Source organism: Flavobacterium sp. ALJ2, from assembly GCF_015594725.1.
In the GTDB taxonomy this organism is placed as follows: Bacteria; Bacteroidota; Bacteroidia; order Flavobacteriales; family Flavobacteriaceae; genus Flavobacterium.
The window spans coordinates 1-115,343 of the sequence record NZ_JADNRC010000008.1 but is presented as its reverse complement, the minus strand read 5'-3'; the positions used below and the strand labels follow the sequence as shown (position 1 = coordinate 115,343).

Below are 115,343 nucleotides of genomic sequence, written 5' to 3'. Positions count from 1 at the left end.
GACAAGAAAAATATGCCCGAAAAGAAGCGTCGTTTTAACGAAACTGTTGTACGCATCTACTTGGCAATTTGCTTAAGTATGTATCCTATAACCGCGTTGGCATTTATAGCCACCAAGGTATTTCATCCGTTAGGACGATCAAATATTTATAGCGTCTATTTTATAGGGTGGCTAGTATTGACAGTGTTTTTTATTCTAAAAAAGAACAATGCTTTCACAAATAAGTTCTCATTATTATCTGGAAGTATTTTAGGATTCTTTATTCCTGTTGCTAACGGAATCTGTACAGGTAATTGGTTCTGGAAAACATTTGCTCAAAATCAAATTCAGATATTCTTTGTTGATGTATTTTGGATTGTTCTTGCATCAATAACACTTTACATATCATTCCGTTTAAATAAAAAAGATACATAAGCAATATCATAAATCCATCTAAAAATAAACCGACATAATTTGTGGGTTATACATTTAGAATTTACTTTTGCCCCTTGCAACAATTCTAAATAAAGATAGATTATTCTCTTACTGCAAATTAAAACATGAGTTTAAAAAAACAAATACGCTTTATTCACAAATGGCTCGGATTAACTTCTGGGCTTATTGTATTTATTATCAGCATTACAGGTTGTATATTTTGCTTTCACGATGAGATAAAAGATATCACCCGCAAAGAATGGCGATTAGTCGAACCTCAAAACAAACCATTCGTACTACCCTCAGTTTTGCAACAAAAGGCTAAAGAAATCCTTCCTAACAATAAATCGAGTATGATTTCCTTTTACGGAAAAAACCGCTCTGCCATTGTTTATACCTATTCAGATACAGAAAACTTATATCTTTATTTCAACCCCTATACTGGAGAGTATCTAAAAACAGAAAATCCAGAAACTGACTTTTTCCTCATTGTCGAACACATCCATTTGTATTTGCTCCTACCTGACTATATTGGCAAACATATTATTGGTGGGGCAACAATTATCTTTATACTGCTTTTAATCACAGGAATCATTCAATGGTGGCCTAAACGCAAAAGCGACATCAAACGCAGCTTCAGTGTAAAATGGTCGGCCAAATGGCGTCGCGTAAATTATGACTGGCATAAAACTTCTGGATTATATATCTCGATAATTACTATAATAATAGCTACAACTGGTTTAACCTTTACTTACGAATGGGTTGGCGATGGTATTTACAAAGCTTTCAACTTTGGTGGTGATAAAGCATTAGAAACTAAAGCTCCAATAGTAGACACCACAAAATTTGATTATAATACTTTTGCTGCCATAGATCGTGCTTTGGTACAGACTAGGATAAAAAACCCAGAATCCGAAATGTTTTATGTAACAACTCCACAACAAAAAGGCGATGTTATAAATACTGGTGCCTATCCTCATTCGTTACGATACGACCAACAAAGTAATTATTATTTTCATCCTTATGATGGCGAATTAATTCAGAGCGATCCTTTTGAAAAAAAGAGTTTAGGTTTACAAGTTGTCGAAATGAATTATGGTATTCATACAGGGCAAATTCTAGATTTGCCAGGAAAAATAATCGCTTTTATAGCTAGTTTAATAGCAGCGTCATTGCCTGTAACAGGATTTATCATTTGGTACGGAAGGAATAAGAAAAGTAAATCATCAAAAAAGCAGACATAAAAAAAGGTTGTTCAGTCGAACAACCTTTTTTGGTCTTATAATTAGTCTTAGTTTCTGTTTGCAAGCGCGTCTTGTTTCCAGTTTTTAACAGAAGCCACACGACTGTCAGAATAATCTACCTCACTAAGATTCGATCCATTCCAGAAAAACCATTTACCTGTTTTTTCACCGTTCGCATATAATCCTGTTGATTTTTTATTTCCATTTTCATCAAATGCAACCCAGACACCGTCTAATTTACCGTCTTTAAAAAAACCTTCTTGTTGAACTTTACCATTATCATAGTAATAAGTAGCTTTTACTTTTTGTCCAACAGCTTCTAAAACTGGTTTAGTTTCTTGTGCAACTAAAATTCCAGAGAACAATATTGCAACTAAAATCACACACTTTTTCATATCTTTAGTTATTAATGTTTTAAAATCTATAAACAAATATAACTAATACTTTACATTAAAAAAACTTTTACTTAACAATTTGGTAACATTGAGTAAGAACTTAACATTGGAAATTAAAAGTGTGTTTAAAATCAATACTAATCAAGTTATCAATACATTACGAATTAATACGATTTTTAATTCAAAAATTTATCTAGCGTAACATGAAGATCAGGTGACGAAGGTCTTGGAGCATCCGCATTAATAATATTTCCTGCTGGGTCAATCAATATAAATCTAGGAATACCAGTTACACCATAACTTACCACAAAATCAGATTCCCAATCTTTATCTGCAAATAATTGTGTTCCTCCTAATTTTTTATCAACTACAAACTTTTTCCATTTTTCGTGATCTTTAACCTTATCTACAGAAATACTAACAAATTCAATATTCTTACCATGATACTTTTCTTCAGCTTTTTGCAAGAAAGGAATTTCGGCTCTACAAGGAGCACACCAAGTTGCCCAAAGATCAATATAAACATATTTCCCTTTTAAATCCGAAAGTTTCGTTTTACCACCTTTATAATTTTCGAAGTCAAAAGCAGGAGATGCTTTACCATTCAATTTTTTCATTTTAGCAGTACTTTCATATCTTCTTACAATATAAGCTTTAGACTTTTCTAATGACATTTTTACTGCTTCTTTAAATTCAGGATCAAAATCTCCCTTTTCGATATTTGCTACATCCGTTTTTACTTTTGTTTCTAAAAGAGTTGCAAACTCAACTGCTTCTTTAGAAAAAGCTTCTTCTTGAAATTTTTCATCTCTCAAAGCTGCTTGAGCCAAATAATTACTTTCATTAATCCCCTTACCTTTATAAACAATTGTCTCATCAAATTGTTTCGCATCCATTGTTAAATTAATCTCCGAACCAGGTTTAAGATAAAGGCTCGAAGCCTCAGTTCCATCAGTAAATTGATAAAACCCTTTAGGAGCATCAAATGTTGCCACAAAAGTTTCTTTTTTATCAATTGGTATCACTTGCTTAAAATTATCCGCTCCCCTAATAACAAGAGTATCGCTATTTCTATTATTAATTTTAGCAGTAAATTTAATTTTGCTTGCATTGCCCTGCGCAAAAGTTACTCCGACAGAAAACAACAGTAAAAAGGTTATTTTTTTCATATATATAATTTGTTAGTTGAAGTAAAAATAAACATTTAAGTAATTCAAATAGTTAGATTCTAAACGTTTATACACAAAAATAATTTCATTAATACAAATACAACCTCTTTACTATAATAATATCTTTTTGCAATAGCAGAATCACCCTCCCTTTAATAGAATGATTTTAAAACACTAGGTATTCCGTGTTTATCAACAAAATAAACTGACAACACACTCCAAATATTCAAATATTGTAAGTTATTAATTATAATTAAAAAGTAAAAACATAAGAAAAAACATTATTTTTGTTAAATTATTAATTTGAATTCTGTATATTAGTATTTGTAAATACAGTACTTATAAAAGAATTTAAAGTCCCAAATATTTACAGACAAAAGTAAAATGTGTTAGAAACACAAAACTTGTTATATCAGACGCAGGTAATTTTTTACTGTGTTTAGAATCTCAAGATGTAGTAAATGAAGGATATACCGAAATAATAAATTGTATAACAAGTAATAAAGCCAATCAAAATCAGTAAGTGATAAACCTAAAAATAATTACAACTTTAAACACTTCCCATAGAAAGACACAACACAAAAGTGCCGTTTTTGAAATTCAGACAGGCACTTCATTTCATTATAAGGAAGAAATATTTTTAAATATTAAAAGAGAAATCAATTCTAAATAATATGGCAAAAGGAGAAATAATAGTAGAAGGAGCTAAATGCTTTTGTTCTAATTCTGCTGATAATAATAGTAAGGCAAAAGCGGTGCCTTTAATGGTAAAAAGCCAGACTAAGAAGTTAGGAAAAAACAAATACTTTGCTCAGGAAAAACCTATTGCGACGAATCTTGATGATACATCCGAAAGTTTTGGTGGCGGAAACGGCTTTGGAATGTGCAATACGCCAGACAATAAAAAACTTCCCTGCAAAGCAAAATGTAACATCAAATACAGTGACTACTATAAAAATGTAGATTTTCATAAAAGCATGAAAGTACTTCTCGATATATCCACGGGCGTCTGTGAAGGTTATGGCCAGAAAGGCACGATTGAATTTGCAACCACCGGGCAAAAAAAAGCAGTAAATACAATTGATGTAAAAGAAGCAGATGCCTTTACTGTTGAAAATACCTCTGCTCAGTGGGAAACCTCAGATCCTACCAAAGAAGATTCGGTTTCTGAAATCACCATCGTTGCTCCATTTGCAGAAAAACCTACAGGAAAATATTATTTTATTGAAAGAGTACTAAACATTTTTAATTTCGCTATTTCAATACCAATAGTAGAAAAAAAACTTCAATTAAAAGCAATATATAAAGGAGATCCCACAAAAATAACTTGGGCTTTGTATAAAGGGGATGGAGTTAATGACAAAGTAAAAACTTTTGTAGGCATAGGAGCCAACATTGTATTTACATTAAGTAAACTTTTTAAAGATCAAGAAGAAGGTTTATATAGAATTGAGGCCTATCCAAACAAAGCTGGATCTGACAAATGCTTTATACTTATTGAATATATAAAAGACCATGTAGAAGGGATTTCTGCCCCAGGCAAAAGGCTAATAAAAAACACACCAATTCCTTTAACATTAAAATTCAAAGCAAGTTCCCTGGTAGAAAAACAAAAAATCCTTAATCCATCCTCTTTAGATCCTGTATACGAAACGTCACCAATAGCCAGTTGGAGAGTAACTTGTAAGGATACTGTAATTTTTAATAGCCAGATTAGTAGTCAATCTAATCTGCTTAAAGTCGAGGTAAAAACTGGTACCCTTGGTGTTTTTACCTTCAGAAACCCTGAAGTATATCAAATAGAGGCCTATACATCGGCTAATGATTCAAACCCAATAAAAACAACCTTAACTGTTTTAGAGTCTTTAGGTATCAATACCGTAAAAGGAACCTGCAAGCAACTGTTGCGCTATAATGAGAGCCTAAAAGTAGAAGTAAGTAAGTATAATGTTGATTTTTTGCCCACAAACACCGACAAAATGCAATGGCATTTGCAAAAAGATGGTGTACGATTAATTGCTTTTGAAAATGCTCCCATTTCAAAAGAAAAAAGCATCAACAAACCCATCAACCAAATACTCTATTATGATGCCAAAGGAGGCAACAACTACTTTGGTAAATATGTCATAGAAGGATATGCAAAGCCAGGCAACAACCCTCTATTTAATGGAGCAGACACTTTTTCCTTTGAGGTGATAAGAAATACCATAGACAAAGTAATCCTGCCAAAATCGATACCTAGTGGCGCTAAAGTAAAACTTGAAACGACAACCCGCATCATGCCCTTGGTAGGCGATGAAAAAATAATTTTAGAACTACCAAATAATGTGGTAGACAATAATGACGGAACACTTACTTTTAACAGCGAGGGAGAGTTTGAAATAGCAACCTATCTAACAGGTGACCAAACCCTTAATACCAAAGTAAAAACAAAAATAAAAGTAGCCAACCCAGAGCTAAAACGAGCCTTTTGGGCTTATGGAACAGGCTACAAACGTACCGAAACAGGCTATAAAGAAGAAACCCATGCATTTGTAGAAATTACGGGATTAGAAAACCAAACCATCACTATAAAAGTTTGGGTAAGAGGAGCAAGTGAATCTTTTTACTTAGAACCGGCAACATACATGCTCGAAGAAAAAAAGATAACCCTGAACGACAAAGGCAAAGGCTCTTTTAAAATCATTACTGATGACAAGTACAAAGACAAAATAAAAAAAGCGCTACCCGGAACAAGGGAAATACCAAGCCCAAATAAAAGTTTGACTTTTACCGTAGAAATGCCAACAGGAAGCCACGGAGCAGTAACCTTGCCCAACGATATGGCTATAAAAAACGGCAAACCAGTAGAGGGAACAAAATTTATAGAAGTGTTAAACAGCAACGAAGAACTTGTAATAACCAATGACAAAAAAACAGGAAGAATATTTTTTTCAACAGAAGATGGTAAAAGAGTTCAGCAAACCCTAACGCATCAAAACAAAACTCACAAAATATGGGTTCATACTGTAAATATGCAAGAAGAAATAGTAAGAGTTGATCTTATGACTTTCGTACATTCTGATTCTATGGAAGAAAAAGAGGGTATTATTACAGCATTGCAAAGCATTCAGGAATATGAAGAAAAAGTGGGCGACGACGGACTTTTAGAACTCAGTTTTACTCCCAAAGAAACACACCTGACTGATGCAGAAGTAAACCCAGTGCGTTTTTGCATACAAGTAAGCCGAAAAATAATAGACCCCAACGATTTTAGGAATAACTATTATGTTTTTGAAGCCGATCAATTGGTTACAATGCCTTATCCAAACGCAAGCTTAGTAAGAAGCCCTGACATGAAAACCATAGGTATAAAAGCTACCAAAGATGATGAAACTCCTTTTACCAAAGAAGAAAAAATAGCCTTGCGAAAAAAACTCATCTGTTTTAACAACACAGCTTTGATTGTAGCAAAAGGCATTTTAACCGAAGAAGCTATCGATAATTGTACTGTTCCTGTAGTGGTGGATTTTGAAATGGCGGAGGTTGAGAAGGAAGAAAAAAATGATTGTCCTAGATGTGGAAGCTTAACTGCAGATGAAATAACAAAAATATTTTCGGGAGCATCAGAAGCAGATAAAGGTACATTACGAAATGCTTTTAATACTGCGAATATAAAATTTGGGCTAGATACTTGTCAACAAAAAGCCCATTTTTTCGCTCAAGTTATGCAAGAAATAGGCTCAAACATTAATGTAAATGATGGGGAAAATTTAAACTATAAAGCAGAGGTTTTACCTACCCATTTTATTAAATTTAGTCAAACAGGTTCTTTAAATGGTCCTCCAAATAATTTAGCATTTAATTATGGAAGAATTGAGAAAATTATAAATGGCAGAAAAAAAATCACTCAAAACGCTGACAAAGAGATGATTGCCAATATTGCTTATGCAAATAGAAATGGAAATGGAAATCTTCAAAGTGGTGATGGATGGAAATATAGAGGAAGGGGTATTATACAAATTACAGGAAAAGATAAATATATAAAAATTAATAGTAGAATTAATTCTGATTATCCTGATTTTACTACGGATATAGATGCAAACAATATTAATAATATTAAAGAAGGGACTGTCGCAAGCATGGCATATTGGAAAGAATATAAATGCCTTGATGTTGCAAATAAAGGATATAAAAGAGAGCAATTAGATAATATTGTAGATATAATAAATAGACATACTCTTACAAGAAATGCAAGATGGGAAAATTTAAAAAAGTGCATTGAGATATTCAAGGTAAAAGAGTGTGAAAAAAATAATTCATCAGAGGCAACAGAAGGTGAATATGAATATTATATATATAAATCGGGTAAAGTTAAATTAAAAAAGGGGACTCAGAAAAAGCATGCGTATTATGTTGAAAAATCTGAGAGCGAATTTAAGTTACTTTATGTTTTAGAAGAAAATGAACATGGTATGGTAAAAATACCAGATTCAGGTAGTGGATTTAATAGATATGGAAGTGTTGATGCTGGAGGAATATCAGGAGGAGAGACTGTTGGACAAGGTGATCATTATTTATTACCAAAAACAGCAGCTCCTTTGTTTGGTATTATTAATGAAATTGATGAGAAGGGATGGGAAATTCATTTAGGCGATATGTCATCAAAAAATGGTAGTGATCCTTGGCAGCCTGGTTCATCTCATCATGCAGGACATGGACACAATGGCACTAGAAAAGGTCTAGATTGCGATTTTAGATATTTGAATACTTTAGGAAAAAGTTATCAAGGCTTAAACACTAGTTTCGTTTTCGATGCAGAGAAGAATACAACTATTTTTACTTTAGCTTATAAATATGGTTTTAGGAAAAATTTTTGTGCAAATCCTATTACTGTACTTGGAAGCACTGTTCTTGGAGTGATACATCAGGTTAATCATGGTGATCATGGTCATATAGGGTTAACAGATTTGGATTTAGAAGAAGTTTAATCACTTAATGTAATAAAAATATGAAACAAATTTTGATACTTATGTTTATTCTATGCTTAGTAGAGTGTAATGGTCAAACAAAAAAAGAAAATTTAAGTAATAAATCTAATGGAATTATTTTAAAATTTAAAAACACTTCTGTTGCTTTCCAAGGAATTACCAGTGTTAATGATATAAATAACATTAAGGATGATTTTATAATTCAAAGTGATGATCTTAAAGTTTTAATAGAACCAGCTTATTTGGAGAGCGATTTATTAGACGGGAAGACATTGATATTTTCAAATGATGCAGTGGAAAAAGTTAAAATTACTTTTAGTTATGATGCTGTTTTTTATGGAGAAGAAAAGAAAAACACAACTCTTGGTTTTACATGTGATACTACAATGATTCTAATAGTTAGTGATAGAAAAGTGAAAGTTCCAAGTTTTATAAATATAAAAAAGGTATTAATGAAAAGAATTGAAAAGAAAGAAGTTTTTGATATTGCTTATTTAGTAAATCAAAATTATTTTAATAAAATTATTAATTATAGAGATAAGGATTCTCCAGATTATAATAGTGCGATGGCTTTTTTTAAAAAAAACAAGAAAGACTTTAAGATGTTGGAGGATTTATTTATAAATGTAGATTATTCTAAATTTAGTATTGAGTTTGTAGATAAAAAGAAAATCAATTCAATAATAACTTTCAACAGAATGTTTGATAAATATAAATTCGTAAAAGTAGAAAAACAAGATATCTCTGTTCCAAAAGGTTTTTATATTCTTGATAGTACTTTGATTAATCTAAATGATGTAAAATATAAAATATTGACATTAGAAAAAAACGAGATTAAGAATAAAGATAATGCTCAACATAATTCTAATCCTATTGTTATTTTAGAAAAAAAAGATAATGGATATTATAAAAAAAATGATAATTATAATTTGGTGTATAAATATGATGATAATTGTCCAGCTGATGGATATGGAGGTATTGTAAGTAAAAAAAATTATTTTACAGTTCAACAAACATTTTGCATGGATTTTATGTTTGTAAATTCATATACCACATTTAAGATAGATGAAAATTCTAACAAGATATATCTTCACAAGTATGGTGAAGAATATTCAGACCGAAGTAATCCTGATAGAAAAAAAACACTAAAAGTATGGTCAATAAAAGATTTTGGAGTAGTTAAATTTGAGAATGTAAATGAAACATTTTTAAATAAGCTTAGAAATGTAAACGTTACAAAGTAGTCATACTTAGGTTGCTAAAATCGTGAAAAAACAAGATTATTGACCGAAGTTACTCTATAGACGATAAAAGTTATGCATCATTAACTTTTCAACTCAATGCTATGTTCCGTAAATATGGCCTCAATGAATGTATTCAAAAAATAGCTTTTTTAGCCATGACAAGCGTTGAAACCGGTTTTTTTCAAACCGCAGGAGAGATTTCCGGTAATACAGCTTCAAGTCAATATTTTTATAAAGGAAGAGGGCTTCTGCAATTGACAGGTAATGGAAACCAACCTGTTATGTATTCTGATTATCAACAAAAAATAGGAACTGCACACGATATTATAGGTAGTCCTGACTTAGTAGCTCAAAAATTATTTTTAGCTGTCGACAGTGGTGGCTGGGTTTGGAATCAAATTAAAGCGCCATCATGGCCTGCAAGAGGCAAAAAAAGTTATGAAACACAAACTGAATTTGAAGCTAAAATGAGAGCTTTTGAGTGGAAAAGAAATAAATTCCCTAAAGGATTATCAAAAAACTTAAACGAAATTGCGCTGTTAATGAAAGAAAATGAAGAAGACTATTTCTTTTTAATCAGCCGCTTATTACAAGGATATCTGCCCACAAGTACGGATGATTATCCTACAACCTTACATTTAGATAGAAGAAAGCAAAATTTACAAAAAATAAAAACTTGGTTTAAGTATGATAAAAATGTTTGTGATAGTGGTGGGATAATTCCTGAATTATCAGGTAGAGCACCGTGGATGGATGTTGCATTAAAATTAGCGAAAGAAATGAAAGGATGTGTTGAATCTAATGAACCAATGTATTCAAAGGCAAAATCATATTTAGTATATTGTAATAATAGTTATGAACCTACAGACGGAATTAATGGCCCTTGGTGTGCTGCATATATGAATTGGTGTATTTCTCAAACTACGAATCCAATCACAAATGTGGCTTATAAACATTCAAATTCAGCATCATCTCAAGCTCCATTAAATAATCCAAAATATAAGAAAATTGATGAACCAATCTATGGATGTATTGTAGTTTACAGAGCGAATAATGGTAAAGGACATACTGGTTTCTTATATGGTAAAACAAAAAAAGGAGGTTATATATTATTAGGAGGAAATCAAGACGACACAATTAAATTTAGTTCTTATGGAGAATATACAAGTAGATCATTAACAAAAAAATTGTATGGCTTCTATGTTCCAGCAGATTATCAAATAACTGAGAAAGATAAACTTTCAGAAAGTGATATTTATGATGATGGAGATAATGACATTTACAATGATGGAGATATTATTAACATATTATATGGTATTAAAGCAGGAAATAATACTGGACAAACTAATTAAAAATACTATGAAAAGGAAAAACATAATAATAAACATGATTTACTTATTAATAATAAGCAGTTGTAACTCACAACAAAAAGAAAATTATTTAAATATAAATTCTAAAAAAGACTCCAGTAATTTGATGATTGGTAAAGATCAATTAAAAAATAATCAAAATAATATGAAATTAAATATTAAAGAAATAAAAGAGTATTTAGATAAGCAAGAACGTATAGAGTCTGACGAAATTGAGTTCCAAAACCCACATATTTTAAGTGATAAAGATTTACAACTAACTTTTCCCATAGTTAAGAAAGCACTATTAAACAATGGGTATCATGATGAATTTTTTTTTGGAAGATTAAATGATATTTTTGAATTAAAAGAGAATAAAAGCATGTACAATTTTGCTAAATATTTTGATGTTTCTTGTCTTAAATGGGATGATAAAGATTTTTTTAATAAATCTTTTTGGATTGATCGTCAACAGTATATAGTGATAAACTTTGAAAATAAAGTTATTACGGATATATTTTCGTTAAAAGAAATACTTGAAGTAAATCATGATTCATTAAAATTAATAGTACCACAGAGAATTATTTCTCGCAACATGTACTTGTTCAATGATAGCCGTGCTCATTTTAAATGGTTACTCTTAAATGACAAAAATTTCATGCAAAGCTTGGTTACTACTTTTGGTTATTATGATGATAAAGAATTGTTGAAATGGGTAGTAGAAAATACAAAATTTGATAGTAATAATCCAAATCAATTAGACAAGATATTTTGGAATAAAAAATGTGATGGAACTGTAAAGCTAAACTTGGAAATTTTTCCTGTTTTAAGAGAAATCATAAAACCAGAAGGAACTAATTATTTTGAAGCTTTAAAAATGTATGTAATGTATTTGCTTGAGGATAAGGATAAAAGAAACGAGCTTTCACTTCAAGACAGAGCAAAATTGCTAGCTCATCTGGTCTATTTTGGGGAGCAATATCGTTATGATGAAAAGTATAAAGATAAAAGTTATTTTATGCAAAGAATTTGGATGCGCGACATTGACGATTCTGTTAAAAAAGAAATAATAAAAAACAATTATTATAATTTACCAAATTATAAAAAGCTTTATGAAAAATCTGAGGAATATCAAAATGCACTTGCTGATGAAAATGGAGGGTAGTAAGAGTTCATTTTTCAACAGAAGATGGTAAAAGAGTTCAGCAAACCCTAACGCATCAAAACAAAACTCACAAAATATGGGTTCATACTGTAAATATGCAAGAAGAAATAGTAAGAGTTGATCTTATGACTTTCGTACATTCTGATTCTATGGAAGAAAAAGAGGGTATTATTACAGCATTGCAAAGCATTCAGGACTATGAAGAAAAAGTGGGCGACGACGGACTTTTAGAACTCAGTTTTACTCCCAAAGAAACACACCTGACTGATGCAGAAGTAAACCCAGTGCGTTTTTGCATACAAGTAAGCCGAAAAATAATAGACCCCAACGATTTTAGGAATAACTATTATGTTTTTGAAGCCGATCAATTGGTTGCAATGTCTTATCCAAACGCGAGCTTAGTAAGAAGCCCTGACATGAAAACCATAGTGACTAGTCCGTTGAAACTAAACAAGGTCTCATATGAAACGGATTCCAAACCTCAAAAGACAACTGGGGATAATTTAACTATTAAAAGCAAATAAGGCTTTTAGCCTTAAAGATAATTAGAGGAAAATAAAAAACAATCAAGAAGAACAGCATTAAACATTAGAAAGCTAGACTTATTTAATTTTTGTGTTTACTTTTGCAATCTAAAATTTGGATCATGTATAGAAGTCATAATTGTGGCGAATTAAACGCCTCACACATTAATACAGAAGTTACACTAGCGGGCTGGGTTCAGAAATCGCGTGATAAGGGATTTATGAATTGGGTCGATTTACGTGACCGTTATGGAATTACACAACTTATTTTCGACGAAAGCCGTACTAATAAAACCGTTTTTGAAGCAGCAAAAACGTTGGGAAGAGAATTTGTAATACAGGTTAAAGGAATTGTTATTGAACGTGAAGACAAGAACAAAAACAAAAACATGATTACTGGTGACATAGAAATTTTAGTTACCGAATTAACTGTTCTTAATGCAGCATTAACACCTCCATTTACAATAGAAGATGAAACTGATGGTGGAGAAGATATCCGAATGAAATATCGTTACCTAGATATTCGTCGTAATCCAGTAAAAAACAGTTTGCTTTTCCGTCATAAAGTGGCAATGGAAGTTCGTAAATATTTATCTGATTTGGATTTCTGCGAAGTTGAGACTCCTTATTTAATAAAATCGACTCCAGAAGGAGCAAGAGATTTCGTTGTACCAAGCCGTATGAACGAAGGACAATTTTATGCTTTACCACAATCACCACAAACTTTCAAGCAATTATTGATGGTTGGTGGAATGGATAAATACTTTCAGATTGTAAAATGTTTCCGTGACGAAGATTTACGTGCAGACCGTCAGCCAGAGTTTACACAAATCGATTGCGAAATGGCATTCGTAGAGCAAGAAGACATTTTAAATGTTTTTGAAGGATTGACAAGACATTTACTAAAAGAAATAAAAGGTGTAGAAGTAGATAAATTCCCAAGAATTACCTACGACTATGCTATGAAAACATACGGAAATGACAAACCGGACATTCGTTTCGGAATGGAATTTGGAGAATTAAACGAATTTGCACAACACAAAGAATTCCCAGTATTTAATGCTGCCGAATTAGTAGTTGGAATTGCAGTACCTGGCGCAGGAAATTATACTCGTAAAGAAATCGACGGATTGATTGACTGGGTTAAACGTCCTCAAGTTGGCGCATCTGGAATGGTATATGCAAAATGCAATGACGATGGAACGTACAAATCATCTGTAGATAAATTTTATGACCAAGACGATTTAAGCAATTGGGCAAAAGTTACAGGAGCAAAACCTGGCGATATGATTTTTGTTCTTTCTGGTCCAGCCAATAAAACACGTGGTCAATTAAGTGCTTTACGTATGGAATTAGCAACTCGTTTAGGTTTACGTAAACCAGAAGAATTTGCTCCATTATGGGTAGTTGATTTTCCGTTATTGGAATTAGACGAAGAAACTGGTCGTTACCATGCAATGCACCACCCATTTACATCTCCTAAACCAGAAGATATGCAATTATTAGAAACAGAACCTGGAAAAGTTCGTGCTAATGCATACGATATGGTGCTAAACGGAAATGAAATTGGAGGAGGTTCTATTCGTATTCATGATAAAGCAACACAGCAGTTAATGTTTAAATATCTTGGATTTACGGAAGAGGAAGCCAAAGCACAATTTGGATTTTTGATGGACGCATTCCAATTTGGAGCTCCACCACACGGAGGATTGGCATTTGGACTAGACAGATTAGTTGCTATATTAGGTGGACAAGAGACAATTAGAGACTTTATTGCATTCCCGAAAAATAATTCGGGTCGTGATGTTATGATTGACGCTCCTGCCGCAATAGATGCTTTACAATTAAAGGAATTACATATCAAAATTGACACGATATAACGAGCGAATATACTGTAAATCAATATTTTTTATAAAAAATTAACAGTTTGTTGTCTTTTGTATTATTTTATATCTTACATTTGCCACATTATAAATTATTATTACTATTACAATGCGTACAGGTACAGTTAAATTTTTCAATGAGTCTAAAGGTTACGGATTCATTACAGACGAAGAAACAGGAAAAGACATTTTCGTTCATGCATCAGGAATCAACGCGGAAGAATTACGCGAAGGTGACAGAGTAAGCTACGTAGAAGAAGAAGGAAGAAAAGGTAAAGTTGCTGCACAAGTTACAGTAATCTAAGCATAAAAATATAGCAATTTATTTTTTTTGCCACCGAGGGCTTAAAAGCGTTTTGATTAATTTCGAAACGCTTTTTTTTTGCGTCTAAATCTTAAAAAAATCACAAAACCAGTATTGTTATTTATAATCAATAAAAATTACCCTATATCCACATTTCAAAACCTACTTAAATCATTTTTTAGCTTGTGATTTACATACTTGAAAGCTATCTTTGTGACTTATTTTTAAGCAAAAAAAACCTTAAATTATGCATTCAGATCAAGTAAATTATATTCCAATTTTAATGCAGCTTATTTTAGCTGTTGGTTTCGTAGTAGGAACAATCATTATTTCTGGAAAATTAGGCCCAAAAAGAAACTCTGCAAGCAAAGACAAAAACTTTGAATGTGGTGTGGAATCTATTGGTAATGCTCGTATCCCATTTTCTGTAAAATATTTCTTGGTTGCTATTTTGTTTGTATTGTTCGACGTTGAGGTAATTTTCCTTTATCCGTGGGCAGCAAACTTTAAAGAACTAGGCATGGAGGGCATGCTAAAAATGTTAATATTCATGTCACTGCTCTTAGTAGGCTTTTTCTACATTATCAAAAAGAAAGCCCTAGAGTGGGAATAAAAAGAGACTTTAGATTTTAGAATTACAGTTTAAAATTTAAAACCCTCGAATTAATACAATTGATTTAAAAAAATTGATTTCAATTTTTAAGATTTTAAAAATCAGAAATCAGAAATCTATAATAAAAATGAGCGATTCAAAGATAAATATGGTTGCCCCACCAGAAGGAGTCACAGGAGAAGGCTTTTTTGCTACAAAACTTAACGATGTGGTAGGTTTAGCAAGAGCCAATTCATTATGGCCTTTACCATTTGCAACTTCTTGTTGCGGTATCGAATTCATGGCTACAATGGCTTCACATTATGATATAGCACGATTTGGTTCTGAGCGTATAAGTTTCTCACCTCGTCAAGCAGATATGTTATTGGTGATGGGGACAATTTCTAAAAAAATGGGTCCTATTTTACGTCAAGTTTACGAACAAATGGCTGAGCCTCGTTGGGTTATCGCAGTTGGTGCCTGTGCATCGTCTGGAGGTATTTTTGACACATACTCGGTTCTTCAAGGAATTGACAAAATTATACCTGTAGATGTTTATGTTCCAGGTTGCCCGCCAAGACCAGAACAAATCATTGATGGCGTATTGAAATTACAAGAATTAGTAAAGAGCGAGTCTGTAAGAAGACGTAGCTCTCCTGAATACCAAGAATTATTGGCTTCATATAACATTCAATAAACAAAATGGCTTTAGAGACAATAGAAATTCAAAATAAATTAATTGAAACATTTGGAAAAGATGTATTCAATTTCAATCAAGAAAGAGACATTTTTTCATTAGAAGTTGCTTCTGATAAAATAACGGCTGTAATTCTTTTTTTGAAAAACGATCCGCTATTACGTTTTCATTTTTTAACTGATTTATGTGGTGTACATTACCCTGATAATGAAGTCGACCGCCAATTTGCAATAGTATATCATTTGCATAACTGGTATGAGAACAAAAGAATAAAAATAAAAGCGTTTATCAATGGTGAAAAACCAGAAATAAAAACGATATCTAATATCTTCTTATGTTCAAATTGGATGGAAAGAGAAACCTATGATTTTTACGGCGTAAACTTCATTGGACATCCACAATTGAAACGTATTTTAAATATGGATGAGATGATATCATTTCCGATGCGTAAAGAATTCCCTATGGAAGACAGCGGAAGAACAGATAAAGACGATAGGTTCTTTGGAAGAACAATCACAAATTGCTAAGACAAAATCATATAATTTTTCACATTAAATAAATGTCAGAACTATTATTATCACCAGAGCATCGCTATGCTAAAATAATTGAACAGAAACTAAACGACGAAGGTAGTGAACTTTCTGTTCTGAATCTTGGACCAACACACCCAGCTACACACGGTATTTTTCAAAATGTACTGTTAATGGATGGTGAGAAAATTCTGGACGCTGAGCCTACTATTGGTTACATCCACAGAGCTTTTGAGAAAATTGCCGAAAATCGTCCATTTTACCAAATCACACCTCTTACAGATCGAATGAACTATTGCTCCTCTCCTATTAACAATATGGGATGGTGGATGACTTTAGAAAAACTTTTAGATATTGAAGTACCTAAGCGTGTTCAATACTTAAGAGTTATCGTAATGGAATTGGCTAGAATTACAGATCATATTATCTGTAATTCAATTCTTGGTGTAGATACAGGAGCCTTTACTGGTTTCCTTTATGTTTTTCAATTTAGAGAAAAAATATACGAAATCTATGAAGAAATTTGTGGAGCTCGTTTAACTACAAATATGGGAAGAATCGGTGGTTTTGAAAGAGATTGGTCAGAGACTGCTTTCAAAAAACTAGATATCTTCTTAGAAGAATTTCCAGCTGCCTGGGAAGAATTCGAAAACCTGTTTGTAAGAAACAGAATTTTCATTGACAGAACAGTTAATGTTGGGGCTATATCTGCCGAACAAGCTATGGCTTACGGATTTACAGGACCAAACTTACGCGCAAGTGGGGTTGATTATGATGTGCGTGTAGCACAGCCATATTCATCGTATGAAGATTTTGATTTTATTGTTCCTGTTGGAAAATCTGGAGATACTTACGATCGTTTCTGCGTTCGTAATGCCGAAGTTTGGGAAAGTTTAAGCATCATCCGTCAAGCATTAGCAAAAATGCCAGAAGGAAATGTTTACCACGCCGAAGTTCCAGATTACTATCTTCCACCAAAAGAAGATGTATACACTAACATGGAATCATTAATATATCACTTTAAGATTGTTATGGGAGAAATTCCTGTTCCAGTTGCCGAAATATACCATCCTGTTGAAGGTGGAAATGGAGAATTAGGATTTTACCTAGTTACCGACGGAAGTAGAACTCCATACAGACTGCATTTTAGAAGACCTTGTTTTATATATTATCAAGCTTATCCTGAAATGATTAAAGGAGCAATGCTATCAGATGCTATTGTAATATTATCAAGTTTAAATGTTATCGCTGGAGAATTAGACGCTTAAAAGATTTCAGATTGTAGAATAACGATTTTTGATTTCAGATTTAAAATAAAATGGAAAGAACACATTACAAACAAGAAATAAATATGACTGAAGCATTGATGAACCGCATCAATGAATTAATCAGTCATTATCCTGAAGACAAAAGAAAATCGGCTCTATTGCCTGTTTTACACGAAGTACAAGATGCTCATGAAAATTGGCTAAGTATCGAGTTACAGGATAAGGTTGCCGAAATTTTACATATAAAGCCAATTGAGGTTTATGAGGTAGTAACTTTTTACACCATGTACAATCAAAAACCAATGGGTAAATATATGTTTGAATTTTGCCAAACTTCTTGTTGTTGTTTAAATGGTGCCGAAAATTTAATGGATTATACATCCGAGAAATTAGGTATCAAAATGGGTGAAACAACTCCTGACGGTATGTTCAGCATTGCTGGTGTACAATGTTTAGGCGCTTGTGGATATGCTCCAATGATGCAGTTAGGCGATTTCTACAAAGAAAAACTTACCGAAGAAAAAATTGATCAGCTAATCGCTGATTGTAAGGATAATAAAATAATATTACACGATAAATAATATGTCACAAAAAATATTATTAGATAAAATCAATATTCCTGGTATTAAAACCTACGAAGTATACCGCAAAAATGGCGGTTATGCATCTGTAGAAAAAGCGATAAAAACGCTTACACCAGACGAAGTTGTTGAAGAAGTAAAAAAATCAGGCCTACGTGGTCGTGGTGGCGCAGGTTTCCCAGCAGGAATGAAATGGAGTTTTATTGATAAAAAATCAGGAAAGCCAAGACATTTAGTTTGTAATGCTGATGAATCTGAACCAGGTACTTTTAAAGATCGTTATTTGATGGAATATATTCCTCACTTATTGATTGAAGGTATGATTACTTCAAGTTTTGCCTTAGGTGCTAACCTATCCTATATCTATATTCGTGGAGAATATATGTGGGTTTTTAAAATATTAGAAAGAGCCATTGCCGAAGCGAAAGCTGCTGGATTTTTGGGAAAAAACATATTAGGATCAGGATATGATCTAGAACTATACGTTCACTGTGGTGCTGGTGCTTATATTTGTGGAGAAGAAACTGCACTTATAGAATCATTGGAAGGAAAAAGAGGAAATCCGCGTATTAAACCGCCATTCCCAGCTGTTTCTGGACTTTGGGCCAACCCTACTGTGGTAAACAATGTAGAAACTATTGCCACTGTGCCATGGATTATCAATAACTCTGGTGATGATTATGCCAAGATTGGTGTAGGTCGTTCTACTGGAACTAAATTAATCTCTGCTTCTGGACACGTTAAAAATCCTGGAGTTTACGAAATTGAATTAGGTTTAAGTGTTGATGAATTCATGAATTCTGATGAATACTTAGGCGGAATGTCTTCTAGCAGACCTTTAAAAGCATTTGTACCAGGAGGTTCTTCAGTGCCAATTTTACCAGCTGAATTAATTTTTAAAACTGCAAATGGCGAAGATCGTTTAATGACTTACGAATCTTTAAGTGATGGTGGTTTTGCTACTGGATCAATGCTAGGTTCTGGAGGATTTATCGTATACAACGACACGGCATGTATTGTTAGAAACACATGGAACTTTGCTCGTTTTTACCACCACGAATCTTGCGGACAATGTACTCCTTGTCGTGAAGGTACTGGTTGGTTAGAAAAAATATTATGGAGAATTGAAAACGGTCAAGGCCGCGAAGAAGATATCGAATTATTATGGAGCATTCAAAGTAAAATCGAAGGAAACACGATTTGCCCACTTGGAGATGCAGCATCTTGGCCAGTAGCAGCAGCTATTCGTCATTTTAGAGATGAATTTGAATATCACGTTCGTTTTCCAGAAAAGATAAAAAACAGAGAGCATTTTGTTGCTGAACCTTTTTCGCAAGTAAAACATTTAGTAACAAAACAAACAGTTTAAATTAGTTTAGCGTTTTTTTTAGTTTAAAGTTCAACAACTTGAAACTTTAAACCTTAAACTAAAATAACAAAATATAGAGATGAAAGTAACCATAGACGGTCAAAGTATAGACGTAGAGCCAGGAACAACAATCCTACAGGCTGCACGTATGATTGGTGGAGATTTAGTACCGCCAGCCATGTGCTATTACTCAAAATTAAAAGGTAGCGGAGGAAAATGCCGTTGTTGTTTAGTTGAAGTATCGAAAGGAAGTGAAGCTGACCCTAGACCAATGCCAAAATTGATGGCATCTTGTGTAACAGGATGTATGGATGGTATGGAAGTAAACAGCAAATCTTCTGACAGAGTAACTGAAGCACGTAAATCAGTAACAGAATTTTTATTGATTAACCACCCTTTGGATTGCCCTGTTTGTGATCAAGCTGGTGAATGTGATCTTCAAAACTTAAGTTTTGAGCACGGAAATCCGAAATCACGTTTCATTGAAGAAAAAAGAACTTTTGAACCAGAAGATATAGGTCCGCATATTCAATTGCACATGAACCGTTGTATCTTATGTCAACGATGTGTACAAGTTGCAGATCAATTGACAGATAATAGAGTACATGGTGTATTAGATCGTGGTGACCACGCTAATATTTCAACTGGTATCTCTAAAGCAATCGATAATGAGTTCTCTGGAAATATGATTGATGTATGTCCTGTTGGAGCTTTAACTGATAAAACTTTCCGTTTTAAATCAAGAGTTTGGTTTAACAAGCCTTATAACGCACACAGAGAGTGTACAACTCCTGGATGTTGTGGAAAAACTACTGTTTGGATGTTTGGAGGCGAAATACAACGTGTTACTGGTCGTAAAGACATCTATCATGAGGTTGAAGAGTTTATTTGTAACAGTTGTCGTTTTGACCACAAAAATGTTGCTGATTGGACTATTGAAGGACCTAGAGAATTTGAAAAAGATTCGGTTATCAATCAAAACAACTACACTCGTAAATTAGAAAAGGTAGAAATTGACACTGAAAAGAATATTCTTTTGGGTAGAGATCAAGACCGTAAAAAAATTAGTATGGCACAAATTCCATTAACCAATAACGACAAAATATCTTAGAAATGGATAGTACATTTATTATAGAAAAAAGTGTTGTAATTCTTGTGGTATTTGCCGTAACTATGCTTATGGCGATGTATTCTACTTGGGCTGAGCGTAAAGTTGCAGCTTATTTACAAGACCGTGTTGGACCAAACCGTGCTGGTTGGGGTGGTTTATTACAACCTCTTGCAGATGGTATGAAATTATTCTCTAAAGAGGAATTTTCCCCGAATACTCCAAATAAATTTTTATTCGTTGTAGGACCTGCAATAGCCATGAGTACTGCATTAATGACAAGTGCTGTAATTCCTTGGGGAGATAAATTACACTTGTTTGGAAGAGACATATTATTACAAGCTACTGATATTAATATTGGTTTATTATACTTCTTCGGCGTTGTTTCTGTTGGAGTATATGGTATTATGATTGGTGGATGGGCATCTAACAGTAAATTCTCATTGATGGGGGCAGTTCGTGCTGCTTCTCAAATGGTTTCTTATGAAATCGCAATGGGATTATCGATGATTGCTTTATTAATGATGACTGGAAGCTTAAGCTTAAGAGAAATCTCTATGCAACAAGCAGGAATGAACTGGAACGTTTTTTACCAACCTTTATCTTTCTTAATCTTCCTTATCTGTGCTTTTGCTGAAACAAACAGAACTCCTTTTGACTTAGCTGAATGTGAAACTGAATTAGTTGGTGGATACCATACGGAGTATTCTTCAATGAAAATGGGATTCTATTTATTTGCTGAATATGCAAATATGTTTATCTCCGCTACTATAATCGCTGTATTATTCTTTGGAGGATATAACTATCCTGGAATGCAATGGATGGTAGATAATGTAGGAGTTAATCCTGCAAACATTTTAGGAATGATTGTTTTATTTGCTAAAATATGCTTTTTCATATTTTTCTATATGTGGGTTCGTTGGACTATTCCAAGATTCAGATATGATCAATTGATGCATTTAGGATGGAAGATATTAATTCCGCTTTCTATCATCAATATTATGATTACAGGTGTTGTAATGTTAAGAGGTGAAATTGCAGCTTATTTAGGGTTTTAATAAACGAAAAAACCTAGCCCTGATAGAAGAAGTGAAAATCCTTTATTGTTTTTTTACCAAAACAATAAAAGATATAAAAAATGAGCAGTCTCGAAAGTTATCGGGAAGCTTCAGATAAAAAATAAAAGAAATAAATTTTTGAATTTGGTTTTGGAATCAAAATCGTAAATGATAAATTAAAATGTCAATAGAAACTATATCATTATCGGGTAGAAAAAAGGTAGTCTCAAATAAAGAGATGACTTTTCTTGAACGAATGTATCTTGTAGCGATTGCTAAAGGGTTGTACATTACAATCAAACACATGTTTAAGCGCAAACCTACTATTCAATACCCAGAGCAAGTTCGTGAACGAAGTGATGTTTACCGCGGTCAGCATATGCTAAAACGTGATGAGCAAGGTCGAGAAAACTGCACTGCTTGTGGACTATGTGCTTTGTCTTGTCCTGCAGAAGCTATTACTATGAAAGCTGAAGAACGCAAACCAGATGAGAAACACTTGTACAGAGAAGAAAAATATGCTTCGATATATGAGATTAATATGTTACGTTGTATTTTTTGTGGATTGTGTGAAGAGGCTTGCCCTAAAGATGCAATTTACCTAACTACTTCAAAAGTATTAGTACCTTCTAGTTATGAAAGAGAAGATTTTATTTTTGGAAAAGACAAATTAGTGATGCCACTAGATATGGCTATGAAAAACGCTCAACTTAAAAACGCTAATTAATGATACATATACCTGATTTTGCTAATGCAAATGCAATACAAATTACCTTTTGTATTTTAGCTTTCATAACAGTGATTACCGCATTCTTAACGATTTTTAGTCGTAACCCTATTCATAGTGCTATTTATTTAGTGATTTGCTTTTTCTCGATTGCTGGTCATTACTTACTATTAAATGCTCAGTTTCTAGCAATAGTTCACATCATAGTCTATTCTGGAGCCATAATGATTTTGTTCCTGTTTACGATAATGTTAATGAACCTGAACGAAAAACACGAAGTACATAAACCCCGAATTACTCGTTTGGGTGCTATTGTTTCTTTCTGCTTAATTTGTGTTGTATTAATTGCAATATTTATTAACTCAAAACCAATTGTTGGAGGATACGATTCGACGGGAGAAGATTTTCAATCGATAAAAGTATTGGGTAAAATACTATTGAACGAATATATGGTTCCTTTTGAATTTGCTTCTATTTTACTTTTAGTTGCCATGATTGGAGCTGTGTTATTGTCTAAAAAAGAAAAATCGAAAAATAATGAATAATATTTTAAATCAAATAGGTATCGAAAACTACATATTTTTAAGTGTAGTCCTTTTTTGCGTAGGCATATTTGGTGTTTTATACAGACGTAATGCGATTATCGTTTTTATGTCAATTGAAATCATGCTTAATGCAGTAAACTTATTATTTGTTGCTTTCTCTACTTATCACCAAGATGCACAAGGGCAAGTATTCGTATTTTTCTCGATGGCAGTTGCTGCAGCTGAAGTAGCAGTTGGATTGGCAATTTTAGTATCGATATTTAGAAACATACATTCAATTAGTATCGATAATTTAAAAAATTTAAAAGGATAAATGGCAATGGATACCAATTTAGCTTTAGTTTTAGTATTAGCTCCTTTTTTAGGATTTTTAATCAATGTTTTCTTTGGAAAAAGTCTAGGAAAGACAGTTTCTGGCGCTATAGGAACTCTTTCTGTAGTTGTTTCATTTGCTGTTACTATTTATTTTTTCCTTCAAATAAATCAAACTCAACAACCTATCAGCATTTCTTTATTTGAATGGATTCAGATAAGTAATTTCAAAGTTGATTTAGGTTTCTTATTAGATCAATTGTCATTGCTTTGGTTGCTTTTTGTAACTGGTATTGGTTCTTTGATTCACTTATACTCTATCAGCTATATGCATGATGATGAGAAAATGCACCAGTTTTTTGCTTACTTAAACCTGTTTGTATTTTTCATGATTACACTTGTTGTTGGAAGTAACTTATTAGTATTGTTTATTGGTTGGGAAGGTGTAGGACTTTGTTCTTACTTACTAATCGGTTTCTGGTATAAAAACCAAGACTATAATGATGCGGCTAAAAAAGCTTTTATCATGAACAGAATTGGGGATTTAGGATTACTAGTTGGTATTTTTATTATCGGTTCTATGTTCTCTTCACTAGATTATGCAACTATAAAAACTGCAATCGCTAGTGCAACTGACTTAAATGTTCCGTTGCTTTCATTAGCTGCGTTTTGTTTATTTATTGGTGCTTGTGGTAAATCGGCTCAAATTCCGTTATACACCTGGTTGCCAGACGCGATGGCTGGACCAACTCCGGTTTCTGCATTAATTCACGCTGCTACGATGGTTACTGCTGGTATCTTTATGATTACTAGATTAAACTTTATATTTGATTTAACTCCAGACGTTCAAAGCTTAATTGCTATTATTGGTGCAATAACTTCTTTAGTGGCTGCTACAATTGGTTTGGTTCAAAATGATATTAAAAAAGTATTGGCTTACTCTACTGTTTCGCAATTAGGATTAATGTTTTTAGCATTAGGATTAGGTGCTTATGAAGTAGCTGTTTTTCATGTAATAACACACGCATTCTTTAAAGCTTGTTTATTCTTGGGTTCAGGTTCTGTAATTCACGCTTTACACGGTGAACAAGACATGCGAAAAATGGGTGGATTGCGTAAAGCAATGCCAATTACTTTTATCACAATGCTTGTTTCTTCATTGGCAATATCGGGAGTTCCATTATTTTCTGGATTCTTCTCGAAAGATGAAATATTATTGACTGCATTTGATAAGAGCATTCCACTTTATGTTGTAGCTTCGATTGCATCAATTATGACTGCTTTTTATATGTTTAGATTAATGTTCTTAACTTTCTTCAAAGATTTTAGAGGAACCGAACATCAAAAAAGTCATTTACATGAAAGTCCTGCTTTAATTACATTTCCATTAATCATTTTAGCAATCTTAGCTACTTTTGGCGGATTGATTAGTTTACCTGGAAATAGCTGGTTAAATACGTATTTAGCTCCCCTTTTTACAAAAGTAACTAGCGAGGCACATCATTTAGGAACTACTGAATACACTTTAATGGGTGTTGCAGTTCTTGGTGGATTAGTTGGGATTTTTATTGCCTACTTAAAATACATCAAACAAAATAATGTTCCTGGTGAAGATGAATCAATAACAGGAGTTACAAAAGTATTATACAACAAGTATTATGTTGATGAAGCTTACGACTATTTATTTGTACGCTCTATAAACGGATTATCTAAATTCTTTAGAGATTATATTGAAACAAGTATATCAGCATTTGTTTTCGGATTAGGAAAAGTAACCAATGAGATAAGTTATCAAGGTAGAAAATTACAAAACGGAAGTATCGGATTATATTTGTTCGCTTTTGTTTTAGGTCTATGTGCCATTGTTTCTTATATATTTTTAGCTCAATAATTTAATAACTATGAACGTTTCTCTTATATTAATTATACTTTTAATTGGTGCATTTGTCACTTATTTTGTTGGTGATAAACTAGCTTCAAAAGTAGCCTTGTTCTTTAGTTTGGCCGCTTTAGGTTGTTCGATTGTATTATTAAATCATTATAATCTTGGCGAAAGCATTGATTATATTAGCCAATGGATTATTCAGCCTAAAATTTCATTTGTATTAAATGCAGATGGATTAGGTATTGCAATGTTGTTGCTTACAACTGCTCTAACGCCAATAATCATATTCTCTTCTTTTGGTAATTCATATCCAAATGCAAAAGGGTTCTATGCTTTAATTTTATTCATGGCATTTGCAATGGTAGGTACTTTCCTTGCTGCAGATGGTTTGTTATATTATATCTTCTGGGAATTATCATTAATCCCTATTTACTTTATCGCTTTAATCTGGGGTAATGGTGATACTGAAGAACGCAGAAAAGCTGTAGTTAAATTCTTTATCTACACGCTGGCAGGTTCATTATTCATGCTTGTAGCATTTATTTACTTATACACTAAAGCAGGTAGCTTCCTATTGACAGATTTATACGAAGTAGATTTATCTGCAACGGAGCAACTTTGGATATTCTTGGCTTTCTTCTTAGCTTATGCTATTAAGATTCCTCTAATTCCATTCCATACATGGCAAGCAAGTGTGTACCAAAAAGCACCTACTGCAGGAACTATGCTTTTATCTGGTATCATGCTTAAAATGGGATTGTACAGTATCATTCGTTGGCAATTGCCAATTGCTCCGCTTCCAGCAAAAGAGTATATGCCTATATTTATTGGATTAGGTATTGCTGGAGTTATTTATGGTTCGATTGTAGCTTTGAAACAAAAGGATTTAAAAAAATTACTTGCTTATTCTTCATTAGCTCACGTTGGATTAATTGCAGCTGGTGCTTATACATTAACTGCTGACGGTTTAAGCGGATCTGTTTTACAAATGATCGCCCACGGTTTTGTAGTAGTTGGTTTATTCTTAGCTGCCGAAATCATATTTAGAAGATACGAAACTAGAGTTATTGCCGAAATGGGTGGTATTCGTTACCAATCTCCAAAATTCACTTCAATGTTCTTGATTTTGGTATTGGCATCAGTATCATTACCTTCTACATTCAACTTTGTTGGAGAGTTCACTGTATTATATAGTCTTTCTCAAATAAACATTTGGTTTGCCGTTTTAGGTGGAACAACAATTATTTTAGGTGCTTACTATATGCTTAAAATGTTTCAACATGTAATGTTAGGAGAAACAAATGTTAAACCATTTGCAGATGTAACTATCAATGAAGGAATTTCACTTGTAGCGATTATTGCTGTTTTATTATTTTTTGGATTATATCCAAAACCTATTACAGATTTGATTTCTCCAAGTTTAGATATAATTTTAAAAGTTATAAATAGAAATTAAGATAGTACTATTAACTGTTTTTAACCTGATAGCTCCGGTTTCAGATTATAAAAAAGTTAAGCTGCTAAAGAATAAATAACATATTTTTAAATAAAATAAATTAGGGCATCATTAGTTTTAGATTTCCTATATCAAAAAAACAAAAATGAATACATTAATAGCTATCATAGGATTGGGTGTTTTTTGCCTACTTTTCGAAATTCTTAATTTAAGAAAAGCCATTATTCCAGTAACAATAATTGGATTATTAGGCGTTTTGGCAATAAACTATTCAGAATTTGGTTTAACCGAAAGTTACTACAACAACATGATTGCAGTGAGTAAATACTCTACTGCATTTTCATCATTGTTTATTGTATTAACGATATTCTTAGTGGCTTTGAGTTACAATTTCTACGAAGATCATCAAACGAAAATTTCGGATTATGTAGCTATCAAAATATTCTTATTGGCAGGAGCTGTTGCAATGGTATCTTTTGGGAACTTAGCTATGTTCTTTTTAGGTATCGAAGTATTATCAATTGCACTATACATTTTAGCGGCTAGCGACAGAATGAAAATAAAAAGTAATGAGGCTGGAATGAAATATTTCCTAATGGGTTCATTTGCTTCTGGAATTATCTTATTCGGAATCTGTTTGATTTACGGAGCTATGGGTAGTTTTGATGTAATTGAAATTAGTGATCTATCTCAATCTGCTGAATTGCCGATTTGGTTCCCAATTGGTATTGTTTTATTAACTGTTGGTATGTTGTTTAAAGTTGCTGCTGTTCCTTTTCATTTTTGGGCTCCAGACGTTTACGAAGGTTCTCCAGCTCTAACAACTGCTTTAATGAGCACTTTGGCAAAAGTTGTTGCTATTGCTACGCTATACAAATTACTAACGATATTAAATGCCGAGCTTTCTGAAAGCTATGTTATTGTAATTGTAATAGTTTCAATCCTATCTATGACTGTTGGTAACATTATGGCATTGCGTCAGGTTAATGTAAAACGTATGCTTGCCTATTCAGGTATTTCGCATGCAGGTTTTATGTTAATGACTTTATTAACTTTAGCCACTTCTGCAGGAACTCTTTTATATTACACTACTGCTTATGCATTGGCTGGAATCGCAGCTTTTAGCGTAATATTATATGTTTGCAAAAATCAAGATAATGAAGATATCACGAATTTTCACGGTTTAGGAAAAACAAATCCTTTATTAGCAGCAATCCTTACAGCTTCGCTTTTATCTATGGCAGGTATTCCAATTTTTGCAGGATTCTTTGCTAAGTTATTCTTGTTTAACCAAGTATTACAAGCTGGATACCTAGCATTGGTTATTATTGCTGTAATTAACTCTATCATAAGTGTTGGTTATTATTTCAAACTGATATTAGCAATGTACACTAAAGAACCAAATGAAGCTCGTACCAGAAGACCTTTCCTTATTTATGCAGTTGCAGTTGTTTCAATAGTATTGAACATCATCATAGGCTTATTCCCTTCATTAATTTTAGATCTTTTGAACTAAATTTTAGGACTATATAAAAATAACAGCCATCAAGTTTTAAACTTGGTGGCTTTTTTTATCTTACAGATAAACTAATAATCCCTATAATCAACTAGATATTATAATTCTATAAAATGTCTCTTTTGTAATCTTTCAAGCCGAAATACTTAATCTATTTTTAAAGCCAGGTAGGATAAAAAGACATAATTCAATTGTTAAAATATATATAGCGATTTAGGCAAATATCAAAATATAGGCTATATTTGGAACGTTTTAAAAATCTAAATATATTATGGCTTTCAACTCAAACAACCCGTTTTTAAGTAATAAACGTTTTTCTCCAACTTCGGTTGCAGCAAAAAGTGACAATCCTGATCAGGCAAGAATTATAGATTATGGTAATGAAATGACACTATCTGGTACTATCAATAAAACTCTAATTTTATTTTTATTGCTTACTGCCACTGCAATGATAACTTGGTGGATGTCTTTTAACGGAATCAACCCTATGCTTCCTACAATTGGTGGAGCAATCATCGGATTAATCTTAGTAGTTATTGCAGCATTCAAACCGCAACTTTCTCCTTATCTAGCTCCAGGCTATGCTTTATTTGAAGGTTTATTTATTGGTGGAATATCCGCTATTTTTGAAGCAATGTATCCTGGAATCGTTGTTCAGGCTGTTAGTGCTACATTTGTAACATTTATGGTTTGTCTAGGTTTATATAAATATAAGATTGTAAAAGTAACAGAGCAATTCAAATCAGTTGTTATGGCTGCTACATTAGCAATTGCTACTTATTACGTGATCTCTTGGCTGTTTTCAATGTTTACAAGCTTTACTCCTGTTCATTATGGCAGCTCTTTAATGAGTATTGGTATTAGTGTTTTTGTAATCGTTATTGCAGCTTTAAACCTGTTCTTGGATTTTGATAGAATAGAAGAAGGTGTTAAAGAAAAAATGCCAAAGTTTATGGAATGGTACGGTGCAATGGGATTAATGATTACACTTGTTTGGTTGTATATCGAATTCTTAAGATTGTTATCTAAACTAAATAGTAGAGACTAATCGTTTCAAATAATTATATAAAAAAGCCTTTTTGATTTTCAAAAAGGCTTTTTTTATGCTGCTTTTTCAAAAGCAATAAAATGTGTTAGCTTTCCTTTTAAGCTGAAAACTGGGAATGCATTTATTGTGCAAAAATAGGTATCTCCGTTTTTCTTATAATTAAGAATAGTCTTTTCGAAAGTTTCATGAGACTTTATAGCCAATCTAATTTCTTCTTTTACAACAGAGGAAGTTTCGGGTCCCTGAAACATTTTAGGCGATTTACCTAGAACCTCAACCTCTGTATAACCAGTCATATTAAGAATACGGCTGGAAGCAAAAACAATCTTCTGTTTCAAATCTGTAATTACTACAACTTCCTCCTTCAATCGATCTAAAACATCAAATTCAGAATCATCCCAATGAAATCTATTTGCAATATGATGAACTTTTTGCCAATCATAATAATTACTCCTTAAATCATTTAAAGACTCGTGATGAAAATCCCATGAAATTACTGGGATAATTTTGCAATTAATCTCTTGATGGTATTTAGCCATTGCGGCATCGTATGCATCTAAATTATACATAAAATAAATTTTTGTTCAAATATAAATTGAAAACAACATCAATCATAGTCTTATTCGGTATTTAACGCTTGTTTAAGGAGTTTAAAACTCAAACTTAAGCTGTACAACAATCGCCTTCTTAACTTCTGTATTAAGGTTACTTAATGAAATGCCAAGCAAACGAACTGAATCTTTCATTCGCTCCTGATACAGGAGCTCTTTTACAGTTTCCACAATCAAACTTTTATCGGCTATAAAATAAGGTAATGTTTTACTTCTTGTTTGCTGTGTAAAATCGCTATACTTGATTTTAAGTGTAATCGTTTTACCTGAAATCTTGTGCTTTTGTAAACGCCTCTCTAAAGAATTAGCTATTCGCTCGAGTTGTTCCATCATAAAAATTTCCGAAGAAAGATTAACATCAAAAGTATGTTCTGCTGCTACCGATTTCGTTATTCTATTTGATTTCACTTCACTGTTATGAATCCCACGAACAACATGATAATAGAAAGTACCTGATTTACCAAAATGCTTTTCTAGAAACTCTAAACTTTTACCTTTTAAATCTGTTCCTGTAAAAATACCAAGCTGGTACATTTTTTCAGTAGTTACCTTCCCTACTCCATAAAACTTCCGAATGGGTAATTGTTCTAAAAAAGGAATTATCTCATCGGGGTTAACCGTTTTCTGACCATTGGGTTTATTATAATCACTTGCAATTTTAGCCACAAACTTATTAACTGAAATCCCCGCTGAGGCAGTTAATCCAACTTCATTAAAAATTCGCAATCTTATTTCTTCCGCTAATAAACTTGCACTTGGATTTCCTTTTTTATTAACTGTAACATCAAGATAGGCCTCATCTAGCGAAAGAGGTTCAACTAGATCTGTATATTCATGAAAAATTTTATGAATTTTATCTGATATTTCTTTATATCGATCAAAACGTGGACGAACAAAAATAAGTTGCGGACAATTACGCTTTGCCTGCATACCGCTTATAGCACTACGAACACCAAATTTACGAGCCTCATAACTTGCTGCTGCCACAACACCGCGATTTTCAGAACCACCTACAGCTATAGGTTTACCACGCAAATCTGGATTATCCATTTGCTCTACCGAAGCATAAAATGCGTCCATATCAATATGAATGATTTTTCGATATGTAGGGATGTCAGACATGCTACAAATTTAGATAGGAAACCAAGAAAAGAGAATAAAATGATCATAAATATTTTAACTTTTTACGTTAAATTTTGTAAACAATACAGTAAACAAAAAAAATAAATTAACTAAAAAAACAGATGGCATTAGATTTCATCGATAATAATAAACATTAACAAATGAATAAGTAAAAACCAAATCATTTTCTCCTATTTTTGTAAGTACATTACAAAACATTAAAATGAGAACATTCGTTATTGGGGACATACACGGTGGCTTAATTGCATTGAAACAAGTACTCGAAAGAGCAGCTGTAACAGATAGAGACACTTTAATTTTCTTGGGTGATTATGTTGATGGCTGGAGTCAATCACCACAAGTGATTGATTACTTAATTGAACTAAAACAAAAACAAAACTGCATTTGTATCCGTGGTAATCACGACGATTTACTTCAACAATGGATGAGGGATGGGAAAGACAATGAACTATGGCATCATCATGGTGGCGAAGCAACAGTTCTCGCATACGAATCGATTAGTCAAACTCACAAACAAATACACGTTTCTTTTTTAGAATCCTTACAGGGTTATTATCTGGATTCTCAAAACAGATTGTTTATACATGCTGGTTTTACAAATATGAATGGCGTTACTTACGAATACTCATCTGAATCCTTTTACTGGGACAGGACTTTGTGGGAAACTGCAATGGCATTAGATCCTGATATGAAAACGGATTCTTTATTCTATCCAAAGAGATTAAAACTTTATAAAGAAATCTTTATTGGACATACCCCTGTTACTAGAATTCACGAAACAGTCCCAATACAAAAGGCTAATGTTTGGAACGTTGATACTGGTGCTGCATTTACAGGAAAATTAACCATTATGGATATTGACAGTAAAGAATTCTGGCAAAGTGACCCTTTGAACGAGTTGTATTTTGACGAAAAAGGTAGAAATTAATATATAAAGACTTATTTTTGCAAAAATTATAAATCACTACATTTTATGAAAAAGATTATTACACTTGCGTTTTTATTAGTTTTTGGTTTAACTCAAGCGCAACAGGCTTTCAGTGGCAAAGGTGACACAAAGGTTAACATTGGTGCAAATATCCAAGATGGTGGAACAGGAATTCAAGGATCTATAGATTTAGGTCTTGGAGAAAATATCTCTATTGGAGTTGTAACTAGTTATTTATTAGGAATAAATGAATACAATGGTTACTATGGTACAACTCAATATTATGGAGCAAAACCTGCATTTAAAGATCGTTTTGATGCAAAAGTTAGAATGAACGCTAATCTAGGAAGCGTAATAAACGTAGATAAAAAACTAGATGTTTATCCAGGTTTAAGCCTTGGATTAAGAAATTTTGGTGGTCATGTTGGTGGTCGTTATTTCTTTACAGATGGTTTTGGAGTATTTACTGAACTAGGTTTTCCAATTGCTAAATATGGTAACAACGACAAAATGTTTGACCATTTAAACAATCAATTTACTTTTAGCTTAGGAGCTTCTTTTAGTTTATAGTAATAAACAACTACAATTTTCAAGCTTTAACAGCTTAAACATATCCAAAAGGCCATTTGAAATTTCAAATGGCCTTTTTTTTACAAACTCACTAGATATCAATTATTTATTAAATACATTTGTAATAAATTATTTACACTTAAATTATGAAAAAATCCATCAAAAATATTCTTTACTCTTCATCAATACTATTTTTAGTACTTACAGCTACATCATGTAAAGAGACTAAAAAGGAAACAGAAAAAGTACAGCATAATACTTTCGAAGGTAGCTGGATTGCAAAAGACTTTATCGATAATATAATTATTGATAAAGGAATCAAAACGATTCAAAATGGAGTTACAGAAATAATAGTGCCCGAAAACTTGAAAGACAGTATTACTTTTATAAATGAAGATTTGGAAAAAAACACCTATTTAGCTTCATTTAAAAACGATACTTTGGTCAGCCATTTGTATGAAACCAAAACACAAAAAGCAGTAATCCAAGACGGAAATTTAATCCTACTGCCACTCGATAAACGTTATCATTCACAAGAATATGTCAAAGTAGATAGTTCATTGGTCAAAAAAGCGAAAGAAACAAACGTAACTGTACTTCGCTTTTTAATAAACAAAGCGCTTTCTGATAACTTTTATTCAACCAAATCTTCAAAAACTAAAATTACGTTTACTGAAGATGGAAAAGTAGATGGTCTTGCAAATTTTAAAAGCTATTATATTAGCATAAATGGAGATTCAGCAAATACTCGAGGTATAACAGCAATCAGTTTCACTACAGTGGAAGGATCTACTCAAAAACTAGGGATTGAATTCCAACAAGATAAAGTAGAATTATTTGATCTAGTACTTCTAACAAGTTCAGATGAGAAACCATCCTACAGAAAAGGCAAATTAGTATATTCATTGAGAATCATAAAACCAAAAAAGTAAACATTCACAAAACAGAATATAGTATTTACTTATACACGCTCAAAAGAGACTGTCTAAAAAACTTCACCTTTAAAATGGAAATGCCCCAAAAAGTTAAACACTATTTGGGGCATTTTTCATATCAATGATTATAATCTTACAAATCAAATTTTATTCCTTGTGCCAATGGCAAACTTGTAGTGTAATTAATTGTGTTTGTCTGGCGACGCATGTATATTTTCCAAGCATCAGAACCTGATTCACGACCTCCTCCAGTTTCTTTTTCACCACCAAAGGCTCCACCTATTTCTGCACCCGAAGTTCCTATGTTTACATTTGCAATTCCGCAATCAGATCCTACAACAGATAAGAAATACTCTGCTTCACGCAAATTATTTGTCATAATTGCCGAAGATAAACCTTGAGCAACTCCATTCTGAATATCAACAGCATTTTCAACAGTTCCACTATATTTTAGCAAATATAAAACTGGAGCAAATGTTTCGTGTTGTACAATTTCAAATGAATTTTCCGCTTCAGCAATAGCTGGTTTTACATAACAACCACTTTCATAACCTTCGCCAGAAAGTACTCCTCCTTCTACAAGGATTTTTCCGCCTTCGGCAACCACTTTTGTTAAAGCATTAGCATACATTTCTACAGCATGTGTATCGATAAGTGGCCCAACGTGGTTGTTTTCGTCTAAAGGATTTCCGATACGTAATTGTTTGTAAGCAGAAACTATCGCATCTTTTACTTTATCATAAATACTTTCGTGAATAATTAAACGACGTGTCGATGTACAACGTTGTCCTGCTGTTCCTACTGCTCCAAAAACAGCACCAATTACAGTCATTTTTATATCTGCATCTGGAGTAACAATAATTGCGTTGTTTCCTCCTAACTCTAATAATGATTTACCTAAACGTCCTGCAACGGTTTGCGCAACGATTTTACCCATACGAGTAGAACCTGTAGCTGATACTAAAGGAATACGTTTATCTGCAGTCATTAACTCTCCTACTTTATAATCGCCATTAATCAAGCAAGAAATTCCTTCTGGAAGATTGTTTTCTTTAATTACCTGTGCAATTATATTTTGACAAGCGATACCACAAAGAGGTGTTTTCTCTGATGGTTTCCAAACACAAACGTCTCCACAAATCCACGCCAAAGCAGTATTCCAAGACCAAACTGCCACTGGGAAATTAAATGCCGAAATAATTCCGACAATTCCCATTGGGTGGTACTGCTCATACATACGGTGTCCTGGACGTTCTGAATGCATCGTTAAGCCATGAAGCTGGCGTGATAATCCTACTGCAAAATCGCAAATATCAATCATCTCTTGAACTTCTCCGTATCCTTCTTGTAATGATTTCCCCATTTCGTAAGAAACCAATTTACCTAAAGCTTCTTTATTCTGACGTAATTTTTCTCCAAACTGACGCACAATTTCTCCACGCTGAGGCGCTGGCATGAGTCTGAATACTTTAAATGCTTCAGTAGCGGTTTGCATTACTTTTTCGTAATCTGCAGCTGTTGATGTTTTTACCGATGCTATTAATTTTCCGTCTACTGGGGAAAAGCTTTCAAGAATATCACCCGAAGAAAAGTTATTTATTCCGGTTGATGTTCCTTCGTTTATGGCTTTTATACCCAATTGCGCCAATGCGTCTTTCATTCCGAATTGCTCTGCTATTGTTGTCATTGTAACTTTTTTGTTAAAAATTGTTATATTTATTTATGTAAATATATTTGAATTAATTTATCTATTAAAATTTAATTGTTTTAGACTAGATAATGTTTTTCTTTTTAAACCAAATATAAATAAAAACACACATAACAAACATAAAAAGAATTGCATACAAATACCCATATTTCCATTCTAATTCTGGCATAAATTTAAAATTCATTCCATAAACCCCAACCAAAAAGGTAAGAGGTAAAAAAAAAGCAGAGAAAACTGTTAATAATTTAACGACATCATTATTTTTTTGAGCCGTCACAGATAAGAATGTGTTCATTAAGTTAATTGCATCCTCCATAGCCTCTTCATAAGCTAGTATAAGCTTAACAAGATTATCTTTTACATCTTCAAGTGCTGAAGAATTTTCTTCGGGAACATGGACTTTATTAATTACATTTTGCGTAAGTATTAATAATTTCTTGGTAATTCTAGTCTCAGCCTTCTGGAAATACAAATCTTCTAAAGAAATTTTGTTTTGTTGCTTTAAGAAAATAGTTTTCTCAACTTCATCTATCTGATCTGTTTGCCATTGCGAAGGAGCGCTATAGGTTAGAACAATTTCTTTAAAAATACGTATTAGCAATTCATAAACAGAAGTACACTTTAAGTCAGATTTAAAAATATTCTCCAAAAAAGGAAAAGGAGTCCTATGAATAGTTATTAGTTGTTTTTCATTATAAAAAAAAGCTACTTTATTTGACAATTCTTCTACACTAGAATTATTATCATATTCATTTGCAGTATAAGCCCTTAGAATGATAAAATTAAAATTCTTAATCTTTTCTACTTTAGGTAAATGTCCGTGCTCAACCGAATCCTTGACTGGAAAAAACTCCAAGTCAAACTTTTTGGCAATATCTTCTAGTTGTGCTTCACTAGGTCCTTTTATATCGAGCCAATCAAACGATTCAAATGATTTTTCGGAGATATTTTCAGCCATTATACTATTTAGTATTTAATTAAGATTGATTCAAAACCATATAAAGTTAACGATTAAGAATTTGAAGTCTCCAAGATGATCTTTATTCCTCTTAAAAACTAAACTAAAACATGTTCTTTTTCTTGAATAAGAAAACGCCACATATTGATATTAATAATGAGATTAGTAAAATAACAACGAAACCGTAACTATTTTCCTGAAGATTATTAGGAACATTCATTCCATATAAACTCGCTACCAATGTTGGAATCATCAAAATTATAGAAATAGAAGTTAATCTTTTCATGATAACATTCAAGTTATTAGAGATTACCGATGCATAGGCATCCATCATTCCTGTTAAGATATTGCTATAAATATTTGTAGTTTCTTCGGCTTGTCTCAGCTCAATTTCAACATCTTCGAGCAAAACAGGATCAAAATCTTCCTTATGGTTTTTCAGATTTTTAATTCTGTGAAATAACATATCGTTACCTTTCAATGAAGTGATAAAAAACACCAAACATTTCTCTATTTGAAGTAATGCTTGTAATTCTTCATTTTTAATTGACTTTTCGAGATTATCTTCTGCCAATCGAATTCGCTGATTTATTTGCTTTAAATATTTTAAGAACCAAATACTAGAAGACAAAAGTAACTTTAAAACTAAATCAAAATGATTTTTTACATCCGATTTCTTTCGTTGGGTATATAAAACAAAATCTGATAAAATTTCTGCTTGATGAAAACTAAGCGATACAAAAACATCATCTTTAAACATTAAACCTAATGGAGCTGTATTAAATGGCAATTTTGCATCATTGCTTTTAAAAGGAATTCGCAATATAATAAGAAACCAACCATTTTCAATTTCGATACGTGGTCGCTCGTCAATATCTTCAATATCGTTATAAAAAGCTTCAGGTATTTGTAATTCTTGGAGTAAAAATTTAGTTTCTTCCTGGGTTGGACAAACTACATTAATCCATTTGTTGTTTTCTCGGTTTTCTGTTTGGAATAATCCATTATTGTTTTTGTAAAAGGTAATCATAATGCAAAACGTTATTTTAGGAATAGCGCATGCATAATGCAATAACTACTCCTGTTTATCTTTCTTCTTCCTCGAATAATAATCGTCCATGTGGATAATTTATTTTTTGCAAAAGTATGCCTTTTATATAAAAAACTGAAAATTATTTTTTTGCAACAAATTTTGGATCAGATTCCATCACTGAACCGCATTTAGTACAAGTTCTCAAATCCTTAGAATTATAGAAATGTTCAAAGTGTGGTAAGAAATCTTTCTCGATATTATGAAGTTCAAAAAACACTTCGTACAATTTATGATTGCAATTATCACAATGCCAAAGCAATCCATCTTTATGCCCCTTTCCTACTCGTTTTCTTTCGATTACTAAACCTATAGAACCTTCTGAACGTACTGGACAATGTGGCATGCGAGCAGGGTGAAGATACATATCTCCCGCATGCAAATCCATTTCCTTACGCTCTCCGTCTTCTTGAATAATTATTTTTATGCTTCCCTCGAGTTGGTAAAAAAGTTCTTCGGTTTCATTATAATGATAATCCTTTCGGGCATTAGGTCCCGCGACAACCATTACAATATAATCATTAGATTCAACATATAAATTTTTGTTACCTACTGGGGGTTTAAGTAAGTGACGATTTTCATCAATCCATTTAGTAAGATTGAATGGTTTTGCTATAGCCATAATTATGAGATGCTAAGTTTTGAGGTGCTAAGTTAATAAAAAAGTTCTCAGTGTTGGTATTACATTTTTTCTTTAATAAGGTAAATATAAACTGGGAAATGATCACTAAAGCCTACTTCGGTTGTGGCATGTCGTAATGGATATCCTCTGTATTTTCCTGAATTTTGTATTAAATACGATTTATTAAAAATTCCAGATTTCCAGAATTGAAAAGATTTAAAATCTGATTTAATCAAAGATTCTGTTACCAAGATTTGGTCAAAAACATCCCATGAATCTCGATAAGCAATAGTTCCCATTCCTTTCTTTGCCATATCTTCAAAGGGATTGTAAACTCCAAACTCTGGTACATCGGCTTTATTGGCTTTCGCGCCAAGCGCAACTTTTACACTTTTATTATAAGGCCCATCATTGAAATCACCCATTGTAATAACTTTAGCGTTAGGATTTATTTGTTGTAAGGAATCGATTATTTTCAGGTTTAGTGCACCTGCAGCTTCACGATATGGACTTGATTTTTGCTCACCACCAGAACGCGACGGCCAGTGATTTACAATTATATTAATTTCTTCTCCATCTAGAAATCCCGTTACAAGTAATTGATCTCGAGTAAACACCCGCTTCTTCTTATCATTAATTGTATCAGTAGTACTCACTATTGGCTTTTTATAAATAATAAGCGGAATATTTGAATATGTAACTGGTTTAAAATATTTCTTCTGATATAACAAAGCGACATCTATACCCCGATGATCGGGCGAATCAAAATGAATAATTCCAAATTCTTTATCTATTAATTTGGGTTGTTTTATTAAATCCTCCAAAACTCCTCTATTTTCAATTTCGGCACATCCAATAAATGTTGGCGGATTAGGATTTTCGGGCATTCCTATTTCAGACATTACTCTGGCGAGGTTGTCTAATTTTTCAAAATACCTCTGAGATGTCCAATGTCTAGAACCTTTTGGTGTCCATTCATCATCACGAATAGTTGGATTGTTTATAGTATCAAAAAGATTTTCGACATTATAAAAAGCAACAGTATGAATAGCATACTTTTTTGTTTGTGCTTGTAACTGTAAGAACAATAAATCTAAAAAAATTAAAACTGAAAAAATAATTGTTCTCATTGTCATTCTTTTTTATAAATACTATTTTTGGAGAAATTTCTTTCAAATATAAAAATAATTCGTTTAAATAAGAAGTTTCAAAATACTTTACATAATGGTTATCTTTGTTTTTAGACAACTTTCTTTAGATTCTAAAAAAGGTCTTACATTGCTAATATTAACATAAAATGAAATATTTAACTACCACTTTACTCCTCTTTATATTTAGCATTACTTTTGCCCAAACCACTTTTAAAGTAGATAATTTCTCCAAAGCTTATTATGGGAAAATTTTCATAGAACACACTTCACAAGTATTCTCAAAAGGCTGGGTTAGTATTTATGATAAAAAAACCAACAAACAAATCATAAAAGTTGAATCTGAAGGATTAGCTTTGAACTTACATAACGAAAAAGCTTTAGCAAACATAAAAGAACTACCTTATGGTGAACAAAGTTTAATTATGTATGAAGATTATAATTTTGATGGAATCAAGGATTTTGCTATCTATGATAGACAAAATAGTCACTACCACTGGCCATCTTTTCAAATATATTTAGCCACCAAAACTGGTTTTAAATTAAGCCCAGATTTTACAACACTAACTCAGGACTATTGCGGCATGTTTTACGCAGATTCTAAAGAAAAGAAATTAAGTACAATGGCTAAAAGTGGCTGCTGCTTACATCAATATTCTGAATTTATAGTCGAAAACAACAAACCGAAAGTAATTAAAATAATTGAGGATGACCAAATGAATTTTCCTTATAATAAACATAGCGAACAAAATTGGGATGGCAAGAAAATGGTAGTAAAAACAAAAAGAACGATTGCTCTTGATGAAAATGGTATAAAAAAGATACTATCTTTTAATGTAGCTAAAAATCAAAAACAAGTTGTTTTATTTAACATCAACGACCGAACACTTAACTATGCTTTAATTAATAAAAATGATGAAGTGGAGTTTTCTTATCCTATAAATACGGTTTATCAGAACCCTGATTTTAATTTTGACAGAAAAAACAATACAGTTACATTTAAGAATAAAGATGTTATTTATACCATATACGATAGCAATAATACTATTGGAATCACGATAACAATTAATGGGAAAACATACAATTGGACTGGAAATAAAACCACCAAAAAAGGGGAACTAACCGATATAACTACAACACCATTAGATAATGTCGTTGTAAACTAAAAACAGAAAGATGAATACCAATCAATTCCAATACTTAAAGAAACATTTTACGTTTTGTAAATTCACATTTCTTATTTTTGCTTTACAATCATTCACCTGTCAATCTCAACAAAACATGATAACACCTCCTTATTTACAAAAAGGCGATACTGTAGCTTTGGTAGCAACAGCAAGAAAAAACATCGATGATAATTTAAAACCTACAATTGACCTACTTAAAAGTTGGGGAATAGAAACCGTAATAGGAAGCACAATAGGATTAGATACCAATCAGTTAGCTGGAACTGACGAACAACGTGCCATTGATTTTCAACATCAAATGGACAATCCAAACATAAAAGCGATTTGGTGCGTGCGCGGTGGGTACGGTACAGTTCGAATGATTGACTTACTTGATTTTACAAAATTTAAACAACATCCTAAATGGGTCATTGGCTTTAGCGACGTAACAGTCTTACACAATCATCTTAACACAATGGGTTACAAATCAATCCATGGTATAATGCCAGTAAGTATACCTCGTGCCACGCCTGATGCAATTGCTACTATGAAAATGGCTTTGTTTGGCAACCCAATTTCCTATACCGTTTCGCCAGATCCTATGAACCGTTTTGGTAAAGCAACTGGTGAACTAGTTGGAGGTAATTTATCTATATTATATAGTTTATTAGGATCTAAATCGGCTATTGACTGCAGAGACAAAATACTTTTTATAGAAGATTTAGATGAATATCTATATCACATAGATCGTATGATGATGAACTTAAAACGTAACGGCTGTATCGAAAACCTAAAAGGAATAGTAATTGGGGCAATGACCAAAATGAAAGATAATGATATTCCATGGGGGAAAGATGCATTAGAAATTATTGATGATGTTACCAAAAAATACAATATCCCAGTAATTTTTAATTTTCCTGCAGGACATATCCAAGATAATAGAGCATTGGTAATGGGAAGCACTGTTACAATCGAAGTTAATGCTTCTGGAAGTACGCTTGTTTTTAATAAATAACATAAACTATTCTCCTTTTTGAATTGGCTCCAGCTAAAGCTGGAGCCAATTCAAACGTATCTATATCCATTATAAGAAATAAATACCATTCCAGAAATACAACTAAACAAATCAAAATGGCTGACCACAACGAACTAGGAAAAAAAGGAGAAGAGCTTGCTGTGGAATACCTTAAGCAAAACGGCTATAAAATTCTTGATAGAAATTGGACTTTTCAAAAAGCTGAAATTGACATTATTGCCACCAAAGATGACATCTTGGCTATTGTAGAAGTAAAAACGAGATCAAGTCTTGATTTTGGCTTACCACAAGATTTCGTGAATCCAAAAAAAATTCAACTACTTGTAAAAGCTGTAAATGCCTATATAAACGATAGGGAAATAGATTTTGAAACGCGTTTTGATATCGTTGCAATTCACAAAAAAAAGGAACATTTTGTTATAGAGCATCTTATAGACGCTTTTTATCACTTTTAACATAATTTCTATTGTTATATTTGTAACAAATTGTTTTTTAATTTATATTTGGAAAAAATATAACACAATTAACTAAACCAACCACACTAAGTTAATACAAAACCAAAAAATTATGAAAACTGTTTCCTCTATCGTAGAAAATTACATCAAAACGAAGCCTTTTTTATTAAATGCATTATCACTCGGCATTATTAATTTAACCTCATTATCAAGAAACATAATGACTGAATTAGAAAGTGAGTTTGGTAAAGAAGTAAAACAAGGTGCTGTAGTAATGTCGTTAAAACGACTAACGGAAGAATTAGACTTTAAATTAAATCATAAGATAAACAAAGTAATCAAGAATATTGGTGAGATCACAGTTCGATCTGAGCTTACGGATTACACTTTTGCAGCATCAGAAACTGTTTTAAACAAACAAGCTGATTTAATTTCTGATATTAATACATTATCAGATATATTCTATACCTCATCTCGTGGAGTAAACGAAACTAACATTGTCGTTAGCAGCAGTATAAACCAACTAGTTGAAAAACACTTTGCTCGCGAAAAACTAATTCAGAAATTGAGCAATTTAGCTTCAATTACTGTAAAACTACCAAAAGAAAACATCGTAGTTCCAGGAATATATTATTTCATTTTTCAACGTTTAGCTTGGGAAGGAATCATCATTAATGAAGTAATCTCTACTTCAAATGAATTTACAATTTTGGTAAGTGAAGATCAGGTAGATATCGCTTTTAAAGTTATCAAAGATTTAAAAAACTAGATTTCTTACAAAATAGCTCTCAATCCCTTTTCAATTTAAAAAATTGAAAAGGGATTTTTTTGTGCATTCCACTCAATACTTGCAATATATAAAATCGATTACCGAAAATTATTTTAAACATTACCAACAAAAAAACAAATCGATTTGTACTGGTAGGGTTATTTTCAAATCAACTTCAATAGAATATCTAGTTCTCCCAATACAAGTTTTACTATTAAAAAGAGAATAGATTTCGGCTCCTAATTATACTAAAAATCATACTTAAAATTTCATTACGAGTACAGAATAATTAAAAATAAAACAGTAATTAAAAATAAAAAATACAATTAAGAGATTACTTTAAAATATTTATACTCATCTATTTCACTTATTATTACAATGAAAAAACTTATATTTCTTCCTCTTTGAGTCAAATTTCACTCTACGGATCCTTCCTCTTTATAAATTTATGAACATTTAAAATCATCCTAATTTTTAGATTTTCTAACCTCAACAATCAACTAATTTTATCACTTGATGAAATGACACACTTGACACATTTGTTTTAAGCATCGAAAACAAACTGGTAGGTACTGGTGTATTTTGTATATGCAATCCTCTAAATTTGAATTTCATTATTCTTATAAAATTATATCCAAAAAAATAGATATCATTTTTTTAGAAGTAAAACTCGTTCATAATGACAAAAAATTAATAACCGCCGCAAATAAAACCCTTCAAATAGAATAAAAAACTTAACCAAAACCAGAAACCAAAAACTAACACCAATGAAACATTTAAAAAACTTACTTAGGAAGCCTTTTCTAATGCCGATCATTCTCCTTTTTTGGCTACCTAATACCCTGCTCGCGCAGGAAAGTCAGGCAAAAAAAACTATCTCTGGAAAAGTTACAGATGATAAGAACAACACCTTACCAGGTGTTAGTATATCTATAAAAGGTACTAAATACAACGCTGCTACCGATTTTGATGGATCTTACACGTTAACGTATGCGGCTAGTGACAGTAATCAAACTATAGTTTTTTCATACGTAGGTTTTATAGAAAAAACAGAAGCCCTTGATAATCGCAGTATTATTAATATATCAATGCAGGAAGAAACCAATAAGCTTAATGAGGTTATCGTAATAGGATACGGCTCACAAAAGAAAAGTAACGTTACCGGAGCCATCTCTTCTGTTAGGAAGGAAAGCATCGAAACACGAGCTACAACAAATCCAGCTGAAGCCCTACAAGGTCTGGTTGCTGGGGTAAATGTGCAAAAAGCAGGTGGCGTTGCGGGATCAGCTGTAAGTGTTAAAATACGTGGGGTTAGTACCTTCGGAAAAACGGAACCTCTTTATATTATTGATGGGTTTCAAGGAGACATCAACACAGTTAATCCAACAAATATAGAATCTATAGAAGTTCTTAAAGATGGTGCTGCTGCTGCAATTTACGGATCTGTTGCTGCTAATGGAGTAATTATTGTAACAACCAAAAATGGTCAGAAAGAAGGAATAAAAGTTGACTTTAGCTCATTCTTAGCTTATAAAAACACAGCAAAAACGCTAGATTTATTAGATGCTGACGGCTATCGTACAGTACATAAAAGAATGTATGATGAGTATAATAAATATGCTACTTCTCCTAAAGCACTTCCGGCTTATATCACCGCACCATCAACTACAAATACCAATTGGCAGGACGAAGTTTTCCGTTCTGGACTTACCCAAAATTATGGTTTAGGCGTACAAGGAAGACAAGGTGATCTTAAATTTGCATTATATGGTAACTATGTAAAAGAAAAAGGAATTGTGATTGACAATACTTTTGGTCAACAAACTGCAAGTGCAAGAGTTAGTTTCAAAAAATCAATATTTGATGTAGATGGAAAAATGGCATACATAGGAACGCAAAATGCGCTACCTAATTTTCAACTTAGAGAAGTATATGCTATATCACCTTTGGTACCTGTTTTTGACGCAAACGAACCTTATGGCTATGGCTTAACAAACAAAAATGGTTTACCTACTAATACTAACCCTGTTGCTGAAGAGCATTTTAAAAACAGCATGATTAAAGGTCAGGATATAACTGCAAATATTGCTATAACTGCAAACATTAGCTCTTGGTTAAAATACAAAATAGCCTATTCTTATCGTGCAAAAAATGAGCAACAAACAGCGCATTTCCCACCTTATATTGCTAATCCAAAAGAAGTACACTTGTACCCGTTACAAACCGAATTAAGGTCATATTGGGATGAGCAAATATTAGATAACATTATAACAATTGACAAAACTTTTGGCAAACATACCTTTGGCTTGATGCTTGGAAATACTATAAATGGAGTATCGTCAAATTGGAATCAAGTAAGTGTAGAAGGAAAAACAACTGACTATTCTGTAGAAAACGGACAATTAGTTTCAATTGACCGTCCATCTGGATTTTTAGATCCAAATTTTGAAACTATTGGCGCAGGTAAAGGAGGAACATACTCAGCTGATGGCTCTAAATTTCAATACAATCGTGTCTCGTTTTTTAGCCGACTAAATTATTCTTTCAACGATCGCTACTTACTTCAAATGACGATTAGAAAAGATGGTTCATCTAAATTTGGAGAAGACAGCCGCTGGGGAACTTTTCCATCTATTGCATTAGGATGGAAAATAGAACAAGAAGACTTTTTTCCAAAAGACTTTATCATATCAACTTTAAAATTACGTGCTAGCTGGGGACAATTAGGTAACGAAGCTGCCTTAGGCTATTACGCTGCAAATACCTTAATTAATACAGGAAACGGTTTAGGCTCAGGCTCTGTGCAAGGAAACGGAAGTAATCCTTGGCCTGGAAGTATTGCGACCACATTAGAAAACAGAAACTTACAATGGGAAACAACCGATTCTAAAAATATCGGTATTGATTTTACTCTTAAAAATGGAAAAATCAGCGGTTCTATGAATTACTATCATAATGTAACAGATAATTTATTAATTACAAAAAAACTAGCCCCATCTGCTGGAATCGATGACCCGATTCTGAACGTAGGTAAAATTAGCAATAGTGGATTTGAACTCGAAGTTAATTACCGTGATCAGGTTAATGAATTTAAATACAATATAGGTTTCAATATGTCTACTCTTAAAAACAAGGTAATTTCACTTGCAAACGAAGGACAGACAATTTATGGTGAAGGATTAAAATATGGAGACGAGCACTTCCCTACACAAGCGCGCGTAGGAAATCCGATTAGTGGTTTTTATTTATACAAAACAGATGGTATATTCCAATCAGTTGAGGAAGTAAATTCGCATAGCAAAAATGGTGTTTTATTACAACCAAACGCCCAACCTGGGGATATCCGATTTAAAGATTTGAATGGAGATGGTGTTATAGATGAAAATGATAAAGCATATTCAGGAACTGGATTACCAAAACTGGAAGCTAACCTTAGTTTAGGAGCAAGTTACAAAGGCTTCGATTTTACAGCATTAATAGGAAGCGGCTGGGGTAACAAATTATACAACGGAAATAGATATTTCTATGAATCTATGAATTCAGGAACCAACATGTTAGCTTCAACACTTAATTCATGGACACCAGAAAACCATAGTAACATTCCACGTGCCGTTTTACAAGATCCCAATGGGAACAGCCGTGAATCAGATCGTTTTCTTGAAAGTGGCGATTTTATAAGAATGCGTCAGTTACAAATTGGATATACAATCCCTAATAAAATGTTAGGTGGAGCAAAAATAGATAAACTGAGAATCTATGTAAGTGCTGAAAATTTATTCACAATCACAAACTACTCAGGTATAGATCCAGAATTCTCACGTTCTACAGTTTTGAATACAGGAATTGACCGTTTCGTCTATCCATTTACAAGAACGTTTGTAACAGGTGTTCAATACATATTTTAATTCTATTTCTAAAAGACACTATCATGAAAAAGATATTTTTTTTATTATCAATTATAGGGCTATTCACTACCACAAGTTGTAGTGATTATTTAGACCAACAATCACCCGATCAACTAACTTCTAATAATTTCTGGAGGAACAAAGCCGATGCCGAATCTGCTTTGGCGGCAACTTATTCACAACTCGAAGGTGCTGTTGATGAATGGGCTTTTGCCGAAGTAAAATGGCCTGTAGAAGCCTATCGTGAAGATATCTGCGAACTCGGAAGTGATGCTTTAAATTACCAGAGCTGGGTAGAACTTTCAACATTTACCTATACCAATGGCAATAGTCAGTTTACTAGATATTGGACACTAAACTACAGAGGAATTAGTAATGCGAATCAAGTTATTGATAAATTACCACAAGTTCCAACTGCAACATTAAATAACACAGACCGTAAACAAATAGAAGCCGAAGCTCGTTTTTTACGTGCCTACTATCACTTGAAATTACTTCTTAACTGGGAGAAAATTTACATAAGAAACAAGTATATAACGAAAGAAGGTGACCTTAATATTCCGTTGTCAACACGTGTTCAAGCATGGGATTTTATCACGAGTGAACTTAAAGCTGTAGCCGAAATATTACCTTCTAAACAAACACAGGACAAAACAGGTCGTGCTACCAGTGGAGCCGCTAATAGCTATCTAGGATTTGCTTATTTAACTAGAGCCTACGAAGAAACAGCTCAAAAACAAACATTCTTAAATGAGTCTCTTGCTGCATTAAACAAAGTACAAGGATATGATTTAGTTAAAGATTATGTGTCAATGTTTGATGGTACTACTAAAAATTCTAAAGAATCCATTTTCGAATTACAATTTTCAGAAACCACTGCCAATGGTGCATTCTACCGTAATGCACTCCACTATTGGATGGCAGCAGGAGAACTAGGGGGATGGGATGAAATTCTTCCGAGTACAATGCTTGTAAACGAATTTAAAAAAGAAGGAAAGATAGCGACTACAGGAAATTACGACACTCGCCTTTATAGTACCCTTTTCTTTAAAGATCCCTATTTTAACGATGTCGATAATCCGAGAGTATTAGGAACTACTTATGATGATAAATTTGGTGATACTGACAAACCCGTATTCCGTAAGTACATACCAAATACCCAAGAAAAAATGGATCAGGAATTTACAGCAATCAACATTCCGCTTATGCGTTATTCGAATGTATTGTTGATGCAAGCTGAGGTATTAAACGAGTTAGGTCGTACACCTGAAGCTATTCCATACATTAACAAAGTTCGTGATAGAGCCGATATGCCTGCAATGACGGGTACAACTGGTAGTGAAGTAAAAGCTCAAATCGAACACGAAAGAATACTAGAGTTTCCTCTAGAAAACTATCGCTTTTATGACTTACGTCGTTGGGGCAAAACAAAAGCAGCACTTGATGCTGTAGGCCGCACTGGTTTTGATGCATCAAAAAATAATTTTTATCCAATTCCATTAACAGAGTTACAAGCAAATTAATCCATTGAATTATTTTAATTTTTAAAAGAATAGCCCTATATTTCTTGGGCTATTCTTTTTATCTACTGATTTCGTATTTCTCTATTAATCACTATTTAAAAAAGGGAAATATATCTCAAAACCAAAACATTCAATAAAAAACGAAATAACATGGGCAAAAGGCAAACACTTTTTATTCTTTCATTCTTTTTTATATTACAATCCTGTTGGGCACAAAAAGACTTTCCGATTTTAGAATCTTCAAAAAACAGCATAAACTATAAAGGAAACCCTGCAAACGCTACCGATAGAAAATCATTAGTTTTCTCGGATAAAGGTGCTTGGTTCGGATTCGGATTTCTGGAACCATCCGAGGTTCAGGCAGGTTTTTCAGGTCCTTTTTTAATGACAGAACAAAACGGAGTTTGGTTAAGCCCTTCATTTGTTTCCTTACAACTTAACGACGAAAACAAACAAGAAGCTATTAACTGGAAAACAGCTTTAGTAAGTCAAAACAGCTACAATAGCCACTTAGAACAACAATTTAAAAACGAAAAATTAGATATAAAACAGCAACTTGTTTTTTTATCAGGACATTCAGCATTACAAAAAACAAGTATTACCAATAAATCAGGAAAAGCGATAACGCTTTACCCATCTTATGGTTCGACTCTATTTTTAGATGATTTACAGTTATCTAAAGAAGGAAAAACTTTAAAAATCGTTTCCACGAAAAGTACAGCCGTGGGTTACATTCAGTTTTTTAATACAACGCCCGAAATTGAAATTACCAAACAAGGATATAAAACTCAAACAGAAAAACTAACATTAAAACCAAACGAAACCAAAGAAATAGTTGTTTCACAATCTTTTATTTTCTCACAATACTCATGGAAAAATGAAAATGAAGTTATAGCAAAAACAACGTTTAACACACTACTTAAAAACGCACAAAAAGAAAAAGAAACTCAATTGGCACAATTAATAGCCAAGAAAAAAGCAATTTACAAAGACAATACTTATTCTGATTTAGTTGCCAAACTGGTACTTACATTGCAAAACAATACCCGAATTGCTGCCGAAGGCTTAAAACACGGTGGACTTTTCCCGAGTTACAATTACGAATGGTTTCATGGCTTTTGGGCATGGGACAGTTGGAAACATGCTGTTGCTGTTGCCAATTATGATTCTGAACTAGCAAAAGACCAAATGCGTGCCTTATTTGATTATCAGGAACCAAACGGATTTATTCCGGATTGTGTTTACAGAAATAATCTTATCGAAGAAAACAATTACCGAAACACAAAATCTCCACTTGCAGCATGGGCAATCTGGAAAATTTACGAGAAAACTAAAGATGCCAATTTTATAAAAGAGTTTTATCCAAAACTAAAATCATATCATAACTGGTGGTACAAAGAACGTGACCATGATCAAGATGGAATATGTGAATTTGGCTCAACAGACGGAACTTTGGTCGCCGCCAAATGGGAAAGCGGAATGGATAATGCGGTACGTTTTGACGATAGCAAAATCCTGAAAAATGGAGACAAAGCCTATTCATTAGACCAAGAAAGTGTTGACCTGAACTCCTTTTTATACGCCGAAAAAAACTATTTGAATAAAATGGCACAAGTTTTAAAATTGAATGATGAAGCTAAAAAATGGCAAGACGAAAGTGTAGCATTAAAAGCTAAAATTCAAACTCAATTTTGGGATCCGGTAACAGGTTGGTATTACGATACTACAATCGACGGAAAAACATTGATAAAAGCAATGGGTTGCGAAGGGTATTTGCCTATTTGGGCTGAGGTAGCTACTGCCGAACAAACCAAAGCAATGAAAGAAAATATGATGAATCCAACTATTTTCAACACATTTGTTCCTTTACCAACATTAGCAGCAAACCACCCAAAATTCAAACCAGAACGTGGCTATTGGAGAGGACCAATTTGGCTTGACCAAAGTTATTTTGGAATAAATGGATTAGAAAAATACGGCTATACAACCGAAGCAAACCAATTGGCACATAAACTCATTCATAACGCAGAAGGAGTTCTAGACAAAGGCACATCTATAAGAGAAAATTACCAACCGCTTACAGGAAAGGGAATGGAAGCTTTTAACTTTAGCTGGTCAGCCTCACATTATTTAATGCTACTTTTAGAAGATAAATAATTAAAAAATACCACAAATTCGATTAACCCAATACAACCAAGAATGTTCAAGCAAAATATACCATTAGTCAAAATTTTATTTACACTATTGCTTATCGCAAATTGTAATTCGAATCCTGTTTTTTCTCAAAGTAAAAAAACTGTTACTACAGAAAAGAAAGACCCACAACGCTTTTTTTCGAAACCAGATTTAATGCAAATTGGTGTTTACTATTATCCGGAACAATGGCCAAAAGAACAATGGGAACGTGATTTAAAAAACATAAAAAAACTAGGATTTGAGTTTACGCATTTTGCCGAATTTGCTTGGACTTATATGGAACCCGAAGAAGGGAAATATGATTTTAAATGGCTTGATGATGCACTTGCGATAGCCGAAAAAAATGGCTTAAAAGTTATACTTTGTACCCCAACCCCAACTCCACCAGCTTGGATGGGAGATAAATATCCTGAAATTTATCTCGTAGATGCAAGCGGACGTCGTAGAGAACACGGTAATAGAGCTAATGTATCTATAACAAATGAAAAATACAGAGAATTTACAGATCAAATAGTTACTGAACTTGGAAAAAGATATGGTAAAAACAAAAACATAATGGGGTGGCAAATCGACAACGAACCTTTAGGTACTGCCGATTTTAGTCCATCTGCTCGCAAAGCATTCCAAATTTGGCTTAAAGCCAAATACGGAACAATCGAAAAACTAAATACCGAATGGGTTGGAAATTTCTGGAGTACCCGTTATAATAACTTTGAGCAAATCGTTTTGCCTAATGCAGAGATCTATTTTGAAGACAAATTAAGTCCCCATACCATTTTAGATTTTAAACGATTTACCTCGGATGCACAAGGTGAATATTTAAATAGACAAGCCGAAATACTTCGAAAGTATGTTGACCCACAACAATGGATAACAACGAACTTTACCAATGTAATTTATGATGCCGATCCAAGAAGTGCCAATAAAATGGATTTCATTACGTATACCATGTACCCTGTAAGTGGACAGAATCCTTTAGGAGGAGATAGTTTTAGAATGGGACATCCTAACAAAATCTCTGAAGCCAACGATTACTATAGATCGATAAGCGGTGTTACTGGTATTATGGAATTACAACCTGGGCAAGTAAACTGGGCAGGGATTAACCCACAGCTACAACCTGGAACGGTTCATATGTGGATCTCACAAGCTTTTGGCGGTGGTTGTTCATTTACTTGTACGTATAGATACAGACACCCACTAGGAAGTAGTGAGATGTATCATGATGGAATCGTAGGAACCGATGGGGTAACACTTACAACAGGCGGAAAAGAATTTGTACAATCTATCGAGGATATGAAATTACTTCGTAAAGAATACAATCCTAAAGCGGTAATTCCTCAGGAAATTGCAAAAAGAAAAACAGGCTTTTTATGGAGTCATGAAAACCTTTGGGATTTAGAAAACCAAAAACAAACCGAATTCTGGAGTACCTGGAGACATAGAAACACGTACACAACTGCAATAAAATCGACTGGTGCTCCAGTAGATTTTATTACCGAAGATGCTGATTTCTCTGCTTATCCATTTATTGTTGCTCCTGCTTACCAACTTATAGATCAGAAATTGGTAGACAAATGGACTAAATATGTTGAAAACGGAGGGAACTTAATCCTTTCTTGCCGTACGGGTCAAAAGGATAGAAACGGACATTTCTTTGAAGCCAATTGGAGTGCGCCTATCGTACCATTAATTGGTGCCGATGTAGCGTTTTTTGACATGCTTGTTGCCAATGTAAACGGAACAATATCTGCTGGTAACAATACATATAAATGGAATACTTGGGCAGATGTCCTAAATCCTAAACAAGGAACAGAAGTTTTAGCAACGTATGCTGACCAATTCTACAAAGGTAAAGCGGCAGCTACTACAAGAAAACTAGGTAAAGGAACAGTTACTTATATTGGTGCAGAAAGTAAAGATGGAAGTCTGGAAAGACAAGTAGTTCGTACTATTTACGAACGTGCAAAAGTAGCTATTGAAGATTTACCAAAAGGTGTTTTTGTAGAATGGAGAGATGGTTTTTACGTAGGCGTAAATTATACAAACGAGCCTATAAACTTACCTATTCCGCAAGGAAGTAAAATTCTTGTTGGACAAAACCCTTTACAACCAGCACAAGCCATTATTTGGAAATAAAAAATAGTCAAAATTTAATTTCTGCAAAGCAAAAAAACCTGATAATAAAACAACTTAATAAACAATACCAATGATTTTTTCAGAAACAGACATTCAGCAATTAGCGATAGAACATTATGGATTATCCGCTACCGTAAAAGCATTAGACGGTTATGATGAATTGAATTTTATCTTAACGGATGAAAAAAATCAGAAGTACATCTTAAAACTATCTGATGAAAATCAGTCCTATCCGTTTCTGGATGCGCAGGTAAAAATCATTCAGCATTTAAGCAAAAGTCCATTAGCTGAAAGTTTTCAGCAGTTTTCTATCAATAAAAACGGAGAAGCTTTAACGCAAATAATCAGAGATAACAAAACGTATTACATCCGAATCCTTAGTTTTCTTGAAGGTACTTTTTGGTATGAACAATCCGAAAAATCGAATACTGCGCTTTATAACTTAGGCGCATTTATGGGAAATATGGATAAAGCACTTCAGGATTTTTCTCATCCGGCAATGCACCGTCATTATACTTGGGACATTAGCAGAGCAAGCGATGCTAATGAAAAACTTAAGTATATAACAAATCACGAACGTAGACGAATTGCGGGCTATTTCCTTTTGCAGTTTGATACCGAAGTACTTCCGCAAATACATTCATTACGACACGCCTACATTCATAATGATGCCAATGATTGTAATGTTATGGCACAAGAAGAAAAAACAACTGGCCTGATTGATTTTGGCGATATGGTTTATTCTGCCTTAATCAATAATCTTGCAATAGCCTGTACCTATGCAATCCTTGAAAGTGAAGATCCCTTAACAGCAGCTTCATTCATTGTAAAAGGATATCATGAAACATATCCGCTTACAACACAAGAATTGGATTTATTATATTATTTAATTGCTGGAAGACTCTGTATAAGCGTAACACAATCGGCTTATAACGCATCGCTAAATAGCGATAATGCCCATCATTTCATCACCGAGAAGCCAGCTTGGGAGTTATTATACAAACTCATCAAAATAAATCCTATAAAAGCTCAGGATACGTTTAGAAAAGCTTGCGGATTTGATGGCGTAATAAACAATTCGGATTATTCGGATTTATTACAAGCTCGTCAAAAAAATGTAGGTCGAAACCTGAGTATTGGTTACAACGAAAAACTAAAAATCGTAAAAGGAGCATTGCAATACTTATATGATGATAAAGGAAGAACCTTTGTAGATTGTGTAAACAATCCATCTCATGTTGGGCATTGCCATCCTGTAGTAGTAAAGAAAATGCAAAAACAAATTGCAACTTTAAACACTAATACAAGATATCTTAACGATACTATATTAGAATATGCCGAAAAAATTACGGCAACATTACCATCGTCATTAAGCGTTTGTTATTTCGTAAACTCTGGTAGTGAGGCTAATGACCTTGCTATACGAATGAGTCGACACTTTACTAAGCAAAAAGACATTATCGTATTGGATCATGCTTATCACGGAACCTCAACCGTAGCCATGGAAATGAGTCCTTATAAATTTGACAGCAAAGGAGGTTTTGGCCAGATGCCATGGATTCACAAAGCAATTAATCCCGATTTATATCGAGGTCCTTATAAATATGGCGATGCAAAAGCAGGCGAGAAATATGCTTCCGATGTGCAACGAATTATAGAGGATTTAAAGGAAGAAGACAAATCACCCGCAGTATTTATTTGTGAAACCCTATTAGGCGTTGGCGGTCAAATTCCGTTACCAGATAATTATCTAAAAACTGTATATGAATACGTAAGAGCTTCGGGAGGAGTTTGTATTGCCGATGAAGTTCAGGTAGGATTTGGAAGAGTAGGCGATAAATTCTGGGGATTCGAATTACAAGATGTCGTTCCCGATATTGTCGTATTAGGAAAACCTATCGGAAACGGTCATCCGCTTGCCGCTGTAATTGTGACAAATGAAATTGCCGATGCTTTTAACAACGGAATGGAATACTTCAATACTTTTGGAGGTAATCCAGTATCAATGTCAGCTGGACTAGCCGTTTTAGAAGTAATTCAAGATGAGGAAATGCAACAACATGCCTTAGAAGTAGGTAATTATCTAATGGATTTACTAAAAGAATTAATGGCTAAATTCCCAATCATTAGTGATGTTCGTGGACACGGTTTATTCATTGGTGCCGAAATGGTAAAAGACAGAACAACTATGGAACCTGCTATTCCAGAAATTGATATTATTGTCGAAAAAATGAAAGAAAAAGGATATTTGTTAAGTACCGATGGGCCTTTGCACAATGTCTTAAAGATAAAGCCACCAATGCCTTTCAACAAACAAAACGCAGATGAAATGGTACAATTTCTTGAAGAAAGTTTAAATGAGATTTACATTCAATAAATGCCTATTTTATATTCAAGCCTTATAAATAAAAAAATGGCGTATGAAAATTCCATATGCCATTTTAAGTTTTTATTTTTCAGCATCTACTCCTCAAACAATTCCATCAACTCTAATGCTTTTTTAATCGATTTTACGTTATCAAAAGTCAATAATAAGCGTAAGCCATTAACGGTTTGTTTTTCTTTCATTTTGCAAAGCGTACTGTGTTTTTGTACAAATTGTAAAACGTTTCTAAACTTAGACGATTGATAATAATCTGATTGTTGATCAGACACAAAATATCCAATCATTTTACCTTGTTTCATTATCAGTCTTTCGATACCAACATTCGTAGCAATCCATTTTATTCTAATACTATTAAGTAACGAAACAGCTTGCCTTGGTAATGGCCCGAAACGGTCAATTAGTTTTCTTTCGTATTCTTTTAATCCAGCTTCATCTTTTATAGCTCCTAGTTCATTATATAAAACCAATCGTTCTGAAACGTTGTTGATATATTCATCTGGGAATAATAGCTCAAAATCGGTATCAATCTGCAGGTCTTTTACGTATTCCTTAGTATCAATATTATTTTCTTCAGGATATAAATCTTTGAATTCGTTTTCTTTTAATTCTTCGATGGCTTCGTTCATGATTTTTTGGTAAGTGTCAAAACCAATTTCATTGATAAAACCACTTTGTTCACCTCCTAATAAATCTCCTGCTCCACGAATTTCAAGATCTTTCATGGCAATATTAAAACCACTTCCCAATTCACTAAATTGTTCCAGAGCCTGAATTCGTTTACGTGCATCTTCAGTCATAGAAGAATATGGTGGACAAATAAAATAACAAAATGCTTTCTTGTTGCTTCGCCCTACTCGACCACGCATTTGATGCAAATCCGACAATCCGAAGTTATTGGCATTATTGATAAAAATCGTATTCGCATTTGGAACATCCAGTCCGCTTTCGATGATTGTTGTAGCAACCAGGACATCAAAATCACCATTCATGAATGCCAACATTAATTCTTCTAGCTTTGCGCCTTCCATTTGTCCGTGTCCGATTCCTACTCTCGCATTGGGAACCAAACGCTGAATCATTCCTGCCACTTCTTTTATATTTTCTATTCGATTATTAATGAAGAAAACCTGTCCGTTACGCTGAATTTCATACGAAATCGCATCACGAATCAACTCTTCATTAAACCCGACTACATTGGTCTCGATTGGATAACGATTCGGCGGTGGTGTAGTAATTACCGACAAATCTCGAGCAGCCATTAAGGAAAATTGCAATGTTCTCGGTATTGGCGTTGCTGTTAATGTCAACGTATCAACATTGGCAGCAATAGTCTTGAGTTTATCTTTTACGTTAACTCCAAACTTTTGTTCCTCATCGACAATTAGCAATCCTAAATCTTTAAAAACTACATTTTTGTTTACCAATTGATGCGTACCAATTACAATATCTAGTTTTCCTTCGGCTAAATCTTTAAGTGTTTGTGCTTTTTGTTTTGCTGTTCTAAAACGGTTTAAATACCCTACCGAAACTGGCATTTCTTTTAATCGTTCCGAAAAAGTACGATAATGTTGGTAGGCAAGAATTGTGGTTGGTACTAAAATGGCTACCTGCTTGCTGTTATCCACCGCTTTAAAAGCGGCACGAATTGCTACCTCTGTTTTTCCAAATCCAACATCGCCACAAACCAAACGATCCATTGGTCGGTCGCTTTCCATATCGGCTTTTACTTCCTGTGTCGATTTGGTTTGATCTGGTGTATCTTCATAAATAAACGAACTTTCTAATTCGTTTTGTAAATAACTATCTGGTGCAAATTGAAATCCTTTTTCCAATCTTCTTTTGGCATACAACTGAATTAAGTTGAATGCAATATGTTTGACACGCGCTTTGGTTTTTTGTTTTAAAATCTTCCAAGCGTTTGAACCCAACTTATAAATTTTAGGTGGTGTTCCGTCTTTTCCGTTATATTTGGAGATTTTATGGAGCGAGTGTATACTCACATACACAATATCATTATCGGCATAAACCAACTTGATGGCTTCTTGCGTTTTTCCTTCTACCTGAATTTTTTGTAAACCACCAAATCGCCCGATACCGTGGTCAATGTGCGTCACATAATCACCAACTGATAATGTTGTAAGTTCTTTAAGTGTAATATTCTGTTTTTTAGAATATCCGTTTTTAATATTGAATTTATGATAACGCTCAAAAATCTGATGGTCGGTATAACACGTAATCTGATTTTCATCATCAATAAAACCTTGGTATAATGGTAAAACGATGGTGTGATATTGCTTACGGATATTCTCGGAATTGGCTTCGTCCAACGTTTCAAAAATATCATGAAATCGTTTTGCCTGAGCATCATTCGAACAGAACAAGTAATTCTTATATCCATTAAAATGATTATCACTTAAATTATTCAGTAATAAATCAAATTGTTTATTAAATGATGGTTGCGGCTGAATATGAAAATCGTATTTCTTTATCGTTTTAAAAATTGGTTTATTAGCCAATTCTACAATCGAAAAATCCAATGCTTTTTTTATAAATGCCTTCTGATTTAAAAATAGCTGATCGGGTGTTGCCCGTTTAATTTCTTTTGATAATTTCTCATAAGCTTCTTCGGCTCTCACAAATTGCTTATCGAGTTGACTTAAAAAACCATCTGTATTCTGGATAAAAAGCACCGTTTTTTCAGAAATATAATCCAAAAAACTTTCTCTATTTTCCTGAAAAACTTTGTTCTCGACATTTGGAATTATCGTGATTTTTTTATGTGTTTCTACAGACAATTGTGTTCCAACATCAAAGCTTCGAATACTATCAACTTCATTTCCGAAAAATTCTATTCGGTATGGATTATCATTCGAAAAAGAAAACACATCGACAATTCCTCCACGAACAGAAAACTCTCCAGGCTCAGTAATAAAATCGACTCTTTTGAATTCGTATTCAAATAAAACTTCATTGATAAAATCAATTGAAATTTTATCACCTACTGATACTTTCAGCGTATTCTTATCTAACTCTTTTCGAGTCACTACTTTTTCAAATAATGCCTCAGGATAGGTAACAATTATAGCTGGTTTTTTACGCGAATTAATTCGGTTTAATACCTCTGCCCGAAGCAAAACATTAGCATTATCTGTATCTTCTATCTGATAGGGTCTTCTGTAAGATCCGGGATAAAACAATACGTCTTGTTCACCAATCAATTGCTCCAAATCGTTCAGGTAATAAGCCGCTTCTTCTTTATTATCCAAAATAACAAGAAAAGGCAATTCGGCTTTTTTAAACAAAGAACGGATTACAAATGAAACTGCCGACCCTAACAAGCCGTTAAGATGCAATTTCACTTCATTATTTTCTAATAACTGATTGGCAATTTGCTGTGTTTTAGGCAAATTATCGTACGTAGTATATAAAGCACTTTTACTCAACTCTAGGGATATTTGGATCTATACTCACATTAGGAATTGCTCTTGCAGTATCCTTTATCATTTTCATCAAATCTGATTCTCCTTCTTCCAACGGAATTTTATTCTTCTCAACTATTTTATCCATTTGTCTTTCTAGAGAGACCAATTCTTTATTGATATCACCAATTAAAAAAACAACTTTTTCATCAGGGATTCTATCTAAATGAATATACAAATCCATCATTTTAATCTTAGTAATTAAGATCGAAATTCGGCTTTTTATTTGTGGCTGATTAAATTGCTCAGGGATATTATTGTTTAATGCAATCGCTTTTCGAGCAATAGCACTTGATTTTTTCTGGAAAGCACCGATTGTTTTTTTAGGTTTTCCTTTTAATTCTTCAAGAAACTGGCGCCATTCGTTCCAACTTTTTATACTTTCTTCAGAAACTGTATTGATTGGAGTATCATAAAAAACCCAGCCTTTATTAATAGTATTAAAAATTAATTCTTTCTTCTTAGCTTCTTTTTTATTTTCGGCAAGTCGTTTTTCATCTTGATTTTGACAAGAATTTAAAAGAAAAACAAAAAGAAGAAAAAGAGATATTCTATATTTCATCGGTTCAAACATTAAGCTACAAAGTTACAAAGTAAATTTACAATTATGAATTCCCCTTTAAGAAGAAGTTATGATTTTATTGTGCTGTTTTCGATCAACTTCAGAAAATAGAAAAAGAAGAATAATCTTAAGAAATAAACATCCTTTATGAGAAGTTATTAAATAATCAATAGTAAATTAAAATATAATTGCGAAATCGCTACCTTTGCTAGACTAAACCAACTTAAATGAATCCTAAAATATTAATCATTGGTGCTTGTGGCCAAATTGGAACGGAGCTTACACAAAAACTACGTAAATTATACGGAACTGAAAATGTAATTGCATCGGATATTCGTAAATTAAATACTGACGTTGTTAATTCTGGCCCTTTTGAAGTAGTAAATGCCTTAGATTTCAACCAAATAGAACACCTTGTAGAAGTTCATAAAATAACCGACATTTATTTAATGGCTGCCTTATTATCCGCTACAGCCGAAAAAAATCCAGCATTTGCTTGGGATTTAAATATGAACTCATTATTTCACGTTTTAAACCTAGCTAAAGCAAAAAAAATAAAAAAGATTTTCTGGCCATCAAGTATTGCTGTTTTTGGACCAACAACCCCGAAAGAAAACACTCCACAATACACCATTATGGAACCTTCAACCGTTTACGGAATTAGTAAGCAAGCAGGTGAAAGATGGTGCGAATACTATCACAACATATATGGCGTTGATGTACGTAGCGTACGTTACCCTGGTTTAATTAGCTGGTCGACTCCTCCTGGCGGTGGGACAACTGATTATGCTGTTGATATTTTTTACAAAGCTATTGCTGATAAAAATTACGAGTGTTTCTTATCGTCAGAAACGAAAATGCCTATGATGTATATGGATGATGCTATCGAAGCAACCATAAATATCATGAAAGCTCCTGTTGAGGAAATTAAAATTCATTCTTCTTACAATCTGGCAGCAATGAGTTTTACTCCTACCGAAATTGCAAACGAAATTAAAAAACACATTCCTGAATTTGAAATTACTTACAATCCAGATTTCCGTCAGAAAATCGCTGATAGCTGGCCTGCAAGCATCGACGATAGTTCGGCTAGAGAAGATTGGGATTGGAAACATACTTTCGACCTTGAGTCTATGACAAAAGATATGCTTGAGCATTTAGGTAACAAAAAATAGAGCATTCAATTAAAAAATTTCCAAACCTCTAAAGCGTTATATCATATAAAAAGCCCTTAAAGAAAAATTATTCTTTAAGGGCTTTTACTTTTACGATTCATAAAGAGAATTACTTCACTTCATAAACATTATTTGCTGCTTTTACGTCAGCCATTAATCCACTTGGATCAATAACTATTTTCTTAATAGCATTTTTGCCTTTAGCAATTGTAAAATTATAAGTTGGCATTGCCCAAGCCCAGTCATTTAAAACTGTTCTTTTTACTGCTGGATTAGGATTTTCTTTTATAAAGTTCATCATTCGCAACGGAATGTAGAAACTCTCTTTTGTTCCATCCGTATATTCTACTGTTAAATCAATAGGCATTGGCATTCTTCCAATTCTTTCTAATGTCACAACTGTTTTATCTCCGCTATCACTTACATCCTTAATCCCATAATCAATTGTATTGGTCGTTTGCGTCCAATCGATTAAATACCAATCTAATTCAGCTCCCGATACACGTTCAGCAGTTCTTTTGATGTCATTTGGTGATGGGTGCTTAAATTTAAAATCGTTATAATATCTTTTTAATGTAGCATCTAGATTATCCTGACCAATTACATAAGCTAACTGCGAAAGAAAAATACTTCCTTTTACATAAGATGAAATACTATAAGGCCTGTTCTCGTCATAACGATCCCCATGTGTAGATTGTGGTTGTTCTTTACCAGATGCAACTAAGTTGTAATAAGCTGCATAATTCCCTTTAAATGGATTTTCTGCTTTTTTATCTCCAGCCAATTCATTCAACGCTAAATCTTCAACATACGTAGTAAATCCTTCATCCATCCATGGGTGCTTAGACTCATTTGAAGCTAAAACATGTTGAAACCAAGCATGCCCCAACTCATGTGTTGCTGTACCTAACATTCCTTGCAGAGTTCCATTTCCTAACATCAAAGTACACATTGCATACTCCATTCCGCCATCTCCTCCTTGAATAAATGAATATTGTTTGTACGGATATGGTCCAACTTTATGATTGTAAAAATCCATTACTTTCACCATTAACGGCTGTAGACCCTTCCAGTTCTCAATTATCTTTGGGTTGTTTTTATAAAAGAAATGCAAATCAACATCATTAGGTCCTTTTACAATATCATGAATATATTCATTATCAGCAGCCCAAGTAAAATCATGTACCATTGGCGCTACAAAATGCCATGTAAGTGTTTTGGCTTTTTTAGGATAAACTACAGTAACACCTGTGTCTTGATATCCATGACCAATTTCGTTTTTATTCTGTAAATAACCAGAACCTCCTATTGTATAATCTTTATCAATGGTAATCTTTACATCAAAATTTCCCCAAACACCGTGAAATTCTCTTGCGATATATGGATCTGCATGCCAACCTTCAAAATCAAATTCGGCTAATTTAGGATACCATTGAGACATTGACAAAGCAACGCCCTCTGTACTATTTCTTCCTGCACGACGAATTTGTACGGGAACCTGCCCATCAAACTCTAAGGTAAAAGTAGTTTTTGAGTTTGGCAAAATTGGTTTAGCCAAAGTAACCTCCATAATTGTCCCTGAAGTTCTAGTTACTGCTGTTACTCCATCTTGCTTAAAATTGGTGATATTAAGAAAACCTATTTCATTAGGTTTTAAAGTTTTCATACGGCTTTCCTTAACATCTTTACCGTCAACTTTCACCTTATTTATCATTCTTCCATCAGGATCTTTAATAGTTTGGACTCTAGCATCCATCTCGCTTCCTGGCTGAAACGCATTAAAAAATAAATGGTAAAATACTTTTCGCAACGTATCTGGTGAATTATTGGTGTAAACCAATTCTTGCTTTCCTTTGTACAAATAGTTTTTTACATCCATGGATACATCCATTTTATAGTCAACATGTTGTTGCCAATAGGGAGCGTTTTGAGCAACCAGAGAACCAAAACTAAGGCTCAAAAAAGAAACTAATATAATTTTTCGCATGGGTTATATAATAAAAAATGGAAGGGTTGCCACCCTTCCATCGGATTAATATTCTTTACAATTTATTTTTTTGACATTTTTTCTGCCATCAATAATGCATTATAAGCATTTACCATTCTACCTGTTTTTGATGATTCAGTTGATGAAACTGCTACTGGTTTTTCTTTTGAATTTGGATTCTCACCCAAAATAACCATTGCTGGAAGTAAAACGCCCGAATTCATTAAAATATGTTTTACCTGTGGAGCTGTTAACCCAGGATAATACGAACGGATTAATGCTGCAACTCCAGCTGCATTTGGCGAAGCCATTGAAGTTCCTTGTAAATACTTGTATTTATTATTTGGAATCGTTGCATAGATTTCTTCTCCAGGAGCAAAAACATCAACGTTTATTTTTCCAAAATTAGAAAAACTTGCTACTACATTTTCTCCGTATACTTTATTTATTGCGCCAATTGTAATTAAATTATCTGCAAATTCTTTGATATTATCTTCTGAGTCATTTGGATAATTAATATTTTTTTCAATATCAATATTATATCCATCATTCCCTGCTGCATGCACAATTAAAACATCTTTTTTAGCTGCATATTTTATAGCATCATAAACCCATTGTTTATGAGGAGAAAAACTTTTTCCAAAACTTCCGTTGATTACTTTTGCTCCATTGTCTACTGCGTAACGTATCGCCAATGCAATATCTTTATCGTACTCATCTCCATCAGGAACAGCTCTCACAGCCATAATTTCAACGTTGTTAGCAACACCATCTCCACCTAAATTATTGTAACGCAACTGCGCAACAATACCCGCTACGTGAGTTCCGTGTAATGCTTTTTCTTTAACTGGTCCACTAACGTTATTATTACCGTAACGAGTATCTTTAATGTTTTCTGGATTATCTCCTACAATTTTTCGACCATCAAATTCTTTGTTCAGATTAAAATTCAACTGATCATAAACGTGTTCTCTATATTCTTCAAAATCTACTTCAGGATTAAACGTAGCTCCTGCATTAGTAAAAACCTGAGTCATAATCATTTTACTTCTGGTTACTTTTGGATCTGTAGAGGTAATAGTACTTAAGTCTTCGAGTTTATAGTTGTCTTTATTCAATGCTTTTTTTACAGTCGAATGAACATCCAGTAAAAAATCTACTTGTTGTTTATCTTCTAATGCCTTTTCGTATTTTTCATTATACATCGCTAAGGCATTTTTATATTGCGCAGATCCATCATCAGCTTTCTTTACAATACGAGTCAGTTCTAAGTTTTCGTTTACAGCATCTCCAAGAAAGTTCCAACCATGAATATCATCTATAAAACCATTTTTATCATCATCAATTCCGTTACCAGGAATCTCTTTTGTATTCGTCCACACATTTCCCTTTAAATCCTCGTGTTCAATATCAACACCAGAATCTACAATTCCTACGATTACCTTTACCCCTTTTCTGTCTTTTAATAATTCGGCATATGCCTTGTCAACACTCATCCCAGGAATAGTATCTTTTACTAAATCTAGATGACTCCATCTTTTTAATTCATTGTCCGTAAGCGGAGCATTTTTTTTAATAATTGCAGGAGCAATTTCAACAACTGGAGGTGTAGTAATCGATGCTTGTTTTGTAGCACCACAACCTGCTAAAACCATTAACGCAAAAGCAGATATGTAAATAGGTTTGATACTATTCATTTATATAAATTTAATAAAAGTTAAAATATGGGTCTAATTTATGGTTTTTTGTTACAAAAAAAAGGCAGATTAACACACTCTTAGGAATCTTACTCACACTTTTTTTATCAAACTAGAAACGATTCAAATATAATCATTCTCTAGAAATGGATATGAACGAATTTAATTACAACCAGATAAATAAAATTTTAACAAGAAATAATTTGTATTTACGTATCATTGCAAATTCAAATTGTAAACTAAATCTATGAAAACAAAACTACTCTTATTGCTGTTATTAGCAAATTTTTCAATTTATGCTCAGACGAACTTAGTCCCTAATGGGGATTTTGAAACTTGGTCTTCATCCTCTCAGCCAAATAACTGGTACCGTTACTTTAGTGGCTTTATTTCGCAAAGTACAAACGCACAAAATGGCAAATCAAGTACTAACATGATGGTTGCCAGTGGAACTTTTAATTATATTAATAGTGACTATTTTCCTGTACAGGCAAACAAAACCTATCGTGTAACTTTATACCACAAAACCGTAAAAGGAACATTTTCTTCTATCGATTTAAGCCTCTATCACAAACCTGGTACTTTTAAGGAGGAAATAATCAAAAAATCTGATGTTACTTTTTCTAATACTGAATGGAGAAAAATTGAGTTTGAATATACTTCAAAAGTTACAGAAAACATAGAAGTAGATATCTGGACAAGAGGAACACTTGATTCTGAAATTTTAGTTGATAATGTATCTGTTGTAGATGTTGCAGATGTACCGCAGCAATATACTTTGATTCCTGATGTAAATTTCGAGAATAAATTAATTTCTTTAGGAATTGATTCTGGAGAAGTTGATGGTAAAATATTGACTAGCGTCATCAAGTCATTAAAAAACCTAGATCTTACAGGTAGTAACATTTCAGATCTTACAGGGATTCAAGATTTTACAGAATTAATCACATTAGGTCTTTATTCTAATAAATTAACAAGCATAGACATTTCTAAAAACACCGCTTTAGAATCACTTAATTGTGGCTGGAATTCTTTATCAACTCTAGATATTTCAAACAATTTAGCATTAACCAATCTATCTTGCTATTATAATAAACTAAAAAGTATAGATGTTTCTAAACACATCTATTTAAATTCTTTAAGTTGTGGTGGAAATGAATTAACTTTTTTAGACATTACCAAAAACATTCACTTAACCAATTTAAGTTGTATTACAAATAAACTGACCACAATAGATACCTCTAAAAATATTAATTTAGAACTACTTAGCTGTTATCAAAATCAAATAATAAATCTTGATCTTTCTAACAACACAAAGTTGTATCGTTTAGAATGTTTTGCTAACGACTTAACAACTTTAAATGTATCTAAAAATCTAAATTTAACTCACTTAAAATGCCAGTATAATTCTTTAGAAATGCTAGATGTTTCTAAAAACATAGCATTAAAAGAATTTGACGTTAGTTATAATCCAACCTTAAAGGAAGTAAATTTAAAGAACGGAAAAAACACCCTAATAGAATCAGACAAATTATTACTTACTACAAACCCTAGCTTAACTTGTGTACTTGTTGATGATGTTACTTATGCTAATATCAACTGGGCTAAAAGAAAAGATGCGCTTGCGAATTTCTCTGAGGCAATTTGTCCAACACCTGAATACACCTTAATACCCGATGCAAATTTTGAAAAATCTCTAATTAAAAAAGGGATTGACGGAGTTGAAGACGGTAAGGTACTTACTCAAGCAATTAACACTATTACAACACTAGATCTAAGTGATTATTACACCAATCTAGAAATCAACGACTTGACAGGTATTCAAGACTTTACAGCTCTTGAAGAACTAAAATTGCCTTACAATGGAAAAGGAAAGCTAATTAGTATAGATGTTTCTAAAAACCTAAAATTAAAAAAATTAAATTGTACACAAAACAAATTAACGAGCATAGATGTTTCTAAAAACTTAGCCTTAGCAGAGCTAAATGTCTCTTATAATAAATTAACAGACATAAATGTTACTAAAAACTTGGACTTAACAGTGCTAGATGTCTCTTATAATAAATTAACAACTTTAGATGTTACTAAAAATTTAGCCTTGACTAACTTATATTGTTCAGGGGCTGGTAGTAATAATGAAAACACAAATCAGAGTACACTAACAAGTTTGGATCTTTCAAAAAATATCGCATTAGAATATTTAAATGCTAGTCAAAATAAAAACATTAAAGATTTTAATCTATCAAACAACACAAATATAACCTCTATATCAGTAGGTTACAACAATTTAACAACGATTGATTTTTCGGCAAACAAAAAACTTACATACCTTAACTGTGAAGCTAATTTACTAAAAACCTTAGATCTTACTAAATACCCTCAATTGGAAAAATTATTCTGTGGCAACAATAGCATAACTAATTTAGATTTCAGCAAAAATCCATTATTAGAAATCGCATATGTTTCTAACAATATGTTAACATCTTTAGACTTTTCAAGTAGTCCAAATTTAAAACAACTTAATTGTAATAGTAATGACTTAATGAAACTAAACATAAAGAATGGAGGCAATGCTAAATTTAATAATGCTTATTATAACAGCTTTGCCAACAATCCTAATTTATCTTGTATAACAGTTGATGACGTTACATTTTCTAATAATACTTGGGCCTCATATAAAGATGCAAGTGCTAGTTATAACACTGAATGTGATTTTAGCCTTCCTTCAAAAAACTACACTATTGAATCAAAAGGAGAGTCTTGTATTAACGAAAACAACGGTGAAATTAGCATAATAGGAAATGCTAAGTTACCTTACACCGCCAGCATTAATGGAAAACCGTACGCTTTCACAAACAACACTTTAACCGCTTCTAACCTTAGCCCTGGAGCTTACAATATTATCATCACAATATTTGGAGAAAAATACGAACAAAACTTTAACGTTACTATCGCCAAGGCTACAACCGTTTCTGGAACATCTAACATAACTGCTAAAAAAGTAGATGTTGAGATTACAGAAGGAACAGCTCCTTTTACCGTTTTTGTTGATGGTCAAGCACAGTTTCAGACAACAGATTCTAATTTCTCTTTAGATTTAAACAAAGGCGCTTTATTAGAAGTAACCACTGCTAAAGCTTGTGAAGGTGTCTTTTCTAAAAAAATCACTTCATTGGATGCTATAAGAAGCTTGGCTGCTTATCCTAATCCAACATCTGGAAATTTTGAAATCGACGTACCTACTAACAAAAAAGAAATCAAAATAGACGTTTACAATTTTGGAGGTCAATTAGTTTCTACTAAAAATTATAACATCGAAGATGGAAAAGCATATTTGAATATTGAAAACCAAGCTTCAGGAATTTATGCTGTTAAAATCTATTTAGACACTCCAGAATACATTAAAATTATAAAAAAATAAAAATGAAGAATTTTATATACCTATCAATCATTAGTTTACTATTTACAGCTTGTGGTAGCGATGATTCAGATCCAACTCCCAAAGCTAATGTAGCGCCAACAATACCGGCATTGGTTTCTCCGGCAGACAATAAACTATGTGTAGACAATAGTGTTTCTTTTAAATGGGACAAAGCTACAGATGCAAACAATGACGCTATAACCTATCAAATTCAAATTTCAAAAGACAATACTTTTGCTCAAATTGACAAAAATTTTGAAGGAGCAGATAATAGCATCTCACTTGTATTAGACAAAAACACGGCCTACTACTGGAGGATAAAAGCAAACGACAATAAAGGATTAGCAAGTGCTTATTCTACTATTTACAAATTTTATACTGCTGGTAATGCTGAGATAAATCATCTGCCTTTTGCACCAAGTTTACTGCACCCAATTTTAAGTAGTACATTGAGCACAGCGACAGCCTCTTTAAAATGGGAAGCAACAGATGTTGATGCAACAGATGTTCTAGCTTATGATGTCTATTTTGGAACTGCAAACCCTCCTACCCAAAAAATAGCTAAAAACAAAACAGCTAATGCACTCGATGTAACATTAGAACCTGCAAAAGAGTATTTCTGGAGAGTTATTGTAAAAGATAATAAAGGAGGAGAAACTGTTGGTCAAGTTTGGAAATTTAAAACCAACTAAAATTTAAAAAATCACAATTAGTTAAACTAAAAATCCCATTTTCAATCAATGAAAACGGGATTTTTTTATGCTTTAAATCTACAACCTTTAAAGAATCTCTTCGCAAGTAAAAACCTCTTTAAGTCTTACTCCTTTTTCTGTATGTTCCACAGTTATAATTTGATTATGTGCATCATGCTCCAGAAACAAATAGTAATTATTATCGGCAGCAGCGTTTAAAAATTTTGACTTCTCAGGCATCGTTAATAATGGTCTTGTATCATATCCCATAACGTACGGCAACGGAATATGTCCAGCTGTAGCCAATAAATCGGCACAAAAAACAATTGTTTTATCCTGATATTGAATATGTGGAATCATTTGCTTTTCGGTATGCCCATCGGCAAAGAAAATTCCAAAGCCAAGTTCAGATGTTGAGAGAAAATCTTCTTCTGGCCTTTTTACAAAATTTAATTGTCCACTTTCTTGCATTGGCAAAATATTCTCAGACAAAAAGGACGCCTTTTCACGAACATTAGGTTTCGTTGCCCATTCCCAATGATTTTCGTTACTCCAATATTTAGCATTTTTAAAAGCTGGCTCATACCCTGTTTTATCCGCATTCCACTGCACACTTCCACCACAATGATCAAAATGCAAGTGCGTCATAAAAACATCAGTAATATCATCTCTGTGAAAACCATATTTTGCCAACGATTTGTCTATCGAATGGTTTCCCCAAAGCGAATAATATCCAAAAAACTTATCTGATTGTTTATTCCCCATTCCGGTGTCGATCAATATAAGTCGGCTGCCATCTTCGATAAGCAAACATCTTGCGGCAATGTCTATCAAATTATTTTCATCGGCAGGATTCGTTTTATTCCAAATTGTTTTAGGCACAACACCAAACATTGCACCACCATCTAATTTAAAATTTCCTGATTCTATTGGGTAAAGTTTCATTGTATTTTTATTATAAGGATTAAAAAACAAAATGGAGAGATAAAAATCTCTCCATTTAATATTCTTTGCAATTTAAGAAAATTCCAACTATTAATAAATAAACTAATCCTTAATCTCTTTGAATAATTTTTTCAACCTTGTGTTTTCTTTAAATACAAATGATTTTGTTTTTATCATTTCATCTATATAATCAATCCTTTCAGTAGTTACCGGATGTGTGCTTAAAAATTCTGGGATCGAAAAATTATTTTTTCCTTGCAATCTCTTAAAGAGCATTGCCATTCCTTCAGGATTAATCTTATTCAATGCTATTATTTCAAATCCATCTAAATCAGCTTGACGCTCAGATTCTCATTTATCTAAAAAAATTTGACAAAACTTCCTCCTTTTCAAAACTTCCTCAAGATAACTACTCCTTTTTTCAGAATTATCGTTCTAATTTCGTTCTTCTCTTGGTGTAAATACTTGTATTAATTAGTAATTAATATATTCTACGTTATCATCTTACCCAAAATATCATTTAAGATTCTCACCATTTTAAAGCGACAAAATCACAAATTATATTTTGTATTAAAATAATCTCTTACAAATTCGGTAATTGAAATAAATATTATCTATTTTAACATTTGTTATAATAATGTGAACCGTTATGGAAAAAGGTTTTTATATAGTATCTTTGCAATCAATTTAGACAATAATCTATATAACAATGATAAAGGTTTCTGATTCTGCCAAAAAGAAAATTATCGACTTAATGAAAGACGATGGTTTTGATGCCGCACATGACTACGTAAGAGTAGGGGTGAAAAGTGGTGGGTGCTCCGGTTTATCATATGATTTAAAATTTGACAAAACCAAAGGAGACGACGATAAAATATTTATAGACAACGACATAACTATTGCTGTCGAAAAAAAATCATTTCTATATTTAGCTGGAACAGTACTAGAATTTTCAGGTGGATTAAACGGGAAAGGATTTGTATTTAATAATCCAAACGCAAGTAGAACTTGTGGTTGTGGCGAAAGTTTTTCACTTTAGCCAAACGTCGAAAGTCTTAAAGTCAAACGAAGCTACACATACTTTGGACCTTAAGAAATTCAAACTTTTAAGACCCTATTGAAACAATGAGCAAATACACTGAAGACGATTTAAAAATCGAACTCGAAACTAAAGAATACGAATACGGATTTTATACCGATATAGAATCAGAGACGTTTCCTATTGGGCTAAACGAAGATATTGTTCGTGCCATTTCTCTAAAAAAAGAAGAACCACAATGGATGACCGATTGGCGTATCGAAGCTTTTCGAGCATGGCAAGAAATGATTGAGCCAGAATGGGCAAATGTACATTATCAAAAACCCGATTTTCAAGCGATTTCATATTACTCTGCGCCAAAACAAATAGATCCTAATAAAACATTAGACGATGTAGATCCAGAACTTTTAGAAATGTATAAAAAGTTAGGTATCTCTGTTGACGAACAAAAAATGATGAACAATGTTGCTATGGATATTGTAGTCGACTCCGTTTCTGTTGCTACAACTTTCAAAAAAACATTAGGAGAAAAAGGTATTATTTTCTGCCCTATTTCAGAAGCAATAAAAGAGCATCCTGAATTAGTTCGTAAATACCTAGGAACAGTTGTACCACAAAGAGACAATTTTTATGCTGCATTAAATTCAGCTGTTTTCTCAGATGGATCATTCTGCTATATTCCAAAAGGCGTTCGTTGTCCGATGGAACTTTCTACTTATTTCCGAATCAATCAAGCAGGAACTGGACAATTCGAAAGAACATTAGTTATTGCAGACCAAGGAAGTTATGTATCATACCTAGAAGGATGTACAGCTCCAAGTCGTGATGAAAATCAATTACACGCCGCTGTAGTCGAATTAATCGCTTTGGATGATGCAGAAATCAAATACTCAACAGTTCAAAACTGGTACCCAGGAAACAAAGAAGGAAAAGGCGGGGTTTTTAATTTTGTAACCAAAAGAGGTTTATGTGAAACTAATGCAAAAATCTCATGGACACAGGTAGAAACAGGTTCAGCTGTAACTTGGAAATATCCATCTTGTGTTTTAAAAGGAGACAATTCAGTAGGTGAATTTTATTCAATTGCCGTTACCAATAATTTCCAACAAGCAGATACTGGTACAAAAATGATTCATTTAGGAAAAAACACTAAGTCAACAATCATTTCTAAAGGTATCTCAGCTGGGAAATCACAAAATAGCTACCGAGGATTGGTACAAATAAGTGCTCGAGCAGATAATGCTAGAAACTTTTCGCAATGTGACTCCCTGTTAATGGGTAACAATTGTGGCGCACATACTTTTCCTTATATCGAAAGCAAAAATCCTTCTGCAAAAATAGAACACGAAGCAACAACAAGTAAAATTGGTGAAGACCAGGTATTTTATTGTAACCAACGTGGAATTCCAACCGAAAAAGCAATTGCATTAATCGTAAATGGTTTTAGCAAAGACGTTTTAAATAAATTGCCAATGGAATTTGCTGTAGAAGCACAAAAATTATTAGAAATTTCTTTGGAAGGTTCTGTGGGTTAAAAAAATTAAAGTTTCAGGTTTAAAATTTACAAAACATACTTTAAACCTCAAAATCGAAACTTTTTACAAAAACCCAAATTGAAAATAAATAGTTTAAACAAAAAAAAATTTAAAGTAGCTGTTTCTTAATAAAACCAAGAGCTTCAAACTTTAAACTTTAAACAAAAATAACATGTTAAGTATAAAAAACCTTCACGCCTCAATTGGCGACAAAGAAATTCTTAAAGGAATAAACATAGAAGTTAAAGCTGGCGAAGTACATGCTATCATGGGACCAAATGGTTCTGGAAAAAGCACACTTTCAGCAGTAATTGCTGGAAACGAAAACTACGAAGTAACTCAAGGTGAAGTTTTCCTTAACGGAGAAGATTTAGCTGATTTAGCCCCAGAAGAAAGAGCACACAAAGGTATTTTTCTTTCATTTCAATATCCTGTAGAAATTCCTGGAGTTAGTGTAACTAACTTTATCAGAACTGCAATTAACGAAACACGTAAAGCAAACGGTCAAGAAGAAATGCCCGCTAACGAAATGCTGAAAGTAATTCGTGAAAAATCAGAACTATTAGAAATAGATCGTAAATTTTTGTCCCGTTCTCTTAACGAAGGATTCTCTGGTGGAGAGAAAAAACGTAACGAAATTTTTCAAATGGCAATGTTAGAGCCAAAATTAGCAATCCTTGACGAAACAGACTCAGGTTTGGATATTGATGCATTAAGAATTGTTGCTAATGGTGTTAACAAACTAAAAAGTGATAAAAATGCAATTATTGTTATCACTCACTACCAACGTTTACTAGATCATATCGTTCCTGATTTTGTTCACGTACTATATAACGGAAAAATTGTAAAGTCTGGTGGAAAAGAATTGGCTTACGAATTAGAAGAAAAAGGATACGACTGGATTAAAGCAGAAAACTAACATAGTCTATAAAGTCAAAAGTCTTAAAGTCAAAAGGAATCATGAGTAAGTTTAATTCTTTCGAAGAGATTAATTCTTGGCAAAAAGCAAGAATTTTCAACAAGAGAATATATTTAATTACTGAGAATTCAAATTTTAAAAAAGACTTCGACTTTGCAAGACAGATTAGACGAGCATCATTATCTATATCATCAAATATAGCAGAAGGTTTTGAAAGAAATACAGACAAAGAGTTTGTTTACTTTTTATATGTTGCGAAAGCATCAGCAGGAGAAGTCCGTTCACAATTATATTTGGCATTTGATTTAGGATATATCATAAAAGAGGAATTTGAAGCACTTTTAGAATCAGTAACAGAGATATCTAAGCTATTAAGTGGTTTTATTAAATATTTAAGCCCAAAGTCATAAAGTATATGATCATAAAGTAAAATTACTTTGTGCAATAAATTTTCAAGCTTTTGGCAAAACAGTCGACAAACTTAAGTCTTTTGACTTTCGACTTTCGACTTTAAGACTAAAAATAAATGGATTTAAAAGAAAAATTAGTATCGTCTTTTATGGCTTTTGAGGAACGTGTAGATGTTAATTCAGACCTGCACGAAATTAGAACACAAGCGATAAAAAACTTTGAAAATAAAGGTTTTCCAACCAAAAAAGAAGAAGCTTGGAAATATACATCGCTAAATGCCATCTTAAAAAATGACTTTTCCGTATTTCCTAAACAAGAAAATGCAATCGAATTTAATCATGTAAAAAAATATTTTATACATGAAATAGACACCTATAAAGTAGTATTTATTGATGGTGTTTTCAGTTCGCATTTATCTTCTACAACACACGATGGAATCGACGTTTGCTTAATGTCTTCGGCATTGACTAAGCCAAAATATAAAATGATAATTGATAAATACTTCAATCAAATTGCTAACACAGAAGACAGTTTAACTTCTCTGAACACCGCATTTGCAATTGAAGGGGCCTATATCAATATTCCACAAAAGAAAGTTGCAGACAAGCCTATTGAGATTATGTATTTCTCAACAGGAAGTGAAGCAGCACTTATGGTACAGCCAAGAAACTTAATAATTGTAGGAGAAAATTCTCATGTACAAATTATTGAGCGTCATCAGAGCTTGAACGAAAATCCCGTTTTAACGAACTCTGTTACGGAGATTTTTGCTCAAAAACGCGCTATTATTGATTATTACAAAATCCAAAACGACAATAGTGAAGCTAATTTAATCGACAATACTTACGTTTCACAACAACAAGAAAGTCATGCATCGGTTCATACGTTTTCATTTGGTGGAAATTTAACCCGAAACAATTTGAATTTTTATCACTTTGGAGAAAGGCTAACAAGTACACTAAACGGAATAACAATTATAGGCGAAAAACAACATGTGGATCATTATACATTGGTTAAACATTCTACTCCAAACTGCGAAAGTTTCCAAGATTACAAAGGAATCTTCACAGACCGCTCGACAGGAGTTTTTAATGGAAAAGTATTGGTTGAAAAACTAGCACAAAAAACAAATGCATTTCAAAAAAACAACAATATTTTATTAAGTGATAAAGCAACAATAAATGCAAAACCACAATTAGAAATTTTTGCTGATGATGTTAAATGCTCTCACGGTTGCACAATCGGACAATTAGACGAAACAGCTATGTTCTACATGCAATCACGTGGAATCCCTCAAAAAGAAGCCAAAGCATTGCTAATGTATGCATTCTCTAATGCCGTTATCGAAAGCATCAAAATACCAGAATTAAAAAAACGAATTACCACTATTATCGCTAGTAAACTAGGCGTGAAAATGGGATTTGATTTATAATTAAATTCTACCAAAATACAAAACCGACAAACTCTTAGAATTTGTCGGTTTTTTTATGAGCCAATCCCGCCCCGCTATTCGCTACAATCTTTTCCTTTTTAAAGAAAAAAGAAAAGGATTTTCACTTCTATCAGGGCTAAAATATTTGATATATCTCAATCCCTAAAATTGATTTTTCCATAATCCAATTACAAATACAAAAAAACCGAAGAAAGACAAACCTAACCCCAATATCAAACAAATTGAATTAAGAGGTACTCCGATATTTATTGACCAAGCAAAACCAATTAAAACAAAACCAATAATCATAAGTAAAAAGGGCAATAAAATTCTATATTTTCTCATTTTAAATTATCTCTTAACACTTGCTGTTATCTCCTTCAAAAACACATTAAAATCAAATTCAAGATCATCTGTCAAGCCCATTCTTACTATGACTAAGTCCAAAGATGGAATAATAAATACTTTCTGACCTTGGAAGCCACTACAATAAAACATATCTCGAGGTGCGTCTTTATATTTTCCACCTGCATTTAACCAAAATTGAGCACCATAATCCCCTTTTGAAGTATTAGTTGGAGTAGATACATATTTCACCCAACTTTCATCCAGAATCTGCTCTCCATTCCAGTTTCCTTTATGCAAATACAGCAAACCAAATTTAGACCAGTCTCTAGTAGTTGCCCAAGCATAAGATGAACCTACATAATTCCCTACCATATCAGTTTCGATAACAGCAGAGCTCATCCCGATTTTATCTATTAAGGCTGAATACCAAAAATCTAGATATTCCTGATGTGTCTTAAATTGTTGCCTCAAAATAGCCGATAACAAATTACTCGTTCCCGAAGAGTAATTCCAATGCGTATTAGGTTTAAACAAAGCTGGCTTTTCTAGTTGTACTCTTGCCATATCTTCTGACTCAAAAAGCATGATAGTTGCATCACAGATTGTATTGTAATTTTCCACCCATTCTAAACCCGAATTCATATGAAGTAAATCATTAGTTGTAATAATTTTGCGTTCATCATTTTGCCATTCAGCAATTGGAGCAGGTTTATAAATATCAAACTTCTTTTGTCTTTGAAGCACTCCAAACATCGTTCCTGTAATACTTTTAGTCATTGACCAACCAAGCAATTTACTGTTTTTGGTAAAACCTATCTCATACCTTTCAGCAATTAATTTATCTTTATACAATACCAAAACGGAACGTGTTCTTTTTATCGTTTGTCCTGAAACATCAAATGCATTTGCAATAGCTTTATTTAATTTAGCATAATCAATATTAGAAAACACAGTATCTTTAGGCTCATTATTCCCATAAGGAAATGGCAAATTATTCACCTGCTTTACTCTTTTAGGAACTTCATACGGTTTAGATACATCAAAATTATCATTAATTAATGTAGCACCAATCCCTTCACGATAAATTGCTTTTCGTTCTTTTAATCCATATACATTAGATGTTGCAAATTTCCCTTCTTCATTAATTTTACTTGTTGCTAAGTCAAGCAAAGGAATATCATTATCTCCTTTTTCTACGGATTCCAGCGAACGATTATCGATAAAATGACACGATGCAATACTTTTTGATGTAAAGCCAGAAATCAAATCGAGTTTCGGGTAAGTAGTAAATCTGAAATAAACAATTATGACAAGAAGAAGAAGAAGAACAAGTAGTTTTAAGATTTTTTTCATAATAATACTAGTTAATTTACACTGCAATATAACTATAATTTCATCACAAATTAACTTCGAATCCATTCAAAATCAAATACAAACCTTCAAAAAATACCAAATCTGTAAAAACAATATTGTTTTTAATAAGATTATCTAAAACCATAAAAGGAAATTTAGCAATTACTGGATAAAACAATTTAGTTTTAGTACTTTTGTAATTAGAATTTTTCTAAATAAGATATGCTAGATATTCATAAAATAAGAGCTGAGTTTCCGATACTTTCACAAAAGGTAAACGGAAAACCTTTGGTATACTTCGATAACGGTGCAACATCACAAAAACCACAAATTGTGATTGATGCAATTTCAAAATATTACCAAGAAATTAATGCAAACATACATCGTGGAGTACATACTTTGAGTCAATTAGCAACCGATGCTTACGAAATTTCAAGAGTAAAAATCCAACATCATATTAATGCCAAACTTTTACACGAAGTGCTTTTTACTTCGGGAACAACTCACGGAATTAATTTAGTTGCAAATGGTTTTGCTGCTATATTAAAACCCGGGGATGAAGTCCTAGTTTCTGCATTAGAACATCACAGTAATATTGTGCCTTGGCAAATGTTATGCGAAAAAACTGGTGCCATACTTAAAGTGATTCCGATGAATCAGGATGGGGAACTTGACATTATTGCATACGAATCTTTATTATCAGATAAAACCAAGATTGTAACTGTAAATCATATTTCGAATGCATTGGGAACAATCAATCCGATAAAACATATGATTGTAAAAGCACATGCAGTGGGCGCAGCTGTTCTAATTGACGGTGCACAAGCAGTTCCACATTTAAAACCTGATGTTCAGGATTTAGATTGTGACTTTTATGCTTTTTCAGGTCATAAAATGTGCGGACCAACAGGAACTGGAATTTTATACGGAAAAGAAAGTTGGTTGAATAAATTACCTCCTTATCAAGGTGGTGGCGAAATGATTAAAGAAGTTACTTTCGAAAAAACTACTTATGCTGATTTACCTCATAAGTTTGAAGCTGGAACACCAAATATTGCAGGTGGAATTGTTTTAGGAACTGCGGTAGACTATATGAACAGTATAGGTTTTGACAATATTCAACAACAGGAAAACGAATTACTAGCACATGCTACAAAACAGTTACTTGAAATTGAAGGTTTAAAAATTTATGGTACTGGTAAAGAAAAAGCTTCGGTTATCTCATTTAACATCGACGGGATTCACCCGTATGATATTGGTTCAATAATTGATAAATTAGGAATTGCTGTACGAACAGGACATCACTGTGCGCAACCGATTATGAATTACTTTGAAATTCCGGGAACTATTAGAGCTTCTTTCTCTTTTTATAATACAAAAGAAGAAATTGATTTAATGGTTGAAGCAGTTAAAAAAGCCAAAACAATGTTATCTTAACAACACGACAATATGAAAATACTATCTTTTTTACTTCTGACAATTTTTATAGGAAACAGCTGCGTTAGCCAAAAGAATACAGACATGAATGCAATACAGATAGAATATTCGGCTATGTCGCGAGGCTATTATCAGAAGATTGTGGTAAAAGACCAAATGGTTTCTGTCACAAAAAGCAGAGGAGAAGAATCTGTTACAAACAAAATAGATGGAGCACAATGGGCAAGAATTGTTTCAGAGTTTAAAAAAATAAATTTAGAAACCATTCCGAAGCTAAAAGCACCCACCGAAAAACGTTTTCATGATGGAGCTGCTATTGCTAATTTAAAAATAACACAAAACGGAAAAACATACGAAACTAAGGGTTTTGACAATGGTTTTCCACCAACAGAAATAGAAAAATTAGTAACTTTATTGGTTGCTTTTACTCAAGAATAAAACATGACGATAAAAGAAATACAAAACGAAATAGTCGAAGAATTCTCGATGTTCGATGATTGGATGCAACGCTACGAGTACATTATCGAACTAGGCAAAAATCTTCCGTTAATAAAAGAAGAATACAAAACAGACGAAAATCTAATTAAAGGCTGTCAATCAAAAGTTTGGCTACAAGGCGAACAGAACGATGATAAAATTGTTTTTACTGCTGATAGTGATGCTATTTTAACCAAAGGCATCATTGCAATCTTAATTAGAGCTTTCTCTAACCAGAAAGCAGAGGATATCTTAAAAGCTGATGTTGATTTTATTGATGAAATCGGATTAAAGGAACATTTATCAGCAACACGCGCAAACGGTTTGGTTTCGATGATTAAAAACATCAAAATGTATGCCTTGGCATTCGACTCTAAAAACAAAAACTAAGCAAGGTTCTTAAGTTATATAAGGCTTCTCAGGTTGTACTTATATTTTATTAAATAACTTAAATGGTTAAAACATACGATTTAATCCAATGTCCTAGACCAAATTATATCGTCAAAAAACAAAAACAAAAAAATGGAAAACGAAATAGACACTAACGAATTAGGAGAATCAATCGTAAAAATCTTAAAAACAATTTACGACCCTGAGATTCCTGTAGATATATACGAATTAGGATTAATTTATGACGTAATGGTTAATACAGATTACGAAGTAAAAATATTAATGACATTGACATCTCCAAACTGTCCAGTAGCCGAAAGCCTGCCTAGAGAAGTTGAAGAAAAAGTAAAATCTATCGAAAACGTAAAAGACGCAGAAGTAGAAATAACTTTTGATCCACCATGGAGTAAAGAATTAATGAGCGAAGAAGCTAAATTAGAATTAGGAATGCTTTAAAAAAGGATACAGTTTACAGTCACAGTATTTAACTGCGTCTGTAAACTGCAACTATAAACTAAAAAAATGGAAGAAATAATCAATAAAGTTGCCAATAGTGCCTTAGAAGTTTTTGACCTTGAGGATTATTATCCAGAAGGACTTCGTGCGCAAATTGATATTTCTCAATGGCTACTCGAGGGTTTTCTTTTGAAAGAAAAAGACTTTCGCGAACATCTTAAGAACCACAATTGGTCACAATATCAAAATGCTTATGTTGCTATTAACTGCAGTACAGATGCAATAATTCCTGCATGGGCTTCAATACTTGTTGCAGTTCAATTAGCACCATTCGCTAAAAAAATTGTTGATGGCACACTCGAAGATTTAGACTCCAGCCTTTATGAAGAGATTTTGCGTAACCTAGATTATACCGCATACAAAAGTAAACCTGTAATTCTAAAAGGATGCTCTAAAAAACCAGTCCCTACTCGCGCATATATACTAGCAGCTCATTATTTACAGCCTTTTGCCAGAAGTATTATGTACGGAGAAGCGTGCTCTGCTGTACCTTTATACAAAGAGAACAAGAAATAATTTACAATTAAAATTAAGTATTTTTTAACACCTTCATAGTTTTTAGTATATTTGTTTAAATCAACACTAAACAAGGAACCTATGAAAAATATCCTTCAACTCCTTTTTATCTTCCTAACAAGCTTTTCGCTTGTACAGGCACAGAACACTGAAAAAGAATTAATAAAAAACACTGAAAAGGCAGTTAAATTCATATCTGACACTACAGGAAATGGATGGAAAAGTACAGGAAATGTCTCATTTCTTTTTAACCAATCAAATTTCAACAACTGGATTGCTGGTGGTGAAAATAATATCTCGGGAAATTTAGGGATTAATTACAACATCAATTACAAAAAAGATGACATTAGTTGGGATAATAAAATTCTTGCTTCATATGGTATCTTGCAAACCGAAAATTCTGATTTTGAGAAAAAGACTGATGACAGATTAGAAATTAATTCTATTTATGGAAAAAGAGCATTTGGTGATTGGTACTACTCCTTTTTTGTAAATTTCAGAACACAATTTACCAAAGGATATGTGTATAGTCAAGATGTAAATGGTGCTGAAATACGAACTGAAAATACAAATTTCATGTCTCCAGGTTATCTTACGTTTGGTCCAGGTATTTTTTGGAAGAAGGATGACAATCTAAAACTAAATTTCGCCCCTGTAACCTCCAAAATGACTTTTGTAGACAAGATGTACACCTCTGGAGTTGGATACATAAATGAGTCTTATTTTGGTGTTAAAGCAGATAAAACTATGCGTTATGAATTGGGTTTCTACGCTTCGGCATATTACAAACTTAATATAATGACCAACGTTTCTGCCGAGAATACTTTAAACCTATATTCAAATTATCTCGAAGACCCACAAAATGTTGATATTGATTACTCCTTAAACATAGTAATGAAAATAAACAAATTCCTATCAACTAACTTATCATTTCAGGCAATTTATGATGACAATGCCTTTAAAGGGTTTCAAACCAGAGAAGTTTTTGGTTTAGGAGTAAATTACTTATTCTAAAAAAAACATAAAAAAAGCGCTTGCAATTGCAAGCGCTTTTTTTATTCTTCGTCTTCTTTTTCGATTGCATCCTTATAATCAGGATACAAAAATTTATTGTAGGGAAATCTAGTAATATGAATTTGTCTAACTGACTCATATACTCGCTCTCTAAATTCTTCGAAATTTTCTTTATTAGTTGCCGAAATAAACAGCGCATTTTGCTCTCCTAGACGATGCATCCAAGTAGCTTTCCATTCTTCAATGGTATAATGTCTTGGTGTTTTTTCAGTAATTAAATCATCCTCATCAATCGTTAAATGCTTATAAGCATCTATCTTATTAAACACCATAATAACAGGCTTATCATTAGCCTTAATATCTAGTAAGGTCTGATTAACAGATTCAATATGATCTTCAAATTCTGGATGAGAAATATCTACAATATGCAATAACAAATCGGCTTCACGAACCTCATCAAGTGTACTCTTGAATGAATCTACCAATTGAGTCGGCAGTTTACGGATAAAACCAACTGTATCTGAAAGTAAGAAAGGTAAGTTTTTAATAACCACTTTTCGAACGGTTGTATCCAACGTAGCAAACAATTTGTTCTCTACAAAAACATCGCTTTTACCAACAGCATTCATCAAAGTTGATTTTCCAACATTGGTATATCCTACCAAAGCCACACGGACCATTGCACCACGATTACTGCGTTGCACACCCATTTGTTTATCGATTGTTTTTATCTTCTCCTTCAATAATGCGATTCGGTCACGAACGATACGTCTGTCTGTCTCAATTTCAGTTTCTCCAGGTCCACGCATTCCAATACCCCCTTTTTGACGCTCAAGGTGTGTCCACATCCCTGAAAGCCTAGGTAATAAATATTGACATTGGGCCAATTCAACTTGCGTTCTAGCATATGATGTTTCAGCTCTTTGAGCAAAAATATCTAGAATTAAATGCGTTCTATCAAGGATTTTGCAATCTATAATTTTGGAAATATTTTTCTGTTGAGATGGCGATAATTCATCATCAAAAATCAAAGTTGAAACACCATATTCTTTTACAAAAAGATTGATTTCATCTATTTTACCAGTTCCAACAAAAGTCTTAGGGTTTGGACGTTCCATTTTTTGCGTAAAGCGTTTTATAACTTCTCCGCCTGCAGTAAAAGTTAAAAACTCTAACTCGTCCAGATATTCATTTAATTTTTCTTCACTTTGATTTTGAGTTACAATCCCAACAATGGCTGTTCTTTCAAAATTTAGTACTTCTTTTTCTAACATAACTTTAAATAAGCTACAAATTTAGTGATTTGCAAGGTACTAAAGCCAATTGAAGCTTTTTTAAATTAACTCAAAAAGAATATTTTTTCCCTCAAACGAATCTCTTTATTCGTAAATGTACGTTTTATCGATTTTTACAATACCATTTTGCTCTAAAAATGAAGATGATATTGGATAATTTGAAGCATTGTACTTATATTTTCCAGTAACTCCAGTGTAATTTATAGAGGATGGAATAAATGCTAATTCGTTATTATAGGAGATAGATTCAAAATCAAACTCTTCTTCATGAAAAGAGATTAATGGTACAATTACTTTATAGTTTGGACCAAATAAATTCTGTACGATTAATAAATCAACTGATTTTTTGTCATCGAAAGTGAAATTGTTAATCATTTTTTCACCAAGTACTCCTTTGTGTCGTATAACATTATCATTAGAATACACATATTCGATTTTATTAAATATTTGCTGATTTCTATCTCTGGAAGAACGTCTGATGATAAGTCCATTTTCAACCACATATTCAATGTCTTCTATTACGGTATGTACATTACTTTTTTTAGTAATCGCTTTTATTCTGGCACCTTCGTAAGTCATCGTAACTGTTTTAGTTACAGTCTCCCCATTTTCATCATATTTTTTCATGAATTTAGTAATTCTGTCGTCTTTGTCATAGCTATACTTTACAACTTCTTTCCAGTTACTTCCTATCCTCTCTTTTACAGTCATATCCAACAACCCTTTTTGATTATAAAAAAAACTATGCACAACATCGGATGTTTTTATGGTTAAAATTTTACCGTCTTGGAACAAAAGGGTTTTATTCTCTATTTCACCACTTTTTAAATCACGGTAATTAGTCTTAACAACATTTATTTGTTTCAACTTAAATTGCTGATCTTGACTGTGAATCAAACATGAAAAAGCCATCATAAAAATGGCAATGAAGTAGTTTTTTATCATGGTATTTATATCGATTTGGGATGACCAAAATACAAAAATCATCGAAAAAACACTGTTTTTACTTCTAAAAAACTAAGTCATATAACAAATTCTTAAAACAGGTTTTTCTTTATCAATTGAATACCAGATATTTATATTATTTTACAAATAGCACTCAAAATATAAATCCTTACTTATCTCCTACAATTACAACATCGTCTTCCATAAAAGATCGAAAAAAGCTAGCAGCTTTTTCATCTCTTAAACATCATATTTAATAATATTCTATTTTTCGATCATAAATGCGTGATATACCATCTTCTTCTATTTTAATTTTTTTAATCCAATTACCCATTTTATCATAATCATACTTGTAAGTGATTTTTTCACATCTTTTATCATTAAATTCATAATTAGGATTTATTTCAATACTACCTGCGATATCATCTAAAACGGAAAAACAATAATTCTCTTCAATTAAATCATTTTTATCATTATATTTATATGTATAAACGCCTGCCCTTTTTTTATATCTTTTTGCTATACTTACTTCCTTAATTTTTAAATTATTTGAATTATCATAAGTATATATTTCTCTCAAAGTAATATCATCACTCAAATAATCATATATCTCATATTCAGAAATACTATCATTACTTCCATACTTAAATGAATGTTCTTCAGATCGTCTATCATATGAGTCATATCCTATTTGCGTTTGTAAAAATTCATCCGCATAATAATATTCAATTTTTGGAATATAACTTTTAGTAGTCATTTCTAATATTTGATGAATATCATTATACTTAAAAAGTGTTTTTGAAAAAACGTCATCTGATAGAGTATCAAATTTAGTTATTATTTCTGTTTTGTCTCCATATGAATTATACTTATATATTGTAAACTCTGTATTAACAGTTTTTTTCTTTGAATTATCGATACCTAGAAAATCAAAACAATTATGATTTTGAATTTTTCCTAATTTGTCAAACTTTAAATATATTAAATCATATCCAAATATGTAATCTGAAGAATAGTGCAACTTGGTTCTAGTATTTTTATCTTTTAAAGAATCACCATTGTATGACCATTCATAAATTGATTTAACATTACCTTTTAAATTTCTTATAGTAATATCATTTTTTATTATATCATTTTTTTTTGCACAACTAAAAAGGGCAAATAAGATGATGAAGAGAAATATATTTTTTATTTTCATTTGAATTTTATTATTATTTCTTGATTACAAACATATGAACTCCCAAATAAAGCTAGTACCTTTTTCATCTCTTAATTTATCATGTACAAACCATCTTCCAGTTTTTTACCCTCAGGCAAGTATAAATAAACACCAGGCATTAATGTTGATTCATCGGTATCCACCATTAAAGCTCCAAACCCTCGATACCCTAATTTTAATGAATTTGATAGCAAAAATACTATCCTATTATTACCAAAAAAGACCATTTTATAATTCTCAATAGGCAATATTTTTATATTATTTGATTTTACGTCTGTTAAAAGTTCTTTCTCTAAATCGTTAATCCCTCCTAATTTTTTATAATTTGCAATAGCATTTCTTTTCTCAGTACCAAATTTTAATTTCATCAACAAATCAGCATCTTTATTTTCGTAAGTTTTACCATACTCTTTGTAAAACGCTACCGCTTTTGCTTCCAGTAATTTCTGGTCTAATTTGGACAAATCCTGTCCTTTGCTCCAGCCTTCGTTTGCATACGGTACTTGCGCATTAAATGTAAATGTAAACTCATAATAGGGTTTGCCCGAGGCTATAAAACGACCTTTCGCATCGGTTAAACTTACATGTTTCATTATTACTTCTTCGTCCTCAAGTGTTTTCTCACTACCATTGTCCATTTTTATGATAGATATAGCAATAGCGGTATTATCGGTTAAGGTAGTTACCGTATCTCCCTCGCCATACTCTTCTTTTATTAAATCCCCTACTGGATACAAGCGGTACGTAAATGTTTGCTCCCCGCTTTTTAGTATAGCACGATTTATTGCTATAGGAGTAGCATAATTAGACAATTCATAATTTTTATGCACAGGGTAATCATTTACCAACACCTCGACCACGCAATTGCTTTTATTGATGCGCATATAATACATAGGTTCTTTTTCGTAACGTTTAACTTGTTTAGCTATTTCGCTAACAAAATTAGTAGCGTTTATTTCAGGGTATTGTATGTTCATGATTTTGGTATTTATAGGGTTTTTTTCTTGTCCGCAGGCAAAAACAACCGATAAAATTCCAAATAAAACTAGTAGCTTTCTCATAATTAATTAGTCATATACAAACCATCTTCCAGCCTTTTACCCTCTGGTAAATAAAGAAAAATACCTGGAATGAAAAATGCTTCGTCACCATCTTTATCTATATAATCTATTTTTAACGCTCCTCCTCCCCTATAAGGATATTTCAACTTATTTGATAACAAAAATACTATCCTATCATTACCAAAAAAAAACATCCTGTAATTTTCAATAGCTTGTACTCTTATTTTATTTCCATTTAAATCACCTAAATATTCTTTCCATAAAGAATAGACATCAGATAACTTTTTGTAACTCGCAATCGCATTTCTCTTTTCTAATCCAAAACTTAATTTCGCCAATAAATCAGCATCTTTGTTTTCATAAATCTTTCCATATTCTTTATAAAACGCTACTGCTTTTGCTTCAAGCATTTTTTGGTCTAATTTGGACAAATCCTGCCCTTTGTCCCAGCCTTCGTTTATATAAGGTACTTGGGCATTAAACGTAAATGTAAATTCATAATAGGGCTTGCCTGAAGCTATAAAACTACCCTTCGCATCGGTTAAGCTTGTATGTTTCATTATTACTTCTTCGTCCTCAAGCGTTTTCTCGCTGCCATTATCCATTTTTACAATAGAGATAGCAATAGCGGTATTATCGGTTAAGGTCGTTACTGTATCTCCCTCCCCATACTCTTCTTTTATTAAATCGCCCACTGGGTACAAACGATAGGTAAATGTCTGTTCGCCACTTTTTAATATTGCTTCATTAATTTTTAATGGAGTCGCATAATTAGACAGTTCATAATCATCATGCACAGGATAATCATTTACCAATACCTCGACCACGCAATTGCTCTTATTGATACGCATATAATACAACGGTTCTTTTTCGTAACGTTTTACGCTTTCTACCAATTTTTGTTCAAAATTAGTAGCGTTTATTTCAGGGTATTGTATGTTCATTATTTTGGTGTTTATCGTTTTTTTTTCTTGTCCGCAGGCAAAAACAACTGATAAAATCCCAACTAATATAAATATCTTTCTCATAATTAATTAGTCATATACAAACCATCTTCAAGCTTTTTACCTTCTGGTAAATAAAGGTAAATACCCGGCATTAATGTTGAATCATCATTATCTATAACTAATGCTCCACTATTTCTATAGCCTACTTTCAACGATTTTAACCTTAGTGATATAATCCTGCTATTACCAAAAAATACCATTTTGTAATTTTCAATTTGTCTAATAATAGTATTAGCAGCATTTATTTTTCGTAAATATTCCTTCCATAATCTATCAATATCAGATAATTTTTTATAAAAAGCCTTTGCATTTCTCTTTTCCTCTCCAAAATTTAACTTCGCTAATAAATCAGCATCTTTATTCTCATAGATTTTACCATATTCCTTATAAAACGCTACTGCTTTTGCTTCCAATAGTTTCTGGTCTAATTTGGATAAATCCTGTCCTTTGCTCCAGCCTTCGTTTGCATACGGTACTTGCGCATTAAATGTAAATGTAAACTCATAATAGGGTTTTCCTGAAGCTATAAAACGACCCTTCGCATCGTTTAAGCTTGTATGTTTTATTATTACTTCTTCATCCTCAAGCGTTTTCTCACTGCCATTGTCCATTTTTATGATAGATATAGCAATAGCAGTATTATCGGTTAAGGTCGTTACCGTATCTCCCTCGCCATATTCTTCTTTTATTAAATTGCCCACTGGGTATAAACGATAGGTAAGTGTTTGCTCCCCACTTCTTAGTATCGCATCATTTATTTCTAGAGGAGTCGCATAATTAGATAATTTATAATCTTTGTGTACAGGATAATCATTTACCAATACCTCGACCACACAATTGCTCTTATTGATGCGCATATAATACAACGGTTCTTTTTCGTAACGTTTTACGCTTTCTACCAGTTTTTGTACAAAATTAGTGGCATTTATTTCTGGATATTGTATGTTCATGATTTTGGTATTTATCGGTTTTTTTTCTTGTCCGCAGGCAAAAACAACCGATAAAATCCCAAATAAAGCTAGTACCTTTTTCATCTCTTAATTTATCATATACAAACCATCTTCTAGCTTTTTACCTTCTGGTAAATAAAGGTAAATATGTGGCATATAGGCAACTTTATAACCTTCTTTATCAATACTGTTAATTCGCAATGCACCATTCCCTCTATAAGGCTGTATTAATGAATTTAATTGCAAAAATATAATCTGACCATTTCCAAAAAAAACCTTTCTATAGTTTTCTAAAGGCTGTATTTCCATATCATTTTCATTCAAATCACTATTATATTCTTTCCATAAATTATTGATATTGGATAGTTTTTTATAGAGTGCAATCGCATTTCTTTTTTCTTCTCCAAAACTTAATTTCGCCAATAAATCAGCATCTTTATTTTCATAAATCTTTCCATACTCCTTATAAAACTCTACTGCTTTTGCTTCCAGTAATTTCTGGTCTAATTTGGATAAATCCTGTCCTTTGCTCCAGCCTTCGTTTGCATACGGTACTTGCGCATTAAATGTAAAAGTAAATTCATAATAGGGTTTGCCCGAAGCTATAAAACGACCTTTCGCATCGGTTAAGCTAGTATGTTTTATCACAACTTCTTCATCTTCCAGTGTTCTCTCGCTGCCATTATCCATTTTTATAATAGAGATAGCAATAGCGGTATTATCGGTTAAGGTCGTTACCGTATCTCCCTCGTCATACTCTTTTTTTATTAAATCGCCCACAGGGTACAAACGATAGGTAAATGTTTGCTCCCCGCTTCTTAGTATTGCATGATTTATTTCTTCTGGAGTTGCTAAATTTGATAACTCATAATCTTCATAAATTGGGTAATCATTTACCAAAACCTCGACCACGCAATTGCTCTTATTGATGCGCATATAATACAGCGGCTCTTTTTCGTAACGTTTTACGCTTTCTACCAGTTTTTGTTCAAAATTAGTAGCGTTTTTTTCTGGGTATTGTATATTCATTATTTTGGTGTTTATCGGTTTTTTTTCTTGTCCACAGGCAAAAACAACCGATAAAATTCCAAATAAAGCTAGTACCTTTTTCATCTCTTAATTTATCATGTACAAACCATCTTCCAGTTTTTTACCTTCCGGTAAATAAAGGTAAATACCTGGCATTAAAGTTGATTCATCACTGTCTATAGTCAACGCACTATATCCTCGACTTCCTAATTTTAAAGAATTAGATAATAAAAATATAATTCGCTTATCTCCAAAAAACACTATTTTATAATTTCCAACAGGTAATACTTTTATGTTACTCTCGTTAAGATCACTTAAGTATTCTTTCCACAACTCGTCGATATCAGATAGTTTTCTATATAGTGCAATCGCAGTTCTTTTTTCCTTTCCGAAATTTAATTTTGCCTGTAAATTAGCATCTTTTGTTTCGTATATTTTACCATATTCTTTATAAAACGCTACTGCTTTTGCTTCCAATAATTTCTGGTCTAATTTGGATAAATCCTGCCCTTTGCTCCAGCCTTCGTTTGCATACGGTACTTGCGCATTAAATGTAAATGTAAATTCATAATAGGGTTTGCCTGAAGCTATAAAACGACCCTTCGCATCGGTTAAGCTTGTATGTTTTATCACGACTTCCTCATCTTCTAGTGTTTTCTCACTGCCATTGTCCATCTTAATGATAGATATAGCAATAGCGGTATTATCGGTTAAAGTCATTACCGTATCTCCCTCACCATATTCTTCTTTTATTAAATCGCCCACAGGGTACAAACGATAGGTAAGTGTTTGTTCCCCACTTTTCAATATTACGTGATTTATTTCTAATGGAGTTGCATAATTCGAAAGCTCATAATCTCTATGTATTGGATAATCATTTACCAATACCTCGACCACGCAATTGCTTTTATTGATACGCATATAATACAACGGTTCTTTTTCGTAACGTTTTACACTTTCCACCAATTTTTGTTCAAAATTATTGGCGTTTATTTCTGGATATTGTATGTTCATGATTTTGGTATTTATCGGTTTTTTTTCTTGTCCGCAGGCTACAAATAAGGTAGCAAGCATTAGAGTCAGGAATGATTTTTTCATTGTTATTTGGGTTTATTAATTATATCGTCATCAAACATAAATACTTTTTCTCCTTTTACTACATAGGGTTCCATTAAAATAAATTGCGTTTCAGTAATTTCACTTTTTTTAGTTTTTGGTGTTTTTCCATTATCTTTCATTTTGACACTCCCTGACAAAGTCCCAGCAATACCCGAGAAAATAACATTATCTACATAATACGATTTGGGTTTCTTGTAGGTGTACTTGCGCTCAAAAAACAAACTGCCGTGTATTTCGGCTTGTCCCTCGACTTTGGCTTCCTTATCTATTACTGGCACTACACCCTTTATAAAATCGGGTGCATAACGCATAATCCAGTCGGTTTTTATTGTGAATCCAGTTTTAAGCTGGCAGGAGGCTACGGCATCTATTCCTTTTTTCCGCCCTATAATCCCTTTGCTGTTGTTTACATAATTTTCTAATTGGTCCTCGATACTAACCGCTCCTACCAAATGGTTTATAAATACCTGATAGTTGGCATGGTATTCGCCTTTTATAGTTAGGATAAACTCAAGTTTATGTCCTAATTTTTCAGCCAATCCATCGATACTATTTTCTATGGCTTCTTGCACATAATTGATACCGCTCTTAACATCATTTTTATTAACTACACCCGGTAGTTTGTTAGGATCTGTTGGTACTTTGTTTAATTTATCACTAATTTTTTTGAGCAATGTAATGCGCCCAAAAATAGACATTGCTTTGCGAGCATAATCAAATACGGTCGAAATCCCTGTTAAGCTAGTGGTAATACTCCCCAGTGTATGTTTGTCTTCATACTGTAAACCAAATAAAGGTAGCGCAGATACTTTTTCAGTTTGTACAAAGGCAATTCTGCCATCTGCTTGTTTCTCAAAATACTGTGCTCTAAAAGAGGTGATTTTTGGAGTTATCGTTTCAAACCCTTTTCTTTCCATGGTAATAGCTGCTGACCTTCCATATTTATGAACATTTTCAGCAACTTTCCCTGCTTTTGTGGCTACAGCTCCTCTCCCCCGAGTTATGTATAGTGTTATAATATCGATTATTACTGATACTACAAGCAAAGTAGTAATTAATGTTCTTGCTATCCAGGGGTATTTTGCCGTATAATCCATAATTACAGCAGGTTTGTTCTGGCTTTCATCAAATGTATGATAGGCATGAATACCAAAACCAAAACTACTGGCTGAGTTCTTAAAATAATCTGTTAAGAATATCACCATTAATTCTCTCATGGATTCTGGCAACTCATTAAACAGCAGTTTTATGGAAGCGTCTAAATATGGGGTTAAATATTCTAATTCTTCATCTAATCCCGTTTGTATTTTAATATTTATATCTTTAAAAAAACCTCCATTGGGTTTGTCGTACTGAAAATGATATGCCCAAGCTACATCGGGATTTATATTAATATCTAAAATATGCTGGTATCCACAAGATGCCAAAGGAAGACTTGCTTTTACAACGGGACCTGGCAAGAAATATTCCAGAAAAAATGCTTTATAATCATCTTGGTGCTTGTACTTGAAAGTATTATCGAATGAAAAAGCGTTATTTGAAATCTTTTCAGCTTTTGTAAATCCTGCCTTTTGTAAATCGGTAATATCAAATACCTGACCGCGGTGGTTGTCGCATTTCCCTGGTCGTTTCTCTCCCAGTTCTATCTTTATTTTTTTATATTTATCGTTTCCTCCTGCAAATAAATGTATTACAATCTCTTTACCTACATTCTGCCCTTTTATTAATTTAGCTTCATCAAAAAACAGTTTATCATTCATCTTTATAAAAGTGTACTTACAATAATGATAACTCACAAAGTTTTTGTCTGGCTCCCCAATTTTTAAAAGCGATAAACTTTTAGAGGGCTTTATTGTTATTGAAGCTATTTTATCTTTAACACGCAAGAAACGGGCATGTGCAGTATCGTTAGTATTATCAGTAATATAAAGTCTATCGGCGGGATCAAAAACTTTTACGTAAAATTCCTCGAGTTCTTTTCGCTTTTTAACCGCATTATACCATGAAAAACTATCGTTTATTTCATAATTTATTTGTCCATCGATAACATCTACACTAGAATATCTTTTTATAAACTGGTCTTCACCCCGAATACGTCTATAAATGTCTATGCCTAAATTTAAGTTCCCGTTGAGTCCTTCGGTCACTAAGTTCAGATAGATTATTTCGCCATAACCAAAAAAATATTGTTTGCGAACATCTGTTCCGTTATTCGTTTTGCACCACTTACTACTTACGATTTTGGGAGTACAATATCCCCTTACATATAACCCTGTTTCATTACGTAAATCTACACTCCCATAAAGGCTGGCTTCAATATAATACTCAAATGGTCCACATAAAACTTTAGGAATACTAATTTTTTTAGGAGAATTTGCAGGTAACGTTCTTTGTTTAATAATCTTTCTTGCTTTACGATCTTGCAATATCCAAGTGATGTTTTTTCTTTTATCTGCTTCTGGTGTGCCTTCATACCACTCCGAAACCTCTACAGAAACTTCCTGATCTGGGGCTATTGCCAATTTTTCATTGGGTCTGGAAAAACCGCTTATTACCTTACCAACCCCTGTCCATTTTATTTTTTTTACACCTTTAGCCATTGTATCAACAAATTAATCGTTAAAAATCTATTCCATCATGTTTAGCTTCAACTTTGTACATCTGCCTCACATCGACCAATGGATTAATTTGATTATGTAGCATCGGATCTATGTTTTTAAAATTTTGCTCAGATAGTTTGGCAATTTGTCCGTGATTTACAATTTCAATACAATCAGGCGCTCCCATAGGGCAAGTGGCTTTGCTATCTTCTGTTAAAATTTTGCCTTGATTACTTAGCGTTACTTTTTCATAAAAGCCACTCCATTCAGTTATCACTGCCTTACATGGTAAATAATCACTCCAAGTAGGTTGTTTTTTACATTTACCAAAGGTGTTTTTTTCTAGTGTTTGCCCAATTTCTTTGGTTGTGGCAATTAGTTTTTCGGTACCCTCTTTATCGTTTGCATAATGTTTTTTTTGTGTTTTTACTTCTAACTTATCCAGTTTTGGTTCTACACTAAACTTACATTTTACAGTAGCACCTTGTACTATAACGTGTTTCTCACTCATAAATCTTATTTTTTAAAAAGACCACCACTTTTTTTGGCGTTTAATTTCTTCAACAAATATTTTTGGTCTTGAAGCAATCACTTGTTTATTCTTATCATTTAAATTGGGAATCGTAATTTCTTGCGCCATAGTATTGGCTTCAGTATCGTTTATATAAATATTTCCGATACGTTTAACTTCAAAAAAACAATAACCATTGTCACTTTTAGCTTTCCACTTTACATTTATTTCTTGTTTTAGGGTATGTGTTTTTTCTCCGTTTTCTATAGTATAAAGCACACCATAGGTATTGTTTATATGAGCGTAATTTAATGTAATAGCAAAAGCCCCATCATTAAAAATCACTTTATTTTGAATTCTTTCTTCTTCAGAAATTTCTTTTTTTTCTGGAGCTAAAATTAAATATTCAAGATGGTATTTAAAATCAGCCTCTATTAAATCAGGGATTCTACAATGCATATTATGATAAGCCCTTAGAGCTCTTGGCTCAACTTCCAGCTCTTTAGCTACGCTTTGCAGGGTATCGCCTTTTTTAATTTTGTAAGTAAGAAAACTCTCTTTATAAGAAAGCTCTTGATTATCTGGTATATACATTTGAAATTTGTATTAAATATCAAATATATGTTTTTTCTTGTTATTTTAAAAAATAAAAGGCAGAAAAAACTTTAAACACCAAACATCTGTTGAGAGAATATTCTTTTTACACAACAATTCAACCCTACTTATCTCCTACAATTACAACATCATCTATCATAAAGGCACCATTGAGTACTTTATCTTTTCCTGATCCAACATACTTAAATGCAATATGAATATCTCCTGAATAGGAAGACAAATCAATTCGGTCAGAACTTATAAATTGACGAACAGGAGTAGATAATGTAGGGAGTATTGCATCTAACTTAGTCCATTTTGCCTTAGTTACATTAGAACCGTCAAAGTCTGTTGACAAATAAACTTCCAAAGAATTCAATGGCGAATCAACTTTTAAATCATGTTGTGCACTTCTGAAAGATAATACCGAGTTTTTATAATCTGATATATTGATTTTAGGCGAAACTATCCATGCAACAATTTCGGCAGCTGTTGTACTTGTTGTATTAAACTCGGCATAACCATTACCAGCATAAACAATACTTTTCCATAATTTGGTTCCTTTTTCTACAATATTACTCCAACCTGGAAGGCTTAAATTTACATTATTCTGTACCATTTGAAAATCTTCTGAAAAAAATGGAACTGAACGTTTTCCCTCCATGAATATATCCTTATCAGATCTTACCATAATTTGATAGTCTGAACTGTATTTCGTCAAAATTCCTCGAACTGTACCACTACCTTTTGGCACTAACTTACTTGCAAAATTAGCATATCTACTCGTTCTAAAAATAACTTGATTCCCTGCCTTATCTCGCAAATTCCAATTGGTGGCACCACCAATAGTATTGGTTTCTTCAAAATAATGACGCCCCATCGCATCATCCGAAAATTGAACATTAGACAATTCTACTAAAGTATTTATATTATCATCATTCAATAATTCTGATACCGTAAGTGAGCGAACTAACTTATTTTCATCCATTACAACGCAAGAAGCATTAAGTACATTTTTATAATCATTTTGGTCAATTCTTCCAACTGAGGTATTTCCATAAGCATTAACAAACAAGCTTCCTATTCGCAAACTTCCATAATTGATATCAGTAAATTGATTTTTTAATTTAATAAATACCTTTTTTCCAACTCTATAATCTATATAGGTATTTGTTGCATCAACACCAATACTAAATCCTTGTGCAGCAGCATTTTTAGTAGGTAGTGTTTGAAAAGATATTGTTTTAAAAAAATTACCCGATTCATCACTTGAAACTACATACCCCTCTATAATGTCATCATACAAATATTTTGCTGCAACTGGATTGGTATTATTGCGAACCTCAGCTACTGTATTATTTACAATTAAATCTGGTTGATTGCATATAAGTTCGGGAATAGCAGTTTCATCTCCAGCACAACTTAAAAAGGCAAGAGTTATTATTAAAAAAACCAAAGAGTTAAATCTGTTTTTCATATTAAATACTTTTTTAAAATTCATAAGTTAATTGCCAAGTTCCCAAAATAAGTTCTCCCATATCCATAAAAATATTTCGGACCAAAGGATGGTTTTCCACTCGATTCTTGCTGATCTAATCGACGGAAATTTGCATTCCTAGCTTGTTCAAAACCTCCCGTTTTATAAATTGTATTCAATGCATTATTAATACTTACAAAAAAGGATATGTATTTTCTACGAATACGCCATGATTTCCCACCTGTAATATTTAATAACGAAATAGGATCAAACTTTTCTTGTTGCAACAATACCTTAGCTCTTTCCTGTGACGCTTCTGGAAAAGGAAAACCACTCTTAGGATTAATATAAAACTGTGCTGTTCTAGAAATTGAAGAAACATCTATATAAGAATTTGCAAGGTAATTTATATTAGCACCAAGCCACCAATACTTAGGATTTCGATATTCAAAACCTAATGAATAAGCCTGTTGAGGCATCCCCGACTGTTTATAATTTCTTAATGCTGCAGTTCCAAAATTAAAAACTGGATTACTATTTATTAAAGATGCTTTTGCATCATTTGCAATTGTAACATTAGGATTGCTATCATAGACATACTGACCATACGCCACAGACAAAGTTGTTTTAAAAGTTGGCAAAATTTGATATTCAAAACTTAACTCTGCTCCAATATTCTTTTTGTTTAAATGCGTTAATGTCTGACTTACAAAAGCATTCCCATTATCATAAACAGTACCATCATCAAAAATACCCTCGGCATAAAAGAAAGAAGTCTGTGTTACATTTTTTATTAAAGAATAATATCCTGTAAGTCGCACTTTTAACTTAGGCGCATGATAAATATAATTTCCTTCGACACTACTTATGTTCATGCTTTCTATACCATCAACAATATTGTTATTAAGTCGTGCATTAGGAAATGTATTTCGAATTGAAGGAGCTTGAGTTAAATAGGCTCCATTAAAAAATAACCATTGCTTACCTGATATCTTATAAGTTAAACCCCCTTTGAAAGCAAAATTTTCAAAATTAACTTTCTCACTTTTCCCAAAAGAATTAGTAGCATAAATTCCATTTTGATACAAACCTTCTCTTTGATAAGTTGAACTCGAAAAAGCTTGGGCTAGATAGAAATCGACTTTACGATAAGTGAATTTAAATTGTGTAAAAAAATCAATTGTATTTGCCAGATATTTATAATTGTATCCGTAAGAATCCCCAACTCCTACTCTTCTATTTGGATTCTTCAAATCCGATTGTGACTGATCTCCATCATAAAACGAATCAATATCCTCAAAATATAGACCTCCTAATAAATCTGTAAGGAACTGAAAATTATGAGATTTTAATTTTCTAAATGCCATTCCGCCATTAAAAAAGATGTTTTCTGTTAATTGGGAATTTACATTTGAATTAAAAGATATCGTTTTATCATCGGTTCTGTCTTCATACAAAACATAGTTACTTTGTGCTGGCACATAACTAGCGATACTTCCGTTTGAATTTGTTGATAGCGTTTGATTTGCTCGGTATAATTCTTTCCAATTTATTTGTGAATTTGCAGCAAAAAGTTCTTCGCTTTTTTTGGCATTTTCATAATCTGGGGTAAAATTACCTGAATATTCTCCTTGGTCCTTCGCATATACAGAACTATAATAACTCGGTAGTTTACGGTAATGCGATGGATCAGGACTATTTGCGTTTTGATAATCTATATTACTGTTACTTACTTTTCCAAACTGATATGTTATGCTTGAATTTAGAGTTGTTTTATCATCTATTCTAAAAAAATGGTTCAACATTAAAATAGGTTCTTCCACTTTTTTAATTCTGGCATTTCTTTTCTTTCCGTTTTGCCAACCCCAATAAGAATTATATTGCTCATTTGTAAGCTGCGTCACTTCGTCTGTATTTGGCGAATTTTTACCTCTTGAATTTGGAGTGTAAAATCCTGTAAAATTAAGAGAATGCCTAACACTTAATTTCTTTTCGATACTCGTAAAAAAAGAATTTGCATCATAATTTGTTCCTTCAAAAAAACCTTCGTTTGCCCATCGTTTTCCTGCAGAAACTACAAAAGCCCACCCTGATGGCATTAATCCTGTAGCATAAGTAGCCATCGTGCGTAAACTATAATTGGTATTAGCACCCGAAAATGTGATTCGAGAACTTGGTCTATAAATTGAAGCTCGTGTATTAATTTGTTGTGTTCCCAGAATTCCTCCAAAAGCATAATCTGAAGTAGCAGTTCCAACAGAAAATTCCTGATTCCTTGTAGCATCATTTAAACCTCCCCAATTACCCCATTGCGGACGCCCATCATACATTTTATTCATTGTAACCCCATTGATCATCATCTTAGCATGTTCACTATCTAATCCTCGCATCCTAAAACGTGCCTGCCCCCAATTAAAAGCTGATGCCTGTATGAAAGCATCTCGTGAGGATTGTAAAAGTCCCGAAGTATTTTCGGAACTAGTATTATCATCTGTTAAATCACTTTCTGATAAAGCAATTAAGAAAACTTCAGATCCGATTTGATTGTCTTCTTCTAAAACTAAAACGCCCAGATCGACCATTTCTCCAAAAACAACTTTTACTGGAAATAATAAATCCTTATATCCTTGACTATGCAACAATAATAATTGATCCCCTTCTGATTGCAGAACCAATCTAAATGTACCATCATTCTCGGTCAATTGCATAATTGTAGAGTTTTGAATGCTAACTACAACATATTGAAGTTCTTGTTGCGTTTTAGAATCGACAACTTTTCCTGCAAAACCAGTTTCTTTTTGCGCAAAGGCAATCCCTGACTGAAAGATGAATAAAATTACAACTACACACTTTTTCATAAACATAGTATTGTTTTTAACTACCTAAGATTCTTTAATTAATGAAATCAGAGGATTAAAATTTGATTGGTAATAATTTGAAATGATAAACCTTCAACTTATAGTAACAATCAAAAAATGTTTTTGAAAAAGTGGTATTGAACACATTAATAGGTAGTAAATATCCTACTATGCATGATGCCAAATATATAAAATAAAACCAAAATAAATACTTTTCTTGTTAAATTTTAAAAAATAAGAAAACAATTAAATATTCTATACTCTAAAAGAGGAGTTTATCTATTCAATAGCTTTAATTCTGGAAACCATAAAAGCAATTAAAAACCCAAAAATACCGATAAAGGCAAACGAGAATCGAAGACCAAAAGCTTCTGCAATATGACCAATAACAGGTGGCCCCATTAAAAAACCTAGAAAACTAACACTCGATACTATTGTTAAGGCTTCACCTGCAGGAACCGTAGGGTTTTTGCCTGCTACGCTATACAATGTTGGCACAACTGTAGAAACGCCAAGTCCTACAAACATAAAAGCAATTGTACAAGGAATTATATAAGGGAATAATACAGAGGTAAAAAGACCCAGCGAGATAACCAATCCGCTTATTTGTAATACTTTTTTTCTTCCAAATTTAAGAATCAGTCCATCACCAAGAAAACGACCACTTGCCATCATTATCATAAACGAAGTATAACCTAAGATAACCAATGCCCCTGGCGCTTTTACGACATCTTTAAAGTAAACACCACTCCAGTCAAACATTACTCCTTCGCTCGCCATACAACAAAAACCAATTACTCCTAACCAAATCAACGAACTATCTGGTTTTGTAAATAGTTTCTTTTTTTTATCCTCAACTTTTACTTTAATTTTTTCTGTGGCTTTAATCAAAAACTTATAATTAAAAGCAATCATCATTAATACAATTCCTGCTACAATTACAAAATGATAATATGGTGTAAGCTTTAAAGCAAGCATCCCTAATCCAACTAATGCTCCCGAAAATCCGGCAAAACTCCACATACCATGAAAAGAAGACATTATTGTTTTCTTAAAAAGCACTTCGGTATATACTCCTTGAGTATTTACTGCAATATTCGCTAAATTTCCAAATACTCCAAATACAAACAAAGCAAGCGATAATTGCCATGATGCATTAGCTAAACCTAAATTAGTTAAACTAAATGCATAAAATAATAAAGAAAACACAAGAATCCTATGACTCCCAAATTTGGTTACTAGTTTACCTGAAAACGGCATAACTATCAATTGCCCTAATGGTAAAGCAAACAAGATAGATCCTAATTGTCCTTCGCTCAAACTCAAAGCCGTTTTAATATCTGGAATTCGGCTTGCCCAAGTGGCAAAACACAAACCCATCGCAAAATAAAACATACCTACTGCAAAGCGAATTCGATTTAAATAGGATGCTTTGGCATTTTTATACGTTTTTTTGAATTTTGCTTTGGTCTTAAATCTGCCAAGAAAGTTTAAATCTATCAAAATAAATCATTTAAAGTTTGATTGGACAAAATTACGAAAATCATTCTTTTGATTAATTTAACCCAACCAGTTCCTACAACATATAACGTTATTGTTTATAAATTAAGTGGAACGCGAATGGAACACGGATGACGCGGATTCTCTAAGGCGAAAACACGGATAAAACGGATTATCTCCCAAAGCGCTGGGACAAGATTGTTTTTAAAAATCCGAGTTTAATCTGCGTCTTTACTTTAGTAAATCCGTTTAATCCGCGTTACTTTCGCAAACAGTTAAATACCTACAAATTAACGACTTTATGTTGCGCATTACTCGCAATCGCTGTTTCGATGATTTTCATGGTTTTAACACCGTCTTCGGCAGGAACTGGTTCTATTGCATTTGTTGTAATCGACTTGTATACACCATCAAAAAAATCATAATAATTTCCTTGAAAAGTCGGAATCTTTTCTTTAATAATTTTACCATCGATTTCTGTGTGCAAAATTCCGTTCAAACCTTCTGCTTCCGTTCCCCAAGTAGGCGTATCGGGTTTTTTACTTAATTTTAAATCATCTTCTTGAACATCGCCACGAGGTTTTAAGAATGAGCCTTTTTTTCCATGAACAACATAAGCTGGATTAGCTTCTCTAACAAAGAAACTTGCTTTTAATCGAACTCTAAAATCATCATAATACAATAGTAAATCCATATAATCATCTACCAACGAATTTTTGCGTGTTACTCTGATATCGGCAAAGACTGATTTTGGAAATCCGAACAAATGCAATGCCTGATCTATTAAATGTGGGCCTAAATCTTTTAAAATCCCTGCTCCTGAATTAGCCGTCTCTTTATGTGTTTTAATACTCAATGAAGGATTATACCGATCAAAATGAAATTCGGCTTCGACCAAATCTCCTAAAACACCATCTTTCACTACTTTTTGAACAGTTTTAAAATCACTGTCCCATCTTCTGTTTTGAAAAACAGCCAATTTTAAACCTTTTGCTTTGGCTATATCAGCCAATTCCTGAGCCTGAGCTACAGTAGTTGTAAATGCTTTTTCGACTATAGCGTGTTTGCCAGCTTCCAGAACTTTTTTAGCATATTCATAATGTGTTTCAACGGGTGTATTTACAATTACCAAATCGATATCGTCTGCAAGAACATCCTCAATAGTCGAGTAACTTTTAACTGTAGTATAATCTTCCTGAATTAACTTTTTGCTTCTTTCCCAAGAACCCATAAGTTCAAACCCTGGATGAATCGCTATAAATGGTGCGTGAAAAACTTTTCCCGACATTCCGTATGATAATAGTGCTGTTTTTATTTTTTGCATTAGTATGGTATTAGTTTTTGCAACAAATTTATTTGGTTTTGGCTCTTTCGTATTGTTTTGGCCATTGAATATCGGAGTTTAACTCAGATGCAAAATGCAATGCCAAGTTTGGATCTCGAAGTGATTCACGCGCAAACAAAATTAAATCGGCTTGACCAGAACTCAAAATAGCTTCGGCTTGTTTGGCTTCAGTAATTAAACCGACAGCTCCTGTTAAAACACCAGTTTCTTTTTTTATCCTTTCGGCAAAAGGCACTTGATAATTTGGCCCTAAGGCAATTTTCTGATGTGAAACCAATCCTCCTGAAGACACATCGACAACATCAACCCCTTTAGATTTTAAAATTGTTGAAAGCTGTACTGACTCTTCAATACTCCATCCTCCATCTGCCCAGTCGATCGCCGAAATACGAACAAACAAAGGCAAATCAGCAGGCCACTCTGATTGTACTGCATCTACGATTTCAAGAGTTAGACGAATTCTGTTTTCGAAACTCCCTCCATATTCATCCATTCTAAAATTAGATAATGGCGACATAAATTGATGTAGTAAATACCCATGTGCTCCGTGAATTTCTAAAACCTGATATCCTGCGGTAACAGCTCTTTTAGTAGTTGCTTTAAAATCAGCAATTACTTTCTCGATTCCCGCTTTATCTAAAGCTATTGGTGCCGTTTCATTATCATGGTAACCCACTGCACTTGGAGCAACTGTCTGCCATCCGCCTTGAGCGATATCTAATTTTTTATTTCCTTCCCAAGGTACAGAAACGCTAGCTTTACGTCCGGCATGAGCAATCTGAATTCCTGGAATTGCATTTTGAGAAATAATAAATTGATTAATAACTTTCAATTTTTCTATCTGTTCATCATTCCACAATCCTAAATCCTGAGGCGAAATCCTTGCTTCAGGCGAAACTGCTGTAGCCTCCTGAATTATCAATGCGGAACCTCCCGTTGCACGAGCACCCAAATGTACCAAATGCCAATCGTTGGCAAAACCATCAACAGCAGAGTATTGACACATTGGCGAAATAACGATTCTATTTTTTAAGGTAATTTTTTTTATCGAAAGTGAAGAAAACAATAATGAAGCCATATAATGTAACTTTTAGCGGATTTACACTACTAATATTTAAAATAGTGTTTAAAAAGTAAAGTTACTGCATCTTGCTAAAAGTAGAAATCTAAATGTTTATTAATTAACAAACATTTAAAACCTTATGGCTTATATTGCACTATGAATTAAAATAGAAAACGTTACTTTTGTGCGTTATTTAAGAACTAAAATTAAACAATGGATATAGTTATCAAGCTTTCTCAATTTTTATTGAGTTTATCATTACTTATTATTCTTCACGAATTAGGGCATTTTATCCCTGCAAAATTATTTAAAACAAGAGTCGAAAAATTCTATTTGTTTTTTGATGTAAAATATTCTCTTCTAAAAAAGAAAATTGGCGATACCGAATACGGAATCGGATGGTTACCTCTAGGTGGTTATGTAAAAATATCTGGGATGATTGACGAAAGCATGGACAAGGAACAAATGGCTTTACCGCCACAACCTTGGGAATTTCGTTCTAAACCAGCTTGGCAACGTTTAATCATTATGTTGGGTGGAGTTACTGTAAACTTTATTCTTGCATTTATTATTTATATCGGAATGGCTTTTGCTTATGGCGAAACTTATGTTGCCAATGCCGACATAAAAGATGGCCTTTCAATTGAAAATCCTGTTATGATTAAAGCTGGTTTTAAAACTGGTGATAAAATTCTTGCCATTGATGGTAAAAAAGTAGCGAATTTTGACAATCAGTTAAACATGGATTTAGTGATGTCAAAACAAGTTATTATTGAAAGAAATGGCGTTGAGCAAACTATCAACATGCCAAATGACCTTGTTGACCAATTATCAAAACATGAAAAAAGCCCGCTTGTTTCTATAAGAATGCCATTTGTAATTGCAGCAATTGCTCCAGAATCTGCAAATACTGCTTTGCAACCAAAAGATATGATTACTTCTATTAATGGACAAAAAGTAAAATATTACGACGAGGCAAAAACCTTTATAGAAAATAACAAAGGAAAAACTGTTCCTGCAACCGTTTTAAGAAACCAAAAGGATACTCCTGTTAATCTTATCATATCAAAGGATGGCAAGCTTAATGTAAATGTTGGTACGCTAGGAATGGATTCGTTAGAAAAATTAGGCTATTATAAAGTAAGCACTAAAGAATTTAGTTTCTTTGAATCGATTCCTGTTGGAATTGAAAAAGGGAAAAACCAATTAGTAGGTTACGGAAAACAGCTTAAAATGATTTTCAATCCAGAAACAAAAGCATACAAACAAGTAGGTGGTTTTGCTGCTATTTACAATATTTTTCCGAGTTATTGGAGCTGGGAAGTATTCTGGTCTATTACTGCACTTTTATCAATTATGCTTGGAGTTATGAATTTATTGCCGATTCCTGCTCTTGATGGTGGTCATGTAATGTTTTTATTATACGAAATTATTAGTGGCAAAAAACCGAGTGATAAATTCTTAGAAAATGCGCAAATGGTTGGCTTTGTCTTACTTATCACATTGCTTTTATTTGCTAATGGTAACGACATTTATAAAGCAATCGTTGGGAAGTAAAAAAAATTAATAAAAAGTGTGAAAAAGTTTTTTTGAAAGCAAAAAATCTTATATATTTGCACTCGCTAAAAAGAACAACAACTTCCTCCTTAGCTCAGTTGGTTAGAGCATCTGACTGTTAATCAGAGGGTCCTTGGTTCGAGCCCAAGAGGGGGAGCAACTTTTTTTAGCAAACATATTTACCTTTAAGGTGATTCCTTCTTAGCTCAGTTGGTTAGAGCATCTGACTGTTAATCAGAGGGTCCTTGGTTCGAGCCCAAGAGAGGGAGCTTCAAAATACCACTTACAAATTGTAAGTGGTATTTTTTTTGTACCTTATTCAGCCAATCTATTCTTTATGCACTTTGTTTACATTATTTACTCTCCAAGCAAAGAAACGAATCAATACGAAAACCTGTGGAGTTATCAAAAATCATTAAGCTTTGCGAACTTTGCGCTTTTAACTTTGCGGGCTTTGCGGTAAAAAAACGGCTCAACTTTATAACTTAACGGTTAGCCAAAATTAAGCCCCACAACAAACAAAATTAAGCTTCGATGATCTCAATACAAGCTTTTTCTATTTGCGCATCAGAGAACGGCTCAAGCGCCTTTACCAACATCTTACATGTTTTGATACAACCTATCATTTTAGTTCGCAGATCGAGGTCATCACCAAGTTCTGTTTTGAGGATATCTTCAAAAATTTCTGCTAAATAATCCGGTTGATCCCTAAACTCTCCTTCGAACCAAAGTTCTGAAAGGAATTTTGCTACAGCTACCATTACATCATCATGATGTGATACAGTATAATTTTCTTTTTGCATATTTATATTTTTTTGCTTTTAAATACTACTTGTCCGAAAAATTGTATTTTTGTTTAACAAATTGCAATTAAACAATAAATTATACTACTTCAAAACATTCAAAATTGTATCCAACCAAGGCAAGCTTGTGTTTTACCATGTAGATAATTTATCAAGAATTTTAAATATCTTTGAACTATGAATACAGCAACAAAATCAAAACATATTGGCAGAAATATAAGCCGAATCAGAGAACTTAGGGGAATGAAACAAGAAGCACTTGCAATAGCAATTGGCATAAGTCAGCAATCTATTTCTAATATTGAAGGAAGCGAAATTGTTGATGAAGAAAAACTTCAAAAAATCGCTGAAGTATTAGGAGTTTCCGCTGAAGCAATTAAAAACTTTTCAGATGAAGCAGTTTTTAATATTATTGGAAACACAGTTAACAATCATGATAATGCATCAATGAATGCAAATATTCAATACCAGCCAACATTCAATCCTCTTGATAAAGTTGTAGAACTTTACGAACGTTTGGTTTTGGCTGAAAAAGAGAAAGTGGAGTATTTGGAGAAGTTGTTGAAAGGGAAATAACCCTTTGTAAAATATATTATTGAGAGAAGAAAGATTCTTCAAATCATCATCTTTAAACCAAAAAAAAGCGCTGCAATTACTTGTAGCGCTTTTCGTTTTTATTAAAACTTCTCATATATTTAATTCCGTCGAATTCGATGGAATTAAAAAATTACATTTATTTGTTTTTCTTTTTAGCATCTTTTAATACTTTTTTATCATCACTATCTAACTTCCGTTGTATTTTTTTAACATCCTCATCCTTAGGAAGATTCTCAGGCACAATCCCTCTTTGTGTAAGCATGTTTCTTACTGCTTTATTATTTTCAATATGTTCGCTTTCGATCTTGTTTTGGCCTTTTAAATCTTTACTCTGTACATTTAAACCAGTCATTTCTGCTGCTAAATCCTTAGCTTTGATACTTATTGTGGGCAAAAAATCAGCAACTGGTCTATTATCCGGAATTCCCATTTTCTTCTTAAGTTGCAATGTTGATAAACGAAACAATGCCTGATCTCCTTTAGAACGTATTATTCCAAAACCTTTATTATCAACACCGCGCTCAAATAATATTCCAGAAAGCTGTTTTTCAGTTTGAGTAAGTTTTTCTCTTGCTTTTACTCTTTCAAATTCCAATAAACGTTGCTCAATGACTTCTGCTCTTCTTGTTTGAACAGCAAAATAATTTTGAGCAAAAGCAATTTGTTCTTTACGACTGTCTCCATTCTGAGCAATTAAATAACAAGCATAACGAGTTAGCGCAATATCATCAATAAAATGCTGAGCACCTTTTCCTGCTTCTATCACCTTCCCGACATCAGGAAAGTGATTATTGACATCTTCTCCTGCATTTGCACAAGCGTCTTTTGCTTTTTTAATAACCTTATCAAAATTTTCCCACTTACTATACCCTAATAATTTTTGCAATTCTCTTGCACTCCAACATTCAACTCCTTCTATGTTTGATGCAACTTCTTCAAATTGTCGAAAAAGATCTATAATTTCCTGACTTTTCATGCTTACTGATTTTTATGTATTTACGTAATACAAATGACTAAATCTAAATAATTGATGCTCTCTCATTGCAATACTCTAGAAAAAATATTTAATATATAATGATTTCAAATATACATTTTATCTAAACAATTAATTCATTAAGAACATATTTAAAAAGAAAAGCGCCACAATTTCTTGTAGCGCTTTCTTTATATTTTAAAAGTTCTAATTAACTTAAACTCCTAACTTCTTAGCAATATCAGTAGGTATCCCACCTTTGTTTACCATAAGAGCAGTAGTTTTATACTTCACGAAATTTTTAGTCACAAACAAGAAGCCTTTGTAGTCATTTGTTTCTCCCCAAGAATTTTTAACGATATAGTATTCTTTACCCGTTTGATCTTTGGCTAAACCAACAATATGCATTCCGTGATCGTCTGTTGTTGTATAATTATCAAAAGCAGTCTGACGCATTTCGGCAGTAATTTCAGGCTCTTCTTTTGGTCCATTAAACATGTTTGCTTTTTCATCTGTAGTCATGTCATCGAATTTTTTAGTAGGTACATACGCTACACCGTTTTTCCAGCTAAAGCTTTTTTCGCTTACATCTGTTGCCCAAGCAACTGTATATCCTTTTTTCAAAGCATTGTCAATAACATCTGTCATATCATTTACTTTTACATTATACACTTGATCTAATGACCAGTTGTCTGGAACCATCATAGTTGTTTTTTGATAATATGGAGAAGTAGTAAATGAAGATATCTCTACATATTCATCTGGATTAATCCCTACCACCTCTTTAGCAAATGATTGTGGTGTATAGTTTTTTCCTTTGTAAGCAAAGTTTTCCGGCACTTTTCCTAAGTAAGAATCAATAACAGCAGCATATGCTTTTTGCCAGTTAGGCGTTAACTCTCCGTTTGGATTTTTAACTACAGCTGTCAAAACTCCTTCGATAAGAGCTCCCATTTCTGCAAATTTATTTTTATCTGTTCCGTAGTTTAATCCTGTATAAACTTCTCTAGGCACAGTTCCGTATTTTTTATACATATTAATAACATCATGCAAAGCTCCACCATCACCTAAAGTAATTGCTCCGTGCATACGTACATAATTTACCCCTTTTTCAACATACACATTTCTTGCAGAAAAAATTTGAGACAATTCAACAGGTTGTTTTCCTAAACGAATCATTTCAGACTCAAGAAATGAGTTTGTCGAATAACTCCAGCATGTACCAGATGATCCTTGCGCTTTTACGGATGTTGTCCCTAAGTTAATTACTTCGGTAAATTTGAAGTTCTCTTTGCTTTTTTCGCTAGCGTTTAATTTAAGTGAATTTACTAATACGTCTTGCGCAAAACAGCCACTCACTCCTACCATAAAGGCAGATGCAGCGAATACTGATTTCATTGAAAATTTATACATAATAATTATTTAATGATTTTGATAAATTAGTGGTGATAATTTATTTTTTGTTACAAATCAATTAAATATAAAACAGATTGTTTGGAATTAAACCGTTAATGTTTTTATAATTTTTTTGTTAATCTATAAAAACCTACAAAAACAAAAGACTGCCTAAAAATTACTTTTCAGACAGTCTCAGGTTTGACAACGTTTATGCTACAGCATATTATTTTATGCTTGATCCTGGAGGAAAACCAGCTAAAATTTTCTTAACCGAAGAACTTATAAATTCATCTGGATTATCTGGTCTTTTATCCAGTTCGGTATTACCTATTCCTTGCCAAATCAGCTTTTGTGTTTTAGCAGAAACTATATCTATTATCAAAGACCCATCGACATAATCATACGTATTATAACTTGTTACACCTGTCATCATGCCTCCGCCCCAATATCCATACGGACGATACATCCCGCCATATCCATAAAAATCAGAATTTGACGTAACCTTTTTTTTGTCTTTTAAAATTGTAACCGCATTAATTTTTAAATCAGGATTAGTAATCACTTCTGCAAACCCTTTGTTAATCATTTCAACTCGAATCGCATTTGTCACTCTATCAGCATTCAACTGGCTCATTTGTCCTTCTTGTGCTTTTAAATCATAAACTGCAAATGTTTTATACTGCAAAAAATCAACTGATCGATCATAATCGTTTGTGACTTTTACAGATGGACCACAACTATAAATTAAACTCAAAACTATAATTGGTAGTATCAATAAGGCTTTTCTTCTTGTGTTCATTTTATTAAATTTTAAAGTGATTATTAAAATATTAGCAAACTATTAAACTCTTAAATAAATAATCAAACCAATGATGAAGAGGAGATTCTTGCTTAAAATACTTGATTTATAAGTAGTAAGTATCCTTAAATCTAAGTTGTTTTTTTATTAAAGGTAAATTATTTTATCTAATTGGCAGGAATAAAACTGATTAAATAGTATTCATAATGAACTGAATCACTACTAATTACCCTAAAACAAAGACGCAAAAAAGCCCCATAAAATGAATCTTATAGGGCTTTTAAATATTTACAGTACTTTTCTATTTATTTCCTAACAAGAGAAGTTCGGTTATAACAACTTCGGTTATAAAGCGTTTTTCACCATTTTTATCATCATAGCTTCGATGAGTTAATTTCCCTTCAATTGCAATTCCTCTACCCTTAACGACATATTTTTCGACAACTTCAGCAGTTTTCCCCCAAGCAACAAGACGATGCCACTCTGTTTGCTCTACTTTTTCTCCTTTGTCATTGGTGTACCTGTCATTTGTAGCAATTATTAAATTGGCTAACTTTTTACCACCTTCAAGGTTTTTAATTTCTGGATCGTTTCCTACGTTTCCTACTAACTGTACTTTGTTTCTTAATGTACTCATGGCTTATACTATTTAAATGTTTATATAATATTGAAATCACCCTGAAATCAACAAGGCAAAGATGCAACATGATTTAAGGCTAATCGGTTGGTAACTAATTACTTTCGACTGTAACTACTTGTAAGCGTTTGTAAATGGAAATAATTCATTATATTTGAGGAAAATCTCACAATATGCAGGCCAAAATTAATAAAGTAGAATTACGAAATTTAGAATTTGAGGATTACAAACAGCTTAAGAATTCTATGGTAGAATCTTACCCCGCAATGGCGGACTCTTACTGGAGAGTAGAACATATTGAAAAATTGCTTGAGATTTTCCCTGAAGGTCAATTGGTGATTCTTGTAGATGGTAAAGTAGTTGGATCTGCATTATCACTCATTGTAGACGAAAAGCTAGTTGACAAAAAACATAATTATCTTCAAATCGTAGGCGACTATACATTTTCGACTCACAATAAAAATGGGGAAATTTTGTACGGAATTGATGTTTTTATTCATCCTAATTACCGCGGATTGCGTTTAGGGAGACGTTTATACGATGCCAGAAAAGAGCTATGTGAGCAACTGAACCTAAAAGCAATAGTTTTTGCTGGCAGAATTCCTAATTATGCTCAACATGCTAAAAAATTGTCTCCAAAAAATTATATAGATAAAGTAAAACATAAAGAATTACACGATCCTGTACTTTCGTTTCAGTTAAGTAATGATTTTCACGTTATCCGAATCATGAAAAATTATCTGGAAGGCGATGAAGCTTCAATGGAGTTTGCAGTTTTACTAGAATGGAATAATGTTTATTATGATGAAAGTCCTAAGTTAATCAATCTAGACAAAAGCATTATCAGAATTGGATTAATACAATGGCAAATGCGCCAATTAAACAATATAGAAGCTCTTTTTGAGCAATCGGAATTTTTTATCGATGTTGTTTCGGGTTACGGAAGTGATTTTGCTTTATTCCCTGAACTTTTTATAGCGCCTCTTATGGCCGATTACAATCATTTATCTGAAGCTGAAGCAATACGTGAATTAGCAAGACACTCTGACCCTATTCGCAAACGTTTCCAAGAATTTGCTATTTCCTATAATATCAATATTATTACTGGTAGTATGCCTTATATGGAAAACGGTAATTTATACAATGTTGGTTTTTTGTGCAAACGTGACGGAACATCCGAGATGTATCGTAAAATACACATTACCCCGAACGAAGTACAACATTGGGGAATGAAAGGAGGCTCTGAAATTAAAACCTTTGATACTGATTGTGGCAAAATAGGAATTCTGATTTGTTATGATGTCGAATTTCCTGAGGTTTCGAGAATCATGTCAGATGAAGGTATGAATATTTTATTTGTTCCTTTTTTAACTGATACTCAAAATGCCTATATTAGAGTAAAACATTGCGCACAAGCTCGAGCTATAGAAAACGAATGTTATGTTGCTATTGCTGGTTGTGTTGGTAATTTACCTAAGGTGAATAATATGGATATTCAATATGCTCAAGCTGCCGTTTTTACACCTTCGGACTTTGCATTTCCTAGCAACGGAATAAAAGCCGAAGCAACACCTAATACAGAAATGACACTTATTGTTGATGTAGATTTAGATTTACTGAAAGACATTCACGAACATGGTAGCGTTCGAATTTTGAAAGACCGCCGACATGATCTATATCAAGTTAAAAAATTAAATTCATAAGAAATAGGATAAGAGAAACAAGAATCCTCATTAGCCCTTATAGAGCCAATATCCTCGTAACGCAGTGGAGAGATAAAGACAAAAGCAGGAACAATGTTAACAAAATAAAACTATTTATTCGCTCAAAATAACAAAACAAATCCAGCTGAATTAATAGTATAAAAAGTAAATCCATGAGAAAATGCTTGGAATGCTCTGAAAAAATTGTAGGCAGAGAGGATAAAAAATTCTGCTCCGACAATTGCCGCAATGCTTATAATAATAAAATGAACAAAGACAGTTCAAACTTTATGCGTAACGTAAACAACAAGTTACGAAAAAACTATCGCATATTGTCAGAACTAAATACCGAAGGAAAATCAAAAACTACAAGAAGTAAAATGCTCAGTAAAGGATTTGATTTTGAATTTATTACCAATATTCTGGAAACCAAAACCGGAAACACCTACTATTTTTTATATGATCAGGGATACCGTTCTTTGGAGAACGATTATTTTATGCTTGTTAAGAAAGAACTTTAGCCCCCAAATACCACATGAAAAAAAACATCCATTTCGTTTTATCCATTCTAGTCATTATTGCTGTGCTAGCTTTTATTTATGTTACTCTCAAACCACAATGGGTTCCTAAGAGAGAGGAAGCACTTGCCGAGTTTTCAACTGACAGAGCTTTATCTCATGTAAAAGAAATTGCTAAAAAACCCCATTATGTTGGTTCGGCAAATCATGAAATAGTCGTACAGTATATTGAATCGGAATTAAAAGAACTTGGATTAGAAACTTCCGTTCAGGAAGGCTTTACATTAAGTGACTGGGGGAATTTGGTGAAATCAAAAAACATCATGGCGCGCATTAAAGGGTCTAATAATACCAAAGCTTTGTTATTACTCTCTCACTATGACAGTGCGCCTCATTCAGTTTCTCTTGGCGCAAGCGATGATGCATCGGGAGTAGCTACTATTTTAGAAGGTATCCGTGCTTTTTTATACAGTAAGGAAAAACACAAAAATGATATTATCATCCTTTTTACCGATGCTGAAGAATTAGGCTTAAACGGTGCTGCTCTTTTTGTAACGCAACATCAATGGGCAAAAGACGTAGGTTTAGTATTAAATTTTGAAGCTCGTGGTACTTCTGGTCCTAGCTATATGCTGATGGAAACTAATAGCGGAAACGCTGGACTGGTTAAAGAATTTGCTGAAGCAAAAACAACTTATCCTGTATCAAACTCGCTTATGTACAGTATTTACAAAATGCTACCTAATGATACCGACTTAACTGTTTTCAGAGAACAAGGTGATATCCAAGGATTTAATTTTGCTTTTATAGATGACCATTTTAATTATCATACCCAACAAGATGATCTTGCTCATTTAAACGAAACTAGTCTAACCCATCAAGGCAGTTACTTAATGCCTTTGATGAAATATTTTTCGAATGCAAATTTAAATCAGGCTCCAACTGCAGAAGACTTTGTTTATTTTACCATTCCATTTACATTTATAAACTACCCTTTTGCATGGGTTTTACCAATGACTCTTATTGCATTAGGCCTTTTTGTGCTATTAATTTTTATAGGAAAAGCTAAAAAAATTATCACCTTCAGCGAAATATTCAGAGGCTTTGTCCCTTTAATGGGAGCTATCGCTATTGCTGGTCTTGTTACTTTTTTAGGTTGGAAAATCATTTTACAAATTTATCCTCAGTACAATGACTTGCTAAATGGCTTTACCTATAATGGCCATGTCTATATCGCCGCTTTTGTACTATTGACAATTGGTATTTGTTTTTCTTTTTACAATAGTTTCTCTGATGCAAAAATAACAATGAACCATTTTATTGCCCCATTATTCTTATGGATAATAATTAATGCAATACTGGCATATAGTTTAAAAGGCGCAGGTTTTTTAATCATTCCTGTTTACTTCGGATTGTTTCTATTTGCAATTTATGTAGTTACACAAAAAACGAATTTATTTATTAGTCTTTTATTTAGCATTCCTGCTTTATTAATTATTGCTCCATTTATTCATATGTTTCCAATTGGCTTAGGATTAAAAGTTCTTTTTGGAAGTGCTATTCTAACTGTTCTAACCTTCGGGTTATTACTTCCTATTTTCGGTTCATTCCTAAAAAAGGGAATTTGGGCGCTACTCTTTTTTATAGCTTCTATCGCGTGTTTTGCTTGGGGAGGCTATACTTCTGGCTATGAAAACGGAAAAGCAAAATCGAATAGCTTATTGTACATCTATAATGCAGATAATAATACATCTAAATGGGCAACCTATGATATTAACTTAGATGAGTGGACTAAGAAGTACTTAGGTCAAGATCCAAAAGATGCCATTGCTTTAAACAACCTTCCACTGTTTAGCAAATACAGTTCTGGATTTACATACAGCGCCGACGCTCCAAAAATAAACTTATCCAAACCTACAGTTAGTTTCCTTTTGGATAGCATTAAAGGAAATACAAGATATTTAAAAATTAAAATTACTCCTAACAGAAATGTAAACCGTTACGATATTTTTGGCAATACAAAAATGACTTTCAATAATTTTAAAGCAAACGGAACAGCTTCGCTTGGACAAAAAGGGGATCAATTGGCACGAAAGGGCGCTAAAGTCCTGAGTTATTATGTTATTAATAACGAACCGCTTATAATGCAATTTAGTATTGATACTAAAACCGTTTTTGACATGACTTTAATAGAGAGCTCATTTGACTTATTGACCAACCCATTGCTTAATGTTAACAAAAGAGCTTCTTGGATGATGCCAACTCCTTTTGTGCTAAATGACGCAGTTGTTATTAAGGAAAAAATAAAACCTTCGAAAGTCGTTTTGGATTCAACCTCAACTGTAACAATCTCTAAGGATAGTTTGAATGTTGCAAATAAAAATTTGAAACCGAGTACTGTAATTGTTCCTTAATTTTGAATTTAAAAACAAAATGACAAAAATTAGTATTTTAGGTTGTGGATGGCTTGGATTTCCTTTAGCAAAAGCAATGATAGCAAAAGATTTTTCGGTAAAAGGATCTACAACCACATCAGAAAAAATAGCGTTATTAGAAGAATCTGGGATTAATCCGTTTTTAATAAATATCAATCTTAACGAAGTTAATTCCCTTTTCGGCAAAAGCTTATCACTCGAAATAGATTCTTTTTTAAACGAAAGCTCTATTCTTATTATCGATATCCCGCCCAAATTGCGTGGTGATAATACGGAGAGTTTTGTAGACAAAATTGCTTTTTTAATTCCGTTTATTGAAGAATCAACAATCGAAAAAGTACTTTTTATAAGTTCAACATCTGTTTATGGTGAAAACAATGTATTGGTAACTGAGGAAACTAAAACTAATGCTGATTCTGAAAGTGGCAAGCAACTAGCTATTTCCGAAATTCTTTTGTTAAGGAATACCAATTTTAAAACTACAATACTACGTTTTGGAGGTTTAATTGGTGAAGACCGAAACCCTATAAAATTTCTAGCTGGAAAAGAAAACATTGAAAACCCTGAAGCGCCAATCAATTTTATACACCTAGAAGATTGTATAGGTATTATTCTGAAAATAATAGAATCAAACTCATGGGATCAGATATATAATGCTGTTGCTCCTTTTCACCCTTCCCGCGAAGAATACTATACTCAAAAAGCAAGGGAACAAAATTTGGCTTTACCTAAATTCATTCATGAGAAAGAAAGCACTAAAAAGATAATATCGAGTGCTAAAATAGAAAATGTACTCCATTATACTTTTGCAAAAAAGCCATAAAAAAGGTGCAGATGTCCTTATAGGCAAAGGTGCAGAGACTCTATTTACATAAAAATAGGGGCTGCTTTGAATAAACTGCCCCTATTTTGTTACAATTGAAATTACCAGATTTTCACTCTTTTCTCTGGTTCTATATACATTTTATCTCCTTTTTTAATAGAGAATGCCTCATAAAATGCATCCATGTTCTGAATTGGCACATAAGCACGGTACATTCCTGGAGAATGCGGATCTGTTTTTACTTGATTTTTTAAAGCTTCATCACGTGATTTAGTTCTCCAAACTGTTGCCCAAGAAATAAAGAAACGTTGTTCTGGAGTATATCCGTCGATTAATCCAGGATTTCCATTTGCTTTCAAATACATTTGTAATCCGTCGTAAGCTGCATTGACTCCACCTAGATCGCCTATGTTTTCACCTAAAGTAAACTTACCATCTACATGAATTCCAGGAAGTGGCTCTAAAGCACTATATTGATCTGCAAGTGCTGTTCCTAATTTCGTGAATTCTTTCAAATCATTTTCTGTCCACCAATCAACTAGGTTTCCATCTGCGTTATAACGTGCTCCTGAGTCATCAAATCCATGAGAAATTTCATGTCCGATTACTGCACCTATTCCACCATAATTTACGGCTTCATCTGCTTGGTAATTATAAAAAGGGGGTTGTAATATTGCTGCTGGAAATACAATCTCATTATAGGATGGATTGTAATACGCATTTACAGTTTGTGGAGACATTCCCCATTCTGTTTTATCTACTGGTTTATTCAAATCGGAAAGCCCTTTTTCAAAACTCCATTTAGAATAACTTCTCATGTCATCAAAATAGCTTGCACCTTCTGCAAGACTTTTAATTTGTAAAGCTGAATAATCTATCCATTTGTCTGGATAACCAATTTTTACAGTAATCTTATTTAATTTCTCATTCGCTTTAACTTTTGTTTCAGCAGACATCCAAGTTAAATTATTTATTCTATTTTGGTATGCTAAGATCACATTTTGAATCATTTTTTGAGCTTTTATTTTAGCTTCTGCTGGAAATAGTTTCTCTACATATAATTTACCTAATGCTTCTCCAACTGTTTGATTTACCACTTGAAGTGCTCTTTCTTCACGTGGACGTTGTTTGATTGCTCCTGTTAGTGTTTTTCCATAAAAATCAAAATTTGCAATTTCAATTTCTGTAGATAATTGGGATGCAGTAGCTCTTAGTAAAGACCATTTCATATATTCTTTCCAAGCTGCTACTTTATTTTCTTTAAAAACAGTTTCTAAAGCTTTCATATATCTTGGTTGTAATACTATAACTGTATCAACTTTAGCCAATCCAATTCCCGAAAGATAATTTTTCCAATTGATGGTTGGTGTCATTTTTTGCAAATCGGCAATAGAAGTTGGATTGTACAGTAACCTATTATCTCTACGTTCTACTCTATCTAATCTTGGTTTAGACATTTCGACTTCTAACGCTAGAATTTTTTCAGCATTTTGTTTAGCTACTGCTGGATTTTCCCCGATAAACTGCAGCATTCTAGCTATATGGAGCACGTATTTTTCACGTTTTTCTTTAGAATCTTTATCTTCTGCTGTATAATAATCTTTATCTGGCAAACCTAAGTCTCCTAAACCAAGACTTACTGAATTTTTGGTACTATTTTTATCATCAGCACTTACATATACTCCAAAAAAACCAATTCCACCGATAGGTTCCATTTCAATTAAGAATTTCTCTAAATCGGCAGTATTTTTTATTGCCTCTATTTTTTTAAGATAAGGCTTTAAAGGTGTAATACCTTGTTTGTTTCTTCCAACAGTATCTAGTATCGCATTAAAAAGGTTTATTGCTTTCCCTTGATCTGTATCTGATTTATATTTTGGGTTTTTCGACGCCTCTTTTAAAATAGCTAGTGAATTTGCATCTGTTTTCTTCAGCAACTCATTAAAACTCCCCCAAGTTGTCCTATCACTAGGGATTTCGGTTTTTGACAACCAAGTGCCATTTACATAACGGAAAAAATCTTCGTTTGGTTTTACATTTTTACCCATCAAGGACACGTCAATGCCTGGTACTGAAGGTGCCTGACTTTGTGCCTGGCACATTGCAAATCCTAATATTGCAGGAATTGCAAATAGCAAATTCTTACTATTGTGTTTTTTCATTTTTAAATAAGGTTTTATTGTTTCACAAACTTATTGTTATTATTTTAAATAAAATGTTATTTATTATCGCATCTAAGCATGTAACAATATTGGTCTAAATTTAAAAAAAATGTTACATCTTTTAGATTAAAACTTGCAATCAAAAATAATTTTATAATCACATTTCTGAATATTTACATCATAAAGTGATCCAAACATGGATGCAAGAATTCAACAGGCTTTTTGAACTCTCAATAAAGATCTTTTACTTATTTAAAACACACATCGCCTAGCTATGCGAAAGAAATACATTTCTTTTTGCATTCTTTTTTAAACATAAAATTGTCCCGTCCTGAAATAGCGATACACTAAAGCACAAGTGTAATGAAAACATCAGACA

94 protein-coding genes, 2 tRNA genes and 1 pseudogene (1 of these 97 running past the window's edge) are annotated in these 115,343 nt (G+C 32.8%); 58 read left to right on the top strand and 39 right to left on the bottom strand.

The window, feature by feature from the left end; translation table 11 throughout:
• Both IUY40_RS11080 and IUY40_RS11075 read left to right on the top strand, forming a co-directional pair.
• Window positions 1-414: the 3' end of a PepSY-associated TM helix domain-containing protein gene (locus IUY40_RS11080; protein WP_195736933.1), read on the top strand. Its footprint begins 1,131 nt before the window's first position; 414 of the gene's 1,545 nt are visible here — the last part of the coding sequence; the start codon falls outside the window, past its left edge; its stop codon occupies window positions 412-414.
• 125 nt (window positions 415-539) lie between these two features.
• On the top strand, window positions 540-1,658 hold the full coding sequence (locus IUY40_RS11075; RefSeq protein ID WP_195736932.1) for a PepSY-associated TM helix domain-containing protein: 1,119 nt from the start codon (window positions 540-542) through the stop codon (window positions 1,656-1,658).
• Between the two features lie 47 nt (window positions 1,659-1,705).
• On the opposite strand, the gene IUY40_RS11070 is transcribed toward IUY40_RS11075, so the two are convergent.
• Window positions 1,706-2,053 (bottom strand): membrane-binding protein, encoded by a 348-nt coding sequence (locus tag IUY40_RS11070; RefSeq protein WP_195736931.1) that lies wholly within the window; start codon window positions 2,051-2,053, stop codon window positions 1,706-1,708.
• Between the two features lie 176 nt (window positions 2,054-2,229).
• On the bottom strand, window positions 2,230-3,222 hold the full coding sequence (locus IUY40_RS11065) for a TlpA disulfide reductase family protein (protein ID WP_195736930.1): 993 nt from the start codon (window positions 3,220-3,222) through the stop codon (window positions 2,230-2,232).
• Window positions 3,223-3,896: 674 nt separating this feature from the next.
• On the opposite strand from IUY40_RS11065, the gene IUY40_RS11060 reads away from it, so the two are divergent.
• From IUY40_RS11060 to IUY40_RS10955, 22 genes are all read left to right on the top strand, one after another.
• Window positions 3,897-8,192 carry a PAAR-like protein gene (locus tag IUY40_RS11060; RefSeq protein WP_195736929.1) on the top strand — a complete coding sequence of 1,432 codons (4,296 nt, stop codon included), beginning with the start codon at window positions 3,897-3,899 and terminating at the stop codon, window positions 8,190-8,192.
• A 20-nt stretch (window positions 8,193-8,212) separates the two neighbouring features.
• Window positions 8,213-9,436 (top strand): hypothetical protein, encoded by a 1,224-nt coding sequence (locus IUY40_RS11055; RefSeq protein WP_195736928.1) that lies wholly within the window; start codon window positions 8,213-8,215, stop codon window positions 9,434-9,436.
• Between the two features lie 101 nt (window positions 9,437-9,537).
• The gene (locus IUY40_RS11050) at window positions 9,538-10,788 is read left to right on the top strand and encodes a TIGR02594 family protein (protein ID WP_195736927.1); all 1,251 of its coding nucleotides are present in this window, start codon (window positions 9,538-9,540) and stop codon (window positions 10,786-10,788) included.
• A gap of 7 nt (window positions 10,789-10,795) precedes the next feature.
• Window positions 10,796-11,950 carry a hypothetical protein gene (locus IUY40_RS11045; RefSeq protein WP_195736926.1) on the top strand — a complete coding sequence of 385 codons (1,155 nt, stop codon included), beginning with the start codon at window positions 10,796-10,798 and terminating at the stop codon, window positions 11,948-11,950.
• Between the two features lie 95 nt (window positions 11,951-12,045).
• A complete protein-coding gene (locus IUY40_RS11040) occupies window positions 12,046-12,474 on the top strand; it encodes a hypothetical protein (protein ID WP_195736925.1) in 429 nt (142 codons plus the stop codon).
• Window positions 12,475-12,596: 122 nt separating this feature from the next.
• Complete coding sequence (gene aspS, locus IUY40_RS11035) at window positions 12,597-14,354, top strand: aspartate--tRNA ligase (protein ID WP_195736924.1); 1,758 nt, start codon at window positions 12,597-12,599, stop codon at window positions 14,352-14,354.
• Window positions 14,355-14,466: 112 nt separating this feature from the next.
• Window positions 14,467-14,661 carry a cold-shock protein gene (locus tag IUY40_RS11030; protein ID WP_195736923.1) on the top strand — a complete coding sequence of 65 codons (195 nt, stop codon included), beginning with the start codon at window positions 14,467-14,469 and terminating at the stop codon, window positions 14,659-14,661.
• A gap of 247 nt (window positions 14,662-14,908) precedes the next feature.
• Window positions 14,909-15,274 carry an NADH-quinone oxidoreductase subunit A gene (locus tag IUY40_RS11025; RefSeq protein ID WP_195736922.1) on the top strand — a complete coding sequence of 122 codons (366 nt, stop codon included), beginning with the start codon at window positions 14,909-14,911 and terminating at the stop codon, window positions 15,272-15,274.
• Window positions 15,275-15,401: 127 nt separating this feature from the next.
• The gene (locus IUY40_RS11020) at window positions 15,402-15,950 is read left to right on the top strand and encodes an NADH-quinone oxidoreductase subunit B (protein WP_195736921.1); all 549 of its coding nucleotides are present in this window, start codon (window positions 15,402-15,404) and stop codon (window positions 15,948-15,950) included.
• Between the two features lie 5 nt (window positions 15,951-15,955).
• Window positions 15,956-16,477: an NADH-quinone oxidoreductase subunit C gene (locus IUY40_RS11015; RefSeq protein WP_195736920.1), complete on the top strand. Its 522-nt coding sequence runs from the start codon at window positions 15,956-15,958 to the stop codon at window positions 16,475-16,477.
• Window positions 16,478-16,509: 32 nt separating this feature from the next.
• Window positions 16,510-17,748, top strand: a complete 1,239-nt coding sequence (locus IUY40_RS11010) for an NADH-quinone oxidoreductase subunit D (protein WP_195736919.1) — start codon at window positions 16,510-16,512, stop codon at window positions 17,746-17,748.
• A 50-nt stretch (window positions 17,749-17,798) separates the two neighbouring features.
• Window positions 17,799-18,329: an NAD(P)H-dependent oxidoreductase subunit E gene (locus IUY40_RS11005; protein ID WP_195736918.1), complete on the top strand. Its 531-nt coding sequence runs from the start codon at window positions 17,799-17,801 to the stop codon at window positions 18,327-18,329.
• 1 nt (window position 18,330) lies between these two features.
• Window positions 18,331-19,698 (top strand): NADH-quinone oxidoreductase subunit NuoF, encoded by a 1,368-nt coding sequence (nuoF, locus tag IUY40_RS11000; protein WP_195736917.1) that lies wholly within the window; start codon window positions 18,331-18,333, stop codon window positions 19,696-19,698.
• Between the two features lie 79 nt (window positions 19,699-19,777).
• Window positions 19,778-20,809 carry a 2Fe-2S iron-sulfur cluster-binding protein gene (locus IUY40_RS10995; protein WP_195736916.1) on the top strand — a complete coding sequence of 344 codons (1,032 nt, stop codon included), beginning with the start codon at window positions 19,778-19,780 and terminating at the stop codon, window positions 20,807-20,809.
• A 2-nt stretch (window positions 20,810-20,811) separates the two neighbouring features.
• Window positions 20,812-21,864 (top strand): NADH-quinone oxidoreductase subunit NuoH, encoded by a 1,053-nt coding sequence (nuoH, locus tag IUY40_RS10990; protein ID WP_195736915.1) that lies wholly within the window; start codon window positions 20,812-20,814, stop codon window positions 21,862-21,864.
• 181 nt (window positions 21,865-22,045) lie between these two features.
• Entirely contained in the window at window positions 22,046-22,591 is a 546-nt protein-coding gene (locus tag IUY40_RS10985; RefSeq protein ID WP_195736914.1) for an NADH-quinone oxidoreductase subunit I, read from the top strand.
• Window positions 22,591-23,136 (top strand): NADH-quinone oxidoreductase subunit J, encoded by a 546-nt coding sequence (locus IUY40_RS10980; RefSeq protein WP_195736913.1) that lies wholly within the window; start codon window positions 22,591-22,593, stop codon window positions 23,134-23,136. The genes IUY40_RS10985 and IUY40_RS10980 overlap by 1 nt, the downstream gene beginning before the upstream one ends.
• Entirely contained in the window at window positions 23,129-23,449 is a 321-nt protein-coding gene (gene nuoK, locus IUY40_RS10975) for an NADH-quinone oxidoreductase subunit NuoK (protein ID WP_035618229.1), read from the top strand. The genes IUY40_RS10980 and nuoK overlap by 8 nt, the downstream gene beginning before the upstream one ends.
• A 6-nt stretch (window positions 23,450-23,455) precedes the next feature.
• On the top strand, window positions 23,456-25,339 hold the full coding sequence (nuoL, locus tag IUY40_RS10970; RefSeq protein WP_195736912.1) for an NADH-quinone oxidoreductase subunit L: 1,884 nt from the start codon (window positions 23,456-23,458) through the stop codon (window positions 25,337-25,339).
• Window positions 25,340-25,349: 10 nt separating this feature from the next.
• Window positions 25,350-26,789, top strand: coding sequence for an NADH-quinone oxidoreductase subunit M (locus IUY40_RS10965; protein WP_195736911.1), 1,440 nt, complete (start codon window positions 25,350-25,352; stop codon window positions 26,787-26,789).
• Between the two features lie 145 nt (window positions 26,790-26,934).
• On the top strand, window positions 26,935-28,305 hold the full coding sequence (locus IUY40_RS10960) for an NADH-quinone oxidoreductase subunit N (RefSeq protein WP_195736910.1): 1,371 nt from the start codon (window positions 26,935-26,937) through the stop codon (window positions 28,303-28,305).
• A gap of 271 nt (window positions 28,306-28,576) precedes the next feature.
• Window positions 28,577-29,353 carry a Bax inhibitor-1/YccA family protein gene (locus IUY40_RS10955; RefSeq protein WP_195736909.1) on the top strand — a complete coding sequence of 259 codons (777 nt, stop codon included), beginning with the start codon at window positions 28,577-28,579 and terminating at the stop codon, window positions 29,351-29,353.
• 53 nt (window positions 29,354-29,406) lie between these two features.
• Here the strand turns inward: IUY40_RS10955 and IUY40_RS10950 are convergent, their stop codons facing one another.
• Window positions 29,407-29,922 (bottom strand): PAS domain-containing protein, encoded by a 516-nt coding sequence (locus tag IUY40_RS10950; RefSeq protein ID WP_195736908.1) that lies wholly within the window; start codon window positions 29,920-29,922, stop codon window positions 29,407-29,409.
• An 81-nt stretch (window positions 29,923-30,003) separates the two neighbouring features.
• Window positions 30,004-31,086, bottom strand: coding sequence for a DNA polymerase IV (gene dinB / locus IUY40_RS10945; protein WP_195736907.1), 1,083 nt, complete (start codon window positions 31,084-31,086; stop codon window positions 30,004-30,006).
• 223 nt (window positions 31,087-31,309) lie between these two features.
• Between dinB and IUY40_RS10940 the strand changes: the two genes are divergently transcribed.
• The 3 genes from IUY40_RS10940 to IUY40_RS10930 all read left to right on the top strand — a co-directional run bounded on the left by IUY40_RS10940 (window position 31,310) and on the right by IUY40_RS10930 (window position 33,537).
• Window positions 31,310-32,035, top strand: a complete 726-nt coding sequence (locus IUY40_RS10940; RefSeq protein ID WP_195736906.1) for a metallophosphoesterase family protein — start codon at window positions 31,310-31,312, stop codon at window positions 32,033-32,035.
• A 45-nt stretch (window positions 32,036-32,080) separates the two neighbouring features.
• A complete protein-coding gene (locus tag IUY40_RS10935; RefSeq protein WP_195736905.1) occupies window positions 32,081-32,605 on the top strand; it encodes a DUF6646 family protein in 525 nt (174 codons plus the stop codon).
• A gap of 146 nt (window positions 32,606-32,751) precedes the next feature.
• A complete protein-coding gene (locus IUY40_RS10930) occupies window positions 32,752-33,537 on the top strand; it encodes a hypothetical protein (protein ID WP_195736904.1) in 786 nt (261 codons plus the stop codon).
• Between the two features lie 136 nt (window positions 33,538-33,673).
• On the opposite strand, the gene IUY40_RS10925 is transcribed toward IUY40_RS10930, so the two are convergent.
• The 5 genes from IUY40_RS10925 to IUY40_RS10905 form a co-directional block, all read right to left on the bottom strand.
• Window positions 33,674-35,227: an aldehyde dehydrogenase family protein gene (locus IUY40_RS10925; RefSeq protein ID WP_195736903.1), complete on the bottom strand. Its 1,554-nt coding sequence runs from the start codon at window positions 35,225-35,227 to the stop codon at window positions 33,674-33,676.
• Window positions 35,228-35,312: 85 nt separating this feature from the next.
• A complete protein-coding gene (locus IUY40_RS10920; RefSeq protein WP_195736902.1) occupies window positions 35,313-36,206 on the bottom strand; it encodes a CorA family divalent cation transporter in 894 nt (297 codons plus the stop codon).
• Window positions 36,207-36,309: 103 nt separating this feature from the next.
• Window positions 36,310-37,236 carry a magnesium transporter CorA family protein gene (locus tag IUY40_RS10915; RefSeq protein WP_195736901.1) on the bottom strand — a complete coding sequence of 309 codons (927 nt, stop codon included), beginning with the start codon at window positions 37,234-37,236 and terminating at the stop codon, window positions 36,310-36,312.
• A gap of 142 nt (window positions 37,237-37,378) precedes the next feature.
• Window positions 37,379-37,918: a 3-hydroxyanthranilate 3,4-dioxygenase gene (locus tag IUY40_RS10910; protein ID WP_195736900.1), complete on the bottom strand. Its 540-nt coding sequence runs from the start codon at window positions 37,916-37,918 to the stop codon at window positions 37,379-37,381.
• A gap of 59 nt (window positions 37,919-37,977) precedes the next feature.
• Complete coding sequence (locus IUY40_RS10905; protein ID WP_195736899.1) at window positions 37,978-39,048, bottom strand: endonuclease/exonuclease/phosphatase family protein; 1,071 nt, start codon at window positions 39,046-39,048, stop codon at window positions 37,978-37,980.
• Between the two features lie 167 nt (window positions 39,049-39,215).
• Between IUY40_RS10905 and IUY40_RS10900 the strand changes: the two genes are divergently transcribed.
• The 9 genes from IUY40_RS10900 to IUY40_RS10860 all read left to right on the top strand — a co-directional run bounded on the left by IUY40_RS10900 (window position 39,216) and on the right by IUY40_RS10860 (window position 54,632).
• Window positions 39,216-40,232, top strand: coding sequence for a hypothetical protein (locus IUY40_RS10900; RefSeq protein ID WP_195736898.1), 1,017 nt, complete (start codon window positions 39,216-39,218; stop codon window positions 40,230-40,232).
• 115 nt (window positions 40,233-40,347) lie between these two features.
• Window positions 40,348-41,247, top strand: a complete 900-nt coding sequence (locus IUY40_RS10895; protein WP_229335515.1) for an LD-carboxypeptidase — start codon at window positions 40,348-40,350, stop codon at window positions 41,245-41,247.
• A 116-nt stretch (window positions 41,248-41,363) separates the two neighbouring features.
• On the top strand, window positions 41,364-41,723 hold the full coding sequence (locus IUY40_RS10890; protein ID WP_195736896.1) for a YraN family protein: 360 nt from the start codon (window positions 41,364-41,366) through the stop codon (window positions 41,721-41,723).
• 112 nt (window positions 41,724-41,835) lie between these two features.
• Window positions 41,836-42,492: an aspartate kinase gene (locus tag IUY40_RS10885; RefSeq protein ID WP_035618292.1), complete on the top strand. Its 657-nt coding sequence runs from the start codon at window positions 41,836-41,838 to the stop codon at window positions 42,490-42,492.
• A 767-nt stretch (window positions 42,493-43,259) separates the two neighbouring features.
• Window positions 43,260-46,397, top strand: coding sequence for a TonB-dependent receptor (locus IUY40_RS10880; RefSeq protein WP_195736895.1), 3,138 nt, complete (start codon window positions 43,260-43,262; stop codon window positions 46,395-46,397).
• Between the two features lie 23 nt (window positions 46,398-46,420).
• Window positions 46,421-47,920 carry a RagB/SusD family nutrient uptake outer membrane protein gene (locus IUY40_RS10875; protein WP_195736894.1) on the top strand — a complete coding sequence of 500 codons (1,500 nt, stop codon included), beginning with the start codon at window positions 46,421-46,423 and terminating at the stop codon, window positions 47,918-47,920.
• A gap of 150 nt (window positions 47,921-48,070) precedes the next feature.
• The gene (locus IUY40_RS10870; RefSeq protein WP_195736893.1) at window positions 48,071-50,077 is read left to right on the top strand and encodes a trehalase family glycosidase; all 2,007 of its coding nucleotides are present in this window, start codon (window positions 48,071-48,073) and stop codon (window positions 50,075-50,077) included.
• 42 nt (window positions 50,078-50,119) lie between these two features.
• Window positions 50,120-52,255, top strand: coding sequence for a beta-galactosidase (locus tag IUY40_RS10865; protein ID WP_195736892.1), 2,136 nt, complete (start codon window positions 50,120-50,122; stop codon window positions 52,253-52,255).
• Window positions 52,256-52,325: 70 nt separating this feature from the next.
• The gene (locus IUY40_RS10860; protein WP_195736891.1) at window positions 52,326-54,632 is read left to right on the top strand and encodes an aminotransferase class III-fold pyridoxal phosphate-dependent enzyme; all 2,307 of its coding nucleotides are present in this window, start codon (window positions 52,326-52,328) and stop codon (window positions 54,630-54,632) included.
• Window positions 54,633-54,718: 86 nt separating this feature from the next.
• On the opposite strand, the gene mfd is transcribed toward IUY40_RS10860, so the two are convergent.
• On the bottom strand, window positions 54,719-58,084 hold the full coding sequence (gene mfd / locus IUY40_RS10855; RefSeq protein ID WP_195736890.1) for a transcription-repair coupling factor: 3,366 nt from the start codon (window positions 58,082-58,084) through the stop codon (window positions 54,719-54,721).
• Window positions 58,077-58,682, bottom strand: a complete 606-nt coding sequence (locus tag IUY40_RS10850) for a hypothetical protein (RefSeq protein ID WP_195736889.1) — start codon at window positions 58,680-58,682, stop codon at window positions 58,077-58,079. Before IUY40_RS10850 ends, mfd begins: the two co-directional genes overlap by 8 nt.
• Before the next feature lie 227 nt (window positions 58,683-58,909).
• On the opposite strand from IUY40_RS10850, the gene IUY40_RS10845 reads away from it, so the two are divergent.
• Window positions 58,910-59,857, top strand: a complete 948-nt coding sequence (locus tag IUY40_RS10845) for an L-threonine 3-dehydrogenase (RefSeq protein ID WP_195736888.1) — start codon at window positions 58,910-58,912, stop codon at window positions 59,855-59,857.
• Window positions 59,858-59,966: 109 nt separating this feature from the next.
• Here the strand turns inward: IUY40_RS10845 and IUY40_RS10840 are convergent, their stop codons facing one another.
• Both IUY40_RS10840 and IUY40_RS10835 read right to left on the bottom strand, forming a co-directional pair.
• Entirely contained in the window at window positions 59,967-61,844 is a 1,878-nt protein-coding gene (locus tag IUY40_RS10840) for a M1 family metallopeptidase (RefSeq protein WP_195736887.1), read from the bottom strand.
• A 62-nt stretch (window positions 61,845-61,906) separates the two neighbouring features.
• Window positions 61,907-63,541, bottom strand: coding sequence for a S8 family peptidase (locus IUY40_RS10835; protein ID WP_195736886.1), 1,635 nt, complete (start codon window positions 63,539-63,541; stop codon window positions 61,907-61,909).
• 247 nt (window positions 63,542-63,788) lie between these two features.
• On the opposite strand from IUY40_RS10835, the gene IUY40_RS10830 reads away from it, so the two are divergent.
• Window positions 63,789-66,962, top strand: a complete 3,174-nt coding sequence (locus tag IUY40_RS10830; RefSeq protein ID WP_195736885.1) for a T9SS type A sorting domain-containing protein — start codon at window positions 63,789-63,791, stop codon at window positions 66,960-66,962.
• Between the two features lie 2 nt (window positions 66,963-66,964).
• The gene (locus IUY40_RS10825) at window positions 66,965-67,654 is read left to right on the top strand and encodes a SusE domain-containing protein (RefSeq protein WP_195736884.1); all 690 of its coding nucleotides are present in this window, start codon (window positions 66,965-66,967) and stop codon (window positions 67,652-67,654) included.
• An 87-nt stretch (window positions 67,655-67,741) separates the two neighbouring features.
• Here IUY40_RS10825 and IUY40_RS10820 read toward each other — a convergent pair whose 3' ends face one another.
• Together IUY40_RS10820 and IUY40_RS10815 are read right to left on the bottom strand one after the other, a co-directional pair.
• Window positions 67,742-68,599, bottom strand: a complete 858-nt coding sequence (locus tag IUY40_RS10820; protein ID WP_195736883.1) for an MBL fold metallo-hydrolase — start codon at window positions 68,597-68,599, stop codon at window positions 67,742-67,744.
• A gap of 102 nt (window positions 68,600-68,701) precedes the next feature.
• Window positions 68,702-68,935, bottom strand: a pseudogene (locus IUY40_RS10815) (M48 family metalloprotease); the annotation flags it as partial.
• Between the two features lie 373 nt (window positions 68,936-69,308).
• On the opposite strand from IUY40_RS10815, the gene IUY40_RS10810 reads away from it, so the two are divergent.
• From IUY40_RS10810 to sufD, 5 genes are all read left to right on the top strand, one after another.
• Window positions 69,309-69,638: an iron-sulfur cluster assembly accessory protein gene (locus IUY40_RS10810; protein ID WP_195736882.1), complete on the top strand. Its 330-nt coding sequence runs from the start codon at window positions 69,309-69,311 to the stop codon at window positions 69,636-69,638.
• An 86-nt stretch (window positions 69,639-69,724) separates the two neighbouring features.
• Window positions 69,725-71,173, top strand: a complete 1,449-nt coding sequence (gene sufB, locus IUY40_RS10805; protein WP_195736881.1) for a Fe-S cluster assembly protein SufB — start codon at window positions 69,725-69,727, stop codon at window positions 71,171-71,173.
• 172 nt (window positions 71,174-71,345) lie between these two features.
• Window positions 71,346-72,092: a Fe-S cluster assembly ATPase SufC gene (sufC, locus tag IUY40_RS10800; protein WP_195736880.1), complete on the top strand. Its 747-nt coding sequence runs from the start codon at window positions 71,346-71,348 to the stop codon at window positions 72,090-72,092.
• 41 nt (window positions 72,093-72,133) lie between these two features.
• Complete coding sequence (locus IUY40_RS10795; RefSeq protein ID WP_195736879.1) at window positions 72,134-72,502, top strand: four helix bundle protein; 369 nt, start codon at window positions 72,134-72,136, stop codon at window positions 72,500-72,502.
• A 116-nt stretch (window positions 72,503-72,618) separates the two neighbouring features.
• Window positions 72,619-73,935, top strand: a complete 1,317-nt coding sequence (gene sufD, locus IUY40_RS10790; protein ID WP_195736878.1) for a Fe-S cluster assembly protein SufD — start codon at window positions 72,619-72,621, stop codon at window positions 73,933-73,935.
• Window positions 73,936-74,097: 162 nt separating this feature from the next.
• Here sufD and IUY40_RS10785 read toward each other — a convergent pair whose 3' ends face one another.
• Together IUY40_RS10785 and IUY40_RS10780 are read right to left on the bottom strand one after the other, a co-directional pair.
• On the bottom strand, window positions 74,098-74,280 hold the full coding sequence (locus tag IUY40_RS10785; protein ID WP_195736877.1) for a hypothetical protein: 183 nt from the start codon (window positions 74,278-74,280) through the stop codon (window positions 74,098-74,100).
• A gap of 6 nt (window positions 74,281-74,286) precedes the next feature.
• The gene (locus IUY40_RS10780) at window positions 74,287-75,636 is read right to left on the bottom strand and encodes a serine hydrolase (RefSeq protein ID WP_195736876.1); all 1,350 of its coding nucleotides are present in this window, start codon (window positions 75,634-75,636) and stop codon (window positions 74,287-74,289) included.
• A 222-nt stretch (window positions 75,637-75,858) separates the two neighbouring features.
• On the opposite strand from IUY40_RS10780, the gene IUY40_RS10775 reads away from it, so the two are divergent.
• From IUY40_RS10775 to IUY40_RS10750, 6 genes are all read left to right on the top strand, one after another.
• On the top strand, window positions 75,859-77,073 hold the full coding sequence (locus tag IUY40_RS10775; protein ID WP_195736875.1) for a cysteine desulfurase: 1,215 nt from the start codon (window positions 75,859-75,861) through the stop codon (window positions 77,071-77,073).
• A gap of 84 nt (window positions 77,074-77,157) precedes the next feature.
• Entirely contained in the window at window positions 77,158-77,511 is a 354-nt protein-coding gene (locus IUY40_RS10770; RefSeq protein ID WP_229335505.1) for a hypothetical protein, read from the top strand.
• A 3-nt stretch (window positions 77,512-77,514) separates the two neighbouring features.
• Window positions 77,515-77,940, top strand: a complete 426-nt coding sequence (locus IUY40_RS10765; RefSeq protein WP_195736873.1) for a SufE family protein — start codon at window positions 77,515-77,517, stop codon at window positions 77,938-77,940.
• A 132-nt stretch (window positions 77,941-78,072) separates the two neighbouring features.
• Window positions 78,073-78,396 carry an SUF system Fe-S cluster assembly protein gene (locus IUY40_RS10760; protein ID WP_195736872.1) on the top strand — a complete coding sequence of 108 codons (324 nt, stop codon included), beginning with the start codon at window positions 78,073-78,075 and terminating at the stop codon, window positions 78,394-78,396.
• 66 nt (window positions 78,397-78,462) lie between these two features.
• Entirely contained in the window at window positions 78,463-78,972 is a 510-nt protein-coding gene (locus IUY40_RS10755) for a DUF2480 family protein (RefSeq protein ID WP_195736871.1), read from the top strand.
• 81 nt (window positions 78,973-79,053) lie between these two features.
• The gene (locus tag IUY40_RS10750; protein WP_195736870.1) at window positions 79,054-79,986 is read left to right on the top strand and encodes a DUF3078 domain-containing protein; all 933 of its coding nucleotides are present in this window, start codon (window positions 79,054-79,056) and stop codon (window positions 79,984-79,986) included.
• Between the two features lie 41 nt (window positions 79,987-80,027).
• Here the strand turns inward: IUY40_RS10750 and hflX are convergent, their stop codons facing one another.
• From hflX to IUY40_RS10670, 16 genes are all read right to left on the bottom strand, one after another.
• The gene (hflX, locus tag IUY40_RS10745) at window positions 80,028-81,260 is read right to left on the bottom strand and encodes a GTPase HflX (protein WP_195736869.1); all 1,233 of its coding nucleotides are present in this window, start codon (window positions 81,258-81,260) and stop codon (window positions 80,028-80,030) included.
• Between the two features lie 105 nt (window positions 81,261-81,365).
• A complete protein-coding gene (locus IUY40_RS10740; RefSeq protein WP_229335503.1) occupies window positions 81,366-82,226 on the bottom strand; it encodes a hypothetical protein in 861 nt (286 codons plus the stop codon).
• A gap of 253 nt (window positions 82,227-82,479) precedes the next feature.
• Window positions 82,480-83,424, bottom strand: coding sequence for a hypothetical protein (locus IUY40_RS10735; RefSeq protein WP_195736868.1), 945 nt, complete (start codon window positions 83,422-83,424; stop codon window positions 82,480-82,482).
• 71 nt (window positions 83,425-83,495) lie between these two features.
• Window positions 83,496-84,506 (bottom strand): hypothetical protein, encoded by a 1,011-nt coding sequence (locus tag IUY40_RS10730; protein ID WP_195736867.1) that lies wholly within the window; start codon window positions 84,504-84,506, stop codon window positions 83,496-83,498.
• Window positions 84,507-84,508: 2 nt separating this feature from the next.
• Window positions 84,509-85,534, bottom strand: a complete 1,026-nt coding sequence (locus tag IUY40_RS10725; RefSeq protein WP_195736866.1) for a hypothetical protein — start codon at window positions 85,532-85,534, stop codon at window positions 84,509-84,511.
• A gap of 2 nt (window positions 85,535-85,536) precedes the next feature.
• Window positions 85,537-86,547, bottom strand: a complete 1,011-nt coding sequence (locus IUY40_RS10720) for a hypothetical protein (protein WP_195736865.1) — start codon at window positions 86,545-86,547, stop codon at window positions 85,537-85,539.
• Window positions 86,548-86,550: 3 nt separating this feature from the next.
• On the bottom strand, window positions 86,551-87,576 hold the full coding sequence (locus IUY40_RS10715; RefSeq protein ID WP_195736864.1) for a hypothetical protein: 1,026 nt from the start codon (window positions 87,574-87,576) through the stop codon (window positions 86,551-86,553).
• Between the two features lie 3 nt (window positions 87,577-87,579).
• Window positions 87,580-88,590, bottom strand: coding sequence for a hypothetical protein (locus tag IUY40_RS10710; protein ID WP_195736863.1), 1,011 nt, complete (start codon window positions 88,588-88,590; stop codon window positions 87,580-87,582).
• A gap of 2 nt (window positions 88,591-88,592) precedes the next feature.
• Window positions 88,593-91,211: a hypothetical protein gene (locus IUY40_RS10705; protein WP_195736862.1), complete on the bottom strand. Its 2,619-nt coding sequence runs from the start codon at window positions 91,209-91,211 to the stop codon at window positions 88,593-88,595.
• 19 nt (window positions 91,212-91,230) lie between these two features.
• On the bottom strand, window positions 91,231-91,722 hold the full coding sequence (locus IUY40_RS10700; RefSeq protein WP_195736861.1) for a DUF4280 domain-containing protein: 492 nt from the start codon (window positions 91,720-91,722) through the stop codon (window positions 91,231-91,233).
• Window positions 91,723-91,734: 12 nt separating this feature from the next.
• Window positions 91,735-92,316 (bottom strand): hypothetical protein, encoded by a 582-nt coding sequence (locus IUY40_RS10695; protein WP_195736860.1) that lies wholly within the window; start codon window positions 92,314-92,316, stop codon window positions 91,735-91,737.
• Between the two features lie 124 nt (window positions 92,317-92,440).
• Window positions 92,441-93,793: a DUF5689 domain-containing protein gene (locus IUY40_RS10690; protein ID WP_195736859.1), complete on the bottom strand. Its 1,353-nt coding sequence runs from the start codon at window positions 93,791-93,793 to the stop codon at window positions 92,441-92,443.
• Between the two features lie 20 nt (window positions 93,794-93,813).
• Window positions 93,814-96,651 carry a carboxypeptidase-like regulatory domain-containing protein gene (locus IUY40_RS10685; RefSeq protein WP_195736858.1) on the bottom strand — a complete coding sequence of 946 codons (2,838 nt, stop codon included), beginning with the start codon at window positions 96,649-96,651 and terminating at the stop codon, window positions 93,814-93,816.
• 279 nt (window positions 96,652-96,930) lie between these two features.
• Complete coding sequence (locus IUY40_RS10680; protein WP_195736857.1) at window positions 96,931-98,154, bottom strand: MFS transporter; 1,224 nt, start codon at window positions 98,152-98,154, stop codon at window positions 96,931-96,933.
• Between the two features lie 280 nt (window positions 98,155-98,434).
• Complete coding sequence (locus tag IUY40_RS10675) at window positions 98,435-99,475, bottom strand: Gfo/Idh/MocA family oxidoreductase (RefSeq protein WP_195736856.1); 1,041 nt, start codon at window positions 99,473-99,475, stop codon at window positions 98,435-98,437.
• A gap of 28 nt (window positions 99,476-99,503) precedes the next feature.
• Entirely contained in the window at window positions 99,504-100,574 is a 1,071-nt protein-coding gene (locus IUY40_RS10670; RefSeq protein ID WP_195736855.1) for an NADH:flavin oxidoreductase/NADH oxidase, read from the bottom strand.
• Between the two features lie 198 nt (window positions 100,575-100,772).
• Here IUY40_RS10670 and rseP point away from each other — a divergent pair, with 198 nt between their 5' ends.
• The 3 genes from rseP to IUY40_RS10655 all read left to right on the top strand — a co-directional run bounded on the left by rseP (window position 100,773) and on the right by IUY40_RS10655 (window position 102,385).
• Window positions 100,773-102,116 carry an RIP metalloprotease RseP gene (gene rseP, locus IUY40_RS10665; RefSeq protein WP_195736854.1) on the top strand — a complete coding sequence of 448 codons (1,344 nt, stop codon included), beginning with the start codon at window positions 100,773-100,775 and terminating at the stop codon, window positions 102,114-102,116.
• A gap of 83 nt (window positions 102,117-102,199) precedes the next feature.
• A tRNA-Asn gene (locus tag IUY40_RS10660) sits at window positions 102,200-102,273 on the top strand.
• A 38-nt stretch (window positions 102,274-102,311) separates the two neighbouring features.
• Window positions 102,312-102,385, top strand: a tRNA-Asn gene (locus tag IUY40_RS10655).
• Window positions 102,386-102,640: 255 nt separating this feature from the next.
• On the opposite strand, the gene IUY40_RS10650 is transcribed toward IUY40_RS10655, so the two are convergent.
• Window positions 102,641-102,919, bottom strand: coding sequence for a hypothetical protein (locus IUY40_RS10650; protein ID WP_195736853.1), 279 nt, complete (start codon window positions 102,917-102,919; stop codon window positions 102,641-102,643).
• Between the two features lie 177 nt (window positions 102,920-103,096).
• Between IUY40_RS10650 and IUY40_RS10645 the strand changes: the two genes are divergently transcribed.
• Window positions 103,097-103,495, top strand: coding sequence for a helix-turn-helix transcriptional regulator (locus IUY40_RS10645; protein ID WP_195736852.1), 399 nt, complete (start codon window positions 103,097-103,099; stop codon window positions 103,493-103,495).
• A gap of 157 nt (window positions 103,496-103,652) precedes the next feature.
• Here IUY40_RS10645 and dinD read toward each other — a convergent pair whose 3' ends face one another.
• The 4 genes from dinD to ssb form a co-directional block, all read right to left on the bottom strand.
• Window positions 103,653-104,492: a DNA damage-inducible protein D gene (gene dinD, locus IUY40_RS10640; RefSeq protein ID WP_195736851.1), complete on the bottom strand. Its 840-nt coding sequence runs from the start codon at window positions 104,490-104,492 to the stop codon at window positions 103,653-103,655.
• Window positions 104,493-104,705: 213 nt separating this feature from the next.
• Window positions 104,706-105,902: a C1 family peptidase gene (locus IUY40_RS10635; protein ID WP_195736850.1), complete on the bottom strand. Its 1,197-nt coding sequence runs from the start codon at window positions 105,900-105,902 to the stop codon at window positions 104,706-104,708.
• Window positions 105,903-106,110: 208 nt separating this feature from the next.
• On the bottom strand, window positions 106,111-106,686 hold the full coding sequence (locus IUY40_RS10630; RefSeq protein WP_195736849.1) for a DUF4136 domain-containing protein: 576 nt from the start codon (window positions 106,684-106,686) through the stop codon (window positions 106,111-106,113).
• 301 nt (window positions 106,687-106,987) lie between these two features.
• Entirely contained in the window at window positions 106,988-107,323 is a 336-nt protein-coding gene (gene ssb, locus IUY40_RS10625) for a single-stranded DNA-binding protein (RefSeq protein WP_195736848.1), read from the bottom strand.
• A 173-nt stretch (window positions 107,324-107,496) separates the two neighbouring features.
• On the opposite strand from ssb, the gene IUY40_RS10620 reads away from it, so the two are divergent.
• From IUY40_RS10620 to IUY40_RS10605, 4 genes are all read left to right on the top strand, one after another.
• A complete protein-coding gene (locus IUY40_RS10620) occupies window positions 107,497-109,026 on the top strand; it encodes a bifunctional GNAT family N-acetyltransferase/carbon-nitrogen hydrolase family protein (RefSeq protein ID WP_195736847.1) in 1,530 nt (509 codons plus the stop codon).
• Between the two features lie 173 nt (window positions 109,027-109,199).
• The gene (locus tag IUY40_RS10615) at window positions 109,200-109,547 is read left to right on the top strand and encodes a hypothetical protein (protein WP_195736846.1); all 348 of its coding nucleotides are present in this window, start codon (window positions 109,200-109,202) and stop codon (window positions 109,545-109,547) included.
• Between the two features lie 14 nt (window positions 109,548-109,561).
• On the top strand, window positions 109,562-111,958 hold the full coding sequence (locus IUY40_RS10610) for a M20/M25/M40 family metallo-hydrolase (protein WP_195736845.1): 2,397 nt from the start codon (window positions 109,562-109,564) through the stop codon (window positions 111,956-111,958).
• A gap of 19 nt (window positions 111,959-111,977) precedes the next feature.
• Entirely contained in the window at window positions 111,978-112,802 is an 825-nt protein-coding gene (locus tag IUY40_RS10605; RefSeq protein ID WP_195736844.1) for an SDR family NAD(P)-dependent oxidoreductase, read from the top strand.
• A gap of 101 nt (window positions 112,803-112,903) precedes the next feature.
• Here IUY40_RS10605 and IUY40_RS10600 read toward each other — a convergent pair whose 3' ends face one another.
• Window positions 112,904-114,964, bottom strand: coding sequence for a M13 family metallopeptidase (locus IUY40_RS10600; protein WP_195736843.1), 2,061 nt, complete (start codon window positions 114,962-114,964; stop codon window positions 112,904-112,906).
• Window positions 114,965-115,343: the final 379 nt, after the last annotated feature.

What these genes read in the sequence shown, in the direction of transcription:
- IUY40_RS11075 (WP_195736932.1), top strand. Translation starts at nt 540, where the DNA reads ATGAGTTTAAAAAAACAAATACGCTTTATTCACAAATGGCTCGGATTA.
- IUY40_RS11070 (WP_195736931.1), bottom strand. Translation starts at nt 2,053, where the DNA reads ATGAAAAAGTGTGTGATTTTAGTTGCAATATTGTTCTCTGGAATTTTA.
- IUY40_RS11065 (WP_195736930.1), bottom strand. Translation starts at nt 3,222, where the DNA reads ATGAAAAAAATAACCTTTTTACTGTTGTTTTCTGTCGGAGTAACTTTT.
- IUY40_RS11060 (WP_195736929.1), top strand. Translation starts at nt 3,897, where the DNA reads ATGGCAAAAGGAGAAATAATAGTAGAAGGAGCTAAATGCTTTTGTTCT.
- IUY40_RS11055 (WP_195736928.1), top strand. Translation starts at nt 8,213, where the DNA reads ATGAAACAAATTTTGATACTTATGTTTATTCTATGCTTAGTAGAGTGT.
- IUY40_RS11050 (WP_195736927.1), top strand. Translation starts at nt 9,538, where the DNA reads ATGTTCCGTAAATATGGCCTCAATGAATGTATTCAAAAAATAGCTTTT.
- IUY40_RS11045 (WP_195736926.1), top strand. Translation starts at nt 10,796, where the DNA reads ATGAAAAGGAAAAACATAATAATAAACATGATTTACTTATTAATAATA.
- IUY40_RS11040 (WP_195736925.1), top strand. Translation starts at nt 12,046, where the DNA reads ATGCAAGAAGAAATAGTAAGAGTTGATCTTATGACTTTCGTACATTCT.
- aspS (WP_195736924.1), top strand. Translation starts at nt 12,597, where the DNA reads ATGTATAGAAGTCATAATTGTGGCGAATTAAACGCCTCACACATTAAT.
- IUY40_RS11030 (WP_195736923.1), top strand. Translation starts at nt 14,467, where the DNA reads ATGCGTACAGGTACAGTTAAATTTTTCAATGAGTCTAAAGGTTACGGA.
- IUY40_RS11025 (WP_195736922.1), top strand. Translation starts at nt 14,909, where the DNA reads ATGCATTCAGATCAAGTAAATTATATTCCAATTTTAATGCAGCTTATT.
- IUY40_RS11020 (WP_195736921.1), top strand. Translation starts at nt 15,402, where the DNA reads ATGAGCGATTCAAAGATAAATATGGTTGCCCCACCAGAAGGAGTCACA.
- IUY40_RS11015 (WP_195736920.1), top strand. Translation starts at nt 15,956, where the DNA reads ATGGCTTTAGAGACAATAGAAATTCAAAATAAATTAATTGAAACATTT.
- IUY40_RS11010 (WP_195736919.1), top strand. Translation starts at nt 16,510, where the DNA reads ATGTCAGAACTATTATTATCACCAGAGCATCGCTATGCTAAAATAATT.
- IUY40_RS11005 (WP_195736918.1), top strand. Translation starts at nt 17,799, where the DNA reads ATGGAAAGAACACATTACAAACAAGAAATAAATATGACTGAAGCATTG.
- nuoF (WP_195736917.1), top strand. Translation starts at nt 18,331, where the DNA reads ATGTCACAAAAAATATTATTAGATAAAATCAATATTCCTGGTATTAAA.
- IUY40_RS10995 (WP_195736916.1), top strand. Translation starts at nt 19,778, where the DNA reads ATGAAAGTAACCATAGACGGTCAAAGTATAGACGTAGAGCCAGGAACA.
- nuoH (WP_195736915.1), top strand. Translation starts at nt 20,812, where the DNA reads ATGGATAGTACATTTATTATAGAAAAAAGTGTTGTAATTCTTGTGGTA.
- IUY40_RS10985 (WP_195736914.1), top strand. Translation starts at nt 22,046, where the DNA reads ATGTCAATAGAAACTATATCATTATCGGGTAGAAAAAAGGTAGTCTCA.
- IUY40_RS10980 (WP_195736913.1), top strand. Translation starts at nt 22,591, where the DNA reads ATGATACATATACCTGATTTTGCTAATGCAAATGCAATACAAATTACC.
- nuoK (WP_035618229.1), top strand. Translation starts at nt 23,129, where the DNA reads ATGAATAATATTTTAAATCAAATAGGTATCGAAAACTACATATTTTTA.
- nuoL (WP_195736912.1), top strand. Translation starts at nt 23,456, where the DNA reads ATGGATACCAATTTAGCTTTAGTTTTAGTATTAGCTCCTTTTTTAGGA.
- IUY40_RS10965 (WP_195736911.1), top strand. Translation starts at nt 25,350, where the DNA reads ATGAACGTTTCTCTTATATTAATTATACTTTTAATTGGTGCATTTGTC.
- IUY40_RS10960 (WP_195736910.1), top strand. Translation starts at nt 26,935, where the DNA reads ATGAATACATTAATAGCTATCATAGGATTGGGTGTTTTTTGCCTACTT.
- IUY40_RS10955 (WP_195736909.1), top strand. Translation starts at nt 28,577, where the DNA reads ATGGCTTTCAACTCAAACAACCCGTTTTTAAGTAATAAACGTTTTTCT.
- IUY40_RS10950 (WP_195736908.1), bottom strand. Translation starts at nt 29,922, where the DNA reads ATGTATAATTTAGATGCATACGATGCCGCAATGGCTAAATACCATCAA.
- dinB (WP_195736907.1), bottom strand. Translation starts at nt 31,086, where the DNA reads ATGTCTGACATCCCTACATATCGAAAAATCATTCATATTGATATGGAC.
- IUY40_RS10940 (WP_195736906.1), top strand. Translation starts at nt 31,310, where the DNA reads ATGAGAACATTCGTTATTGGGGACATACACGGTGGCTTAATTGCATTG.
- IUY40_RS10935 (WP_195736905.1), top strand. Translation starts at nt 32,081, where the DNA reads ATGAAAAAGATTATTACACTTGCGTTTTTATTAGTTTTTGGTTTAACT.
- IUY40_RS10930 (WP_195736904.1), top strand. Translation starts at nt 32,752, where the DNA reads ATGAAAAAATCCATCAAAAATATTCTTTACTCTTCATCAATACTATTT.
- IUY40_RS10925 (WP_195736903.1), bottom strand. Translation starts at nt 35,227, where the DNA reads ATGACAACAATAGCAGAGCAATTCGGAATGAAAGACGCATTGGCGCAA.
- IUY40_RS10920 (WP_195736902.1), bottom strand. Translation starts at nt 36,206, where the DNA reads ATGGCTGAAAATATCTCCGAAAAATCATTTGAATCGTTTGATTGGCTC.
- IUY40_RS10915 (WP_195736901.1), bottom strand. Translation starts at nt 37,236, where the DNA reads ATGATTACCTTTTACAAAAACAATAATGGATTATTCCAAACAGAAAAC.
- IUY40_RS10910 (WP_195736900.1), bottom strand. Translation starts at nt 37,918, where the DNA reads ATGGCTATAGCAAAACCATTCAATCTTACTAAATGGATTGATGAAAAT.
- IUY40_RS10905 (WP_195736899.1), bottom strand. Translation starts at nt 39,048, where the DNA reads ATGAGAACAATTATTTTTTCAGTTTTAATTTTTTTAGATTTATTGTTC.
- IUY40_RS10900 (WP_195736898.1), top strand. Translation starts at nt 39,216, where the DNA reads ATGAAATATTTAACTACCACTTTACTCCTCTTTATATTTAGCATTACT.
- IUY40_RS10895 (WP_229335515.1), top strand. Translation starts at nt 40,348, where the DNA reads ATGATAACACCTCCTTATTTACAAAAAGGCGATACTGTAGCTTTGGTA.
- IUY40_RS10890 (WP_195736896.1), top strand. Translation starts at nt 41,364, where the DNA reads ATGGCTGACCACAACGAACTAGGAAAAAAAGGAGAAGAGCTTGCTGTG.
- IUY40_RS10885 (WP_035618292.1), top strand. Translation starts at nt 41,836, where the DNA reads ATGAAAACTGTTTCCTCTATCGTAGAAAATTACATCAAAACGAAGCCT.
- IUY40_RS10880 (WP_195736895.1), top strand. Translation starts at nt 43,260, where the DNA reads ATGAAACATTTAAAAAACTTACTTAGGAAGCCTTTTCTAATGCCGATC.
- IUY40_RS10875 (WP_195736894.1), top strand. Translation starts at nt 46,421, where the DNA reads ATGAAAAAGATATTTTTTTTATTATCAATTATAGGGCTATTCACTACC.
- IUY40_RS10870 (WP_195736893.1), top strand. Translation starts at nt 48,071, where the DNA reads ATGGGCAAAAGGCAAACACTTTTTATTCTTTCATTCTTTTTTATATTA.
- IUY40_RS10865 (WP_195736892.1), top strand. Translation starts at nt 50,120, where the DNA reads ATGTTCAAGCAAAATATACCATTAGTCAAAATTTTATTTACACTATTG.
- IUY40_RS10860 (WP_195736891.1), top strand. Translation starts at nt 52,326, where the DNA reads ATGATTTTTTCAGAAACAGACATTCAGCAATTAGCGATAGAACATTAT.
- IUY40_RS10850 (WP_195736889.1), bottom strand. Translation starts at nt 58,682, where the DNA reads ATGAAATATAGAATATCTCTTTTTCTTCTTTTTGTTTTTCTTTTAAAT.
- IUY40_RS10845 (WP_195736888.1), top strand. Translation starts at nt 58,910, where the DNA reads ATGAATCCTAAAATATTAATCATTGGTGCTTGTGGCCAAATTGGAACG.
- IUY40_RS10840 (WP_195736887.1), bottom strand. Translation starts at nt 61,844, where the DNA reads ATGCGAAAAATTATATTAGTTTCTTTTTTGAGCCTTAGTTTTGGTTCT.
- IUY40_RS10835 (WP_195736886.1), bottom strand. Translation starts at nt 63,541, where the DNA reads ATGAATAGTATCAAACCTATTTACATATCTGCTTTTGCGTTAATGGTT.
- IUY40_RS10830 (WP_195736885.1), top strand. Translation starts at nt 63,789, where the DNA reads ATGAAAACAAAACTACTCTTATTGCTGTTATTAGCAAATTTTTCAATT.
- IUY40_RS10825 (WP_195736884.1), top strand. Translation starts at nt 66,965, where the DNA reads ATGAAGAATTTTATATACCTATCAATCATTAGTTTACTATTTACAGCT.
- IUY40_RS10820 (WP_195736883.1), bottom strand. Translation starts at nt 68,599, where the DNA reads ATGAAACTTTACCCAATAGAATCAGGAAATTTTAAATTAGATGGTGGT.
- IUY40_RS10810 (WP_195736882.1), top strand. Translation starts at nt 69,309, where the DNA reads ATGATAAAGGTTTCTGATTCTGCCAAAAAGAAAATTATCGACTTAATG.
- sufB (WP_195736881.1), top strand. Translation starts at nt 69,725, where the DNA reads ATGAGCAAATACACTGAAGACGATTTAAAAATCGAACTCGAAACTAAA.
- sufC (WP_195736880.1), top strand. Translation starts at nt 71,346, where the DNA reads ATGTTAAGTATAAAAAACCTTCACGCCTCAATTGGCGACAAAGAAATT.
- IUY40_RS10795 (WP_195736879.1), top strand. Translation starts at nt 72,134, where the DNA reads ATGAGTAAGTTTAATTCTTTCGAAGAGATTAATTCTTGGCAAAAAGCA.
- sufD (WP_195736878.1), top strand. Translation starts at nt 72,619, where the DNA reads ATGGATTTAAAAGAAAAATTAGTATCGTCTTTTATGGCTTTTGAGGAA.
- IUY40_RS10785 (WP_195736877.1), bottom strand. Translation starts at nt 74,280, where the DNA reads ATGAGAAAATATAGAATTTTATTGCCCTTTTTACTTATGATTATTGGT.
- IUY40_RS10780 (WP_195736876.1), bottom strand. Translation starts at nt 75,636, where the DNA reads ATGAAAAAAATCTTAAAACTACTTGTTCTTCTTCTTCTTCTTGTCATA.
- IUY40_RS10775 (WP_195736875.1), top strand. Translation starts at nt 75,859, where the DNA reads ATGCTAGATATTCATAAAATAAGAGCTGAGTTTCCGATACTTTCACAA.
- IUY40_RS10770 (WP_229335505.1), top strand. Translation starts at nt 77,158, where the DNA reads ATGAATGCAATACAGATAGAATATTCGGCTATGTCGCGAGGCTATTAT.
- IUY40_RS10765 (WP_195736873.1), top strand. Translation starts at nt 77,515, where the DNA reads ATGACGATAAAAGAAATACAAAACGAAATAGTCGAAGAATTCTCGATG.
- IUY40_RS10760 (WP_195736872.1), top strand. Translation starts at nt 78,073, where the DNA reads ATGGAAAACGAAATAGACACTAACGAATTAGGAGAATCAATCGTAAAA.
- IUY40_RS10755 (WP_195736871.1), top strand. Translation starts at nt 78,463, where the DNA reads ATGGAAGAAATAATCAATAAAGTTGCCAATAGTGCCTTAGAAGTTTTT.
- IUY40_RS10750 (WP_195736870.1), top strand. Translation starts at nt 79,054, where the DNA reads ATGAAAAATATCCTTCAACTCCTTTTTATCTTCCTAACAAGCTTTTCG.
- hflX (WP_195736869.1), bottom strand. Translation starts at nt 81,260, where the DNA reads ATGTTAGAAAAAGAAGTACTAAATTTTGAAAGAACAGCCATTGTTGGG.
- IUY40_RS10740 (WP_229335503.1), bottom strand. Translation starts at nt 82,226, where the DNA reads ATGATAAAAAACTACTTCATTGCCATTTTTATGATGGCTTTTTCATGT.
- IUY40_RS10735 (WP_195736868.1), bottom strand. Translation starts at nt 83,424, where the DNA reads ATGAAAATAAAAAATATATTTCTCTTCATCATCTTATTTGCCCTTTTT.
- IUY40_RS10730 (WP_195736867.1), bottom strand. Translation starts at nt 84,506, where the DNA reads ATGAGAAAGCTACTAGTTTTATTTGGAATTTTATCGGTTGTTTTTGCC.
- IUY40_RS10725 (WP_195736866.1), bottom strand. Translation starts at nt 85,534, where the DNA reads ATGAGAAAGATATTTATATTAGTTGGGATTTTATCAGTTGTTTTTGCC.
- IUY40_RS10720 (WP_195736865.1), bottom strand. Translation starts at nt 86,547, where the DNA reads ATGAAAAAGGTACTAGCTTTATTTGGGATTTTATCGGTTGTTTTTGCC.
- IUY40_RS10715 (WP_195736864.1), bottom strand. Translation starts at nt 87,576, where the DNA reads ATGAAAAAGGTACTAGCTTTATTTGGAATTTTATCGGTTGTTTTTGCC.
- IUY40_RS10710 (WP_195736863.1), bottom strand. Translation starts at nt 88,590, where the DNA reads ATGAAAAAATCATTCCTGACTCTAATGCTTGCTACCTTATTTGTAGCC.
- IUY40_RS10705 (WP_195736862.1), bottom strand. Translation starts at nt 91,211, where the DNA reads ATGGCTAAAGGTGTAAAAAAAATAAAATGGACAGGGGTTGGTAAGGTA.
- IUY40_RS10700 (WP_195736861.1), bottom strand. Translation starts at nt 91,722, where the DNA reads ATGAGTGAGAAACACGTTATAGTACAAGGTGCTACTGTAAAATGTAAG.
- IUY40_RS10695 (WP_195736860.1), bottom strand. Translation starts at nt 92,316, where the DNA reads ATGTATATACCAGATAATCAAGAGCTTTCTTATAAAGAGAGTTTTCTT.
- IUY40_RS10690 (WP_195736859.1), bottom strand. Translation starts at nt 93,793, where the DNA reads ATGAAAAACAGATTTAACTCTTTGGTTTTTTTAATAATAACTCTTGCC.
- IUY40_RS10685 (WP_195736858.1), bottom strand. Translation starts at nt 96,651, where the DNA reads ATGAAAAAGTGTGTAGTTGTAATTTTATTCATCTTTCAGTCAGGGATT.
- IUY40_RS10675 (WP_195736856.1), bottom strand. Translation starts at nt 99,475, where the DNA reads ATGCAAAAAATAAAAACAGCACTATTATCATACGGAATGTCGGGAAAA.
- IUY40_RS10670 (WP_195736855.1), bottom strand. Translation starts at nt 100,574, where the DNA reads ATGGCTTCATTATTGTTTTCTTCACTTTCGATAAAAAAAATTACCTTA.
- rseP (WP_195736854.1), top strand. Translation starts at nt 100,773, where the DNA reads ATGGATATAGTTATCAAGCTTTCTCAATTTTTATTGAGTTTATCATTA.
- IUY40_RS10650 (WP_195736853.1), bottom strand. Translation starts at nt 102,919, where the DNA reads ATGCAAAAAGAAAATTATACTGTATCACATCATGATGATGTAATGGTA.
- IUY40_RS10645 (WP_195736852.1), top strand. Translation starts at nt 103,097, where the DNA reads ATGAATACAGCAACAAAATCAAAACATATTGGCAGAAATATAAGCCGA.
- dinD (WP_195736851.1), bottom strand. Translation starts at nt 104,492, where the DNA reads ATGAAAAGTCAGGAAATTATAGATCTTTTTCGACAATTTGAAGAAGTT.
- IUY40_RS10635 (WP_195736850.1), bottom strand. Translation starts at nt 105,902, where the DNA reads ATGTATAAATTTTCAATGAAATCAGTATTCGCTGCATCTGCCTTTATG.
- IUY40_RS10630 (WP_195736849.1), bottom strand. Translation starts at nt 106,686, where the DNA reads ATGAACACAAGAAGAAAAGCCTTATTGATACTACCAATTATAGTTTTG.
- ssb (WP_195736848.1), bottom strand. Translation starts at nt 107,323, where the DNA reads ATGAGTACATTAAGAAACAAAGTACAGTTAGTAGGAAACGTAGGAAAC.
- IUY40_RS10620 (WP_195736847.1), top strand. Translation starts at nt 107,497, where the DNA reads ATGCAGGCCAAAATTAATAAAGTAGAATTACGAAATTTAGAATTTGAG.
- IUY40_RS10615 (WP_195736846.1), top strand. Translation starts at nt 109,200, where the DNA reads ATGAGAAAATGCTTGGAATGCTCTGAAAAAATTGTAGGCAGAGAGGAT.
- IUY40_RS10610 (WP_195736845.1), top strand. Translation starts at nt 109,562, where the DNA reads ATGAAAAAAAACATCCATTTCGTTTTATCCATTCTAGTCATTATTGCT.
- IUY40_RS10605 (WP_195736844.1), top strand. Translation starts at nt 111,978, where the DNA reads ATGACAAAAATTAGTATTTTAGGTTGTGGATGGCTTGGATTTCCTTTA.
- IUY40_RS10600 (WP_195736843.1), bottom strand. Translation starts at nt 114,964, where the DNA reads ATGAAAAAACACAATAGTAAGAATTTGCTATTTGCAATTCCTGCAATA.